The organism is Streptomyces sp. NPDC104226 (genome assembly GCF_055584085.1).
Genome location: NZ_JBVJMS010000005.1, coordinates 1 through 108,606 on the forward strand (window position 1 = coordinate 1; position 108,606 = coordinate 108,606).

At 71.9% G+C, this 108,606-nt stretch carries 113 protein-coding genes, 1 tRNA gene, 1 rRNA gene and 1 riboswitch (1 of these 116 only partly in view); of the genes, 65 read left to right on the forward strand and 50 right to left on the reverse strand.

Annotated elements, in window-relative coordinates:
• Positions 1-136: 136 nt before the first annotated feature.
• A 5S ribosomal RNA gene (gene rrf, locus ACZ60J_RS16350) occupies positions 137-254 on the forward strand.
• 113 nt (positions 255-367) lie between these two features.
• The gene (locus tag ACZ60J_RS16355; RefSeq protein ID WP_469682469.1) at positions 368-925 is read left to right on the forward strand and encodes a GNAT family N-acetyltransferase; all 558 of its coding nucleotides are present in this window, start codon (positions 368-370) and stop codon (positions 923-925) included.
• On the opposite strand, the gene ACZ60J_RS16360 is transcribed toward ACZ60J_RS16355, so the two are convergent.
• The 7 genes from ACZ60J_RS16360 to ACZ60J_RS16390 all read right to left on the reverse strand — a co-directional run bounded on the left by ACZ60J_RS16360 (position 922) and on the right by ACZ60J_RS16390 (position 9,236).
• Positions 922-2,535, reverse strand: coding sequence for a type VI secretion protein (locus ACZ60J_RS16360; protein WP_469682471.1), 1,614 nt, complete (start codon positions 2,533-2,535; stop codon positions 922-924). The two genes, ACZ60J_RS16355 and ACZ60J_RS16360, sit on opposite strands and share 4 nt — an antisense overlap.
• A gap of 1 nt (position 2,536) precedes the next feature.
• Positions 2,537-3,952, reverse strand: coding sequence for an ATP-binding protein (locus ACZ60J_RS16365; protein ID WP_469682472.1), 1,416 nt, complete (start codon positions 3,950-3,952; stop codon positions 2,537-2,539).
• Positions 3,953-3,971: 19 nt separating this feature from the next.
• Positions 3,972-5,534, reverse strand: a complete 1,563-nt coding sequence (locus ACZ60J_RS16370) for an SCO6880 family protein (protein WP_469682474.1) — start codon at positions 5,532-5,534, stop codon at positions 3,972-3,974.
• Positions 5,531-6,850: a hypothetical protein gene (locus ACZ60J_RS16375; protein ID WP_469682475.1), complete on the reverse strand. Its 1,320-nt coding sequence runs from the start codon at positions 6,848-6,850 to the stop codon at positions 5,531-5,533. Before ACZ60J_RS16375 ends, ACZ60J_RS16370 begins: the two co-directional genes overlap by 4 nt.
• Positions 6,840-7,652: a DUF8175 domain-containg protein gene (locus ACZ60J_RS16380; protein WP_469682477.1), complete on the reverse strand. Its 813-nt coding sequence runs from the start codon at positions 7,650-7,652 to the stop codon at positions 6,840-6,842. The genes ACZ60J_RS16375 and ACZ60J_RS16380 overlap by 11 nt, the downstream gene beginning before the upstream one ends.
• Positions 7,653-7,737: 85 nt before the next feature.
• On the reverse strand, positions 7,738-8,046 hold the full coding sequence (locus tag ACZ60J_RS16385; RefSeq protein ID WP_008742356.1) for a hypothetical protein: 309 nt from the start codon (positions 8,044-8,046) through the stop codon (positions 7,738-7,740).
• Between the two features lie 332 nt (positions 8,047-8,378).
• Positions 8,379-9,236, reverse strand: coding sequence for a pentapeptide repeat-containing protein (locus tag ACZ60J_RS16390; protein ID WP_469682479.1), 858 nt, complete (start codon positions 9,234-9,236; stop codon positions 8,379-8,381).
• Positions 9,237-9,335: 99 nt separating this feature from the next.
• Here ACZ60J_RS16390 and ACZ60J_RS16395 point away from each other — a divergent pair, with 99 nt between their 5' ends.
• From ACZ60J_RS16395 to ACZ60J_RS16410, 4 genes are all read left to right on the forward strand, one after another.
• Positions 9,336-9,944: a LysE family translocator gene (locus ACZ60J_RS16395; RefSeq protein ID WP_243339416.1), complete on the forward strand. Its 609-nt coding sequence runs from the start codon at positions 9,336-9,338 to the stop codon at positions 9,942-9,944.
• 67 nt (positions 9,945-10,011) lie between these two features.
• Complete coding sequence (locus ACZ60J_RS16400; protein WP_469682481.1) at positions 10,012-10,824, forward strand: thioesterase family protein; 813 nt, start codon at positions 10,012-10,014, stop codon at positions 10,822-10,824.
• 182 nt (positions 10,825-11,006) lie between these two features.
• Complete coding sequence (locus ACZ60J_RS16405) at positions 11,007-12,023, forward strand: C40 family peptidase (RefSeq protein ID WP_469682483.1); 1,017 nt, start codon at positions 11,007-11,009, stop codon at positions 12,021-12,023.
• 213 nt (positions 12,024-12,236) lie between these two features.
• The gene (locus ACZ60J_RS16410) at positions 12,237-12,950 is read left to right on the forward strand and encodes a phosphatase PAP2 family protein (RefSeq protein ID WP_469682485.1); all 714 of its coding nucleotides are present in this window, start codon (positions 12,237-12,239) and stop codon (positions 12,948-12,950) included.
• Between the two features lie 28 nt (positions 12,951-12,978).
• Here ACZ60J_RS16410 and ACZ60J_RS16415 read toward each other — a convergent pair whose 3' ends face one another.
• The 3 genes from ACZ60J_RS16415 to ACZ60J_RS16425 are packed head-to-tail and all read right to left on the reverse strand — an operon-like array spanning position 12,979 to position 13,637.
• On the reverse strand, positions 12,979-13,122 hold the full coding sequence (locus ACZ60J_RS16415; RefSeq protein ID WP_469682486.1) for a hypothetical protein: 144 nt from the start codon (positions 13,120-13,122) through the stop codon (positions 12,979-12,981).
• Complete coding sequence (locus ACZ60J_RS16420) at positions 13,119-13,352, reverse strand: hypothetical protein (RefSeq protein WP_469682487.1); 234 nt, start codon at positions 13,350-13,352, stop codon at positions 13,119-13,121. The genes ACZ60J_RS16415 and ACZ60J_RS16420 overlap by 4 nt, the downstream gene beginning before the upstream one ends.
• Positions 13,353-13,406: 54 nt before the next feature.
• A complete protein-coding gene (locus ACZ60J_RS16425) occupies positions 13,407-13,637 on the reverse strand; it encodes a hypothetical protein (protein ID WP_469682489.1) in 231 nt (76 codons plus the stop codon).
• Between the two features lie 146 nt (positions 13,638-13,783).
• Between ACZ60J_RS16425 and ACZ60J_RS16430 the strand changes: the two genes are divergently transcribed.
• Positions 13,784-14,623, forward strand: coding sequence for an SCO4651 family lipoprotein (locus ACZ60J_RS16430; protein ID WP_469682491.1), 840 nt, complete (start codon positions 13,784-13,786; stop codon positions 14,621-14,623).
• 166 nt (positions 14,624-14,789) lie between these two features.
• Positions 14,790-14,945 carry a hypothetical protein gene (locus ACZ60J_RS16435; RefSeq protein ID WP_469683310.1) on the forward strand — a complete coding sequence of 52 codons (156 nt, stop codon included), beginning with the start codon at positions 14,790-14,792 and terminating at the stop codon, positions 14,943-14,945.
• 60 nt (positions 14,946-15,005) lie between these two features.
• On the opposite strand, the gene ACZ60J_RS16440 is transcribed toward ACZ60J_RS16435, so the two are convergent.
• Complete coding sequence (locus tag ACZ60J_RS16440) at positions 15,006-15,344, reverse strand: metal-sensitive transcriptional regulator (protein WP_469682492.1); 339 nt, start codon at positions 15,342-15,344, stop codon at positions 15,006-15,008.
• Between the two features lie 193 nt (positions 15,345-15,537).
• On the opposite strand from ACZ60J_RS16440, the gene ACZ60J_RS16445 reads away from it, so the two are divergent.
• A complete protein-coding gene (locus ACZ60J_RS16445) occupies positions 15,538-16,158 on the forward strand; it encodes a DUF47 domain-containing protein (RefSeq protein WP_150519007.1) in 621 nt (206 codons plus the stop codon).
• A gap of 5 nt (positions 16,159-16,163) precedes the next feature.
• Positions 16,164-17,162, forward strand: coding sequence for an inorganic phosphate transporter (locus ACZ60J_RS16450; RefSeq protein ID WP_469682494.1), 999 nt, complete (start codon positions 16,164-16,166; stop codon positions 17,160-17,162).
• Between the two features lie 165 nt (positions 17,163-17,327).
• Here ACZ60J_RS16450 and pstB read toward each other — a convergent pair whose 3' ends face one another.
• The 6 genes from pstB to ACZ60J_RS16480 form a co-directional block, all read right to left on the reverse strand.
• Positions 17,328-18,104 carry a phosphate ABC transporter ATP-binding protein PstB gene (pstB, locus tag ACZ60J_RS16455; protein ID WP_382980126.1) on the reverse strand — a complete coding sequence of 259 codons (777 nt, stop codon included), beginning with the start codon at positions 18,102-18,104 and terminating at the stop codon, positions 17,328-17,330.
• A 29-nt stretch (positions 18,105-18,133) separates the two neighbouring features.
• A complete protein-coding gene (gene pstA, locus ACZ60J_RS16460) occupies positions 18,134-19,216 on the reverse strand; it encodes a phosphate ABC transporter permease PstA (RefSeq protein WP_469682496.1) in 1,083 nt (360 codons plus the stop codon).
• Complete coding sequence (gene pstC, locus ACZ60J_RS16465; RefSeq protein ID WP_469682498.1) at positions 19,216-20,205, reverse strand: phosphate ABC transporter permease subunit PstC; 990 nt, start codon at positions 20,203-20,205, stop codon at positions 19,216-19,218. Before pstC ends, pstA begins: the two co-directional genes overlap by 1 nt.
• A gap of 132 nt (positions 20,206-20,337) precedes the next feature.
• The gene (gene pstS / locus ACZ60J_RS16470; RefSeq protein ID WP_469682499.1) at positions 20,338-21,474 is read right to left on the reverse strand and encodes a phosphate ABC transporter substrate-binding protein PstS; all 1,137 of its coding nucleotides are present in this window, start codon (positions 21,472-21,474) and stop codon (positions 20,338-20,340) included.
• Positions 21,475-21,788: 314 nt separating this feature from the next.
• Positions 21,789-22,745: a CHAD domain-containing protein gene (locus ACZ60J_RS16475; protein WP_469682501.1), complete on the reverse strand. Its 957-nt coding sequence runs from the start codon at positions 22,743-22,745 to the stop codon at positions 21,789-21,791.
• Positions 22,726-25,056: an RNA degradosome polyphosphate kinase gene (locus ACZ60J_RS16480; protein WP_469682502.1), complete on the reverse strand. Its 2,331-nt coding sequence runs from the start codon at positions 25,054-25,056 to the stop codon at positions 22,726-22,728. The genes ACZ60J_RS16475 and ACZ60J_RS16480 overlap by 20 nt, the downstream gene beginning before the upstream one ends.
• A gap of 472 nt (positions 25,057-25,528) precedes the next feature.
• Here ACZ60J_RS16480 and ACZ60J_RS16485 point away from each other — a divergent pair, with 472 nt between their 5' ends.
• The gene (locus ACZ60J_RS16485) at positions 25,529-25,813 is read left to right on the forward strand and encodes a hypothetical protein (protein WP_469682504.1); all 285 of its coding nucleotides are present in this window, start codon (positions 25,529-25,531) and stop codon (positions 25,811-25,813) included.
• A gap of 281 nt (positions 25,814-26,094) precedes the next feature.
• Here the strand turns inward: ACZ60J_RS16485 and mshD are convergent, their stop codons facing one another.
• Positions 26,095-27,027, reverse strand: a complete 933-nt coding sequence (gene mshD / locus ACZ60J_RS16490; RefSeq protein ID WP_469682505.1) for a mycothiol synthase — start codon at positions 27,025-27,027, stop codon at positions 26,095-26,097.
• Between the two features lie 183 nt (positions 27,028-27,210).
• On the opposite strand from mshD, the gene ACZ60J_RS16495 reads away from it, so the two are divergent.
• Positions 27,211-29,034: a bifunctional metallophosphatase/5'-nucleotidase gene (locus ACZ60J_RS16495; RefSeq protein WP_469682507.1), complete on the forward strand. Its 1,824-nt coding sequence runs from the start codon at positions 27,211-27,213 to the stop codon at positions 29,032-29,034.
• Between the two features lie 64 nt (positions 29,035-29,098).
• Here ACZ60J_RS16495 and ACZ60J_RS16500 read toward each other — a convergent pair whose 3' ends face one another.
• Positions 29,099-29,893 carry an alpha/beta fold hydrolase gene (locus ACZ60J_RS16500; protein ID WP_469682509.1) on the reverse strand — a complete coding sequence of 265 codons (795 nt, stop codon included), beginning with the start codon at positions 29,891-29,893 and terminating at the stop codon, positions 29,099-29,101.
• A gap of 124 nt (positions 29,894-30,017) precedes the next feature.
• Between ACZ60J_RS16500 and ACZ60J_RS16505 the strand changes: the two genes are divergently transcribed.
• Both ACZ60J_RS16505 and ACZ60J_RS16510 read left to right on the forward strand, forming a co-directional pair.
• Positions 30,018-30,587 (forward strand): TetR/AcrR family transcriptional regulator, encoded by a 570-nt coding sequence (locus ACZ60J_RS16505; RefSeq protein WP_469682510.1) that lies wholly within the window; start codon positions 30,018-30,020, stop codon positions 30,585-30,587.
• A gap of 76 nt (positions 30,588-30,663) precedes the next feature.
• On the forward strand, positions 30,664-31,632 hold the full coding sequence (locus ACZ60J_RS16510) for a phosphatidylinositol-specific phospholipase C (protein WP_469682511.1): 969 nt from the start codon (positions 30,664-30,666) through the stop codon (positions 31,630-31,632).
• Here ACZ60J_RS16510 and ACZ60J_RS16515 read toward each other — a convergent pair.
• From ACZ60J_RS16515 to ACZ60J_RS16535, 5 genes are all read right to left on the reverse strand, one after another.
• On the reverse strand, positions 31,612-33,051 hold the full coding sequence (locus ACZ60J_RS16515; protein ID WP_469682513.1) for a sensor histidine kinase: 1,440 nt from the start codon (positions 33,049-33,051) through the stop codon (positions 31,612-31,614). The genes ACZ60J_RS16510 and ACZ60J_RS16515 overlap by 21 nt on opposite strands.
• A complete protein-coding gene (locus tag ACZ60J_RS16520; protein ID WP_469682515.1) occupies positions 33,048-33,779 on the reverse strand; it encodes a response regulator transcription factor in 732 nt (243 codons plus the stop codon). The genes ACZ60J_RS16515 and ACZ60J_RS16520 overlap by 4 nt, the downstream gene beginning before the upstream one ends.
• A gap of 76 nt (positions 33,780-33,855) precedes the next feature.
• Entirely contained in the window at positions 33,856-35,088 is a 1,233-nt protein-coding gene (locus ACZ60J_RS16525) for a S1C family serine protease (RefSeq protein ID WP_469682516.1), read from the reverse strand.
• A gap of 459 nt (positions 35,089-35,547) precedes the next feature.
• On the reverse strand, positions 35,548-36,570 hold the full coding sequence (locus ACZ60J_RS16530; RefSeq protein ID WP_469682518.1) for a LacI family DNA-binding transcriptional regulator: 1,023 nt from the start codon (positions 36,568-36,570) through the stop codon (positions 35,548-35,550).
• 70 nt (positions 36,571-36,640) lie between these two features.
• Positions 36,641-37,411, reverse strand: coding sequence for a response regulator transcription factor (locus ACZ60J_RS16535; protein ID WP_243339450.1), 771 nt, complete (start codon positions 37,409-37,411; stop codon positions 36,641-36,643).
• A 510-nt stretch (positions 37,412-37,921) separates the two neighbouring features.
• On the opposite strand from ACZ60J_RS16535, the gene ACZ60J_RS16540 reads away from it, so the two are divergent.
• From ACZ60J_RS16540 to ygfZ, 13 genes are all read left to right on the forward strand, one after another.
• Positions 37,922-38,176 (forward strand): MoaD/ThiS family protein, encoded by a 255-nt coding sequence (locus tag ACZ60J_RS16540; protein WP_112449116.1) that lies wholly within the window; start codon positions 37,922-37,924, stop codon positions 38,174-38,176.
• Between the two features lie 10 nt (positions 38,177-38,186).
• A complete protein-coding gene (locus ACZ60J_RS16545; RefSeq protein ID WP_469682520.1) occupies positions 38,187-39,557 on the forward strand; it encodes a hypothetical protein in 1,371 nt (456 codons plus the stop codon).
• Between the two features lie 151 nt (positions 39,558-39,708).
• Positions 39,709-40,422: an LmeA family phospholipid-binding protein gene (locus tag ACZ60J_RS16550; RefSeq protein ID WP_469682521.1), complete on the forward strand. Its 714-nt coding sequence runs from the start codon at positions 39,709-39,711 to the stop codon at positions 40,420-40,422.
• 164 nt (positions 40,423-40,586) lie between these two features.
• The gene (locus ACZ60J_RS16555; protein ID WP_350206375.1) at positions 40,587-40,670 is read left to right on the forward strand and encodes a putative leader peptide; all 84 of its coding nucleotides are present in this window, start codon (positions 40,587-40,589) and stop codon (positions 40,668-40,670) included.
• A gap of 175 nt (positions 40,671-40,845) precedes the next feature.
• The gene (locus ACZ60J_RS16560; RefSeq protein WP_254386601.1) at positions 40,846-41,691 is read left to right on the forward strand and encodes a sulfurtransferase; all 846 of its coding nucleotides are present in this window, start codon (positions 40,846-40,848) and stop codon (positions 41,689-41,691) included.
• Positions 41,692-41,775: 84 nt separating this feature from the next.
• Positions 41,776-42,066, forward strand: coding sequence for a DUF1416 domain-containing protein (locus ACZ60J_RS16565; RefSeq protein ID WP_469682523.1), 291 nt, complete (start codon positions 41,776-41,778; stop codon positions 42,064-42,066).
• Between the two features lie 154 nt (positions 42,067-42,220).
• Entirely contained in the window at positions 42,221-42,484 is a 264-nt protein-coding gene (locus tag ACZ60J_RS16570) for a DUF3099 domain-containing protein (protein WP_250744599.1), read from the forward strand.
• Positions 42,485-42,598: 114 nt separating this feature from the next.
• Positions 42,599-43,414: a hypothetical protein gene (locus tag ACZ60J_RS16575; RefSeq protein ID WP_469682525.1), complete on the forward strand. Its 816-nt coding sequence runs from the start codon at positions 42,599-42,601 to the stop codon at positions 43,412-43,414.
• Positions 43,411-44,286, forward strand: a complete 876-nt coding sequence (locus ACZ60J_RS16580) for a hypothetical protein (RefSeq protein WP_469682527.1) — start codon at positions 43,411-43,413, stop codon at positions 44,284-44,286. The genes ACZ60J_RS16575 and ACZ60J_RS16580 overlap by 4 nt, the downstream gene beginning before the upstream one ends.
• Positions 44,283-45,215, forward strand: a complete 933-nt coding sequence (locus ACZ60J_RS16585; RefSeq protein WP_469682529.1) for a hypothetical protein — start codon at positions 44,283-44,285, stop codon at positions 45,213-45,215. Before ACZ60J_RS16580 ends, ACZ60J_RS16585 begins: the two co-directional genes overlap by 4 nt.
• Before the next feature lie 294 nt (positions 45,216-45,509).
• Positions 45,510-46,082, forward strand: coding sequence for a heme-binding beta-barrel domain-containing protein (locus ACZ60J_RS16590; protein ID WP_469682531.1), 573 nt, complete (start codon positions 45,510-45,512; stop codon positions 46,080-46,082).
• A 135-nt stretch (positions 46,083-46,217) separates the two neighbouring features.
• Positions 46,218-46,691, forward strand: a complete 474-nt coding sequence (locus ACZ60J_RS16595) for a Fur family transcriptional regulator (RefSeq protein WP_469682532.1) — start codon at positions 46,218-46,220, stop codon at positions 46,689-46,691.
• 235 nt (positions 46,692-46,926) lie between these two features.
• Positions 46,927-47,895 (forward strand): CAF17-like 4Fe-4S cluster assembly/insertion protein YgfZ, encoded by a 969-nt coding sequence (gene ygfZ, locus ACZ60J_RS16600; protein ID WP_469682534.1) that lies wholly within the window; start codon positions 46,927-46,929, stop codon positions 47,893-47,895.
• An 11-nt stretch (positions 47,896-47,906) separates the two neighbouring features.
• Here ygfZ and dtd read toward each other — a convergent pair whose 3' ends face one another.
• Positions 47,907-48,332 carry a D-aminoacyl-tRNA deacylase gene (dtd, locus tag ACZ60J_RS16605; RefSeq protein WP_250744592.1) on the reverse strand — a complete coding sequence of 142 codons (426 nt, stop codon included), beginning with the start codon at positions 48,330-48,332 and terminating at the stop codon, positions 47,907-47,909.
• A 132-nt stretch (positions 48,333-48,464) separates the two neighbouring features.
• On the opposite strand from dtd, the gene ACZ60J_RS16610 reads away from it, so the two are divergent.
• From ACZ60J_RS16610 to ACZ60J_RS16635, 6 genes are all read left to right on the forward strand, one after another.
• Positions 48,465-49,097, forward strand: coding sequence for an RsiG family protein (locus tag ACZ60J_RS16610; protein ID WP_469682535.1), 633 nt, complete (start codon positions 48,465-48,467; stop codon positions 49,095-49,097).
• 68 nt (positions 49,098-49,165) lie between these two features.
• On the forward strand, positions 49,166-50,410 hold the full coding sequence (locus ACZ60J_RS16615; protein ID WP_469682536.1) for a GNAT family N-acetyltransferase: 1,245 nt from the start codon (positions 49,166-49,168) through the stop codon (positions 50,408-50,410).
• 52 nt (positions 50,411-50,462) lie between these two features.
• The gene (locus tag ACZ60J_RS16620; protein ID WP_469683242.1) at positions 50,463-51,215 is read left to right on the forward strand and encodes a putative protein N(5)-glutamine methyltransferase; all 753 of its coding nucleotides are present in this window, start codon (positions 50,463-50,465) and stop codon (positions 51,213-51,215) included.
• Between the two features lie 101 nt (positions 51,216-51,316).
• Complete coding sequence (locus ACZ60J_RS16625) at positions 51,317-51,733, forward strand: helix-turn-helix domain-containing protein (RefSeq protein ID WP_469682537.1); 417 nt, start codon at positions 51,317-51,319, stop codon at positions 51,731-51,733.
• 78 nt (positions 51,734-51,811) lie between these two features.
• Entirely contained in the window at positions 51,812-52,366 is a 555-nt protein-coding gene (locus ACZ60J_RS16630; RefSeq protein ID WP_469682539.1) for a hypothetical protein, read from the forward strand.
• Positions 52,367-52,490: 124 nt separating this feature from the next.
• A complete protein-coding gene (locus ACZ60J_RS16635) occupies positions 52,491-52,835 on the forward strand; it encodes a DUF2516 family protein (protein ID WP_469682540.1) in 345 nt (114 codons plus the stop codon).
• Between the two features lie 50 nt (positions 52,836-52,885).
• Here ACZ60J_RS16635 and ACZ60J_RS16640 read toward each other — a convergent pair whose 3' ends face one another.
• The 3 genes from ACZ60J_RS16640 to ACZ60J_RS16650 all read right to left on the reverse strand — a co-directional run bounded on the left by ACZ60J_RS16640 (position 52,886) and on the right by ACZ60J_RS16650 (position 56,447).
• A complete protein-coding gene (locus tag ACZ60J_RS16640) occupies positions 52,886-54,130 on the reverse strand; it encodes a PP2C family protein-serine/threonine phosphatase (RefSeq protein WP_469682541.1) in 1,245 nt (414 codons plus the stop codon).
• 300 nt (positions 54,131-54,430) lie between these two features.
• Complete coding sequence (locus ACZ60J_RS16645; RefSeq protein WP_469682543.1) at positions 54,431-55,480, reverse strand: C40 family peptidase; 1,050 nt, start codon at positions 55,478-55,480, stop codon at positions 54,431-54,433.
• 157 nt (positions 55,481-55,637) lie between these two features.
• Positions 55,638-56,447 carry a class I SAM-dependent methyltransferase gene (locus ACZ60J_RS16650; RefSeq protein ID WP_469682545.1) on the reverse strand — a complete coding sequence of 270 codons (810 nt, stop codon included), beginning with the start codon at positions 56,445-56,447 and terminating at the stop codon, positions 55,638-55,640.
• A 162-nt stretch (positions 56,448-56,609) separates the two neighbouring features.
• On the opposite strand from ACZ60J_RS16650, the gene mshA reads away from it, so the two are divergent.
• Together mshA and ACZ60J_RS16660 are read left to right on the forward strand one after the other, a co-directional pair.
• Positions 56,610-57,998, forward strand: coding sequence for a D-inositol-3-phosphate glycosyltransferase (mshA, locus tag ACZ60J_RS16655; protein WP_469682547.1), 1,389 nt, complete (start codon positions 56,610-56,612; stop codon positions 57,996-57,998).
• Positions 57,991-58,512, forward strand: coding sequence for a type III secretion system chaperone family protein (locus ACZ60J_RS16660; protein ID WP_469682549.1), 522 nt, complete (start codon positions 57,991-57,993; stop codon positions 58,510-58,512). The genes mshA and ACZ60J_RS16660 overlap by 8 nt, the downstream gene beginning before the upstream one ends.
• 10 nt (positions 58,513-58,522) lie before the next feature.
• Here the strand turns inward: ACZ60J_RS16660 and ACZ60J_RS16665 are convergent, their stop codons facing one another.
• The gene (locus tag ACZ60J_RS16665; RefSeq protein WP_469682551.1) at positions 58,523-59,854 is read right to left on the reverse strand and encodes an MDR family MFS transporter; all 1,332 of its coding nucleotides are present in this window, start codon (positions 59,852-59,854) and stop codon (positions 58,523-58,525) included.
• A 163-nt stretch (positions 59,855-60,017) separates the two neighbouring features.
• Here ACZ60J_RS16665 and ACZ60J_RS16670 point away from each other — a divergent pair, with 163 nt between their 5' ends.
• Positions 60,018-60,776, forward strand: a complete 759-nt coding sequence (locus tag ACZ60J_RS16670; RefSeq protein ID WP_469682553.1) for a phosphoglyceromutase — start codon at positions 60,018-60,020, stop codon at positions 60,774-60,776.
• A gap of 97 nt (positions 60,777-60,873) precedes the next feature.
• Positions 60,874-61,347 carry a hypothetical protein gene (locus ACZ60J_RS16675; RefSeq protein WP_469682554.1) on the forward strand — a complete coding sequence of 158 codons (474 nt, stop codon included), beginning with the start codon at positions 60,874-60,876 and terminating at the stop codon, positions 61,345-61,347.
• A 76-nt stretch (positions 61,348-61,423) separates the two neighbouring features.
• Here the strand turns inward: ACZ60J_RS16675 and ACZ60J_RS16680 are convergent, their stop codons facing one another.
• Together ACZ60J_RS16680 and phoU are read right to left on the reverse strand one after the other, a co-directional pair.
• On the reverse strand, positions 61,424-61,576 hold the full coding sequence (locus ACZ60J_RS16680) for a hypothetical protein (protein WP_243339483.1): 153 nt from the start codon (positions 61,574-61,576) through the stop codon (positions 61,424-61,426).
• 111 nt (positions 61,577-61,687) lie between these two features.
• Positions 61,688-62,365 carry a phosphate signaling complex protein PhoU gene (phoU, locus tag ACZ60J_RS16685; RefSeq protein ID WP_450909610.1) on the reverse strand — a complete coding sequence of 226 codons (678 nt, stop codon included), beginning with the start codon at positions 62,363-62,365 and terminating at the stop codon, positions 61,688-61,690.
• 233 nt (positions 62,366-62,598) lie between these two features.
• Between phoU and phoR the strand changes: the two genes are divergently transcribed.
• Together phoR and phoP are read left to right on the forward strand one after the other, a co-directional pair.
• Positions 62,599-63,843 carry a two-component system sensor histidine kinase PhoR gene (gene phoR / locus ACZ60J_RS16690; protein ID WP_469682556.1) on the forward strand — a complete coding sequence of 415 codons (1,245 nt, stop codon included), beginning with the start codon at positions 62,599-62,601 and terminating at the stop codon, positions 63,841-63,843.
• A 5-nt stretch (positions 63,844-63,848) separates the two neighbouring features.
• Entirely contained in the window at positions 63,849-64,520 is a 672-nt protein-coding gene (gene phoP / locus ACZ60J_RS16695) for a two-component system response regulator PhoP (RefSeq protein WP_465270294.1), read from the forward strand.
• 88 nt (positions 64,521-64,608) lie between these two features.
• Here the strand turns inward: phoP and ACZ60J_RS16700 are convergent, their stop codons facing one another.
• Complete coding sequence (locus tag ACZ60J_RS16700) at positions 64,609-65,262, reverse strand: DUF461 domain-containing protein (protein ID WP_469682557.1); 654 nt, start codon at positions 65,260-65,262, stop codon at positions 64,609-64,611.
• A gap of 623 nt (positions 65,263-65,885) precedes the next feature.
• Here ACZ60J_RS16700 and ACZ60J_RS16705 point away from each other — a divergent pair.
• The 6 genes from ACZ60J_RS16705 to ACZ60J_RS16730 all read left to right on the forward strand — a co-directional run bounded on the left by ACZ60J_RS16705 (position 65,886) and on the right by ACZ60J_RS16730 (position 72,218).
• Positions 65,886-66,368: a CarD family transcriptional regulator gene (locus ACZ60J_RS16705; RefSeq protein WP_003953493.1), complete on the forward strand. Its 483-nt coding sequence runs from the start codon at positions 65,886-65,888 to the stop codon at positions 66,366-66,368.
• Between the two features lie 273 nt (positions 66,369-66,641).
• Positions 66,642-67,388, forward strand: coding sequence for a 2-C-methyl-D-erythritol 4-phosphate cytidylyltransferase (ispD, locus tag ACZ60J_RS16710; RefSeq protein WP_469682559.1), 747 nt, complete (start codon positions 66,642-66,644; stop codon positions 67,386-67,388).
• On the forward strand, positions 67,378-67,902 hold the full coding sequence (gene ispF / locus ACZ60J_RS16715) for a 2-C-methyl-D-erythritol 2,4-cyclodiphosphate synthase (protein ID WP_469682560.1): 525 nt from the start codon (positions 67,378-67,380) through the stop codon (positions 67,900-67,902). Before ispD ends, ispF begins: the two co-directional genes overlap by 11 nt.
• A gap of 105 nt (positions 67,903-68,007) precedes the next feature.
• Positions 68,008-69,405 carry a cysteine--tRNA ligase gene (cysS, locus tag ACZ60J_RS16720; protein ID WP_469682561.1) on the forward strand — a complete coding sequence of 466 codons (1,398 nt, stop codon included), beginning with the start codon at positions 68,008-68,010 and terminating at the stop codon, positions 69,403-69,405.
• Between the two features lie 95 nt (positions 69,406-69,500).
• Complete coding sequence (gene rlmB / locus ACZ60J_RS16725) at positions 69,501-70,472, forward strand: 23S rRNA (guanosine(2251)-2'-O)-methyltransferase RlmB (protein WP_469682563.1); 972 nt, start codon at positions 69,501-69,503, stop codon at positions 70,470-70,472.
• 156 nt (positions 70,473-70,628) lie between these two features.
• Complete coding sequence (locus ACZ60J_RS16730; RefSeq protein ID WP_469682565.1) at positions 70,629-72,218, forward strand: DoxX family protein; 1,590 nt, start codon at positions 70,629-70,631, stop codon at positions 72,216-72,218.
• A gap of 92 nt (positions 72,219-72,310) precedes the next feature.
• Here the strand turns inward: ACZ60J_RS16730 and ACZ60J_RS16735 are convergent, their stop codons facing one another.
• The 3 genes from ACZ60J_RS16735 to ACZ60J_RS16745 all read right to left on the reverse strand — a co-directional run bounded on the left by ACZ60J_RS16735 (position 72,311) and on the right by ACZ60J_RS16745 (position 74,799).
• The gene (locus ACZ60J_RS16735) at positions 72,311-73,072 is read right to left on the reverse strand and encodes a nucleotidyltransferase family protein (RefSeq protein WP_469682566.1); all 762 of its coding nucleotides are present in this window, start codon (positions 73,070-73,072) and stop codon (positions 72,311-72,313) included.
• A 42-nt stretch (positions 73,073-73,114) separates the two neighbouring features.
• Positions 73,115-73,528, reverse strand: coding sequence for a hypothetical protein (locus ACZ60J_RS16740; RefSeq protein ID WP_250744566.1), 414 nt, complete (start codon positions 73,526-73,528; stop codon positions 73,115-73,117).
• A gap of 182 nt (positions 73,529-73,710) precedes the next feature.
• Complete coding sequence (locus ACZ60J_RS16745; protein ID WP_469682568.1) at positions 73,711-74,799, reverse strand: ABC transporter ATP-binding protein; 1,089 nt, start codon at positions 74,797-74,799, stop codon at positions 73,711-73,713.
• Between the two features lie 177 nt (positions 74,800-74,976).
• On the opposite strand from ACZ60J_RS16745, the gene ACZ60J_RS16750 reads away from it, so the two are divergent.
• Complete coding sequence (locus ACZ60J_RS16750; protein WP_469682569.1) at positions 74,977-75,648, forward strand: hypothetical protein; 672 nt, start codon at positions 74,977-74,979, stop codon at positions 75,646-75,648.
• 119 nt (positions 75,649-75,767) lie between these two features.
• A tRNA-Thr gene (locus ACZ60J_RS16755) sits at positions 75,768-75,841 on the forward strand.
• 97 nt (positions 75,842-75,938) lie between these two features.
• On the opposite strand, the gene ACZ60J_RS16760 is transcribed toward ACZ60J_RS16755, so the two are convergent.
• A complete protein-coding gene (locus tag ACZ60J_RS16760; RefSeq protein WP_469682570.1) occupies positions 75,939-77,321 on the reverse strand; it encodes an NAD(P)/FAD-dependent oxidoreductase in 1,383 nt (460 codons plus the stop codon).
• 171 nt (positions 77,322-77,492) lie between these two features.
• Between ACZ60J_RS16760 and ACZ60J_RS16765 the strand changes: the two genes are divergently transcribed.
• The 3 genes from ACZ60J_RS16765 to ACZ60J_RS16775 are packed head-to-tail and all read left to right on the forward strand — an operon-like array spanning position 77,493 to position 79,725.
• Complete coding sequence (locus tag ACZ60J_RS16765; RefSeq protein WP_469682572.1) at positions 77,493-78,206, forward strand: DsbA family protein; 714 nt, start codon at positions 77,493-77,495, stop codon at positions 78,204-78,206.
• Positions 78,207-78,252: 46 nt separating this feature from the next.
• Entirely contained in the window at positions 78,253-79,242 is a 990-nt protein-coding gene (locus ACZ60J_RS16770; protein WP_469682574.1) for an aminoglycoside phosphotransferase family protein, read from the forward strand.
• A 9-nt stretch (positions 79,243-79,251) separates the two neighbouring features.
• Positions 79,252-79,725: a GNAT family N-acetyltransferase gene (locus ACZ60J_RS16775; RefSeq protein ID WP_469682575.1), complete on the forward strand. Its 474-nt coding sequence runs from the start codon at positions 79,252-79,254 to the stop codon at positions 79,723-79,725.
• Between the two features lie 28 nt (positions 79,726-79,753).
• Here the strand turns inward: ACZ60J_RS16775 and ACZ60J_RS16780 are convergent, their stop codons facing one another.
• Positions 79,754-80,746 (reverse strand): zinc-binding dehydrogenase, encoded by a 993-nt coding sequence (locus ACZ60J_RS16780; protein WP_469683243.1) that lies wholly within the window; start codon positions 80,744-80,746, stop codon positions 79,754-79,756.
• A 148-nt stretch (positions 80,747-80,894) separates the two neighbouring features.
• Here ACZ60J_RS16780 and ACZ60J_RS16785 point away from each other — a divergent pair, with 148 nt between their 5' ends.
• Positions 80,895-81,575, forward strand: a complete 681-nt coding sequence (locus ACZ60J_RS16785; protein WP_469682576.1) for a pentapeptide repeat-containing protein — start codon at positions 80,895-80,897, stop codon at positions 81,573-81,575.
• Between the two features lie 126 nt (positions 81,576-81,701).
• Here the strand turns inward: ACZ60J_RS16785 and ACZ60J_RS16790 are convergent, their stop codons facing one another.
• Both ACZ60J_RS16790 and ACZ60J_RS16795 read right to left on the reverse strand, forming a co-directional pair.
• Positions 81,702-82,499, reverse strand: a complete 798-nt coding sequence (locus tag ACZ60J_RS16790) for a hypothetical protein (RefSeq protein ID WP_469682577.1) — start codon at positions 82,497-82,499, stop codon at positions 81,702-81,704.
• A 141-nt stretch (positions 82,500-82,640) separates the two neighbouring features.
• The gene (locus ACZ60J_RS16795) at positions 82,641-83,144 is read right to left on the reverse strand and encodes a hypothetical protein (RefSeq protein WP_469682579.1); all 504 of its coding nucleotides are present in this window, start codon (positions 83,142-83,144) and stop codon (positions 82,641-82,643) included.
• A gap of 213 nt (positions 83,145-83,357) precedes the next feature.
• On the opposite strand from ACZ60J_RS16795, the gene ACZ60J_RS16800 reads away from it, so the two are divergent.
• Complete coding sequence (locus tag ACZ60J_RS16800; protein WP_469682580.1) at positions 83,358-84,188, forward strand: sensor histidine kinase; 831 nt, start codon at positions 83,358-83,360, stop codon at positions 84,186-84,188.
• A gap of 20 nt (positions 84,189-84,208) precedes the next feature.
• Positions 84,209-84,826 carry a response regulator gene (locus ACZ60J_RS16805; RefSeq protein WP_469682581.1) on the forward strand — a complete coding sequence of 206 codons (618 nt, stop codon included), beginning with the start codon at positions 84,209-84,211 and terminating at the stop codon, positions 84,824-84,826.
• Here ACZ60J_RS16805 and ACZ60J_RS16810 read toward each other — a convergent pair.
• The 3 genes from ACZ60J_RS16810 to ACZ60J_RS16820 all read right to left on the reverse strand — a co-directional run bounded on the left by ACZ60J_RS16810 (position 84,810) and on the right by ACZ60J_RS16820 (position 87,347).
• Positions 84,810-85,418: a nuclear transport factor 2 family protein gene (locus ACZ60J_RS16810; RefSeq protein WP_469682583.1), complete on the reverse strand. Its 609-nt coding sequence runs from the start codon at positions 85,416-85,418 to the stop codon at positions 84,810-84,812. The genes ACZ60J_RS16805 and ACZ60J_RS16810 overlap by 17 nt on opposite strands.
• Positions 85,419-85,584: 166 nt before the next feature.
• Positions 85,585-86,205 (reverse strand): response regulator, encoded by a 621-nt coding sequence (locus ACZ60J_RS16815; RefSeq protein ID WP_469682585.1) that lies wholly within the window; start codon positions 86,203-86,205, stop codon positions 85,585-85,587.
• On the reverse strand, positions 86,202-87,347 hold the full coding sequence (locus tag ACZ60J_RS16820; protein WP_469683245.1) for a sensor histidine kinase: 1,146 nt from the start codon (positions 87,345-87,347) through the stop codon (positions 86,202-86,204). The genes ACZ60J_RS16815 and ACZ60J_RS16820 overlap by 4 nt, the downstream gene beginning before the upstream one ends.
• A 679-nt stretch (positions 87,348-88,026) precedes the next feature.
• On the opposite strand from ACZ60J_RS16820, the gene ACZ60J_RS16825 reads away from it, so the two are divergent.
• On the forward strand, positions 88,027-88,575 hold the full coding sequence (locus ACZ60J_RS16825) for a GlcG/HbpS family heme-binding protein (protein WP_469682586.1): 549 nt from the start codon (positions 88,027-88,029) through the stop codon (positions 88,573-88,575).
• A gap of 35 nt (positions 88,576-88,610) precedes the next feature.
• Entirely contained in the window at positions 88,611-90,092 is a 1,482-nt protein-coding gene (locus tag ACZ60J_RS16830; protein ID WP_469682587.1) for a M1 family metallopeptidase, read from the forward strand.
• Positions 90,093-90,098: 6 nt separating this feature from the next.
• Here ACZ60J_RS16830 and ACZ60J_RS16835 read toward each other — a convergent pair whose 3' ends face one another.
• Positions 90,099-90,620 (reverse strand): GNAT family N-acetyltransferase, encoded by a 522-nt coding sequence (locus ACZ60J_RS16835; RefSeq protein ID WP_469682588.1) that lies wholly within the window; start codon positions 90,618-90,620, stop codon positions 90,099-90,101.
• 85 nt (positions 90,621-90,705) lie between these two features.
• On the reverse strand, positions 90,706-91,281 hold the full coding sequence (locus ACZ60J_RS16840) for a TerD family protein (RefSeq protein WP_327253510.1): 576 nt from the start codon (positions 91,279-91,281) through the stop codon (positions 90,706-90,708).
• A gap of 222 nt (positions 91,282-91,503) precedes the next feature.
• Between ACZ60J_RS16840 and arfB the strand changes: the two genes are divergently transcribed.
• Positions 91,504-91,929, forward strand: a complete 426-nt coding sequence (gene arfB, locus ACZ60J_RS16845; protein WP_254386643.1) for an alternative ribosome rescue aminoacyl-tRNA hydrolase ArfB — start codon at positions 91,504-91,506, stop codon at positions 91,927-91,929.
• Between the two features lie 52 nt (positions 91,930-91,981).
• On the opposite strand, the gene ACZ60J_RS16850 is transcribed toward arfB, so the two are convergent.
• The gene (locus ACZ60J_RS16850) at positions 91,982-92,587 is read right to left on the reverse strand and encodes a flavin reductase family protein (RefSeq protein WP_469682590.1); all 606 of its coding nucleotides are present in this window, start codon (positions 92,585-92,587) and stop codon (positions 91,982-91,984) included.
• Between the two features lie 348 nt (positions 92,588-92,935).
• Between ACZ60J_RS16850 and cdgB the strand changes: the two genes are divergently transcribed.
• Positions 92,936-94,666: a diguanylate cyclase CdgB gene (cdgB, locus tag ACZ60J_RS16855; protein WP_469682592.1), complete on the forward strand. Its 1,731-nt coding sequence runs from the start codon at positions 92,936-92,938 to the stop codon at positions 94,664-94,666.
• A gap of 68 nt (positions 94,667-94,734) precedes the next feature.
• Positions 94,735-95,754, forward strand: a complete 1,020-nt coding sequence (locus ACZ60J_RS16860; RefSeq protein WP_469682594.1) for a CBM35 domain-containing protein — start codon at positions 94,735-94,737, stop codon at positions 95,752-95,754.
• 16 nt (positions 95,755-95,770) lie between these two features.
• On the opposite strand, the gene ACZ60J_RS16865 is transcribed toward ACZ60J_RS16860, so the two are convergent.
• The 3 genes from ACZ60J_RS16865 to ACZ60J_RS16875 all read right to left on the reverse strand — a co-directional run bounded on the left by ACZ60J_RS16865 (position 95,771) and on the right by ACZ60J_RS16875 (position 98,964).
• Entirely contained in the window at positions 95,771-96,697 is a 927-nt protein-coding gene (locus tag ACZ60J_RS16865; protein ID WP_469682596.1) for a 1-phosphofructokinase family hexose kinase, read from the reverse strand.
• A gap of 174 nt (positions 96,698-96,871) precedes the next feature.
• Positions 96,872-98,032, reverse strand: coding sequence for an N-acetylglucosamine-6-phosphate deacetylase (gene nagA, locus ACZ60J_RS16870; protein WP_469682597.1), 1,161 nt, complete (start codon positions 98,030-98,032; stop codon positions 96,872-96,874).
• Entirely contained in the window at positions 98,032-98,964 is a 933-nt protein-coding gene (locus ACZ60J_RS16875; protein ID WP_274551720.1) for an ROK family protein, read from the reverse strand. Before ACZ60J_RS16875 ends, nagA begins: the two co-directional genes overlap by 1 nt.
• Positions 98,965-99,191: 227 nt before the next feature.
• On the opposite strand from ACZ60J_RS16875, the gene ACZ60J_RS16880 reads away from it, so the two are divergent.
• The 3 genes from ACZ60J_RS16880 to otsB are packed head-to-tail and all read left to right on the forward strand — an operon-like array spanning position 99,192 to position 101,733.
• The gene (locus ACZ60J_RS16880; protein ID WP_469682599.1) at positions 99,192-100,508 is read left to right on the forward strand and encodes an extracellular solute-binding protein; all 1,317 of its coding nucleotides are present in this window, start codon (positions 99,192-99,194) and stop codon (positions 100,506-100,508) included.
• Between the two features lie 58 nt (positions 100,509-100,566).
• Entirely contained in the window at positions 100,567-100,818 is a 252-nt protein-coding gene (locus ACZ60J_RS16885; protein WP_250744542.1) for a DUF3263 domain-containing protein, read from the forward strand.
• A 60-nt stretch (positions 100,819-100,878) separates the two neighbouring features.
• Positions 100,879-101,733, forward strand: a complete 855-nt coding sequence (gene otsB, locus ACZ60J_RS16890) for a trehalose-phosphatase (RefSeq protein WP_469682601.1) — start codon at positions 100,879-100,881, stop codon at positions 101,731-101,733.
• 201 nt (positions 101,734-101,934) lie between these two features.
• On the opposite strand, the gene ACZ60J_RS16895 is transcribed toward otsB, so the two are convergent.
• Positions 101,935-103,314, reverse strand: coding sequence for an alpha,alpha-trehalose-phosphate synthase (UDP-forming) (locus ACZ60J_RS16895; protein WP_469682602.1), 1,380 nt, complete (start codon positions 103,312-103,314; stop codon positions 101,935-101,937).
• A 97-nt stretch (positions 103,315-103,411) separates the two neighbouring features.
• Positions 103,412-104,398, reverse strand: a complete 987-nt coding sequence (locus ACZ60J_RS16900) for a glucosyl-3-phosphoglycerate synthase (RefSeq protein WP_469683248.1) — start codon at positions 104,396-104,398, stop codon at positions 103,412-103,414.
• A gap of 195 nt (positions 104,399-104,593) precedes the next feature.
• Positions 104,594-104,752, forward strand: a riboswitch (SAM riboswitch).
• A 17-nt stretch (positions 104,753-104,769) separates the two neighbouring features.
• On the opposite strand from ACZ60J_RS16900, the gene thrC reads away from it, so the two are divergent.
• From thrC to groL, 4 genes are all read left to right on the forward strand, one after another.
• The gene (gene thrC / locus ACZ60J_RS16905; protein WP_469682604.1) at positions 104,770-106,080 is read left to right on the forward strand and encodes a threonine synthase; all 1,311 of its coding nucleotides are present in this window, start codon (positions 104,770-104,772) and stop codon (positions 106,078-106,080) included.
• A gap of 34 nt (positions 106,081-106,114) precedes the next feature.
• The gene (locus tag ACZ60J_RS16910; RefSeq protein ID WP_250744537.1) at positions 106,115-106,393 is read left to right on the forward strand and encodes a ubiquitin-like small modifier protein 1; all 279 of its coding nucleotides are present in this window, start codon (positions 106,115-106,117) and stop codon (positions 106,391-106,393) included.
• A gap of 411 nt (positions 106,394-106,804) precedes the next feature.
• Positions 106,805-107,014 (forward strand): cold-shock protein, encoded by a 210-nt coding sequence (locus tag ACZ60J_RS16915; protein ID WP_469682606.1) that lies wholly within the window; start codon positions 106,805-106,807, stop codon positions 107,012-107,014.
• A gap of 368 nt (positions 107,015-107,382) precedes the next feature.
• Positions 107,383-108,606 carry the 5' portion of a chaperonin GroEL gene (groL, locus tag ACZ60J_RS16920; protein WP_469682608.1) on the forward strand. The gene runs 399 nt beyond the window's last position, so the window shows 1,224 of its 1,623 coding nt (coding positions 1-1,224); the start codon lies at positions 107,383-107,385; the stop codon falls past the right edge of the window.

Consider the following 108,606-nt stretch of genomic DNA (forward strand, 5'->3'; position numbering starts at 1 on the left):
CAGATGTGGAAGCCCGGTAACGGGTGGAGCTGACTGGTACTAATAGGCCGAGGGCTTGTCCTCAGTTGCTCGCGTCCACTGTGTTAGTTCTGAAGTAACGAACTGTGTCGTATCCGGTTGGTTAACTTCATAGTGTTTCGGTGGTCATAGCGTTAGGGAAACGCCCGGTTTACATTCCGAACCCGGAAGCTAAGCCTTTCAGCGCCGATGGTACTGCAGGGGGGACCCTGTGGGAGAGTAGGACGCCGCCGAACAATCATTGTGGGAAAGCCCCGCACCAGCCCTTACGGGTTCGGTGCGGGGCTTTTCTGCGTTCACGGGAAATTCGGGTGAGGTCGGGTGGGCCGGCTCGTTAGGATCCCGAGGTATGAACGAGTACCTGATACGTCCTGTCCGGGCTGACGAGTGGGCCAAGGTGAAGGAGCTGCGGCTCGCGGCTCTGCGGGATCCGGCGGCGCCGGTGGCCTTCCTGGAGACCCTTGAGCAGGGCGAGGCGAGGACTGACGAGTTCTGGCAGGAGAGGGCTGCCGGGGCTGCGTTCGGTTCGAGCGTCCGGCAGTTCGTCGCCGAGGGGCCCGATGGGGAATGGGTCGGGACGGTGAGCGTCCTCGTCGAGGGGGCCGGCACGACCGATATCTTCGACGGGGAGATCGAGCAGGCTCAGGCGCACTTCGTGGGCGTGTTCGTGCGGCCGGCGCAGCGGGGTATCGGGCTGACCGAGGAGCTGTTCGCGGCCGCGCTGGAGTGGGCCTGGGGGTTGGAGGAGCCGGTGCTGGCGCGCGTACGGCTCTTCGTGCACGAGGAGAATGCGCGGGCCGGGGCGTTCTACCGGCGCTTCGGGTTCGTGCCGAGCGGGAAGGTCGTGCCGATGCCGACCGATCCGTCGGCGAAGGAGCTGGAGTACGTCTTCCCGCGGCCCGCTTAGCGGGCGGCTACGGGGAGGTCCGCCTCAGGCCAGCGCGAGCGGGCCTGCTCGCGGCTGCGGCACAGGGCGAGGAGCGGGAGCGCCGTGTCCTGGAGGAGCTGCGGCAGTTGGGGGATCGGGGCGACGGCGGCGACGTCCTCGAAGACCAGGCTCAGTGGTGGGTCGAGCCGACCGTCGGATGACCGTGCGGCCATGCGGCGGCCGTGCTCGACCACGCTGGAGGCGAGTGCGGTCAGCAGCGGCATCGCACCCGGGTGGGCCCGGGGGTCTTCCAGGGGTTCGCCCACCACGTAGAGGGTGCCCCCTTCGGAGACGAACGATGCGAGGGCGAGGGAATCGGTTCGGTTCGGGGTGCAGGATTCCCGGATGTGGATCGAGGAGAGGGCCGTCAGGGCCCGGCCCGCGAGGTGTTGGGCGAGTTCGCGGCGGTCGGGGTGGGCGGTGAGTGCGCTCTCCAGCTCGCCGGCCGCGCCGGGGGCGGCCGTGGCCGCCTGGGGGTGCGTGCGGAGGATGCGGATCGGTTCCTGGGCGTTGGTGCCCTGGGCCCAGCGGTGCAGTTGCTTGAACGGGCGGTTGTCCAGGGCGGCGGCCTGGAGCCAGCTGCGAAGGAGCGTTTCCGCGGTGTCCGCGACGGCGGAGTCCATACGTGCCTGGGGGCGGACCGGGGCGAGGAGCGCGATGGCGCGGGCGGCGGCGGTGGCGCGGTCCGCGCAGCCTTCGGTGGGGCTCCAGTGGATGCGGGCCGGGGTGTCGCAGAGGTGCGAGGGGTCGTAGAGGAGGACGGGGCCCAGTTTGGAGCGGGCGTCCTTCGTGTCCGACCAGAGGGCGGGGGAGGACGTGATGACGAGGACGGCGCCGGGGGCGGCTGCGATGGCCTCTGCGGCTGTGGTGTGGCGGGCGGTGGGTGGGGCGTAGGCGATGCTTTGGGGCGGGGTGGGGGGCTGCGGCGGGCTTGGGGCGTAGCCGAAGCCGTAGCGGTACGCCTCGTCCGTGGGCGCGGGGCCGTTGCCGGGGGCTCTGCCCCCGGGCCCCCGCTCCTCAAACGCCGGAGGGGCTGAGTGTCGCTGCGGCGCAGGGTGGGGCTTGGTGGGGGTGGGGAGTGTGGGTGGGTGCGGCGCCGTTGCCGGGGGCCAGCCCCCGGGCCCCCGCTCCTCAAACGCCGGAGGGGCTGAGATGGGCTGCGGCGCAGGAGAGGCCGAGTAGTGCTGCGGTGCCGGAGGGGCTTGCTGGGGCTGTTCGGCTTTGAGGCGGCGGCGGGATTTGGTGCGGGCTACGACGCCCAGGGTGAAGATGGTCAGGACCAGCAGGACCAGGAGCTGGCTGATGAACAGTCCCCAGAAGAGGCCCCAGTTGGAGAGGGCCTCGGGGGGTGTGTCCGGCCAGGCGGCCGGGATGTCGTGGGGTTGAGCTATCAGCGAGCGGACCGCGGTCGGGGTGCGGGTGAAGGTGACCTTGCTCGGCCAGGCGCCCTTCGTGAAGAGTGCAGCCAGGCCGGTGGCCGTCCAGGTGAGGACGGCCAGGCCCAGGAGGAAGGCCAGGAGGCCCACGAGGAGGCCGTCCGGGATGCCGCCCTGGGGGCGGGGGTCCGGGTGGTCCGTGCGCTGGGGCATGTCAGGCCACCGTGGTGGCCGAGCCGCCGGCGTTGCGGTGGCGTTCCATCAGGAGGGCGCGCTCCTCTGTCTCCAGTTCGGCGGCGAGGAGGTCGTCCGGCAGCCGGTGCTGGACCGAGGATTCGGTCATGGCACGGTCCGTGAAGACCAGGGGGCGTTCGGCCTCGGTGATCAGGTGTTTGACGACCTGGACGTTGCCGTTCACGTCCCAGACCGCGATGCCGGGGGTGAGCGTCGGGATGATCTCCACCGCCCAGCGGGGGAGGCCCAGGACCCGGCCCGTGGCGCGGGCCTCGTCCGCCTTCTGGGCGTAGATCGTCCGTGTCGAGGCCATTTTGAGGATCGCCGCGGCTTCGCGGGCCGCTGCTCCGTCCACTACGTCCGAGAGGTGGTGGACCACTGCCACGAAGGACAGGCCCAGGCGCCGGCCGAACTTGAGGAGGCGCTGGAAGAGCTGGGCCACGAACGGGCTGTTGATGATGTGCCAGGCCTCTTCGACCAGGAAGATGCGCTTCTTGCGGTCCGGGCGGATCCAGGTGTGCTCCAGCCACACGCCGACGATCGCCATCAGGATCGGCATGGCGATGGAGTTGCGGTCGATGTGGGACAGGTCGAAGACGATGAGGGGCGCGTCGAGGTCGATGCCCACGGTGGTCGGGCCGTCGAACATGCCGCGCAGGTCGCCGTCGACCAGGCGGTCGATGACGAGTGCGACGTCCAGGCCCCAGGCGCGGACATCGTCTATGGCCACGTTCATGGAGAGGGCGGATTCCGGCTCCGGGTGGCGCAGCTGTTCCACGATGTCCATCAGGACCGGCTGGCGGTCGGTGATGGTTTCCACGACGTAGGCGTGGGCGACCTTCAGGGCGAAGCCGGAGCGCTCGTCCAGGCCGTGGCCCATGGCGACTTCGATGATGGTGCGGAGCAGCGCGAGCTGGCCCGTCGCGGTGATCGCCGGGTCGAGGGGGTTGAGGCGGATCCCGTCGTCGTTCGCGGCGATGGGGTCCAGGCGGATGGGGGTTATTCCCAGCTGCTGGGCGATGAGGTTCCATTCGCCGACGCCGTCCTCGCCCTGGGCGTCCAGGACGACGACCTGGCGGTCCCTGAAGCGGAGCTGGCGCAGGACGTAGGTCTTCTCCAGGGCCGACTTGCCGTTGCCGGACTCGCCCAGGACCAGCCAGTGGGGGGCCGGGAGTTGCTGGCCGTACAGCTGGAAGGGGTCGTAGATGTAGCCCTTGCCGCTGTAGACCTCACGGCCGATGATGACGCCGGAGTCGCCGAGACCGGGGGCGGCCGTGGGCAGGTAGACGGCTTGGGCCTGGCCCGTGGACGTGCGGACGGGGAGGCGGGTGGTTTCCACCTTGCCGAACAGGAAGCTGGTGAAGGCGTCCGTCAGGGCGGTCATGGGATCTCGCATGGGCGGCCGTTCCCTCCAGCTAGCGTCGGATGCCGGTGGCGAACGGCAGGGTGTTGACGAAGGCGCGGTGGTGCTCGCGGTCGCACCATTCGAGCTTCAGGTAGGACTTGCCCGCCGAGGCGCGGATGGTGCGCTTGTCGCGGGCGAGGGCTTCGGGGGAGCGGGAGGAGACGGTGATGTAGCCGACCAGGTTGACTCCGGCGGCGCCGCTCGCGAGGTCCTCGCCGCGCTGGTCGAGCCGGCCGTGCGCCGCGATGTCGCGGGGGTCGACGGTGCGGTTCATCTTGGCGGCGCGCGATGCGTCCGCTTCGTCGTTGGTCTTCTCCGTGAGCATGCGCTCGATGGCGATCTCGGTGGGCTCCAGGTCCATGGTGACGGCGACCGTGCGGATGACGTCGGGGGTGTGGACCAGGAGCGGGGCGAGGAAGTTCACGCCGACCGGGGTCATCGGCCATTCCTTCACCCAGGCCGTGGCGTGGCACCAGGGGGCGCGGGTGGAGGACTCGCGCGTCTTGGCCTGGAGGTAGGTCGGTTCGACGGCGTCCAGTTCCGCGGGCCAGGCGTTGCGCTTGGTCATGGCCTGGATGTGGTCGATGGGGTGGTCCGGGTCGTACATGGAGTGCACGAGGGAGGCGAGGCGGCCCTGGCCCAGCGGCTGGCGGACGCGGATGTCGGCCTCGGCGAGGCGGGCGCAGATGTCGGTGAGCTCGCGGGCCATGACGATGGCGAGGCCGGCGTCGCGGTCGACCCTGCGGCCCTTGGCCGGGGTGGCGGCGCGGGCGATGGTGTGGGCCTCGGCGGCGAGTTCGCGGGTGAAGTGGATGCAGGCGACGAGGTACGCGCGGTGCTGCTCGGAGGAGGTCGACACCATCGACTGGAGCTGGTCGTACGAATCGCGCAGCCAGACGGGGGCGTTGGTGTCACCGCGGGCGGCCACGTCCTTGTCGTGGGCCTCCGGGTCGGCGGGCAGGGTGCGTACGAGCATCTGCAGGCGGGTGACGAAGCCGTCGCCGTTCGCCACGTGCTTGAGGAGGGTGCCGAAGCGGTCGACGAGGGCTTCCTGGTCCTCGCTGTCGCGCAGGCCGACGCCGGGGCCCTCGATCTCGATGGCGGCGGTGACGGTCCTGCGGTCCGCGTGGAGCAGGACGGCGATCTCGTCGGGGCCGAAGGGGGCGGCGAGCCAGTTGATGCGGCCGATGCCGGGGGGCGGGCCGACCTCGACCTCGCGGCCGTCGCCGGCGCGGATGCCGGCCTCCATGGCGCCGGAGCGGAACGTGGTGCCGCGGCGCAGGGTGCGCTTGAAGCTGCGGTTGATCTCGAACCAGCGGTAGAAGGTGCGGCCGCGGTAGGGGACGTAGACGGCGGCGAGGGCGAGCATCGGGAAGCCCGCGAGGGAGACGATGCGCAGGGTGAGGGAGGGGACGAGCAGTCCGCTCATCATGCCGAGGAACGCGCCGACGATGATCAGGGCGATCTCGCCGGTCTCGCGGTTCTTGCCGACGATCGCGTTCGGCCGGGCCCGGCCGATGAGATACGTGCGGCGGGGCGTGACCGGGTGGAGCTGGTGCGACTGGGTCGTCACCGCCCGTCACCTCCTGTGTTCCTCGTGCTGGAGCCCGTACGGGGCGGGGGTGCGGCAGCGGGGCCGCCGCTGTTCCCGCCGCCGGAGCGACGGCTGCTGTGTGCGGCCATGCCTCCGGAGATCTGGTTGTCGCCGCCGGCGCGGTGGGCGCCGCCGCCGCTGTTTCCGCCTCCGCCTCCGCCGCCGCCGCGGCTGCTGTGGGTCTTGATGCCCTGGGAGACGAGGGAGGCCGGGGAGCTGATGACGGCGGCCGCCTGGGCGCCGTCGGTGGCCTTGCTGCGGTTGCTGCGGGCGGAGGCGATCTCGTCGCCGAAGCCGGGGACGAAGCGGTAGATCATCGCGGAGGCGAAGATCGCCAGGAGGATGATGGCGAGGCCCGAGACGACCGCGGAGAAGGCGTTGGGGCCCTTCTCGCCCGCGAGGGCTCCGGCGAGGCCCAGGACGATGACGATCACCGGTTTGACCAGGATGACCGCGATCATGATGCCGGCCCAGCGGCGGACGTGGCCCCAGAGGTTGCGGTCGACGAGGCCGGCGTAGACGACGGTGCCGAGCAGGGCGCCGACGTAGAGGAGCGCGGCGCGGATGATCAGCTCGAGGCAGAGGACGCCGGCGGCGAGGACGGTGACGAGCGCGACGACGATCAGCATGATCGGGCCGCCGCCGATGTCGTCGCCCTTCTTGAGGGCCTCGGCGAAGGAGCCGAAGAAGACGTCCGTCTGGCCGCCGGTGGCGGAGGCGATGACCTCGGTGACGCCGTCGGTGGCGGAGACGACGGTGTAGAGGATGAGGGGGGTGAAGGCGGAGGCGAGGACGGTGAGCCAGAGGAAGCCGATGGCTTCGGACATGGCGGTGGTGAAGGGGACCCCGCGGATGGCTCGCTTGGCTACGGCGAAGAGCCAGAGGATGAGCGTGAGGATGGTCGAGGCGGCGAAGACGATGGCGTACTGCTTGAGGAACGTGCCGTTGGTGAAGTCGACGTTGGCTGTGCCGTTGATCGCCTTGCTGAGTTCGCCGACGATCCAGGCTGCGGCGTCGGCGCAGCCCTTTGCCAGGGAGGCGAGGGGGTTGAGGGCGTCTGTGGGGTCGCTGGGAGCGAGGCCTGCGCCGGGGTTGTTCGGAGGGGTGCCCTCGGCGTTGCAGTACTGCTTCGCAGGGCCGATCAGCAGGTCGCAGGGGTCGTCGTTCGGCAGCGTGGACGGGGCCGGCGTCGGTGTCGGTGTCGGGGCGGCGTAGGCACGGTTCGCCAGTCCTACGATGGCCAGTTGGGCGGAGGCGACGAGCACGCCGGCCCGGAGCCGGAGGCTAGCGGGCATAGGTGAAGCCTCCGAATTCCTTGATGGCCTTGCTGATCTCCTCGGACGGGGACGCGACCGCATCACCGGGGACCGGCGCCGGACCTTCTTGCTGGGAGTCGGAGACGACCTTCCAGTCTCCGTTCGCCCAGACCAGTTCGAACGTCCAGGTCTTCCACGTCGTGCGGACCGGGTCGGTGGACTTCGGCCCGGACATGCCGATGAGGCCCGTGTACCAGACGGAGACCTTCGCGCTGGTGGGCGCAAAGCTGTCGGTCCGGGTGCCGACGGGGACGGCTCGGGTGACGAAGGTGCTGCCCTGGGGAGGGTTCCCGTTCGCGTCGAGGCCGAGCTTGGCGAGGAACGCGGACGAGTACGCCTCGTCCTGAGGGGCTCTCAGTTTGGCTGCTGCGTCCGGGGTGTAGATCCCGTCCACGAGGGTGTGCCGGGTGTTCTTCTTGAACATGCCGTCGGAGCCGAGGGCCACCGCGTAGTTCGCTGCCGCTGACTGGGCGCCCTGTTCGGTTTGGGCGAAGCCCTTCGGGATGCCTCCGGACTTGCCGTCCACCGGGGGGATGCCCGTGGCTTCCGTCGGGTTGGTGGTGGCGGGGGCCTTGTCGGCGGTGGGGGGGGCTTCCGGGGTGTGGGACTGGTTGGCGAAGGCGATGGCTGCGATGAGGAGGACCACCACGCCGACGACCGTGATCAGGCCTCGGGAGGTGCGCCGGGGTGGGGCGTACGGGTCCGAGGGCTCCGGGAAGCGGGTACGGGTCTGGCCGGTGCCGCCGACCTCGCCGCCACCGTATTGGTCGTCGGTGCTCATTCGGTGTTCGCCCCCTCCGCGTCGTACGACGGTAGCGCTGGTATCCGCGCAGGCGCGGTGTGGTGAGTCCTCATCAGGGCTCGGGCTAGACGGCCATTCCGTAGACGATCGTGAAGAGGGTGCCCAGTGATCCGATGATGAAGACGCCCGTCAGGCCGGCCACGATGAGGCCCTTGCCCTGTTCCGCGCTGAAGGTGTCGCGCAGTGCGGTGGCGCCGATGCGCTGCTTGGCCGCGCCCCAGATGGCGATGCCCAGGCAGAGCAGGATCGCCACGGCCATGACCACCTCGATCATGACCTTCGCTTCGTTGCCGAGACTTCCGAACGGGCCCCAATTCGGGGCGATTCCGCCGATGATGGTGGTGATGTCGCCCTTTTCGGCTGCCAGGATCATGTAACTCACCGCCCCTGTATGGGTAGTTCCGGTAGCCCGTGCCCGGACGGCAGGGGTCACGCCCTATCTTCCCTGATGAAACCGCCGTCGGATGTCGACTTGACTGCTCTCTTTACCCGATCCGTCGCCCCGGGTGTCGTCCGTATGTCCTGACCTGGGGTCGGGCGGCGTGTGGGGGAAAGAACGTATCGTCACTCTGTGTATCACGCGGGGTGACCATGGGCAATGATTGCCGTCTCGGTGCGGTGGTGGCTCGGATCGGGCCGCGCCGTTTGGCGCAACGGGGTGTGGTTCGGGGGCGTCGGGGGCGCATCCGTGTGCGGTGTGCGCCGTCAGTGGCCCGGGTCGGTGTCCGGCCAGTGCGCGGGGCGCGTGAGGGAGCGCGGGATGCGGGTCGCGGCGTTGCCGCGGGCGGCGTTCAGCTGGGGCTGCGTGAGGAAGAGGGCGTCCGTGAGGTCCGCGTCGCGCAGGTCGGTGTCGCGGAAGTCCGCGCCGATGAGGTCGGCCGTGCGCAGGTCTGCGCCGCTGAGGTCGGCGGCGATCAGGTAGGCGCCGCGGAGGTTGGCGCCGCGCAGGTCCGCTCCGGGGAGGCGGGCGCCCATCAGGTCGGCGCCGCGGTGGTTCTTCTTGCGGCCCGCCACCTTCGCCCGTACGAGCTCGCTGGTTTCGAGGAGGAGGGTGTTCACCTCCTGGCGCAGGGGGGTGATGTCGAACTCGGCGAGGGCCTCCGGGGTGGCCCCGGTCCACCGGGTGGTGTCGGCCAGGGCGGTGCGCAGCTGTGCGTGCAGGGGGCGGGCGGCGGGGAGGGTGAGGGCTTCGGCGAGGTAGAAGAGCAGCTCGTGCAGGTTCCGCATCACGGGGAAGACGGTGAACATCGTGGCGGCGGTGGCGGGGTGGGAGCGCCAGTCGCGGCCGCCGAAGGTGATCTGGGAGACCTGCTGGCCGGCGCCGAAGCAGTCGAAGACGGTGCAGCCCTGGAAGCCCTTGTCGCGCAGGCGGGTGTGGATGCCGCAGCGGAAGTCCTGGCCGAGGTTCTTGCAGGGGGTGCCGGCGGGCTTGTTCGCGGCGAAGTCGGTGGACTTGGCGAAGGGCAGGGCCACGCAGCAGAGCGCGAAGCAGTGGGTGCAGTCCGCTTGGAGGAGGGGCAGCGGGGCGGGGGCGGCGGGACCGGTGGAGGGGGGCTTGAGCACGTCCTCATTGTCTCCCCGTGGGGGAGTTGCCTGGTCGTCGGGTGGCCGGGATGCGGAAAGCTCTTGATCGTCGTGGGAGGGTCCGGGGAGCATCGGCGTATGACCGAAGTGATCGCAGTAGCCGTCATCACCTTCCTCGCCGTCATCAGTCCCGGCGCGGATTTCGCCATGGTCGTCCGCAACAGCTACCTCTACGGTCGGCCCACCGGGCTGTTCGCGGCCGCGGGGGTCGCGGCCGGGGTGCTGGTCCACGTCTCCTACACGATGCTCGGGGTCGGTCTGCTGATCGCCTCCTCCGCCGAACTGTTCACCGTGATCAAGCTCGCGGGTGCCGCGTACCTGGTGTGGATCGGGATACGGACCTTCCGGGCGCGGGCCGAGGTGGCCGTGGACTTGGAGGAGAAGGGCGGGTTGACGCCGTTCGGGGCGCTCAGGAGCGGCTTCCTGACCAACGTGCTCAACCCGAAGACCACGCTGTTCGTCGTGTCCACCTTCACGCAGGTGGTCGGGCCGGGGACTCCGGTGTGGCAGCAGGCCGGGTACGGGCTGTTCATGTCGGCGGCGCACCTGGGCTGGTTCGGGGCGGTTGCGCTGTTCTTCTCCAACTCCCGCCTGCGGGATCGGATGCTGAAGGCGCAGAAGGCGCTGAACCGGGCCATCGGCTCGGTCCTGGTGGGGCTCGGGGTGGGGCTGGGCTTCGCCCGCTGAGCTTTCGGGCTCCGCGTCGGGGGGTGGGGCTGGCGGGCGCGGATTACCAGTCGGTAGCGTGGCCGGCATGGGTGCCCAGAGCGGTGTCAGCGATGTGGACGGGTTTTACGAGCGGGTCGACGCGGGGCGGTTCCTGTCGAGCGGCTACACGCGCGGCCCGTGGGATCCCGGCTCGCAGCACGCCGGGCCGCCGGCCGCGCTGCTCGGGCGGGCGATCGAGGAACGGCCGGGCGGGCGGGACGACATGCGGATCGCCCGGATCACCTACGAGATCCTGCGCCCGGTGCCGATCGGCCCGCTGGAGCTGACGACCAGTGTGCTGCGGGCCGGCCGCGGGACCGAGGTGGTCGAGGCCGCGCTCGCTCCCGCCGGGGCGGCGCCCGTGATGCTGGCGCGGGCGCTGCGGATCCGGGTGGCGGGGGAGTCCGTGCCGTCTGTCGTACCCGGGCCGGAGCTGCCGCCGCCGGGGGAGGTGGGGCCGACGCCGTTCTTTCCGGTGCCGTGGGAGCAGGGGTACCACTCGGCGATGGAGACCCGCTTCACGCAGGGTGCGTTCGTCGAGCTGGGTCCCGGGACCTGCTGGATGCGGATGAGGGTGCCGCTCGTCGCCGGTGAGGAGCCCCGGCCGCTGGACCGGGTGCTGGTCGCGGCGGACTCGGGCAACGGGATCAGTTCGGTCGTGGACTTCGGGCGGTACCTGTTCGTCAACGGGGACCTCACCGTGCACCTGCACCGCCATCCGGCCGGTGAATGGGTGTCCGTGGAGGCCCGTACGAGCGTGGACGCGGCGGGCATCGGGCTGGCGGACGCGCGGCTGCACGACGAGAAGGGGCCGATCGGGCGGAGCGCACAGAGTCTGTTCGTCGCGCCGAGGGGATAGCCCGAAGTAGGCAGACAGGGGTTCAAGTACTTCGTATCGTCGTATGAGTTCACCCGTCCGCGGGGGTCCGTGCTCCAAGTGCCGCGGGTGCGACGGTTCCTGTGCCGCTGCCCCGGCGGGATGATTCGACACGGGGTGGCGGGAGTCCCGGGAAAAGCCGTTCGATGGGGGAAGGTTGGCGGGTGCGCAGACTCTGGGTGGTCGGTGGAATCAGCTTCGGGGCGTGCCTGTGCTTTCTCGCCCTGCTCGTGGTCGGTACGTACTCGGCGGCCGCGGGCATCGCCGGCGTCGGCGGGCGGGCCGGTGGGCTTGCGAAGGGGGCCGTGCCGGGTAAGTACCAGTCCCTGGTGCAGAAGTGGGGCAACCTCTGCCCGACGCTGAGCCCGGCGGTGCTGGCGGCCCAGCTGTACTCGGAGAGCGGCTGGAACCCGGGCGCGGTGAGCCCGGCGGACGCCAAGGGCATCGCGCAGTTCATCCCGGGCACGTGGGCGACGCAGGGCATCGACGGGGACGGCGACGGGGACCGTGACATCTGGGATCCGAACGACGCGATCCCGTCGGCGGCTTCGTACGACTGCGTGCTGGCGCGGCAGGTGGGCAAGGTGCCCGGGGACGCCGTCTCGAACATGCTGGCCGCCTACAACGCGGGTCCGGGGGCGGTGCAGAAGTACGGGGGCGTGCCGCCGTACCGGGAGACCCAGGGGTACGTGAAGACCATCACGACCCTCGCCAAGAGCTTCGAGGCCCCCATCGGGCGGGTCGCGCCCTCGCAGCAGGCGGCCGGGGCGATCTACTTCGCGCAGAAGCAGCTGGGCACCCCCTACTTGTGGGGCGGCAACGGGACGCCCGAGCAGGGCGGGCGGTTCGACTGCTCGGGGCTGACCAAGGCGGCGTACGAGTCGGTGGGGGTGGATCTGCCGCGCGTGGCGAACGACCAGTACAACGCCGGTCCGCATCCCTCGCGCGCCGAACTGCTGCCGGGGGACCTGGTGTTCTTCTCCGACGATCTGACGAACTCCCGGGAGATCCGGCACGTCGGGCTCTACGTGGGCGGCGGATACATGATCAACGCCCCGTTCACCGGAGCCGTGATCCGCTTCGACAAGATCGACACGCCCGACTACTTCGGCGCCACACGAGTGACGAAGGACGGCGCGGAGGCCTTGCCCCGGCGCGAAGGCGTCGGCAACACAGCGTGAACCGAAGGCCCTGAGCTGCAACGATGAGTCACTCTTCGATAACGTTGGGGTGATCGTTCAGTGGAGAGTGGAACGCAGCCGCCAGAACGGGCGTTCCATGGTCACTGGGGGCAGGACGAGCGGAAGCGCCGGATTGATCACCGGGGGGCGAAGGGCCGCACATCGGCGTGCGGCCGTACGGGTACCAAGGCAAGGGCAAGGGGCCGCATCACCATGGCTGGACTCACAACAGGTGGGCCGAACGTGGATGTAAGCCTGCTGTACGAGATCAACGGACTGGCGCGGCAGGCCCCGGGCTGGCTGGACCGGACGGTCGCGCTCCTCGGCGAGTACGGGATCCTGCTGGCCCTCGTCCTCCTGGTGCTGTGGTGCTGGCGCGGAGCGCGCCGGCAGGAAGAGGCCGCCGCCGTCGAGTCCTTCGCGGCGCTCGTGTGGGCCCCGCTCGCCGCCGGGGCCGCGCTGCTCCTCAACGTCCCGCTGCGGGAGTTCGTGGGCCGGCCGCGGCCGGCCGCGCAGCACGGCGGGGTCGAGGTGCTGGATCCCGGCGCCGGGATCGGCCACAGTGCCTTCTCCTTCGTCAGCGACCACGCCACGCTGGCGATGGCGCTCGGCGTCGGCCTGTTCGTCGCCCACCGAAAGCTCGGCTTCATCGGGATCGGGCTGGCCCTCGCGGAGGGGTTCACGCGGGTCTACATGGGCCTGCACTACCCGACCGACGTCATCGGCGGGCTCGCCCTGGGCACCGCGGTGGTGCTGCTGCTCGCGCCGCTCGCGATGGCCCTGCTGACCCCGGTGGTGCGCAGGGTGGCCCGGTCCCCGCGGCTGGGCGTCCTGGTCCGGGCGCGCGACCGCGTGGTGCCCCGGCCGGTGGACCTCGCGGCGACGGAGCCGGCGGGGCGCGGGCACGAGAACGACCTCGCCGCCTGAGGCGGTGCTCCGGGCGGTGTCCGGAGCGTCAGCCGATGCCGTACGCGTTCCAGACGCTCAGGGCTACGGCGGCCAGCAGGCACAGCGCCGCGGCCCCGAAGCAGACGCGGACGGCGGCCGGCCGGGACCGCGGAGGCGGCGGGTTCGGGGGCGGCGGCACGGGCGGGGTCACGGTTCGCCGCCGTGGTCGGTGGCGTCCGTCTCCGCCTCGGAGCGCCGGTAGCGGGAGCGCAGCCACAGGCCGGTCGCGGTGGCCGCGGCGGTGGTGACGCCGATGGCCAGCGCGACGTCGCCGGGCCCGTCGGCCGTGCCCACGGGGCTGGCCCGGGCCGGGGCGACGGGGACGAACGCGATCAGCAGGGCCCAGGTGAGGGCGGCGAGTCGTGGCGCGGGTCCGGGCATGAGACAAGGGCAACCGCTCCCGGGCGCACCGGCCAGCCGGGCCGTCCGATCGGGCTACTCCGGGGCGTGGCCGGCGGCGTCCTTGCGGGCCAGGTCGCGGGAGCGGCGGGCCGGGCCGCGCCAGCCGCACGTACAGGCGGCCAGGCTGAAGGAGCCCCGTTCAGAGGTGCTCGTGGCGTGGTCGGCGGATGGTGTCGGAGCCGGGGCAGTGCCGGGACCGGGGTCGCGGGGCAGCGGCACTGCGGCAAGCGGAGGGACGAGCGTCGCTTCGGTGTGCGGATCCACTCCACCAAGGTACCGGGCCGGGGGCGGCCGGGGCACTGGCCCGGCGCACGGAGGGCGCAGCCGTGACGGGAGGCCCGGGACCTCGTTAAGCGGAGCGGGTAGGGGGCCTCGGGCAACAGCGGTCATGCGTTGGGGGTTGGCAGGCGATGGTGGTGCACCAGCACAGGCACAGGCGGGGTCGCGCGGGTCGGGCTGCGGTCGCGGTCGGCCTGGCCCTGACGGTGGCGGCGTTGAGCGGGTGCGGTGGCGACGCCGTCGCGGGCGACGACGCCCGCCCCGCCGACGACCCGGCGGCGACGGTCCGCGGTGCCGCCGACGCGCTCCTGCGGACCGGGAGCGCGCAGACCCGTACGGCCATGGAGATGGCGACGGGCGGGACCCGGGTCACGATCCGGGGCGAGGGCGGGGTCGACTTCAAGAACCGGATGGGGCAGCTGCTGGTCATGCTCCCCGACGACGCCAAGGGCAAGGCCGAGCACCGGCCCATCACCGAGCTGCTGGTGCCCGGCGCGCTGTACATGAAGAACCGGGGCGCGGGCGTCCCCGACGACAAGTGGGTCCGCATCGACACGACGGCCCTCGCCGACGGGAACCTGGTCACCGGCGGGGCCACCGATCCGATGGCCGCCGCCGAGCTGCTGCGCGGGGCGCAGGCGGTGACGTACGTGGGCGAGACCGAGGTGGCCGGGACCAAGGTGCGCCACTACCGGGGGACGACCGACATCGCGCGGGCCGCGGCGCAGGCCTCACCGGCGGTGAAGGGGGCGCTGGAGGCTGCGGCGAAAGGGTTCAGCAAGGACGCGGTGCCGTTCGACGCCTACCTGGACTCCGAGGGTCTGCTGCGGCAGGTCCGGCACCGCTTCAGCTATGTGAACGACGGCGTGATCGATGTGTCTTCCACCACGCTGCTCTACGGATTCGGGACCCCGGTCGCCGTCGTGCTGCCGGCCGAAGGGGACATTTACGCCGGGAAGATCGCCGATTAGCCCGCCGGAGCCTCCCGGGGCGGTGCGATCGGGCCACGGGCGGCCGCCGATCCCCCTTGGGGGGGCCGGAAATGGTCCATCGGTGTCATGCGCGCCCCGCCGTGCGCTCCCTACGCTGAGAAGCCGAGCGCCGGCGACCGGACGACGGCAGATTGAGGTGACACGCGTGACTCCCGCAGGCGGATCGACGGTGCAGGACCTCGTGGCGCTCGCCGAGATCGAGCTGTGCGGGGAGTTGATCATCGCGGCGTCGGCCGCGGCCGAGGAGAGGCTCAGCCAGGACCGGATCGACGAAGTGCTCATGGGCGTGTGGTCCGGCTGACCCCCGCTGGGCTTGATCTCCGCCGGCCCTGCTGACCCCTCCCCGCCCTCGTGCGTCCGGTCAGGTGCGCAGCAGTCGGGCGATCGCCTTCGTCGCTTCCTCGACCTTGGCGTCGATCTCTCCGCCGCCCTTGAGGGCCGCGTCGGCGACGCAGTGCCGCAGGTGCTCCTCCAGGAGCTGGAGCGCGAAGGACTGGAGCGCCTTCGTGCTGGCCGAGACCTGGGTGAGTATGTCGATGCAGTAGACGTCCTCGTCGACGAGGCGCTGGAGGCCCCGGATCTGGCCCTCGATCCTGCGCAGGCGCTTGAGGTGCTCGTCCTTCTGGTGGTGGTAGCCGTGCACCGCGCCGGCTTCGGCGTCGGTGGTGGCTCCGGAGCCCTCCGCCTGGATGGCAGTCATGCGTCCTCCCGTGGTCCGGCATGGGGGCCTATACCCCTCATGGGTATAGGGTACCGGCCCTCGGCCGCAGGGGCAGGGGCCCGTCGTCCTCACTCTGCCTGATGGAGGACACTGGGGAACTGCCGGTTAGCCGTGGCCGGGGGATGCGCCTAGCATCAGCCTGACCGAATCCAATGCACCCCGAGGACCTCACGTGCGATTTCGTCTGACCCCCAGGGAGACGAGCTTCTACGACATGTTCGCCGCATCCGCGGACAACATCGTCACGGGCTCCAAGCTCCTCATGGAACTGCTCGGAGCGGACTCCTCCGCACGGGCCGAGATCGCGGAGCGGATGCGGGCAGCGGAGCACGCGGGAGACGACGCGACCCACGCGATCTTCCACCAGCTCAACTCCTCCTTCATTACGCCGTTCGACCGCGAGGACATCTACAACCTGGCGTCCTGCCTCGACGACATCATGGACTTCATGGAGGAGGCGGTCGACCTGGTCGTCCTCTACAACGTGGAGGAACTGCCCAAGGGCGTCGAGCAGCAGATCGAGGTACTGGCGCGCGCGGCCGAGCTGACCGCCGAAGCCATGCCGCACCTGCGCACGATGGAGAACCTGACCGAGTACTGGATCGAGGTCAACCGCCTCGAGAACCAGGCCGACCAGATCCACCGCAAGCTGCTCGCCCAGCTCTTCAACGGCAAGTACGACGCCATCGAGGTGCTGAAGCTCAAGCAGATCGTCGACGTGCTCGAAGAGGCGGCCGACGCGTTCGAGCACGTCGCGAACACGGTGGAGACCATCGCGGTCAAGGAGTCCTGAACCTCGTGGACACCTTCGCTCTGATCGTGACCATCGGTGTCGCGCTCGGCTTTACGTATACGAATGGTTTTCACGACTCCGCGAACGCGATCGCGACCTCGGTCTCGACCCGTGCGCTGACCCCGCGTGCCGCGCTCGCGATGGCCGCGGTCATGAACCTCGCCGGTGCCTTCCTCGGCAGCGGGGTCGCCAAGACGGTGAGTGAGGGCCTGATCGAGACGCCCCACGGCAACCGGGGCATGTGGATCCTCTTCGCGGCGCTCGTCGGCGCGATCGTGTGGAACCTGATCACCTGGTACTTCGGCCTGCCCTCGTCCTCCTCGCACGCGCTGTTCGGCGGCATGGTGGGCGCGGCGCTGGCGGGCGGGACCGAGGTGATCTGGTCGGGCGTGGTCGACAAGATCGTCATCCCGATGTTCGTCTCGCCGGTGGTCGGCCTCGTGGTCGGCTACCTGGTGATGGTGGCCATCCTGTGGATGTTCCGCCGTGCCAACCCGCACAGGGCCAAGCGCGGTTTCCGCATCGCGCAGACGGTCTCGGCGGCCGGCATGGCGCTCGGCCACGGTCTGCAGGACGCGCAGAAGACCATGGGCATCGTGATGATGGCCCTGGTCATCGCGGACGTGCAGGACCAGGGCGACGCGATCCCCGTCTGGGTCAAGATCGCGTGCGCCGTGATGCTCTCGCTGGGTACGTACGCGGGCGGCTGGCGCATCATGCGCACCCTCGGCCGCAAGATCATCGAGCTGGACCCGCCGCAGGGCTTCGCGGCGGAGACCACCGGCGCCTCGATCATGTTCGGCTCGGCGTTCCTCTTCCACGCGCCGATCTCCACCACCCACGTGATCACCTCGGCGATCATGGGTGTGGGCGCGACCAAGCGGGTGAACGCGGTCCGCTGGGGCGTCGCCAAGAACATCATCCTGGGCTGGTTCATCACCATGCCGGCCGCGGCGCTGGTCGCCGCCCTCAGCTTCTGGGTGGTCAACCTCGCCTTCGTGTGACCGCACGAGCCGTAGGACGCCGGCAGGACATGCAGTAGGAAAAGCAGGAGCAAGTCGGCAGGAAAAGAAAGCGGGCCGGTTCCCCCCACCCAGGGGGAACCGGCCCTTTCGCCTTGCGGTGGCACCGCCATGCAGCACCGCAGGACGCTCCATCACATCCCGGGTCTAGCCGAAGCGGCCCGAGATGTAGTCCTCGGTCGCCTGGACGGACGGGTTCGAGAAGATCCGGTCCGTGTCGTCGATCTCGACGAGCTTTCCGGGCTGGCCGACCGCGGAGAGGTTGAAGAAGGCCGTGCGGTCGGAGACGCGCGCCGCCTGCTGCATGTTGTGCGTCACGATGACGATCGTGAAGCGCTCCTTGAGCTCGCCGATCAGGTCCTCGATGGCGAGGGTGGAGATCGGGTCGAGGGCCGAGCAGGGCTCGTCCATCAGGAGGACCTGGGGCTCGACCGCGATGGCGCGGGCGATGCACAGGCGCTGCTGCTGACCGCCGGAGAGGCCGGAGCCGGGCTTGTTCAGGCGGTCCTTGACCTCGTTCCAGAGGTTGGCGCCCTGGAGGGACTTCTCCACGATGTCCGTGAGCTCGGACTTCTTGAAGGAGCCGTTCAGCCGCAGTCCCGCCGCCACGTTGTCGAAGATCGACATGGTGGGGAAGGGGTTCGGGCGCTGGAAGACCATGCCGACCGTGCGGCGGACCGCGACCGGGTCCACACCGGGGCCGTACAGGTTCTCGTCGTCCAGCAGCACCTTGCCCTCGACGCGGCCGCCGGGGGTGACCTCGTGCATGCGGTTCAGGGTGCGCAGGAAGGTGGACTTGCCGCAGCCGGAGGGGCCGATGAAGGCGGTCACGGAGCGGGGCTCCACGGTCATCGAGATGTCGTCGATGGCCTTGTGGTTGCCGTAGAAGGCGGACAGTCCGCTGACGTCGATTCGCTTAGCCATGAGGGGTCACTTCGCTTTCAGGAGTCGCGTCAGCGACCGGTCTTGGGGGCCTTCCAGCGGGCGATGCCGCGGGCCACCAGATTGAGGATCATGACGAAGGCGATCAGGACGAGCGCTGCGGCCCATGCCCGGTCGTAGGAGGCTTCACTGCCGACCTTGTACTGCTCCCAGATGTACAGGGGGAGCGAGGACTGGGCGCCTTCGAAGGGGTTGTTGTTGATCAGCTGGGTGCCGAAGACCAGCAGCATGATCGGTGCGGTCTCACCCGCGATGCGGGCGACGGCCAGCATCACGCCGGTGGCGATGCCGCCGATGGCGGTGGGGAGCACGACCTTGAGGATCACGCGCCACTTCGGCACGCCGAGGGCGAGCGCGGCTTCGCGCAGCTCGTTCGGGACGAGCTTGAGCATCTCCTCGGTGGAGCGGACCACCACGGGCATCATCAGGATCGACAGGGCCATCGCGCCGGCGAAGCCGGAGGGGCCGAAGCCGAGCATCAGGTTCCACGTCGTCAGGATGAACAGACCCGCGACGATGGAGGGGATGCCGGTCATGACGTCGACGAAGAAGGTGACGGCCTTGGCGAGCGAGCCCTTGCCGTACTCGACCAGGTAGACGGCGGTCAGCAGGCCGATGGGGGCCGAGATCGCGGTGGCGAGGGCGACCTGCTCGATGGTGCCGAGGAGGGCGTGGTAGACGCCGCCGCCGGCCTCGAAGCTGGTCACGCCGTTCATCGAGTGGCCGAGGAAGTTCCCGTCGAGGACCTTCATGCCGCGGCTGATCGTCGTCCACAGCAGCGAGAGCAGCGGGACGAGGGCGAGGACGAAGCAGACCCAGACGACGGAGGTCGCGACCCGGTCCTTGGCCTGGCGGCGGTTCTCGACGATCGAGCTGGCCGTGTACGTGATGACCACGAAGAGGACGGCTGCGAGCAGACCCCACTGGATCTTGCTGTCGAGGCCGAAGACGGCGCCGATGCCGGAGCCGAGGGCGACCGAGGCGACGGCGATGCCGGCCGGGGCCCAGCGGGGCAGGTGGCCCTGGGTCAGGCTGCCGGGGGCGACGGACCGGGTGGCCCGGGAGGGGCGCTGGTCCTGGAGTGCGTGGCTCATCAGGCGTTCGCCCCCGAGAAGTCCTTGCGACGGGCGATGATCAGCCGGGCGGCGCCGTTGACCAGCAGGGTGAGCAGGAAGAGCACGAGACCGGAGGCGATCAGGGCGTCGCGGCCGAACTCGTTGGCCTCGTCGAACTTCGCGGCGATGTTCTGCGCGAACGTGCCGCCGCCCGGGTCCAGGATGTGGCCGGAGATCAGGAAGCTCGGGGAGAGGACGGTCGCGACGGCCATGGTCTCGCCGAGCGCGCGGCCGAGGCCGAGCATCGAGGCGGAGATGACTCCGGAGCGGCCGAAGGGCAGGACCGACATCCGGATGACTTCCCAGCGGGTCGCGCCGAGGGCCAGTGCGGCCTCCTCGTTCATGCGCGGGACCTGGAGGAAGACCTCGCGGCTGACGCTGGTCACGATCGGCAGGATCATGATCGCGAGCAGGATGCCGACGGTGAAGAGCGAGCGCGCGACGCCGACCTGGGTCTTGTCGAAGACGTAGGTCCAGCCCATGTACTCGTCGAGCCACATGTTCAGGCCGCCGAGGTACGGGACGAGGAAGAGGGCGCCCCAGATGCCGTAGATGATCGACGGCACGGCGGCCAGCAGGTCGACCACGTACGCGATGGGGGCGGCCAGCTTGCGCGGCGCGTAGTGCGAGATGAAGAGGGCGATGCCGACGGCGATCGGAACCGCGATGAGCATCGCGATGATCGAGCTGACGACGGTGCCGAAGAGCAGGACGGCGATGCCGAAGACGGGGGGCTTGGCCGAGGCGTTCCAGTCGAACGTGGTGAGGAAGTTGCCCTCGTTGTCGGCCAGTGCGATCGAAGCGCGGTAGGTGAGGAAGACGGCGATCGACGCCATGATCACCAGGAGCAGGATGCCGGAGCCCTTGGAGAGGCCCGCGAAGATCTTGTCACCGGCGCGGCCGGTGGACCTTCCGCTCGTGGAGACAGGCGGAGCCGTGTCTATCTGGGTGGGTGTGATGGAAGCCATGATCTTTCCGGTCTGGACGGGGGCGAGGCCCCCTGGCGGCGGTGCACCGGATCCCCTGGGTGGAGGGGAGGGTCCCCGGGGCCGGTCCGCCCCCCGGACGGGGGGAGCGGACCGGCGGTCCGGGGGTCTTGATTAGCTGATCTTCGCGAGGACTTCGCGGACCTTGGCGTTGATCTCGGCCGGGATCGGCGCGTAGCCGTTCTCGAGGAGGATCTTCTGGCCCGCGTCGGACGCGGTGTAGTTCAGGAAGGACTTCACGGCCGGGAGGGTCTCGGGCTTGTTGCCCTTGTCGCAGACGACCTCGTAGGTCACCAGGACGATCGGGTACGCACCCTCGGCCTTGGTGGCGTAGTCGAGCTTCAGCGCCAGGTCGTCGCCGGTGCCGGAGATCTTGGCGGCGGCGATGGCCTTGGAGGCGTTCTCGCCGGTGGCCTTGACCGGGGCAGCGGCGCCGGTGGCGACGTCCACGGTCTTGATGCTCTGCGAGGAGGCGTAGGAGAGCTCGAAGTAGCCGATCGCGCCGTCGACGGCCTTGACCTGCGAGGCGACACCGGCGGAGCCGGAGGCGGCCTGGCCACCCGGGGCCGGCCACTTCTTCGCGGCTTCGTAGGTCCACGCCTCGGGGGCGGCGGCCTTGAGGTACTTGCCGAGGTTCTCGGTGGTGCCCGAGTCCTCGGAGCGGTGGAAGGCCTGGATCGCGGTGGAGGGAAGCGTGACGCCCGGGTTCAGCTTCTTGATCGCCTCGTCGTCCCACTTCTTGATCTTGTCGTTGAAGATCGCGGCGAGGGTGGGGGCGTCCAGGACCAGCTTGTCCACGCCGGCGACGTTGAAGCCGATGGCGATGGGGCCGCCGACCATCGGCAGGTCGATGCCCTGACCGCCGGTGCAGATCTTCTTCGACTCCTCGACGGCGTCGGGCTTCAGCGCGGAGTCCGAGCCGGCGAAGCCGACGGTGCCCTGGTTGAAGGCGACGATGCCCTCACCGGAGGAGGAGGACTTGTAGTTGACCTCGATGCCGGGGCAGGCGGCCATGTACGCCTTCACCCACAGGTCGACCGCGTTCTTCTGCGCGGAGGAACCCGAGGCGAGGAGCTTGCCCTTGGCGTCGCCGCACTTGATGTCGCCGACGGCGGCGGAAGGCTTGCCCGAGGCGCCGGCGTCGGTCTTGGTGTTGTCGTCCGAGCCGCACGCCGTGAGGACCAGGGCGCCGGACACGACGAGCGCCCCGAGGGCGGAGGCACGAAGCATGTTCTTGCGCTGAAGCTTCACTTTCGGGTGTTTCCTTCCAGAAGCCGCCGGCCGCTTTCTGTATCGGGGCGGCGTGCGAAGAGGACTACGTCGGTTGCCCGGAGGAATCGTCCGCCTGTGCGGCGACTCGCTCCCTGCATCACCGAAGTTAGGCAGATCAGGTGAAGCGGCCGACCGGGGTAAGTGAACGGATGGTGAACCGTGGCGGACGGGGTGGTGCGTCCGGGCGGGTTCGGCATCCGACGTCATCTCCCGTTATCCGGCCGTTACCGATGCGTGACCCGCCGGGTGGGCGCGCGGCACCGGCGCCGGAACCGCCGCCGGAACCGCCGCGGTCAGACCCCGGCGTGGCTGGAACCGGCCGGCTGCCAGATGTCCTGGAAGGTGGTGCGGGAGGCTTCGACCTCGTGGCGCTGGTCCGCGTGGAGGACGCCCAGGGCGTAGGCCGTCGCCGGGGCGATGCGGGGGGTGCGGGCCGCCGTGGCCGAGGCGGCGGCGGCTTCCGCGGCGTCCCGGTGGCGGGTCAGGGCCTCGCCCGCGACCGTCAGGCGGGCCACGTCGCCGCCCAGGGCCTCCTGGGCGTAGCGGTGGACGCGCAGCAGGCGGCGCACCTCGTTCCAGGCGCCGTCGTGGTCCGCGTCGTACGGGTGCGAGGGCGAGGGGGCCGGCAGGGCGTGCACCGCCGTGGACAGGCGGGAATGAGCCACCTCGGCGAGGGGGACCAGGACGTCGTCGACCCGGCCCCGGGCCGCCACGGGGTCCAGCGGGACCTCGGAGGCCAGCACCGCCACCGCGTCCGCGACCGCGTGGAAGCGGGAGGAGCCCAGCGCGTGCAGGGTCGCGGAGTGGGCCCGGGTGCGGGCCAGGGTGAGCTGGCGCTCCAGCAGGGCGCCGGCCCGGGCGGAGCCCACGGTCAGTGCGCCCGCCGTGCCCCGGGGGGCCGGTACCTCGGGGCTTCCCGACAGCCGCTGCAGGGCGTCCATCAGCCGCAGCAGCCGGGCCGCGTACGCGTGCTCGTCGGCCAGCGTCGCCGAGAGCCAGACCAGCTCGGTGCGCAGCGAGTCCGCCCAGGAGGAATCGGCCACCGCCCTGAACGTGGACAGGGAGCAGGAGATCCGGCGCGCAGCCCCCCGCAGGCTGCGCGCCGCCTCGCTGCCCTCGGCGCTGCCGCTCGCGGCACCCTCCTCGTGCAGGCGCAGGCCCCGCAGGAATGCGGTGGCCTGCGCACGCAGGTACGTACCGAGCACGGTGCCTGCCGTCGTCGCGGTCAGGTCATGGTTTGGCTGAGCCACGCCGGCGCCTCCGGGCGTCAATGAGCATCTCCTGAACGTGCCGCAGCGGCTGGCCTTCGCTGTCCGTGCTGTGCCGGGTCCATTCGCCGTCCGGGCCCAGGTGCCAGGAGCTGGTCTCGTCGGACATTCCGGTTTCCAGCAGCCGGTCCAGGGCCGCGCGGTGGGCCGGGTCGGCGACCCTGACCAGTGCCTCGATACGGCGGTCGAGGTTGCGGTGCATCATGTCGGCGCTGCCTATGTACACCTCGGGTTCGCCGCCGTTGCCGAAGGCGAAGACCCGGGAGTGCTCCAGGAAGCGGCCGAGGATCGAGCGGACCCGGATGTTGTCCGAGAGCCCGGGGACACCGGGGCGGATCGCGCAGATGCCGCGGACCCAGATGTCGATGGGCACGCCCGCCTGCGAGGCCCGGTAGAGGGAGTCGATGAGTGCCTCGTCGACGATGGAGTTCATCTTGAGCCGGACGTACGCGGGGCGGCCCGCCGTGTGGTGGGCGGCCTCCTTGTCGATCCGGGAGATCAGGCCGTCGCGCAGCGAGCGCGGGGCCACCAGCAGCCGGCGGTAGGTCTCGCGGCGCGAGTAGCCGGACAGCCGGTTGAAGAGGTCGGAGAGGTCCGCGCCGACCTGCGGGTCGGCGGTGAGCAGGCCGAGGTCCTCGTAGAGCCGTGCCGTCTTGGGGTGGTAGTTGCCGGTGCCGACGTGGGAGTAGCGGCGCAGCGTGTCGCCCTCCTGGCGGACGACGAGCGACAGCTTGCAGTGGGTCTTGAGGCCGACGAGGCCGTAGACGACGTGGCAGCCGGACTCTTCGAGCTTGCGGGCCCACTTGATGTTGGCCTGCTCGTCGAAGCGGGCCTTGATCTCGACGAGTACGAGGACCTGCTTGCCGGATTCGGCGGCGTCGATCAGGGCGTCCACGATCGGGGAGTCGCCGGAGGTCCGGTACAGCGTCTGCTTGATCGCCAGGACGTCCGGGTCGGCGGCGGCCTGCTCCAGGAAGGCCTGCACCGAGGTGGAGAAGGAGTCGTACGGGTGGTGCAGCAGCACGTCCCGTTCGCGCAGCGCGGCGAAGATGTCGGGTGCGGACGCGGACTCGACCTCGGCGAGGTCGCGGTGCGTGCCGGCGACGAACTTCGGGAACTTCAGCTCCGGGCGGTCCAGGGAGGCGATGCCGAAGAGGGCGGTGAGGTCGAGGGGGCCGGGGAGCGGGTACACCTCGGACGGGTTGACCTTCAGCTCCTGCACGAGCAGGTCCAGGACGCCGGGGTCGATGGACTCCTCGACCTCCAGGCGGACCGGCGGGCCGAAGCGGCGCCGCATCAGTTCCTTCTCGAGGGCCTGGAGGAGGTTCTCCGCGTCGTCCTCCTCCACTTCGAGGTCCTCGTTGCGGGTCACGCGGAACATATGGTGGGCCAGGACCTCCATGCCCGGGAAGAGCTCCTCCAGGTGCGCGGCGATGACGTCCTCCAGCGGGACGTAGCGCTGCGGGGAGGCCTCCAGGAAGCGGGAGAGGAGCGGGGGGACCTTGACCCGGGCGAAGTGGCGGTGGCCGCTGACGGGATTGCGTACGACCACGGCCAGGTTCAGGGAGAGGCCGGAGATGTACGGGAACGGGTGCGCGGGGTCCACGGCCAGCGGGGTGAGCACCGGGAAGATCTGGTTGCGGAACAGGGTGAAGAGGCGCGCCTGCTCCTTCTCGGTCAGGTCGGGCCACCGGATGAGGTGGACGCCTTCCTCGGCGAGCTGCGGGGCGATGTCCTGCTGGAAGCAGGCGGCGTGGCGGGCCATGAGCTCGCGCGAGCGGGTCCAGATGAGGTCGAGGACCTCGCGGGGCTGCAGGCCTGAGGCCGAACGGGTGGCGACGCCGGTCGCGATGCGGCGCTTGAGGCCGGCGACGCGGACCATGAAGAACTCGTCGAGGTTGCTGGCGAAGATCGCCAGGAAGTTCGCGCGCTCCAGGAGGGGCGTGGCGGGGTCCTCGGCGAGCTCCAGGACGCGCTCGTTGAAGGCGAGCCAGCTGCGTTCCCGGTCGAGGAAGCGGCCCGGGGGCAGCTCACCGGTGTCCTTCTCGTCGTAGGCGTCCAGATCCGCGTCGAGGTCCGGTTCCAGGTCGACGTGCGGGCGGTGGGCGGCTATGGACCCCAGTCGGGCGTGCGCGCCGGTCGCCGCGCGTGCGGCGACCGCCTCGGGCGTGGCGGCGCGGGCGGCGGTGGCGGCGGAGATGTCCGCGGCCGACGGTGCCGACGGGGAGGCGAACTTCTGCGGCGGCTGCTGGCTGGGGACCTCGGTGGGGGCTGCGCTGGGCTTGTGGCTCATGACTCCATTCTTCCGCGCACGCGGCAGGACAGGCGCGTCGGACGGGTCGGCCGTCAGTCGGAGTCGGGGCTGCATGCGGTCAGCTTCGCGAGCGCGCATTAATGCCCGGTTAATGGCGTATGGCTTCCAGGGTCCGGGAGGGGGTCGTCTGGTGCCGACCGGGATTGCGGGAGCCGCGGCTGCGCCGGCGGGGCGGGGGTCGTCTGGTATCGACCGGGGGCGGGGTGTCGTGGCTGAGACGGTGGTGCGGTGGCCGGCGCCGCGGCCCGGGGCGCTGCGGGCCTGCGGGCCTGCAGGTGCGTCGGGGCGGGGGGTGTTCTAGCGTCGGTAGGAGGGAGGGTGTCCTGCCGAGCCGGTCCGGTACGGGGACCGGGCCCCGGCCGTACGACGGTTGCGCGTGCTCGGCGCCGTTCCCGTGTGGTCCGGGCTCCGGTGTGGGCCGCGCGGTGGTTTCGGAGAGCAGGTGCGTCGTATGCGGACGTCGACCCGTATTGCCGGTGCGCTCGCCGGGCTGGGCCTCGCCCTCGGTGGTGTGTCCCTGGCGGCCCCGGCCGCCCACGCGGCCCCTGCGGACGTCTCGGCCTGTATCGACAAGGTCGAGCGGGAGCTGAAGGGCGGCGAGGCTCCGGCATCCGTCCGGGCGTCCTGCTTCGTCGCGGTGACCGGAGCCCAGGACGAATGCGTGAGCGGTCTGACCGAGGGTGCCGGGGTGACCAAGGCGACCGCGGAGGCCGCTTGCACGCTGGGTGCGGAGTAGTCCTCGCGGGGAGAGCGGGGCGAGCCGGGCGGGGCCGGGCCGGGCCGAATAGGGCGGGGCCGGGACGGGTCGGCGGGGCCGAGACGAGTAGGGGCGCGTAGGGCTGGGGCGAGCCGGGCCGGGCGGGCCGGGGCGAGTAGGGCCGCGCAGGGCTGGGTTGCGCCGGGTCGGCAGGGGCTGGGTTGAGCCGGGTCGGCGGGGCCGGGGCGAGTAGGGGCGCGTAGGGCTGAGGGGTGGGGTCCACCCCGGCCCGGGTTGTGTGGGGCCGGGCCGGGGGTGGGTCAGCTTTCCGTGCGGTACATCAGGTCCACCTCGTGGGTGGAGAAGCCGAGGCCCTCGTACACGGCCAGGGCCGCCGGGTTGTCGGCGTCCACGTAGAGCATCGCCGTGGGCAGGCCCTCCGCGGCGAGGTGGCGCAGGCCGATCGCGGTGAGGGCCTTGCCGAGGCCGCCGCCCTGGGAGCCGGGGCGCACTCCGAGGACGTAGACCTCGCCCAGCTGCTGCTCGGCGTGCACCTTCGTCCAGTGGAAGCCGATCAGTTCGCCGTCGCGCTCCGCGAGGAAGAAGCCCTTGGCGTCGAACCAGGGCTGCGCGATGCGGTCGTTGAGGTCCCGCTGCGTGAGCGAGCCCTGCTCGGGGTGGTGGGCGAAGGCCGCCGCGTTGACGGCCAGCCAGGCGGTGTCGTCGGAGCCGGGCACGAAGGTGCGTACGGTCACGCCCGGGGGGAGCTCCGCCTCCGGCAGCGGGGCGGAGTCGGGGCCGAGCGGGCGGCGGAGCTGGCGCAGTTCGCGGAACAGGGTCAGGCCGAGGACCTGCGCGAGGTGGCGGGCCGCCGACTTGCCGCCGTGGGCCCATACCCGGATCCGCTTGCCGGAGGCGGCCAGCAGGGCGGTGCCCAGCGCCCGTCCGTGCCCGCGCCCGCGGAGCGCGGGGTGGACGACGAGTTCGGCGGCGGGGGCCTCCACCGGGTCGGTGTCCTCCAGTTGCCCGTACGCGGTGAGGCGTCCGTCGGCGGTGAGGAGGAAGTGGCGGATCCCCGCCCGCGCTCCGCCGCGCAGCTGGAGCCGGCCCTGCTCGGACACGGCGGTGGTGCCGTCGGTGCGGGCCGCGTCCTCGATCAGGGCGAGAACGGCGTCGGCCTGTTCGTCCGTCAGTTCGTCGAGGGTCTGGATCTGCCGTCCCGGCTCCAGGGCCACTGCTGCGTCGTCAGTCATGGAACCGAGCCTACGACCACGGTGGGGGCCGGGCGGGATTGCGGCCCGGTGGGACCCGCGGACGGCCGTCCTTCTCCTGCGTGTAACCAGCTCGATACCCGGTACCCCCTGTCGCGCTACGCGCGTTGACTCTAGGCTTCGGCAGACCTCCCAAGATGTATCGCTGTCCGCAAAGGGGACCACATGTCAGCGACACCACAACGGCACCGCCGAACCCGCCGGTTGGCTTTCACCGCTCTCGCCGTGGCCACGGCCGGCGGTGCGATGATCGCCGCCGCCCTTCCGGCCGGAGCCGCGAGTGGTGACGGGTACGGCCACGACCACGGCCGCACCGTCGACGTGCAGATGCTGTCGTTCAACGACCTCCACGGCACGCTGGAGCCCCCGCAGGGTTCCTCGGGCACCGTGACCGAGCGTCAGGCCGACGGCACCACGAAGGCCATACCCGCGGGCGGTGTCGAGTACCTCGCCACGGGTCTGCGCGAGGCCCGCAAGGGCCACCGCTACTCCGTCACCGCCGCAGCCGGTGACATGATCGGCGCCAGCCCGATGGTGTCGGGCCTCTTCCACGACGAGCCGACCATCGAGGCGCTGGACGACCTCGGCCTGGACGTGAGCAGCGTCGGCAACCACGAGTTCGACGAGGGCAAGACCGAGCTGCGCCGCATGCAGTACGGCGGCTGCCACCCGGTCGAGGGCTGCTTCGAGTACGGCAAGGAGTTCGGCGGCGCCGACTTCAAGTACCTCGCGGCGAACGTGGTGGACGAGAAGACCAAGCGTCCGATGATGAGCCCGACCTACGTCTGGAAGAAGGGGGACGTGAAGATCGGCTTCATCGGCGTCACCCTGGAGGGCACGCCGGACGTCGTGACCGCCGACGGGGTCAAGGGCCTGAAGTTCGGCGACGAGGTCGAGACGATCAACAAGTACGCCGCCGAGCTGAACAAGCAGGGCGTGAAGTCGATCGTGGCGCTGATCCACGAGGGCGGCCTGCCCGCGAGCGGCGCGTACAACTACGACTGCAACGTGCCGGGTGCCGGCGCCGGGATCTCCGGTGCCATCGTCGACATCGCGAAGAACGTCTCGCCGAAGGTCGACGCCCTGGTCACCGGTCACACGCACCAGGCGTACGCGTGCAACATCCCCGACCCGGCGGGCAACCCGCGCACGGTCACCTCGGCCGCCTCGTACGGCCGGCTGTTCACGGACACCACGCTGAAGTACGACCGCCGGACCAAGGACATCGTCCGTACGCCGGTCACCGCGCCGCTGGTGGTGCAGAAGGTCGTCAACCGGGACCAGCCCAAGGCCCCGGACCTGACCGAGCTGATCCAGCGCTGGAACGCGCTGGCCGCGCCGATCGCGAACCGTCCGATGGGCTACATCTCGGCCGACATCCCGGGCCGCGGCTCCTCGGAGTACGAGAAGCCGCTCGGTGACGTGATCGCCGACGCGCAGCTGGAGGCCCTGGCCCCGGCGGCCAAGGGCGGCGCCCAGCTCGCCGTCATGAACCCGGGCGGCATCCGCTCGGACCTGGCGTACAAGGCCGGGGGTGCCGAGGGCGACGGGGTGGTGACGTACGGCGAGTCGTACACGGTCCAGCCGTTCACCAACATGATGAACGTCGTCGACCTGACCGGCGCCCAGCTGGTCACCATGCTCCAGCAGCAGGTCAGCGGCCCGGTCAACGGCCCGAGCCCGAAGATCCTGCAGATCTCCAAGGGCTTCTCCTACACCCTGGACACCACCAAGGCGGGCGCGGACCGCATCGTCGTGGACTCGGTGAAGCTGAACGGTGTGCCGCTCGACCCGGCCAAGACCTACCGCGTCGCGATGAACGAGTTCCTCGCGGGCGGCGGTGACGGCTTCACCGTCCTGAAGGAGCACAAGAACAAGCTGGTCGGCGCGTCCGACCTGGACGTCTTCAACGCCTACCTGACGGGGCACTCCTCGGCGTCCGCGCCGCTGGCCCCGCCGGTGGCGGACCGGATCACGGTCATCAAGTAACACCTGGGCGAAGGAGGGGCGGCGGGCCATCGGCCCGCCGCCCCTTCGGCGTTCCCGGGGTGCTTCAGTGTGCGTCGAGGAAGGTGCGCACGGCCTCGTGGAACTCCGAGGCGTGCGTGAACGGCAGGAAGTGGTCGCCGTCCAGGGGCGTGTACGAGGTCCCGGGCCGGCCGGTGACCATCGCGTCGGCCTGTGCCTGTGGCAGGGAGGCGCTGCGGGTGCCGTGGATGAGCAGGGCCGGGCAGGTGCTCGCGAGCCAGGCGGCCCGGTGGTCGCCGCGGCAGGCCTCGACGGAGTCGAGCATGTCCTGCGGGTGGAACGGCAGCCGCCAGCCTTCCCCGGGCAGCGGGCGCAGGGCCTGGGCCACGAACTGGGAGCCCACCGGCCCGGCGGCGTCGAGGAGTTCCTCGCGGGTGGGGGCGCGGTAGCGCATGGCCCGGAGGAAGGCCATCCAGCCGCTGTCGGCGGGGTCGATCCGCACGGCGGCTTCCGCGTTGACGAGCACCGAGATCCGGTCGGGGTGGGCGGCGGCCAGGTGGACGGCGTTGAGTCCGCCGAGGGAGTAGCCGAGGAGGGCGACGGGCTCGGTGAGGCCGAGGTGGTCGAGGAGGGCGACGGCGTCGCGGACGTAGCCGGCGCGGTCGTAGTCGGCGGCCCGGTCGGAGTCCCCGTGGCCGCGCTGGTCGGGGGCGATGACCCGCCAGGCGTCGCCCAGGGCTTCGGCGAGTGCGGCGAAGGCGAGGCCCTCGGACATGCCGCCGTGCAGGGCGAGCAGCGGGCGGCCGGGCCCGCCGAAGTCCAGGTAGGACAGGGTGCGGTCGTCGATCTTCAGCTCGTGGCGGATGGCGTCGGTCTGCATGGCGTTGCTCTCCCCGTGTGTGCTGGTCGGTGGGCCTGACGTCAGCCTGCCAGGACTTGGGCAAGCGCGCAATACGCATGTGTAGGGCGCTTGCCCAAATCTCTGGCGCGGCTACGATCCCGGCATGGGAAATCGCGAGGACCTGCTGGCCGGAGCCCGGCGCTGCCTGGAGGAGAAGGGGTACCTCCGCACGACCGTGCGCGACATCGCCTCGGCCGCGCAGGTGAGCATGGCCGCGATCGGCTACCACTTCGGCACCCGCGAGGTGCTGCTCAACCAGGCCCTCTTCGCGGCCATGGAGGAGTGGGCCGCCGGGTCGGGCCGGCTCGCCGGGCAGGGCGACACCGCGCGGGAGCGCTACGCCGACACCTGGGACCGCAAGATCCGGGACTTCGGCGAGATGCGCTGGCTGTGGACCGCCTCGGTGGAGGCCTTCGTGCACGCGCAGTCCTCGCCGGAGCTGCTCGCGGTGCTGGCCGAGGGGCAGCGGATCAACCGGCGCATGGTGGCCGCGCACTTGCGCGGAGTCCCGGTCGAGGAGGTCTCGGAGGAGGACGTACGGAGCCTCGGGTCCGTGCACATCGCCCTGCTGAGCGGGGTCATGGTGCAGTGCCTGACCGACCCGGAGCACGCCCCGGACGGCAAGTCCCTCGCCCAAGGACTGCGCGCGATGGCGGAGTTGCTCGAAGGCTGACCCCTACCCATGGGTAGTAATGCATGGCTCCGCACGCCATAATCCGGGCCACCACTGGGTCGGCAAAGGGGCGGGCATGGGCGTGGGCGCGGGCATGGGCAGCGGCACTGGCAGGGGCGCGGGTACGGGCGGGGGCGGGGGCTCGGCCACGGGGCTGCGGCGCCGCGGCTTCCTCGCGGGGGCGGCGGCCCTCGGCGGCGCGACCCTGCTCGGCGCGGGCGCCGGGACGGCCTCGGCCGCCACCAGGGCCAAGTCCGCCGCCGCACTCGGCACCCAGGACTGGATGAGCGGGCTCGCCGACTCCACCGCCCTCCAGCGGATGACCATCCCCGGCACCCACGACTCGGGCGCCACCCGGGGCGGGCTGTACGTCGCCTGCCAGAACACCTCCATCGCCGCGCAGCTCGACTCGGGGATCCGCTTCCTCGACGTGCGCTGCCGGGTGACCGGCGGATCGTTCGCGATCCACCACGGTGCGTACTACCAGAACCTGATGTTCGGCGACGTCCTCGTCGCCTGCTGGAACTTCCTCGCCGCGCACCCCTCCGAGACGGTGCTGATGCGCCTGAAGCAGGAGTACTCCGAGGAGAGCGACGCCACCTTCCGGGCCGTCTACGACGACTACCTGAACAACCGGGGCTGGAGCCCCCTGTTCAAGGTCGCGGACTCGCTCCCCACCCTCGGCCAGGTCCGCGGCAAGGTGCTGCTGCTCCCCGACAACGGCGGCCTGCCCGGCGGCCTGCGCTACGGCGACGGCAACGTCTTCGACATCCAGGACGACTACATGGCCGAGCCCTTCGCCAAGCGGGGCAAGATCGAGAACCACTTCCGCAAGGCCGCCGCGCAGCCAGGCCGGTTCTTCATGAACTACACCAGCACGGCCGCGGCCCTGCCGCCCCGCTGGAACTCCGACCGCCTCAACCCGCAGGTGCACGCCTTCGTCGACGGCTCGGAGCTGGCCGGCCGGACCGGGCTCGGGATCGTCCCGATGGACTTCCCCAACACCCGCTCCGGCCTGGTCGCCTCACTGATCCGGCACAACTGACGCCTGCGCGGGCGGCGGCGCCGGGGCGCCCGGGATGCTGAGGACCGCCTCGGTGCCCGGGCCGCCGTCCGCGGGGGCGCGCAGGGCGGCCGTGCCGCCCGCGCGCTGCACCGTACGGGCCACGATGGACAGGCCGAGGCCGCTGCCGGGCAGGGCCCGGGCGGACGGGGACCGCCAGAAGCGCTCGAAGACGTGCGGGAGGTCGTCGGCCGGGATGCCGGGACCGCGGTCCCGTACGGTCAGCTCGCCCGCGCGCAGCGACACGGTGACCGTGCTGCCCGCCGGGCTGAACTTCACCGCGTTGTCCAGGACGTTGACCACCGCCCGCTCCAGGGCCGCCGCCTCTCCGCGTACGTACCAGGGCGCCAGGTCCGAGTCGAACTCCAGCTCCGGACCGCGCAGCCGGGCCCGGGACAGGGCCGTGCCCGCGATCTCGTGCAGGGCCACCACGCCGAGGGGGCCGGGGGCGGCCGCGTCCGGGCGGGACAGCTCCTGCAGGTCCCCGATCAGCGAGGCCAGTTCCGTCATCTGCGCCTTGACCGAGGCCAGCAGCTCCTTGCGGTCCTCCGGCGGGATGGCCCGGCCGGTCTCCTCGCTGCGCGCCAGCAGCTCGATGTTGGTGCGCAGCGAGGTGAGCGGGGTGCGCAGCTCGTGCCCGGCGTCCGCGATCAGCTGGGCCTGGCGCTCCTGGGAGGAGGCGAGCGCGGCGGTCATGGAGTTGAAGGAGCGCGAGAGGCGGGCGATCTCGTCGTCGCCCTCGTCGGGGATCCGTACGGTCAGGTCCTCGGTGCGGGCGATGTGCTCGACGGCGCCGGTCAGTTCGTCGACCGGGCGCAGCCCCGTACGGGCCACCCAGAGGCCGGCGACGCCGGCGCCGAGGATGCCGACGCCGGAGACGAAGAGCAGCACCCAGGCCAGCGTGGACAGCGGCTCGGTGATGTCCGAGAGGGGTTTGGCCACCGAGATCGCGGCGTTCTGGACGTTCGGCCCGGAGGTCAGCTCGACCGGCTGGGTGTAGACGCGTACGGGCGTGCCGTCCGTGGTCTTGCCGTCGTACAGGATCGCTCCGCGCAGCCCCTTGGCCACCGCGAGGTCGTAGTCGGTGACCGGGAGGCTGTTCTTCCCGTCCACCCAGCAGTGGGCGCCCGTGGGGAGCACGATCTGCACCTGCGCGCTCAGATTGTTCTCGAAGGGCCCCGGAACCTTGTCCTGGCACCTGATCTGGTTCAGCGTCTGGCTCGCCTGCGCCTGGGCGTTGGTGGAGCGCAGCGAGCTGTTCAGCTGGTCGTTCAGCTGCGTGCGGACCATGAACCAGCTCACGCAGGCGACCGCCGCGACGGCGAGCGCCACCGCGACGGTGACCAGCAGGGCGAGACGGGAGCGGAGCGGCAGGGCGCGGAATCTGGCGGCGGGGCTCACTCCGGCCCGCTCTCGCCCGCCCGCAGCACGTAGCCCACCCCGCGCACGGTGTGCACGACGCGGGGCTCGCCCCCGGCTTCGGTCTTGCGGCGCAGGTACATCACGTACACGTCCAGGGAGTTGGAGCTGGGCTCGAAGTCGAAGCCCCACACGGTCTTGAGGATCTGCTCGCGGGTCAGGACCTGGCGCGGGTGCGCGAGGAACATCTCCAGCAGGGTGAACTCGGTACGGGTCAGCTCCACCGGGCGCCCGCCGCGGGTGACCTCGCGGGTGGCGAGGTCCATGCGCAGGTCGCCGAAGGTCAGCGCGTCCTCGGCCTCGCCGTCCCCCGGTGCGGGGGCCGCGTAGGAGCTGCGGCGCAGCAGGGCGCGGACCCGGGCGAAGAGCTCGTCCAGCTCGAACGGCTTGACCAGGTAGTCGTCGGCGCCCGCGTCGAGGCCGGTGACGCGGTCGCCGACCGTGTCGCGGGCGGTCAGCATCAGGACCGGCGTGGTGCTGCCGGCTGCGCGCAGCCGGCGGGCGGCGGTCAGGCCGTCCATCCGGGGCATCTGGATGTCCAGGATGATCAGGTCGGGGTGGTACGAGTCCGCCTGGTCGAGGGCGTCGAGTCCGTCGACGGCGGTCTGCGTGCCGTACCCCTCGAAGGCCAGGCTGCGGCGCAGGGCCTCGCGTACGGCCGGTTCGTCGTCGACGACGAGGATGCGCTGCTGGTCGCCTTCGGCGGTCATACGGGGTCCCCCCAGGTGGTGGTCGGTCTCCTACCAGGCTCGCACGGGCGGGCGGGAAGGCGGGGCGGAAGGCGGGCTAGAAGGAGGTCCCGAAACCGTTCGCGGTGTTGCCGGTGCCGCTGTCGGCGCTGTTGCCCGCACCGCCCGGGCCGCCCTTGCGGAGGGAGGGGAGGTCGGCCTTGATGGTGTTGACGGGGATGGCGAAGCCGAGGCCGACGCTGCCGGCGGAGCCGCTGCCGCTGGAGGGGGAGTAGATCGCGGAGGGCATGCCCACGATCTCGCCGTTCATGTTGACCAGCGCGCCGCCGGAGTTGCCCGGGTTGAGGGAGGCGTCGGTCTGGATGGCCTTGTACGAGGTGGTGTCCGTGCCGGTGTTCCCGTTGAACTGCTGGCCGCCGTAGGAGAAGGGGAAGCCGTCCTGGGGGGACTGCTGCTTCTGCTCCGACTTCGGGACGTTCACCTCGCGGTTGAGCGCGGAGACGATGCCGCTGGTGACCGTGCCGGTGAGGCGGTCGGGGGAGCCGATGGCGACGACCTCGTCGCCGACCTTGACGTTGTCGGAGTTGCCGAGGCTGGCGGGCTTGAGGCCGCTCGCGCCTTCCAGCTTGATGAGGGCGAGGTCCTTGTCCGGGTCCGTGCCGACGATCTTCGCGTTGTACTTCTTGCCGTCGCTCATCGTCACCTGGATCTGGCTCGCGCCGTCGATCACGTGGTTGTTGGTGACGATCTCGCCGTCGGCGGTGATCACGACGCCGGAGCCGGTGCCCTGGCCGGAGCCGGTGCGGGTGTCGATGCGGACGACGGAGGGGCTGACGTTCTCGGCGACGCCGGCGACCGTGCCGTTGCTCGACTGGGAGATGTTGTTGCCGCTGAAGCCGCCGCCGGTGCCGTGGTTCTTGTTCAGCATCTGCTGGACGGCGGCCGCCGTTCCGCCGCCGACGACGGCGGCCGCGAGGGCCACGGCGGCGAGGAGGGCGACCGGGCGCTTGGCGCGGGCGCGGCCGTGGCCCTGCGGGGCGGGGGCTGCCGGGGCGGCCTCGCCCCAGGTGGCCCAGCCGCCGTTGCCGTTGCCGCCGTTGCCGCCGGCGTGGTGCTGGGGGACGGTCTCGCCCTGGATGACGGGGGGCGTGTGGGCCTCGTGCCAGCCGGGGGCCGGGGCGGCCGGGGGGTAGGCGGGCGGCGGCGGGTACGCGGCCTCCTGCGCGAGCCGGTCACGTCCGCGCTGCCAGTCCTCGCCCCAGGGGGCGGCGGGCTGCGTGGGGCGGTTTTCCTGGGGGTACTCGCCTTCGCGGCGGAGGTTCTCGGTCATGGGTATGACTCTGTCCGCCGATGATGAGAGCTTCCTGAGTCCCCGCTGAGAAGCCCGACAGAACCGTGTATGCCCGATATAAGGCCGAGCCGGCCGGGTGGGCGGGTGCGGGTGGGTCGGCCCTGCGGGGCGAAGTCCCCTACCCGCCCTTCGCCCGTTCCCCGGGGCTGTGCCCCGGACCCCCTGGGGCTGTGCCCCGGACCCCCTGGGGCTGTGCCCCGGACCCCCTGGGGCTGTGCCCCGGACCCCCTGGGGCTGTGCCCCGGACCCCCCGGGGCTGTGCCCCGGACCCCCTGGGGCTTGTGCCCCGGCCCCCCGGGGTTGTGCCCCGGACCCCCTGGGGCTTGCGCCCCGGACCCCGGGGCTCAGACGCCGGCGGGCCGGCTACGCCCGCACGCGTGAGCCGACGCCCGGGTACGGCGCCGCGCGCGGGGGACGGGTCAGGAGAGCGGCCAGCGCCTAGCGGCAGCCGCAGCTGCGGCGGATGACCAGGGCCGAGGGGAACTGCTTGAGGCGTTCGCGGCGGGAGCCCGCCACGCGCAGGCCGTCGTCCAGGACGAGGTCCACCGCCGCGCGGGCCATCGCCGGGCGGTCCGAGGCGACGGTGGTCAGGGGCGGGTCCGTGAGGGCCGCCTCCTTCACGTCGTCGAAGCCGGCCACGGCCAGGTCGCCGGGGACGTCGATGCGCAGCTCGCGCGCGGCGCGCAGGACGCCGATCGCCTGGTCGTCGGTGGCGCAGAAGATCGCCGTCGGCCGGTCCGGCTTGGCGAGGACCTCCAGGGCGACCTTGTACGCGTCGTAGCGGTTGTACGGGGCCTCGATGATCCGGCCCTCGGTCGAGCGGCCGGCCTCCTGCATGGCCCGGCGCCAGCCCTCGACGTGGTCGGCCACGGGGTCGCCCACGGACGGGGTGTTCTCGATGCCGCCGATGCAGGCGACGTACGCGTGCCCGTGCTCCAGGAGGTGCCGGGTGGCGAGCTGCGCGCCGCCGATGTCGTCGGTGACGACGGCGACGTCGTCGATGGCCTCGGGGCGCTCGTGGAGGAGGACCACGCGGGCGTCCCAGGCCTCGATCTCGGAGGCTGCCTGCTCGCTCATGCCCTGGCTGACCAGGATCAGGCCGGAGACCCGCATCCCGAGGAAGGCCCGCAGGTAGTGGACCTCGCGCTCGGTGCGGTAGTCGGAGTTGCCGACCAGCACCATCTTTCCGCGCTCGGCGGCGGCCTGCTCGACCGCGTGCGCCATCTCCGCGAAGAACGGCTGGCGGGCATCGGGGACGATCATGCCTATGAGGTCGGTGCGGCGCGAGGCCATCGCCTGCGCGACCCGGTCCGGGCGGTAGCCCAGTTCCTTGATCGCGGCGAGGACACGCTCGCGCGTGGCCGGGGCAACCGGCCTGGGTCCGTTGTTGATGACGTAGCTCACGACGGCGGTAGAAGTTCCCGCAAGTCGTGCCACGTCATCCCGCGTCACCTTGGCCACGCGCGGAAGTCTACGCGGGGTGACCTACCTCTGGGCAGGGCGTCCGGAGGAGGTCGTTCCCGCGGGCTCCCTAGTCCATCCGGGTGAGTGCCGCGGCGGCCCGCGCGGAGGCCTCGGCCGCCGCCTTCGTCGCCGCCTGCGCGGCCGCTTCCGCCGCCGCCCGTTCCACCTTCTCCGGGGTGACGAAGCGGTACCCGACGTTGCGGACGGTACCGATCAGCGACTCGTGCTCGGGCCCGAGTTTCGCGCGCAGTCGCCGTACGTGCACGTCGACGGTGCGGGTGCCGCCGAAGTAGTCGTAGCCCCAGACCTCCTGGAGGAGCTGCGCACGGGTGAAAACCCGGCCCGGGTGCTGGGCGAGGTACTTCAGGAGCTCGAACTCCTTGAAGGTCAGGTCCAGGACCCGGCCCTTCAGCTTCGCCGAGTACGTCGCCTCGTCGACCGACAGGTCGCCGTTGCGGATCTCCATCGGGGAGTCGTCCGAGCCGAGCTGCTGGCGGCCGGTGGCCAGGCGCAGCCGCGCTTCGACCTCGGCCGGTCCCGCGGTGTCGAGGAGGACGTCGTCGATGCCCCAGTCGGCGGTGACGGCCGCGAGGCCGCCCTCGGTGACGACGAGGATCAGCGGGCAGCCGGGTCCCGTGGAGCGCAGCAGCTGGCACAGCGACCGCACCTGGGGGAGGTCGCGGCGGCCGTCGACGAGGATCACGTCGGCGCCCGGGGTGTCCACGAGGGCGGGGCCCTCGGCCGGGGCCACCCGGACGCTGTGGAGCAGCAGGCCGAGGGCCGGCAGGACCTCGGTCGAGGGCTGGAGGGCGTTGGTCAGGAGCAGGAGTGAGCTCATGCCCGACCACCCGCCCGGGTCGAGCGGGGGTGCTGGTGGTGTGCGTGCGCAGGTGCGTGCGCCTGTACCTCTGCCCGCACCTGCACTTGCACGACGGTTCGCTGGTCCATCACGTCGGTTCCTCCTCGGTCCCGTCGAGGACGTTCGCGGCACTGCTTCGTACGGCTTGCCTGGTATCCGTCCGGTCCCCGCGCCCTGAGGTCCGGATGGATACCACTGTTCTCGGTCCGTTCAACGTGCTGAAAGCACAAAAGGACCCGGGGGCTACGTTGCCCGGATCCTCACGCCAGCAGAATAGCCCACCCTCCCCGGCCGGGCCGAGGCTTCGAACCTTCCACTTCTGTGGTTCCCACCACCCCCGGGACCTGCATATGAACCGGTTTCACCGGATCGGCGGACCCCCTGAGGGCCGCCCGGGCGCACGCGGGGCGCGCGGAGGCACGCCGGGATCGGGCGCGGGAGGGGTCATGATGGAGGCCGACGGCAGAGCGCCGACGAGAGGAGCGTGCAGTGGCAACCGGAACCATCCGCTACTGGGCGGCGGCGAAGGCCGCGGCCAAGACGGCGGAGGAGCCGTACTCGGCGCGGACACTGGCCGAGGCGCTCGACGCCGTGCGGGAACGCCACCCCGGGGAGCTGACCCGGGTCCTGCTGCGCTGCTCCTTCCTGGTGAACGAAGAGCCGGTGGGCAAGCGCCCGCACGATTCCGTCGAGCTGACCGAGGGGGGCACCGTCGAGGTGCTCCCGCCGTTCGCGGGCGGGTGAGCGGAGCCCGATGACTACACCGAGCACGCCTGAGGAACAGCAGCAGCAACTGCAACAGCAGCAACAACTGCAGCAACAGCAGCAGCAAGGGCAGCCCGATCCGTACGGGACCCAGACCTGGCAGGCTCCGACGTGGGACACCTCGTACCAGCCGGTCCAGGCCCCGCTGGAGGGCGTGCCGGCGCAGTACCCGGTGGCCCCCGAGGGCTGGTTCCGCGACGAGCCGCAGGCGCAGCACCAGCAGCAGGCGCAGCACCAGCAGCCCCAGGCGTCCGTCTCCGGCCAGGAGTGGGGGCAGCAGCAGGCGTACGCCGACCCGTACGCGGATCCCTACGCGGCGCCGGCCGGCTACCCGCAGGCCGGGCAGCCCGGGACGCAGCAGCAGTGGGGGGAGACGGCGTACCCGCCGCCGGCCCACCCCGACCAGGCCCATCCCGACCCGGCCTACGCCCAGGCGCAGGCCCCGGCCCCCGGCCAGGAGTGGATCGCGGAGCAGGCCCCGTACCTCCCGCAGCAGGCGGCCGAGGTCCCGGGCGGGGCTCCCGCCGCGGACGCGGTGGCCGGCCCGGCCGCCGAGGAGGAGCCCGCCTGGTCGCCGCCCACCCTCGCCGGCAACACGCTGCGCGCCGTGGACCCGGCCCAGGCCCGCGCCGAAGGCCGCTCGCCGATCATCGATCCCGGGCCGCAGTCGGCCATACTGACGGCCGCCCTCGGGCTGGTCCTCGCGGCCGCCGCCGCTCTGGGCGAGTTCGCGCTGCTCGCGCCGCTGATCGCCCTCCAGGGCCTCACCGCGGCGGGCTGGTTCCGGCTCAACGGCATGTGGCCGGCCCGTCAGGGCATCGCCCTGGCCTTCGCCGGGGCGGTCGTCGCCGACGGGGCCGTGCTCGCGGTGGACGAGCCGTACGGCCCCGGCGCGATCGTCGGCACCCTCGGCGCCTGGGTGCTGCTGACGCTGGTGCTCCAGCTGCGCAGCCACGCCGATCCGGACGAGCGGATGTACGGGCTGATGGCCTCGGTGGCCTCGGCCGCGTTGGCCATCGTCTGCGCCGGCTACCTCGCGGCGGATTCCGCCGCGGCGAGCGTGGGGGCCGCCGCCGTGGCGGTGGCCGTCTTCGCCCGCGCGCTCCCGCTGCCCACCGCGCCCTCGGTCGGCGTCTCGCTGGCCGCCGCGGCCGGTGCGGGCATCGCGGTCGGCGGGCTGACGTCCGTCGGCGCGGGCGGTGCGCTGATCGGCCTGGCGGCCGGTGTGTGCGCGCTGATCGGGCTGCGCGTGGCGGCGTACGACTACCCGTCGAAGTTCGTCCACATGACGGCCGGTGTCGCGCTGCCGCTGGCCGCGGCGGCACCGGCGGTCTACCTGATCGGCCGGGTGGTGGGCTGAGGCCGCGGCCTCCCCTCCGGTCCTTCCCTGACGCCCTTCCGGACGCCCGCCCCGCTCGCCCGGGGCGGGCGTCGTCGCATCAGCTCACAGCGCCCTCACGGCCGGACATGGTCCACTGGGCCGACGTACCAATCGTCTGGGGGGTGGGCACGTGCGTGTCCTGCGTGTCGTGGTGATCATCGGAGTGGTCCTCGGTGGCGTGTTCGTCGGGGTGGACCGCTGGGCGGCCGGCTATGCCGAGGACCGGATGGCGGAGCGGATCCAGTCCCGGCAGGGCCTGTCGGGGGTGGAGGTGGGCATCCAGGGGTTCCCCTTCCTGACCCAGGCGCTCTCCCGCGACCTCGACCAGGTGGACCTGAAGGTGGCCACCGCCAATGTCGAGACCGCCGACGGCCGTACGACGCACCTGTCCCGGCTGCGGGTGGCCTTCCGGGGGGTGGAGCTGAACGGGGACTACGACGGCGGCACCGCCCGGTCCGCCAAGGGCTCGGCCCTGGTCTCGTACGCCGACCTGACGGCGGCCGCCCAGCCCGGGGTGAAGGTCGCCTACGGCGGTGCGCCGGGCAAGCTGAAGGTCACCGCGAGCGTGGAGTTCCTCGGCAGGACGCTGAGCCGCAGCGTGATCTCGACGGTTTCGCTGGTCGACGCCGACGGCGGGAAGGGCGGGAAGATGCTCCGGGTCCGCGCCGACGAGGTGCCGGGTGAGGGCCTGCCCGGGATCGAGGCCGTGGTGCGCAAGAAGACCGACTTCGACCGGCGGATCGACGGCGGTCTGCCGTCGGGGGTCCAGCTGACCGCGCTGACCTCGGACGAGGCGGGTCTGGAGCTCACGCTGGGCGGTACGAATCTGGCGCTGGCCGGATAGTGAGACGCGAGGGTCCGATCCGCAGATGGGACGGCTCTCCGGGGCCCCGGGCGCCCCGCACCGGAAGATCGTCGAGGATTCCTATCCCACGATACGGACGATCCCGTCTCGGAATATGACACGGCGGTGACAGGGCAGCCGATTCGTCCCTACGATCCATGGCTATGAAGCATCAGCAGGCGGACCTCACGAAGCGACGGGCAGTAGACCTGTGTCGCGTCGCCGCCATGCTCTGTCGATCCATGTGACGTGTGAGCGCATCCCGCTCCATAGCCGGACGACGGCCTTCCGCTTTTCCGTGTGACCACCTCTGCCCCCGCCCTCCTGAAGCCTCCCCGCAACAGGACGCGTGAGCGCACCCGGACGCACGCACTCCGCACCACCAGCACCACCCCGCCGCACACTGCCCCGGAGGAGAACATCATGAGCCGCAGCGACGTCCTCGTAGACGCCGACTGGGTCGAGGCCCACCTGAACGACGCGAACGTCGTCATCGTCGAGGTGGACGAGGACACGTCCGCGTACGACAAGAACCACATCACCAACGCCGTCCGGATCGACTGGAAGAGCGACCTCCAGGACCCGGTCCGCCGCGACTTCGTGGACCAGGAGGGCTTCGAGAAGCTCCTCTCCGCCAAGGGCATCTCCAACGACGACACCGTCGTCCTCTACGGCGGCAACAACAACTGGTTCGCGTCCTACGCCTACTGGTACTTCAAGCTCTACGGCCACCAGGACGTCCGCCTGCTCGACGGCGGCCGCAAGAAGTGGGAGCTCGACTCCCGCGACCTGGTCGACGGCACCGAGGTTCCGAACCGCCCGGCCACCGAGTACAAGGCCAAGGCCCAGGACACCTCGATCCGCGCCTTCCGTGACGACGCGGTCGCCGCGATCGGCACCAAGAACCTGGTCGACGTCCGCTCGCCCGACGAGTTCTCCGGCAAGCTGCTCGCGCCGGCGCACCTCCCGCAGGAGCAGTCGCAGCGTCCGGGTCACATCCCGAGCGCCCGCAACATCCCGTGGTCGAAGAACGCCAACGACGACGGCACCTTCAAGTCCGACGAGGAGCTCACCGCCCTCTACCAGGCCGAGCAGGTCGACCTGGCGAAGGACACCATCGCCTACTGCCGCATCGGTGAGCGCTCCGCGCTCACCTGGTTCGTGCTGCACGAGCTCCTGGGCCAGGAGAACGTCAAGAACTACGACGGTTCGTGGACCGAGTACGGCTCGCTGGTCGGCGTGCCGATCGAGCTCGGCCCGAACAAGTAGTTCCGGGTACCCAGCGTTCTCGGCACCCAGCATTCCGGGCATGCGACGCCCGTAGTCATACCTCTCTAGGACAGGACAGAGAACATGTGTGGAGCAAAGATCGGCGGGCCCGACCTCTCGACGCTGAAGCCCGGTGAGACGGCCATCCAGGGCCAGGTCACCAAGGACGGCGAGCCCATCAGCGGCTACGTCCGCCTGCTGGACTCGACCGGTGAGTTCACCGCCGAGGTCCCGACCTCGGCCACCGGCCAGTTCCGCTTCTACGCGGCCGAGGGCTCCTGGACGCTGCGCGCGCTCGTGCCCGGCGGCCAGGCGGACCGCGCCGTGGTCGTCGTCGAGTCCGGCGGCGTCACGGACGTGGCGATCGCGGTCTGAGCACCGCACCTGTGTGACCGTATGACCGGCCGAAGGGCCGTATGACCGGCCGAAGGGCCGCACCCCCGGGGGTTGGACGCCATCGGATCGGGGTGCGGCCCTTCGTGTCGTTCCGGGCCTCCCGGGGAGCGCGGGGCCGCTCTACCCTGGAGTCATGTACGCCCGGCGCCGTCGCGCCTACTTCCTGCTCATGGGCGGATGCCTGTTCCTCTTCGTCTCCGCCTGGTCCTTCGTGCGCCTGTGGTCCGTCGAGGCCGCCGTGGCGCTGTGCGTGGTCGCCATGGTCATCCCCCCGGTCGCCGCGATGGTCGCGAACCGCCGCGGGCCCGACGACCGCTGGTGGGACGACCCCTCGGGCGACGCGAAGTCCGACGAGTGGTGGGACGAACTGGACGGAAAGCGGCGTCACGAGGACTGAAAACGGCCGAGATAAAAATGTAATAAGGATGACCACAACATCTCCCCCCGGCAGAGTGTCTTGTGTGTACGCGGGCAATCGATCCGCGACTCCAGTCCTGTGGGGGGACTTCCATTGGAACATGAACAGACCATCCCTGAGCAGCGGAAAGAGGGGGAGAGCAGCCCGGAACCGGGCACTCCGGACGCGGTTGCGGACGCAACTGCGGCCACCCCCCGCCGCCGCCGCGGCCGCACGCTCCTCCTGATCACCGGCGCCGCCGTCCTCGGCGTCCTGGCGGGCACCGTCACCGGCTACGCGATCCAGTACGACCGCGAACCGACCCCGCTGGCCCCGCTGGCGCAGCAGGTGATCGAGGCCCCGAAGCCGGCCGCGCCGGACGACTCGACGACGCTGCGGTCCATCAACGCCAACCGCTGGGTCAAGACCGACGACGACCTGACGAAGCTGCTGATGGACGTCCCCGGGAACGGCAAGGACACGGGCTCGGGCCCGGAGTCCCCGGACGAGTTCGCCGCGGACTGGTACGAGAGCCCCGGCCGCGGTCTCAGCTACCAGACCCGCCATGACGTACGCCGCATCGCGGTCCGGAAGTGGTCCGAGAACGACCGCGAGTTCTTCGAGGTCCGCCTGCTCCAGTACCGCGACCGGTCGGGAGCGGACGCGTACCAGCACGACCACAGCTACATGAGCGACGACGACTACGCGGGCAACGCGGGCAAGGACTTCCCCGGCATCCCCGCGCAGTTCGGCCACATGTGGATCGACTCGAAGGCCAGCGAGAAGCCCGGCTACTACCCGGTGCGCCACGGGCGGGTCATCGCCCGGCGCGGCGACATCGTCATGGAGATCAAGTACGTGAACAACCGCGGTGACATCGACGAGAAGCACCTCGTCGACGTCGCGAAGCGTCAGTGGGAGCGGCTGTGAGCGAGGAGCGGAACGGAGCACAGCAGGTGACCGACGAGCAGCGGCCCGACGTCGCCGCGGCCTCCGAGCCGGCGCCGGTGCCGACTCCCGAACCGGCCCCCGAGCCGGCGCCGGTCGCCCGGCCCGCGCGCAGGCCCCGCGGCAGGACGGTCGCGCTGATCGCGGGCGGGCTGGGCGTCGCCCTCCTCGCGGGCGGCGGCTTCTGGGCGTCGGAGCGCATGGACCAGGCGGACCGGAGCGCGCCGACGCGCTACTGGGTGCCGGACGGACCCCGGCCCACCGGCCAGACCTCGCCCGCCCCCGTCGTGCCGACCAACGAACTGACGGCCCGGCTCCTCCCGATGTCCACCGGGTACGAGCTCGGACCCGACATCGACCTGGAGGGCAACGACTTCTACATCTCCGGCGAGCGGGCGCTGACGACGTTCAAGGAAGCGCGCAGCGGGCTCTCCGGCGACGCGCGCGCCGCACGGGACAAGGCTCTGGACGACCTGAAGCTCAAGGGGATGGCGGGGCGCAGCTACCTCAAGTCCCGTGAGGGCTGGGTCGCCGAGGTCCACCTCACGCAGGCCGACCCGAAGGCCCTCGCCGCGTTCTCGGAGACCGTCAAGAAGCTCCTGGACCTGATCCCGGGCGACGGCGAGGCGCCCAAGGTGGACGGGTTCCCGGACGCCAAGTGCATCCAGGACGTGCTCGGCCGGAAGGGGCTCAAGGACGACGAGAAGATCGGCACGGTCGACTGCCTGGCCGTCGAGGGCGACGTACTGGTGAGCTTCCGGATGTACGGCGCCAGGCCGTTCGCCGCGAAGGACGCCACCCACCTGTTCAAGAACCAGCTGAAGCACCTGAAGTCCCCCGGGGAGTCCGTGTGAGCGAGCAGACCAGCACCGGACCCGCGCCGGCGACCCCCGAGGACACCGTGCCCGCGCAGGACGCCGTGCCCGCGCAGGCCGCAGCCGACGTGGCTCCGGCCGTCGGTGCCCCCGCCGATCCCTTCGCGGCGCCCCCGGAGCCCGTGCCCGCCGGGCCCAAGGACCGCCGCAAGCTGTTCGCCGCGCTCCGCTGGACCGCCGCCGTCCTCGTCTTCGCCACCGTCGGCTCGGCGGTCGCGTACGGGATCACCCGGCCCGAGCGCACCGACATCCCGGGCCTGTCCACGCAGCCCGACGGCCGGCTCGTCTACCCGGAGCTCACCCGCCCGGCCCTCCCGGCGGGCGCGCCCCTGCCCAGGGCCTCGGACAACCCGCTCGGGACGCACTACGCGTCGCTCGGGAGCCTGCTCCTGCCCGCCCCGCGGACGTCCGTGCCCGAGGCGGGGTTCAAGGCGGACAAGGACGGTGTGGTCGCCGTCGACGCCTTCCTGGAGGAGTACCTCGCCGAGGACCGGGCCAAGCTGAAGGAGGGCCTGGAACACGAGGGCCTGCGCCAGATCATCGGCCGCGCGTGGACGACCCCGGACGGCACGCGCACGCACGTCTACCTGATGCGCTTCCACTCCGACGGCTTCGCGGACGTCTTCCAGGGCTGCACCCTGAACACGAGGCTGAACGGCGCCGTGTCGCTGGGGCTCGACGACGACTGGCGCAAGGCCCGCAACGCGCAGGGCGGCGGATCCGACTACGCCGAGTCCGGCGACATCAGCCTGTACAAGGAGCCCGCGCCCGCGGGGGACGAGCAGAGCAGGCTCGCCTGCATCCGGGCGGGTGACATCCAGGGCGTGATCGTCCAGAGCCGCAAGGGCGAGTCGCCGACCGTCCCCTTCCACCAGGCGGTCGTCCTGCAGAACCAGCTGCTCCGCTAGCCGGGGGCACCGTCGTACGGCCTACCTCACACGGTGCCCCGGTCCCCAGGCCAGTAGGCTTGGGGACCGGCCCCGTAACGCCACCCTGAAACCATTGAGAACACCGAGGAGCACCCCGTGCTTGAGGCAGTCTTCACCTCCCTGCTGGTCCTGGTCTGCGTCGGCGTCCTCGCCTTCTCCGTACTGGCCGTGAAGAAGCTCTACCAGGGCCAGCGCTGATCCCCACGGATCTGCCGCCGACCGCCCCGGATACCGGAACCCCTCCCACAGATCGCCTGAGCTGAGCAGCCACCCATGATCCAGATCCCGTCCGACCTGAACCCGGGCCTCGTCCCCCTCGCCTTCCTCCTCGGCAACTGGGAAGGCGCAGGCGTCTTCGACTTCCCCGGTGAGGAGAAGTGCAACTTCGGCCAGGAAGTCGTCTTCAGCCACGACGGCCGGGACTTCCTGGAGTACACCTCCCACTCCTGGGTGCTCGACGCCGAGGGCAACAAGGTCCGGCCGCTGGAGTCCGAGTCGGGCTACTGGCGCATCGACAAGGACCGCAACGTCGAGATCGTCATGGTCCGCGACCAGGGCGTCGTCGAGGTCTGGTACGGCCAGCTCGCCGACAAGAAGCCGCAGATCGACATCGTCACGGACGCGGTCGCCCGCACGGCGGCCTCCGGCCCGTACAGCGGTGGCAAGCGGCTCTACGGCTACGTGAAGAGCGACCTGATGTGGGTCGGCGAGAAGTCCACCCCCGAGGTGGAGCTGCGCCCGTACATGTCGGCCCAGCTCAAGAAGGTCGTCACCCCCGAGGAGGTCGCCGAGATGGCGCGCAACCTCCCGGACATGCCGGACGACGGCATCGCCTTCTTCCGCTGAGCCGCGAGCCGGTCCGTACGACCGGCGGCAAGCGTGCGCAGGAGCCCCCGGCCGCCGGGGGCTCCCGCACGTGCGGCGCCTTCCGGGGCGGCCTCCCCGCTCCCCGCGCGACGGTCCGAGGCCTACACTGGCCGGGTGGTGACCACCGACAGCACCGAGCACGCCGAGCACGCCGCCGCCTCCGGTGGCGGCGACTGGAAGAGCGACCTGCGCCAGCGCGGATACCGCCTGACCCCGCAGCGCCAGCTCGTGCTGGAAGCCGTGGACGCCCTGGAGCACGCGACCCCGGACGAGATCCTCGCCGAGGTGCGCAAGACGGCCTCCGGGGTCAACATCTCCACGGTCTACCGCACGCTGGAGCTCCTGGAGGAGCTGAAGCTGGTCTCGCACGCCCACCTCGGGCACGGGGCCCCCACGTACCACCTCGCCGACCGGCACCACCACATCCACCTGGTCTGCCGGGACTGCACCGAGGTCATCGAGGCGGACGTGGACATCGCCGCCGAGTTCACCTCCAAGCTCCGCGCCACCTTCGGCTTCGAGACCGACATGAAGCACTTCGCGATCTTCGGCCGCTGCACGAACTGCGCCGCCAAGCAGCAGCACTAGGCCGTCTCTTTCGGATCTTGTCGGCCGAGTCCGCGGTGTCTGGTGCCGTGGCTGGGCGTGCTGCCGGGGCGCTTGCGTACTGGGTGTACGTGGTCGTCTCGGCAGTGCGGCCAGGCGCGGTGCCAGGCGCCGCGGGCCCGGCAAGATCCGGAAGGGACGGCCTAGGCCGGGCACCGCGCGGGCACCAGCCGGGCGTGCCCTAGGAGTGCCCGGGGCGGGGTCGTAGGCTGGTGGCATGACCAGCAGCCCCTTGCTCCATCTCCCCGGCGCCGTACAGGCCGAAGGCCGCGACGAGGGCGTCGCCGCCCACTACGGAGAGCTGTACGGAGAACAGCGCGCACTCGCCGACGGCCGAGGCTTCGTGGACCTCTCCCACCGCGGGGTCGTCACCGTCACCGGCCCGGACCGGCTGAGCTGGCTGCACCTGCTGATCACTCAGCACGTCACCGCGCTCCCGGCCGGCGAGGCCACCGAGGCGCTGATCCTCTCCGCGAACGGCCACATCGAGCACGCGCTCTACCTCGTGGACGACGGCGAGACGACGTGGATGCACGTCGAGCCCGGCACCCAGGAGGCGCTGATCGCCTACCTGGAGTCGATGATCTTCTTCTACCGGGTGGAAGTCGCCGACCGGACCGCCGAGTTCGCCGTCGTGCACCTGCCGGCCGGCTCCATCGCCGAGGTCCCCAAGGAACTCGCCGTACGGGAGACCCCGTACGGCCGCGACGTGTTCCTGGCGCGCGACGGCCTGGAGGCCTTCGCCGCCTCCCACGGCCCGGCCGCCGGGCTCCTCGCGTACGAGGCCCTGCGCGTCGAGGCGCACCGGCCGCGGCTCGGCCTGGAGACCGACCACCGCACCATCCCGCACGAGCTCGGCTGGATCGGCACCGCCGTGCACCTGCAGAAGGGCTGCTACCGCGGCCAGGAGACGGTGGCCCGCGTCCACAACCTGGGGAAGCCGCCGCGCCGCCTGGTCTTCCTGCACCTGGACGGCTCCGAGGTGCTGCTCCCCGCGCACGGTGCGCCCGTACGCCTGGCCGCGGACGGGGAGGAGGGCCGCCAGCTCGGCTTCGTGACCACCTCGGTCCGCCACCACGAGCTGGGCCCGATCGCGCTCGCGCTGGTCAAGCGCAACGTCCCGGTCGACGCCCCGCTGCTGGTGGGTACGACGGCCGCCGCGCAGGAGGTCGTCGTAGCGCCGTAGCGCCGCAGCGCCTAGATGTCGATGACGATGGTGAACGGGCCGTGGTTGGTCAGCGAGACCCGCATGTCCGCGCCGAACCGGCCCGTCTCCACCGTCGCGCCCAGCGCCCGCAGCTGCGCCACGACCTCGTCCACGAGCGGCTCGGCGAAGGCGCCGCCGGCGGCCGCGTTCCAGGTGGGGCGGCGGCCCTTGCGGGCGTCTCCGTAGAGGGTGAACTGCGAGATCACCAGCAGCGGCGCGTTCACGTCGCTGCAGGACTTCTCGGCCTCCAGGATCCGCACCGACCAGAGCTTGCGCGCCAGCAACTCCGCCTTCTCCGGGGTGTCGTCGTGCGTCACCCCCACCAGGACGCACAGTCCCTCGCCGACGATCTCCCCGACGGTCTCGCCGGCCACCACGACGCTCGCGCCGTCCACCCTCTGCACCACTGCTCGCATACCACCTGTGTACCAGGCGTGCACCCGTCCGGGGCCGATCGGGTGGAGTGCGACTGCGTCGGCAGGGTGCGGAGTGGCACGATGCACGCAGGCGGTGCCCCCAGCACCGGTCGAGGGGACGGACACGAACGCATGAATACTTCTGGTACCTCCGCACCTGCACCTGCTTCCACACCCGTCGGGCCCGTGGGGCCCGGGGCGGCCGTCGCCCCCGCGGGCTCCGTGGCGTCCGCCGAGACCTCGGCGCCGCGTCCGCCCGCGCAGCGGACCGGGACCGCGGACACCCCGGCGCCGACGACCACCGCGCTCGGCCTGCCGGAGCTGCGCACGCTGCGCCGCGACGCGCAGCGCGACGAGGCCGACCTGAGCTACGTCCGGCGCCTGCTCCAGGGCCGCATCGACATCCTGCGGGCCGAGCTCGCCCGGCGTACGGATCCCGAGGCGCCGGTGGTGGACCGGCTGTCGGAGATCCTCGCGGACGCCCCCTCCAGCCGCAGCGCCTCCGCGCGGCACGTCACGCTCGGCACCCCGCACGGGGAGGAGTACCGGCTGCTGGCCGCCGAGATGCTCTCCGACGTGGAGCTGTCGGACCTGGGGGCGCGCACGGACGAGGAACTCCACGAGGGCATGGGCCGGTTGGTGCGCTACGAGCAGCAGGTCTCGCGGCGCCGCCAGCAGCTCCAGCGCACGGCCGACGACTGCAGCGCGGAGATCACCCGGCGCTACCGGGAGGGCGAAGCGCAGGTGGACGACCTGCTGGCCTGAGCGGGCGTGGGCGGGCGCGGGGAAATGCGGGCGACGGGGGCGGGCCGGTCCGATTAGCGTGGGTCGTTATGAGCGCTGACGTCCGGCCGATCGCCGCATCCGAACTTCCCGTGTGGCTGCGTGCGCAGCAGACCGGTTTCCTGAACGCGGCGCACCCCACCGCGGAGGACCACGCCCTGCTGGCCGGGTTCGTCGACTGCGCCCGGACCCAGGGCGCTTTCGACGCGGACACCGGCCGGTGCGTGGCGACCTTCCGCTCCTTCCCGCAGGAACTGACCGTGCCCGGCGGGGCGTTCGTACCGTCGAGCGCCGTCACGAACGTGACCGTGGCGCCCACGCACCGCAGGCAGGGTCTGCTGACCCGGATGATGGCGGCCGAGCTGGCCGCCGCCCACGCGCGCGGCGACGTGGTGTCGACGCTGATCGCCGCCGAGTACCCGATCTACGGGCGGTACGGGTACGGGCCGGCCACCTCCGTCTCGGAATGGGAGATCGACGTACCGCGCACCGGACTCGACCCGCGCGCCGCGGTCCCCGGTGACGGCGGGCGGATCGACCTCGTGGACGAGGCCGAGGTACGGGAGCTGGGCCCGGCCCTGCACGAGCGGCTGCGGGCGGCCACGCCCGGTGCGGTGAGCCGCGACGCCCGCTGGTGGCGGGTGACCACGGGTGCGGAAACGATGTCCCACAACACGTACACCCCGTCCTTCCACGCGGTGTACCGCACGGCGCAGGGCGAGGTGGCCGGCCTGGTCCGGTACACCGCAGACGACCACTGGACCGATGCCAAGGTTCCGCAGAACACCGTGCAGGTAAGGCAGTTGCTCGCCGTCAGCCCGGAGGCGGAGCGCGCGCTGTGGAGGTTCCTGTGCTCCATCGACTGGGTGGTCAAGGTCCGCACCGGCTACCGCGCCCCCGACGACCTCGTCGCCCGGCTGCTGCCCGACCCGCGGGCCGCCCGGACGGTGACCTCGGCGGACTGGCTGTGGGTGCGGCTGCTGGACGTCGTACGGGCCCTCGGTGCGCGGACCTACGCCGTGCCCGGGGTGCTCGTCCTGGAGGTCGTCGACACGTCCGGCCCGGCGGGCGGGCGTTACCGGCTGGACGCGGGCGCGGGGGACTGCGTACGCACGGAGGAGCCGGCCGATCTGCGGCTGGACGCGGGCACGCTCGGGGCGCTGTACCTGGGCGACGAGTCGGCGGTGCGGCTCGCGGCGCTCGGCGCGATCACGGAGGAGCGCCCCGGGGCGCTCGCGCTCGCGGACGCGGTGTTCCGCACGGCACGCCGGCCGTGGTGCCCGGACATCTTCTGAGCGGCCGGCCCGGGAACACGAGGACTGAGGACTGAGGTAGGTAGTGGCGACACTGGTGGAGGCCCTGCGTGCGGCCGGCTGCGTCTTCGCGGAGGAGGAGGCGGAGCTGCTGACCGCCGCCGCCGAGGACCCGGGGCACCTCGAGGGGCTGGTGGCCCGGCGGGTGGCGGGCGAACCGCTGGAGCACGTCGTCGGCTGGGCGGAGTTCTGCGGACTGCGCATGGCCGTCGGCGAGGGGGCCTTCGTGCCGCGCCGGCGCAGTGAGTTCCTCGCGCAGGAGGCGGTGGCGGCGGCCCGGCCCGGCGCGGTGGTCGTGGACCTGTGCTGCGGGGTCGGCGCGCTGGGCGCGGCCGTGGCCGCGCAGGTGCCGGGGGCCGAGCTGCACGCGGCGGACATCGACCCGGCCGCGCTCGCCTACGCCCGGCGCAACCTGGCCCCGTACGGCGGCCGGGTCTGGGAGGGTGACCTCTACGCGGCCCTGCCCTCCGAGCTGCGGGGCCGGGTGGACGTGCTGGTGGTCAACGCCCCGTACGTCCCGACCGGGGAGATCGGCCTGCTGCCGCCGGAGGCCCGCGACCACGAGCCGCCCGTCTCCCTGGACGGCGGGGCCGACGGCCTGGACGTCCACCGCCGGGTCGCCGCGGGCGCCCCGCCCTGGCTCGCACCCGGCGGCACCCTGCTGATCGAAACGAGCGCCCGCCAGTCCCCGCTCACGGCCTCGGCCCTGACGGCGGCGGGCCTGTCCGTCCGCGCGGCGACCTCGGAGGAGTACCACGCAACGGTGATCACCGCGACGGCCCCGTAGCCGGACTCGATGGAGCACCGGCGGATGCTGCGCTCGCGGGGATGGGAGCTATTGCAAGCAGGCTGCTTGCAATAGTTAGCAGGGTGCGGCAGGATCGGGGCATGGCATCGCTCAACGTCGGGAATCTCGGCGAGTACCTGCGCGAGCAACGGCGGCAGGCGCAGCTTTCGCTGCGGCAGCTGGCCGATGCGGCGGGGGTGTCGAATCCGTACCTCAGTCAGATCGAGCGCGGGCTGCGCAAGCCGAGCGCGGACATCCTGCAGCAGCTCGCCAAGGCGCTGCGGATCTCCGCCGAGACGCTGTACGTGCAGGCCGGAATCCTGGACGAGCGGGACCGGGACGCCGTGGAGACGAGGGCCGCGATCCTCGCCGATCCGACCATCAGCGAGCAGCAGAAGCAGGTGCTGCTCCAGATCTACGCCTCCTTCCGCAAGGAGAACGCAGCCGAGGCGGAGGCGGGCGCGGGGGCGGACGCTGCCGACGGCCGTGGTGGCGATGCCGGGACGAGCACGTACTGAGCACGTATTGAGCACGTACTGAGTACGCATCGAGTACGAAGAGCACGCACTGAGACTGTGATCCGGGAGGACCACCACATGGCCATCGCCGATGACCTGAAGAAGACCCTCACCGACCCGACCCCCCTCTACTTCGCAGCCGGCACCGCCGACCTCGCCGTTCAGCAGGCCAAGAAGGTGCCCGGGCTGATCGAGCAGCTGCGCGCCGAGGCCCCCGCGCGCATCGAGGCCGTGAAGAACACCGACCCGAAGGCCGTGCAGGAGAAGGCCAAGGGGAAGGCCAAGGAGGCGCAGGAGGCGGTCACCGCCACGGTCGCCGAGGTGCTCGGCGCGATCGACGCGAAGAAGATCGGCGAGACCGCCCAGGACCTGGCGCTGCGCGGGGTCGGCGTGGCCGCCGAGTACGCGGTCAAGGCCAAGGAGGCCTACGACAAGGTCGCCGAGCACGGTGAGCAGACCGTACGGGCGTGGCGCGGCGAGGTCTCCGAGGAGATCGTCGACATCGCCGTCGTCGTGGAGCCGGAGGCCGCCGAGCCGGTGGCGGAGCCCGCCGCCGAGCCCGCGCCGAAGAAGGCCCCCGCGCGCAAGGCCGCGGCCAGGAAGGCCGCTTCCGAGCCGGCCGACGAGAGCTGATTTCCACGTGACGGACCGGGTACCCGCGGGGCGTCCGGTCCGTTGTGGTTTGGGAAAGGGGCTCTGCCGGTAGCGTGGAGGCAGGCGGCATCCGGCGAGCGAGGCGTGAGAAGGCGGTCAGGCGATGTTGATGAACGGGTTCAATGAGGGTGTGCTCCCGTTGCTCGGGTACGCCATGCTCGCGCTCGCCGTGGTGGCCTTCGTGCTGGCGGCGACCGCGCGCGAGGACGCGTACCGGGCGGCCGGCAAGCAGACCAAGACCTTCTGGCTGGTCATCCTCGGCATCACCGTGGTCGTGGACTTCTTCCTCGGGATGCTCTTCCTGCAGATCGCCGGGCTGGTCGCCAGCATCGTGTTCTTCGTCGACGTGCGCCCCGCGCTCAAGCAGGTCTCGGGCGGCGGCGGTGGCGGCCGGCGCGGTGGCAGCAGCAGCGACGGGCCGTACGGGCCCTACAACGGCGGACGGTAGGGCGCAGGCCCCGTCCCGCCGGGCCGTGGGCGGGCCGCGGTCCGGGCCCGTCAGCCTTCGGCGCGGGAGAGGAGGACGACGGCGACGTCGTCCGTGAGCTCTCCGCCGTTGAGGCGGCGGGCTTCGGTCACGGAGGCTTCGAGCAGGCTTTCGCCGCTCAGTCCGCCCTCCAGGTGGCGGTTGATCATCTCGACCATGCCGTCCTGCCCGAGCCGCTCCTTGCCCTGCCCGATCCTTCCCTCGATCAGGCCGTCGGTGTAGAGCATCAGGCTCCACGTGCCGCCCAGCTCCACCTGGCGGCGCGGCCAGCGGGCCCGGGGCAGCAGGCCGAGCGCCGGGCCGCTGTTCTCGTACGGGAGCAGCCGCGCGGGGCGGCCCGGCCGGGAGATCAGCGGTGCCGGATGGCCCGCCAGGCACAGGCCCGCGCGCCGGCCGTCCGGGGCTATGTCCACCGTGCACAGCGTCGCGAAGATCTCCTCGCAGGGGCGCTCGACTTCGAGGACCTCCTGGAGGGTGGCGAGCAGGTCGTCTCCGCACAGGCCGGCCAGGGTCAGCGCCCGCCAGGCGATGCGCAGCTCGACGCCGAGGGCGGCCTCGTCGGGGCCGTGGCCGCAGACGTCGCCGATCATCGCGTGGACGGTGCCGTCGGGGGTGCGGACGGTGTCGTAGAAGTCCCCGCCGAGGAGTGCGCGGCTGCGGCCGGGGCGGTAGCGGGCGGCGAAGCGGAGGTCGGAACCCTCCAGGAGCGGGTGCGGGAGCAGTCCGCGTTCCAGCCGGGCGTTCTCCTGGGCCCGCAGTTTCGATTCTGCAAGCTTGTACTGGGCGATGTCCGCCCGTTTTCTCTCCACCGCGTAGCGGATGGCGCGGCTCAGCAGCCGCCCGTCGAGCTCGTCGCGGAACAGGAAGTCCTGGGCCCCCACGCGTACGGCCTCCGCGGCGCGCTCCGCGTCGTCCTCGGAGGTGAGCACGAGCACGGCGTGCCGCGGGGCGATGCGGAGCACCTGGCGCAGCGCGCCGAAGGGGTCGGCGGTGTCCCCGGAGCCGGCGCCGGGGCCGTGCGGGAGCGCGAGGTCGAGCAGGACGCAGTTCACGTCCGGGGTGAGCAGCCGGGCCGCCTCGGTGAGGTTGCGGGCGCTGCGCAGCCGTATGCGGTGGCCGTCGGCGTCGAGGATCTCGGGGACGGTGAGGCCGCCGGCGGGGTCGTCCTCGATCACCAGCAGGGTGAGCGATGACATGGCGCCCGGGCCGCTCTCGGTGCCCGGGATGTCCCTCTGCCGCGGTACGGGTACGGGCATCGTCTCCGGTTCCTTCCCGCCCCCTCGGGGGTTCGCTCGTCCGGCGACCCTAGCCGCGGGACGAGGGAAGCGGAATGGCAGGTCCGGCGCGGGGCTCTGGCATATGCCGTTATCGGGTGGGAAAGTCCGTGTCGACGAATGACCAACGTCACGGCGTAGGGCGACGGCGTCCCGCCCACCGAGACGTCCGCCGCCGAGGGCGGACCGCCCCGGAGGGCGTGGGCGGTCACGATGAGTGAGCCGCCGCCACGCCTCCGGCTGCTGCGCCTGGCTGCTCCGTCCCGCTGCTGCGTCCGGCTGCTACGCGTCCGGCCGGACCACGGCCTTGATCGGCATGGAGCCGGCACCCGCCATGGTGACGTTGCGGCCGGGGCGGGGGGCGTGGACCATCGCGCCGTCCCCGACGTACATCCCGACGTGGCTCGCGTCGTCGAAGTAGATGATCAGGTCGCCGGGCCGCATGTCCTTGACCGCGACCTTGGGCAGCCGCAGCTGCTCCTGCGAGGTGCGCGGGATCCGCTTGCCCGCCGCGAGCCATGCCTGCGAGGTCAGACCGGAGCAGTCGAACGAACCGGGTCCCTCGGCGCCCCACACGTACGGCTTGCCTATCTGGGCGGCGGCGAACTGCACGGCCCGCTTGCCCGCGTCGGTGGCCGCGGCGCCCGTGGAGCCGGTCATCCCGCCGTTGATCAGCCAGTCGGACTGCGCCTTGCGCGCTGCTTCCGCTTCGAGCTCCAGCAGTCGGGCCTTCTGCTCGGCCTCCAGCTTGCTCTCGAGCTCCTCCGCCGCCTTGATCTTCTCCTCGACCTGCTTCTTCGCGGCCTCCTGCTTGACCCGGTTGGCCTCCAGGGTCTCCCAGTGCGCGCTCGCGTCCCGCGCGTACTGCTGCAAGTCGGTCTGCGTGCGGTTCAGTTCGGAGAGCAGGTCCGAGGTGGCCTTCTCGCCCTGGCGCAGCCGGTCGTTGCCGTCCAGGAACTGCGTCGGGTCGTTGCTCAGGGCCAGTTGCGCGCCGGGCGGCATGCCGCCCGAGCGGTACTGGGCGCGGGCGGCGGCGCCCGCGCGGCCCTTCAGCGCGGTGATGCGGTCCTGGCCCGCGAGGACCAGGTTGGCGATCTCCACGATCTTGTCGGACTGCGTCCTGGTCTCGCTCTCGGCGAGGTTGAAGGCGTCCGTGGCCGCGCCGGCTTCGCGGTAGAGGCCCTCTATGTCCTTGCGGACCTGCTCGAGGGTCTTGCCCTGCTGGGGCTCCGGCGCCGCGAACGCGGTGCCGGCCAGTGCGCCCGGCGCGGACAGCAGCGCCATCGCGCAGAGCAGAGTGAGGGCGATCGAACCCCGTCGTCGTTTCCTCATGGTCCCCCCAGACACCGGATTGACTAATCGTCAGTAACTTGTGATTCCTTCGGGATGGTGCCACGAGTCGGTGAATTCCAACACCCTTGTGGATATCCATCCGATGCGTCCCGATCGCCCCAGTGGCCTCTTCGGCCCCAGGGCTCCCGTCACTCCATCAACCCGAAGGCCTCAACGCGTCCCACCGCACCGTGAGTTCCCCCTGACGCCACCGCACCGGCCCGTCCGCCAGCGGCCAGTCGCCCGCCAGCGCCCGCGCCGTCCGGATCCAGCGCTGCCGTGCGCCGTAGGAGGCGTACGGAGCCGCCGCCGCCCACGCCCGGTCGAAGTCGCGCAGGAACGCGTGCACCGGCTCGCCCGGCACGTTGCGGTGGATCAGCGCCTTCGGCAGCCGCTCCGCCAGGTCGGAGGGGCGCTCCAGGGATCCCAGCCGGGTCGCGAAGGTCACCGTGCGCGCCCCTTCGGGCCCGAGCGCGACCCACACGTGCCGCCGCCCGATCTCGTCGCAGGTCCCCTCCACCAGCAGCCCGTCGGGAGCCAGCCGGGAACACAGCCGTTCCCACACCGCCTCGACCTGCTCCTCCTCGTACTGGCGCAGTACGTTCGCGGCCCGGATCAGCGCCGGCCGCACCCCGCCGTCCAGCGGCACCTCGAAGCCGCCGTGCCGGAAGCTCAGGCCCTCCCGCTCGTACGGCTTCGCGCCCGCCACCCGGGCCGGCTCGATCTCGATGCCGACCACCCGCACCCGCGGGGCCGCCTCCCGCAGCCGGGCCAGCAGCTCCACTGCGGTCCAGGGCGCCGCCCCGTAGCCCAGGTCCACCGCGACCGGGTCGTCCGCGCGCCGCAGCGCAGCCCCGTGCGTCGCCGCGATCCAGCGGTCCATGCGGCGCAGGCGGTTCGGGTTCGTCGTCCCGCGGGTCACCGTGCCGACGGGGCGACGAGGGGGAGGGGTGGAGCGGGAGGCCATGTGCAGAGAGTAAGCGGAGGGCTCCCGCGCGATAAAAATCCGGCCCCGGGGCAGGAAAACCGCCGGTCCCGGAATGCGGGGGACGGCCATCCGGGTTGCACTCCTAGAAGAGCGCGACAGCGCTCTCCGTGTCATGCCGTCCGAGCGAGAGGAACTGCTCCCTTGAGCCAGTACGTGTCCCGCATCGGCGGCAGCATCGGCGGCCGGTTCGCCGCGGCCCGCTCCGGCACCCGCCACGAGCCGCCCCGGCTGCGGCTGCCCGCGGCCGTCGGCGGTCACCGCAAGCCGCGCCGGGTCGCCATGCTCAGCGTGCACACCTCACCGCTGCACCAGCCCGGCACCGGCGACGCCGGCGGGATGAACGTCTACATCGTCGAGCTGGCCCGGCGCCTCGCGGCGATCAACATCGAGGTCGAGATCTTCACCCGGGCCACCACCGGCGGCCTGCCGCCCGTGGTCGAGCTCGCGCCCGGAGTCCTCGTACGTCACGTGGACGCGGGCCCGTACGAGGGCCTCGCCAAGGAGGAGCTGCCGGCCCAGCTGTGCGCCTTCACCCACGGCGTCATGCAGGCCTGGGCCCGCCACCGCCCCGGCTACTACGACCTGGTCCACTCCCACTACTGGCTCTCCGGCCACGTCGGCTGGCTCGCCGCCGAGCGCTGGGGCGTCCCGCTCGTGCACGCGATGCACACCATGGCCAAGGTCAAGAACGCGGCGCTCGCCGAGGGCGACACCCCCGAGCCCGCCGCCCGCGTCATCGGCGAGACGCAGATCGTCGACGCCGCCGACCGGCTCATCGCCAACACCGCCGAGGAGGCCGACGAGCTCGTCCGCCACTACGCGGCCGACCCCGGCAAGGTGGCCGTCGTCCACCCCGGCGTGAACCTCGACCGCTTCACCGTCGCCGACGGCCGCGCCGCCGCCCGGGCCCGCCTCGGGCTGCCGCAGGACGCCGTCATCCCGCTCTTCGCGGGCCGCATCCAGCCGCTCAAGGCCCCCGACATCCTGCTGCGGGCCGTGGCGGAGCTGGTGGACCGCGAACCGCGGCTGCGCACCCGGCTGTTCGTACCCGTCGTCGGCGGGCCGAGCGGCAGCGGGCTCGCGAAGCCGGAGGGTCTGCAGAAGCTCGCGGCCCGGCTCGGCATCGCCGACCTCGTGCACTTCCACCCGCCGGTGGCTCAGGACGCGCTCGCGGACTGGTTCCGGGCAGCGTCCGTGCTGGTCATGCCCTCGTACAACGAGTCCTTCGGGCTGGTCGCCATAGAGGCGCAGGCCACCGGCACCCCGGTGCTGGCCGCGGCCGTCGGCGGGCTGCCCGTGGCCGTCAACGACGGGGTGACGGGCATCCTCGTACCCGGCCACGATCCGGTGGACTACGCCCGTGAGCTACGCCGCTTCGTGGACGAGCCGGGGCTGTCGGACCGGATGGGCGCGGCGGCCGCGCGGCACGCGCAGTTCTTCGGCTGGGACACCGCCGCGAGCGGTACGGCGGACGTGTACACGGGGGCGATGCACGATCACCGCCGTCACGTACGCTCCCACCATGGCTGACGCTGACATCCGCAGGATCATCGAAGCGACGCTGACCGGCGCGGAACTGAGCTGGGAGAGCCCGTCACCGGGCTCGTACGTGGTCCAGCTCCCCGGCACCCGCAAGCTGAGCACCACCTGCTCGCTCAAGGCCGGAAAGCACTCCCTGTCGGTCAACGCCTTCGTGATCCGCCACCCGGACGAGAACGAGGCCGGCGTCCACCGGTGGCTGCTGGAGCGCAACCTCAAGCTCTACGGCATGGCCTACGCGGTCGACGCGCTCGGCGACGTCTACCTGACGGCCCGCCTCCCCCTGTCGGTGATCACCCCCGACGACCTCGACCGGCTGCTCGGCACGGTCCTGGAGGCGGCCGACGGGGCCTTCAACACCCTGCTGGAGCTGGGTTTCGCGAGCGCGATCCGGCGCGAGTACGAGTGGCGGGTCTCGCGGGGCGAGTCCACGCGCAACCTGGACGCCTTCAAGAACCTGACGCAGCCGTCGGGCGCGGCGGCGCGGCCGGCGCAGCCGGAGTAGGCCGGGCGGGTCAGGCGGCCGGAGCCACCGGATCCGTGGCCTTCGCCGGAGCGGCGACCTCCACGACCGGCTGCGCGGCCGGTTCCACGCCCGGCTGCGCGGCCGGTTCCACGCCCGGCTCCACCGGGCCCGCTGCGTCCTGCGGAAGCCCCCTCATCAGCAGCCAGTAGCCCGCCGCGGCCATGGTTCCGAGGACCGCCGTCGCGCCCCACAGCCAGCCGGCTCCGAAGTGCTCGATCGCGAAGCCCGCCATCAGCGGCGCGATCAGCGAGGCCACCGCCCACGACATCGTGTACATGCCCTGGTAGCGGCCGCGTCCGTGCAGCGGGGAGAGCCGCGCGACCAGGCCCATCTGGGTCGGCGAGTTGACGATCTCGGCGAGCGTCCACACGCAGACGGTCAGCGCCAGGCTCCACACCGAGCCGCCGAAGGCCGTCAGCCCGAACCCGTACCCGGCCAGCAGCGCCGAGATGACCAGCAGCTTCTGCGGATCGCGGTGCTCGATGAACCGGGTGACCGGGATCTGCAGCAGCACGATCAGCACGCCGTTCACGGCGGCGACCAGCCCGTAGTCCGTCGTGGAGAACCCGGCCGCGCCCATCGCGAGCGGCAGCCCGAACGAGCCCTGCATGAAGATCAGGGAGATCAGGAACGACAGCCCGACCACGCCCATGAACCGCCCGTCCCGCAGCACCGTCCCGAGGCCGACCTCCGGCTCGGCGGCCGCCTGCTCCGCCGCCGTCTTCTCCGGCCGGGACTCCGGCAGCTTGAGGTAGACCAGCACCGCGCAGACCAGCGTCAGGGCCGCCTCGCCGAGGAACCCGGCCAGGTAGCTGTACTCCGCGACGAAGCCCGCCACGACCGAGCTGATGGCGAAGCCGAGGTTGATGGCCCAGTAGTTCAGCGCGAAGGCACGCACCCGGTCCTCCGGGCGGACGATGTCGGCCATCATCGCCTGCACCGCCGGCCGCGAGGCGTTGGAGGTCATGCCGACCAGCAGCGCCACCGCGGCGATCGCCGCCGGATGCTCCATGAACCCGAGCAGCGCCACCGAGAACGCGGTCGACGCCTGCGCCGCCATCAGCGTGGGCCGCCGGCCCAGCCGGTCCGTGAGCACGCCGGCGACCAGCGAGGACACCACACCGCCGAGCCCGTGGAGAGCCACCACAAGTCCCACGAAGGAGGCCGAATAGCCCCGCTCCAGGGTCAGGTACAAAGTCATGAATGTGGCGACGAAGGCCCCGAGCCTGTTGACGAGCGTGCTCGTCCAGAGCCACCAGAACTCCCGGGGCAGACCCGCGACGCTCTCGCGCGCGGCCCGCCTCATACCGGCAACGGACATGCGGAATCCCCCCGAGATGTAAGTGTCCCTCTGCTCCTGCGGACCCTACGGACCACGGCCCCGCGGAGCCACTGGATTGACGGCCGGCGTCAATCGGGGGACCGTCCCGCATGCCGTACACACCGCGCGCGGACGGGCGGGTGCGTCCATTAGGCTCGTACGCATGGCCGACGCACCGTACAAGCTGATCCTCCTCCGCCACGGCGAGAGCGAATGGAACGCGAAGAACCTGTTCACCGGCTGGGTGGACGTCAATCTCAACGAGAAGGGCGAGAAGGAGGCAGTCCGCGGTGGCGAACTCCTGAAGGACGCCGGACTTCTCCCCGACGTGGTTCACACCTCCCTCCAGAAGCGTGCGATCCGCACCTCCCAGCTCGCGCTGGAGGCCGCCGACCGCCACTGGATCCCGGTCCACCGCTCCTGGCGCCTCAACGAGCGCCACTACGGCGCCCTCCAGGGCAAGGACAAGGCCCAGACCCTCGCCGAGTTCGGCGAGGAGCAGTTCATGCTGTGGCGCCGCTCGTACGACACCCCGCCGCCGGCGCTCGAGGACGGTACGGAGTTCTCGCAGTCCGAGGACCCGCGCTACGCGTCGATCCCGCCGGAGCTGCGCCCGCGCACGGAGTGCCTGAAGGACGTCGTCGTCCGCATGCTCCCGTACTGGTACGACTCGATCGTCCCCGACCTCCTTGACGGCCGCACCGTCCTGATCGCCGCGCACGGCAACTCCCTGCGCGCGCTGGTCAAGCACCTCGACGGCATCTCCGACGAGGACATCGCGGGCCTGAACATCCCGACCGGCATCCCGCTCTCCTACGAGCTGGACGCCGACTTCAAGCCCCTCAACCCGGGCGGCACCTACCTCGACCCGGACGCCGCCGCGGCCGCCATCGAGGCCGTCAAGAACCAGGGCAAGAAGTAACCTCCCCGCACGAACGGCCCCTCGCCCGCGGTGTTTCCGCGGGCGGGGGGCCTTCGCGGTCTTGTGGGGGCGCGGGCGGGCGTGGTCGGCTGGTGGGGTGGAAGCGATCATCGCCAGTGCGATAGCCGTGCTCGGGACGCTGCTCGGGTCGGGGGTGACCTTCGCCTTCCAGCAGCGGGTGGCGGCTCGGGGGCAGGACTTCACCCGGTCGGAGAGGCTGCGCCAGGAGCGGCTGGATGCCTACACCTCGTACGCGGGAGCGCTGGTCAACCTGCGGCGCACCCTCGTCCACCTGTGGCACTGCCTGCACTCGGAGGACTACGAGCAGAACCGCGAGGACCCGGCCCAGGTGACGGCGCGGTCCCACGAGCTCCGCTCCAGTGCCCAGGAGGCGCTGTTCCGGCTGCAGATGCTCAGCGCCGACGATGCCCTGAGCGCGCAGGCCTGGGCGCTGTTCGAGGACGTAGGGCGCCTGCACAAGGCCACGGGCCGCGAGGATTTCGACGCCCGCCGCCATCGCACCCGTGAGGGCATCGCCGCCCTGATCGGCACCGCCAAACGCCACCTCTGAGCCCCGACGCGCGAAGGGCCCCGGCCGACGGGTGTCGGACGGGGCCCTTCGCTTGCGGGTGACCGGGCGGGTGGCCTCAGCCGCCGCACTGGCACGGGGCGCCGGACTGGCAGCCGCAGCCGCAGCCCGAGCCGCAGCCGCAGGCCGCGAGCAGGGGCAAGCGCAGGCGCAGGCCCTCCGGGGGCTGCGCTTCCTGCTCCGGGGTGATGGGGACGGGGGAATCGGGCATGGATCCTCCTCGTAGGCGTTGTGCCTTCGCCCTCATTCATGCCCAGCCGGGCCCCCGCGTCAACGGCGCATTGGGGGCTCGTTGTTGATCGGTCCCCGGTGGACCTCCGACTCAGACGCCCTCGACCTGCGTGGGGGTCTGGAGCTCGTCCGCGTGCTCGCCCGTCACCAGGTAGACCACGCGCTTGGCGACCGACACCGCGTGGTCCGCGAAGCGCTCGTAGTAGCGGCCCAGCAGGGTCACGTCGACCGCCGTCTCGATGCCGTGCTTCCAGCGGTCGTCCATCAGGTGCTGGAACAGCGTGCGGTGCAGCTGGTCCATCTCGTCGTCGTCCTGCTCCAGCTGGAGCGCCAGGTCGACGTCCTTCGTGATGATGACCTCGGCGGCCTTCGCCATCAGCCGCTGCGCGAGCTGCCCCATCTCCAGGATGGTCGCGTGCAGGTCGCGCGGGACCGCGGTGTCCGGGAAGCGCAGCCGGGCGAGCTTGGCCACGTGCTGCGCCAGGTCGCCCGAGCGCTCCAGGTCGGCGCTCATGCGCAGCGAGGTGACGACGATGCGCAGGTCGGTGGCGACCGGCTGCTGGCGCGCGAGCAGCGCGATGGCACGGGCCTCCAGGTCGTGCTGGAGGTCGTCCACCTTCTGGTCGGCGGCGATGACGCTCTCGGCGAGCTTCAGGTCGGCGTCGAGCATCGAGGTCGTGGCCCGCCCGATGGCGGAGCCGACCAGCCGGGCCATTTCGACCAGGCCTTCACCGATCGAGTCCAGTTCCTCGTGGTACGCGTCACGCATGTCTCGTGTCCCTCTCTCGACCTACTACGACCTACTACTACGGCCTCTTACGGCCTGCTGTGACTACTGCGGCGCCCATCGGCCCCACGTTGCCACGGTGAACCCCGAACGCGACCGACTCCGGCATCACAAGTGAATCAACACGGTCGTCAGGGTGAACTCTGGGCGACGAGTGTTCGAGGTGCCACCCGAACGGCTGTGGAAGTGTCCTCCGGCCTGCTTAACCTGGAGTCATGGACGTGAACGCGGCGGTCGCCGCAGCTGCAGCGATCGCCGGTCTTTGCACCGGTGTGATCGCGATGCTGGCGTTCCGCTGGAGCGAGCGCGACCAAGCCCGCCCCACGCGGAGCTCCATGCGCCCCGACATCAACGCGGTGCTCCCACCCGGCGTGGACACCGTCCTCTCCGTGCTCCGCTCCTCCGCCGTCGTGCTCGACGAGGGGGACGCGGTCGTCAAGGCCAGCTCGGCGGCCTACGCCCTCGGCCTGGTCCGCGGCGGGAAGCTCGCCGTGGAGCCCATGCTCCACATGGCCCGCGACACCCGGCGCGACGGGGAGATACGCCAGGTCGAGCTCGACCTGCCCCGGCGCGGCACCGGCCGCGGGGAGGCCCTCGCCGTCTCGGCGCGCGTCGCCCCCCTCGGCTCCCGCCTCGTGCTCCTCCTGGTGGAGGACCTCACCGAGGCCCGCCGCATCGAGGCCGTGCGCCGCGACTTCGTCGCGAACGTGTCGCACGAGCTCAAGACCCCCGTCGGCGCGATCTCCCTGCTCTCCGAGGCCGTCATGGACGCCTCGGACGACCCCGAGGCCGTGCACCGGTTCGCCGGCCGCATGCAGATCGAGGCGACCCGCCTCATCAACCTCGTGCAAGAACTCATCGACCTCTCCCGGGTACAGAACGACGACCCCCTGGAGGACGCGGAGCCGATGCGGGTGGACACGCTCGTGGCCGAGGCCATAGACCGCTGCCGCCACACGGCCTCCGCGAAGCAGATCACCATGGCCGCCGGCGGCACCGCCGACCTGCGGGTATGGGGCAACCGGGGGCAGCTCGCGGCCGCCCTCGGGAACCTGGTCGAGAACGCCGTCAACTACAGCCCTGCCCGCACCCGCGTCGGCATCGCCGCGCGCCGGGTCACCGCGCCGGGTGGAGACTTGATCGAGATAGCCGTGACCGACCAGGGCATCGGCATCCCGGAAAAGGACCGCGAGCGCATCTTCGAACGCTTCTACCGAGTGGACCCTGCCCGCTCCCGCGCCACGGGAGGAACCGGTCTGGGCCTTGCGATCGTGAAGCACGTGGCGGCATCGCACGGCGGGGAGGTGTCGGTTTGGAGCTCGGAGGGCCAGGGTTCCACGTTCACCCTGCGACTCCCCGAAGCGGCCTCGCCGGCCCCGGCGAAGGCCTCCGCACCCGCCCACCCCCAGCCAGAACCTCAACCCGCAACAGCCATCCCTGCCCCGGAGGTCCTTCCGTGACCCGAGTGCTTGTCGTCGAGGATGAGGAATCCTTCAGCGACGCCCTGTCCTACATGCTCCGCAAGGAGGGTTTCGAGGTCGCGATCGCCGCGACCGGGCCCGACGGGCTGGACGAGTTCGAGCGCAACGGCGCCGACCTCGTCCTCCTCGACCTGATGCTCCCCGGCCTGCCCGGTACGGAGGTCTGCCGGCAGCTGCGCGGCCGCTCCAACGTCCCCGTGATCATGGTGACCGCCAAGGACAGCGAGATCGACAAGGTCGTCGGGCTGGAGATAGGAGCCGATGACTACGTCACGAAGCCCTTCTCCTCGCGGGAGCTGGTCGCCCGCATCCGCGCGGTCCTGCGCCGCCGCGGCGAGCCGGAAGAGGTCACCCCGGCGGCCCTGGAAGCGGGCCCCGTCCGGATGGACGTCGACCGCCACGTGGTCACCGTGGCCGGCGGCAAGGTGGACCTCCCGCTGAAGGAGTTCGACCTGCTGGAGATGCTGCTGCGCAACGCGGGCCGCGTACTGACCCGCATGCAGCTCATCGACCGGGTCTGGGGCGCCGACTACGTGGGCGACACCAAGACCCTGGACGTCCACGTGAAGCGCCTGCGCGCCAAAATCGAGCCCGACCCGGGTGCGCCCCGCTACCTGGTCACGGTCCGCGGCCTCGGCTACAAGTTCGAGCCGTAAACGGCGCGGATCCACGCACGTACGGGAACGGCCCCCGTCCGCTTGATGCGGACGGGGGCCGTTCCCGTTGAGTACGGTGCTTCGCGCCTCAGTGGCCGGTGCCGGTGGACGCCGACCCGGACGGGTCGGCCCCGTGCGAGGCCGAGGCGGCCGGGGAGCCGGACGGGGTGGCCGGGGCGGAACCGGAGGGGGAGGCCGAGGGGCTGCCGGACGGCGTGGGGCCGGCGGCCGGGGCGGCGGTCGGGCCGTAGGCCTCGTACATGCCTGTGGCCGGGACCACGAAGCCCTCGAGCTCGACGTCGCCCGAGGTGCTCAGCTGGAAGACGATCTTCTGGACGTTGCCGTCCACGATGGAGTCCGCGCCCGCGATCACGGCGGAGGCGTTGCCCTTGCCGCCCAGGAGGACGGAGCCCCCGGCCGGGATGACCACCTTGGAGCCGCTGCCCGCGGGCTTCAGCGTCACGACGGCCTTGCTGCCCGGAAGGGTGATGGCGTCGAGCGTCTGCTCCTCGGTGCTGTTGTTGAACACCGTCGCGGAGACCGCGGCCGGGCCCTTCTTGTCCTTCTCCTGGGTGATCACCAGAGCGTTCTGGACCTTGATGTCGCCCTTGGTCACGGCGGCGTTGTCCGGCTTGACCTGGAGAGTCGGCGCGTCGTGGCCCGCGGCGCAGGCGCCCAGCGAGACGAGCGAGAAGGCGGCGGCGGTGGCGGCGAGGGCGCCGCGTCGAAGGCTGCGGCTCACGGGGGAGGCAACTCCTTGGACGTACGGAAGGGAAGGGTGGACGCCTCGGAACGGCGAAGTAAAGCCGCTCTAAGGATGTGTCAGCGCGCTTAGGTTACCGAGCCGCCGCCCCGCCCCCGCACCCGACCCTCCGCAGTGTGGGGCCGGGCCCCGGCCGGGCCCCCGACGGGGAACCCGCCCGGTACCGGCGCGTTCCGTCACCGCCCCGCCGGGGCCGGGTGATCTTTCATTCGCAAAAGGCCCGCGCGCAAAGCCCGCCGCGGCTCCGGTGATCAATTCCGGATTTCCTCGAACACCGCCCCGGTGATCAATTCCGGATTGGGCCGGAACGGACCCCGTGCGGGTGGCCGCCAGTCGAACGGAGTAGTTCGGTTTCCCGCGCCGGAAACCGTCAAAACGGGACGTACGCCACATCGCCGGGGGTCCCGGGCAGGTGTAACGTAGCCGTTTCGCCTGGTCCGCACAGCGGCTCCGACCTGCGAATACCCCCTTCCGGGAGCCTCCCGCAGCACGTTCCTGTCGCTGTTGTCAAGCCCTGAGATGTGCCCTGACCTGCGAAAACGCCATTCATAACGGTCGATTCTCGTGTTACCCTGGATAGCCACGGAAGGGGTACCTGTCACATGACGTTCAAGGTTGGCGACACCGTGGTCTATCCCCACCACGGGGCCGCGCTGATCGAGGCCATCGAAACTCGCCAGATCAAAGGCGTGGACAAGACCTACTTGGTGCTCAAGGTTGCCCAGGGTGACCTGACCGTTCGCGTCCCTGCGGACAATGCGGAGTTCGTAGGCGTTCGCGACGTAGTCGGCCAGGACGGGCTGGACCGGGTCTTCGAGGTGCTTCGTGCACCGTACGCAGAAGAGCCGACGAACTGGTCCCGGCGCTACAAGGCAAATCTGGAAAAGCTCGCTTCTGGCGATGTCATCAAGGTCGCCGAAGTTGTGCGTGACCTGTGGCGTCGTGAGCGTGAGCGTGGGCTCTCCGCAGGTGAGAAGCGCATGCTCGCGAAGGCGCGGCAGATCCTGGTGAGCGAGCTCGCGCTCGCCGAGAACACCAACGAGGACAAGGCCGAGGCCCTCCTCGACGAAGTGCTCGCGTCCTGACGCGATCATTCGTACGCCTCGTCGTACACAGTTGTGCCGCGGTGCCCGATGACAAGGAGACTTGTTGCCGGGCGCTGCGGCATGTCTGCACCCATGCCCGTACTCCACGGCCCGTCCCACACCGGGCCGTGCACTGCTGGCGGCATCACTGGCGTGCCGGGTCCGGGCAGCCGACTCGACCGGTCGTCACGGAAGGGGCGAGGGCGTCGCACCCGGCACCCTTCAGGCCATACCCATGTCGGCCGAAGTCACAAACCTGGCTCGGAGCTACTGATGTCTGACGAATCGCGCCCCCACCGCACCGCCGCGGTGATCCCGGCCGCCGGCCGCGGGGTCCGGCTCGGTCCCGGCGCCCCCAAGGCCCTGCGGACCCTGGGCGGCACGCCCATGCTCATCCACGCCGTACGCGCCATGGCGCGCTCCCGCGCGGTCGCCCTCGTCGTCGTCGTGGCACCGTCCGACGGCACCGCCGAGGTGCGCCGGCTGCTCGACGAGCACGCCCTGCCCGAGCGCACGGAGATCCTGGTCGTCCCCGGAGGGGAGACCCGGCAGGAATCCGTACGCGCCGGCCTGGACGCGGTCCCGGCCGGCATCACGGCCGTCCTCATCCACGACGCGGCCCGCCCCCTGGTCCCCGTCGACACCGTCGACACCGTCGTCGAGGCCGTCCGCGACGGCGCCCTCGCCGTCGTCCCCGCGCTGCCGCTGGCCGACACCGTCAAGGAGGTCGAGCCCGGCCGGCCCGGCGAGCCCGAGCCGGTCGTCTCCACCCCCGTACGGGCCCGGCTGCGCGCCGTACAGACCCCGCAGGGCTTCGACCTCGCCACGCTCCGCCTCGCGCACGAGAAGATCGCCGTGAGCGGCGAGGGCGCCACCGACGACGCCGGCATGGTGGAGCAGCTCGGCGTCACCGTCGTCGTGGTCCCCGGCCACGAAGAGGCCTTCAAGGTCACCCGCCCGCTCGACCTGGTCCTCGCCGAGGCCGTACTCGCCCGCCGGAGGGCCACCGATGCGTACTGACGCCACCCCCGACGCCACCGCCCCCGCGGCCCCGCTGATCCCGCTCGTCGGCATCGGCACCGACGTGCACGCCTTCGAGGCCGGCCGCGAGCTGTGGTGCGCCGGCCTGCTCTGGGAGGGCGAGGACGGCCTCGCCGGGCACTCCGACGGTGACGTCGCCGCGCACGCCGCCTGCGACGCCCTGTTCTCCGCCGCCGGCGTCGGCGACCTCGGCGCGCACTTCGGCACCTCGCGCCCCGAGTGGTCGGGCGCCGCCGGTGTCACCCTTCTGGCGGAAGCCGCCCGGATCGTGCGCGCCGAGGGCTTCGAGATCGGCAACATCGCCATCCAGGTGATCGGCGTGCGCCCGAAGATCGGCAAGCGGCGCGAAGAGGCGCAGAAGGCGCTCGCCGCGGCGGCGGGCGCCCCCGTCTCCGTGTCGGGCACCACCACCGACGGACTGGGTCTCACCGGCCGTGCCGAAGGCCTCGCCGCCATCGCCACGGCCCTCGTGTACCGGACGAACCGGGCCTAGTACCCCGTACGCCCACACCGCTCCCGCGGTTCTTCGACAACAAAGCGGGCCCCGCGTGCCGAAAGGGTCGCGGGGCACTGCTACAGGCGCACTACCCTGGATGCCGTGACTATTCGCCTGTACGACACCAGCGCCCGGCAGATCCGTGACTTCACCCCGCTCGTGCCGGGCTGCGTCTCGATCTACCTCTGTGGCGCCACCGTGCAGGCGGCTCCGCACATCGGGCACGTCCGCTCGTACCTGAACTTCGACATCGCGCGCCGCTGGTTCACCTACCGCGGTCTCGACGTCACCTTCATCCGCAACGTCACCGACATCGACGACAAGATCATCGGGAAGTCCGGTGAGCAGGGCCGCCCCTGGTGGTCCATCGGCTACGAGAACGAGCGCGCCTTCAACGACGGCTACAACGCGCTGGGCTGCCTCCCGCCCACGTACGAGCCGCGCGCCACCGGGCACGTCCCCGAGATGATCGAGATGATGCGCGGGCTCATCGAGCGCGGCCACGCGTACGAGGCCGAGGGCAGCGTCTACTTCGACGTCCGCTCCTTCCCGGGCTACCTGGAGCTGTCGAACCAGAACATCGACGACCTCCGCCAGCCCGACGAGGGAGCCTCCGGCAAGCGCGACCCGCGCGACTTCGCCATGTGGAAGGCCTCCAAGCCGGGCGAGCCCGACTGGGAGACCCCGTGGGGCCGCGGCCGTCCCGGCTGGCACCTTGAGTGCTCCGCGATGGCGCACAAGTACCTCGGCAGCGCCTTCGACATCCACGGCGGCGGGCTCGACCTGATCTTCCCGCACCACGAGAACGAGATCGCCCAGGCCAAGGCCTACGGCGACGAGTTCGCGAAGTACTGGATGCACAACGCCTGGGTCACCCTCTCCGGCGAGAAGATGTCCAAGTCGCTCGGCAACTCCGTCCTCGTCTCCGAGATGCTCAAGGTCTGGCGCCCGATCGTCCTGCGCTACTACCTCGGCACCCCGCACTACCGCTCGATGATCGAGTACAGCGTGGAGTCCCTGCGCGAGGCCGAGTCCGGCTTCGCGCGCATCGAGGGCTTCATCCAGCGTGTCATCGAGAAGGCCGGCGGCTCCGTCGAGCCGGCCGCCGAGGTCCCGCCCGCCTTCGCCGAGGCCATGGACGACGACCTGGGCGTCCCGCAGGCGCTCGCGATCATCCACACCACCGTCCGCCAGGGCAACAGCGCGCTCGCCGCCGACGACAAGGACGCGGCCATCGCGCGCCTGTCGGAGGTGCGGGCCATGCTGGGCGTCCTCGGACTCGACCCCCTCGACCCGCACTGGGCCGGCGAGACGGACCGCGGGGAGGACCTCCACGGCGCCGTGGACACCCTCGTGCGCCTGGTCCTGGAGCAGCGCGAGTCGGCTCGCGCCCGCAAGGACTGGGCCACCGCCGACGCCATCCGCGACCAACTCCAGCAGTCGGGCCTGGTCATCGAGGACAGCCCCACCGGACCCCGCTGGACGCTCGGCCCGCGCTGAGCCCACCGGAGCAGTCCGACTGTGCCGCCCGGCGATCCGGGCGGCACACTCTTCATACGTACATATCGCAGCACCAACGAAAACAGGTAGAGGTCATGGCCGGGAACAGCCAGCGCAGGAACCGCCGCACGTCCAACAAGAAGGGCGCGACGATCGGCAGCGGTGGCCAGCGGCGCAAGGGCCTCGAAGGCAAGGGCCCCACGCCGAAGGCCGAGGACCGCAAGAAGCACAAGGCCAACCGCATCGCCGGCGCCATGGCCCGGCAGGCCGCCAAGCGCCGCCCGGCCCCCCGCCGCGGCGGTCCCAAGGGCACCAGCGAGATGGTCGTCGGCCGCAACCCGGTCTTCGAGGCGCTGCGCGACGGCGTGCCCGCCACCACCCTCTACGTCCAGCAGTTCATCGACAACGACGAGCGCGTCCGCGAAGCCCTCCAGCTCGCGGCCGAGCGCGGCAACATCAACCTGATGGAAGCCCCGCGCCCGGAGCTCGACCGCCTCACCAACGGCCTCAACCACCAGGGCCTGGTCCTCCAGGTCCCGCCGTACGAGTACGCGCTGCCGGACGAGCTCACCGCCTCCGCCTACGACAACGGCGAGGACCCCCTCATCGTCGCCCTCGACGGCATCACCGACCCCCGCAACCTCGGCGCGATCGTCCGCTCCGTCTCCGCCTTCGGCGGCCACGGCGTGGTCGTCCCCGAGCGCCGCGCGGCCAGCATGACCGCCGGTGCCTGGAAGTCCTCGGCGGGCACCGCCGCCCGTACGCCGGTCTCGCGCGTCACCAACCTGACCCGCGCCCTCCAGGACTACAAGAAGGAAGGCATGACCATCGTCGGCCTCGCCGCCGAGGGCACCCACGAGGTCCACGAGCTCGACGCGCTGGCCGGGCCCGTCGTCATCGTCGTCGGCTCCGAGGGCAAGGGCCTCGGCCGCCTCGTCGGCGAGAACTGCGACTACCTCGTGCGCATCCCGATGCCGGGCGGCGCCGAGTCGCTCAACGCCGGTGTCGCCGCCGGTGTCGTCCTCTACGAGGCCGCCCGCCGCCGCGCCACCCGCGGCCGCGTCTGAGCACCGACGGCAGCCGTCGCTTGATCCACTTGGCTCATCGGGCGTGACCCGTGAGCGTGCCACCCCGCCCCCTACGGGCGGGGTGGCTTGATTTGACGGGTCTCGGACACATCCCTGATGTCAAGGCAGTGTCCTAAACACTCATCACTCGGTTAGATGAGTGTGGACACCAGAACGCCAGGGTTCGACGACCAGCCCGCGCTGAGCATGGTCAAGGTGCCGTGCGACCCCGCACAGGTCATCGTCAACCACGCCAGCTTCCGCGTGCGGCTCGCACCGAGCCCCAGCGCGCGTCCCAGGCCCTCGGGCGCCCCAGGGCTCGCCCCGGCACTCGGCGGAGCCCTCGCGGCCGCCGGAGCCGGAGCCGCCCGCCGCCGACCCGTCGTCTGGAGCGGCAAGTCCGCCCCGGGCGACGCCGCCGCCAGCGCCGCCATGGGCGGCCTGCTCCAGGCCGTACGCGACCACGGGCGCGCCCACGACGGCCCGGGCGACTACGACGGCGGCGCCACCCAGACCATCCCGCGCATCGACCTCGCCCACGACCTCGCGGACGACACCCTCGCCACCCCGACCGTCGTCGGCCAGCGCAGCTACGGATCCGAGGACACCGACACCCGGCTGCAGCCCGTGGTGGGAGGCCTCTCCCACTCCCACGAGGCCTACGACGCCGCCTACTCCGAGGGCAGCGGATCCGCGGACTCCCGCCGGGCCCAAGGCGAGCCCCGCGTGCAGAACGACGCCCGCGCGCAGGCCTCGTACTACCCCGGCCGCCGCATGAACCTCGGCGTCGTGCTGCTCCCGCTGCGCGTCTTCCTCGGCTTCATCTCCATCTACGCCGGCATGGGCAAGCTGTGCGACCCCGTCTACTTCGACGGCGGCGAACGCGGCTCCATGGTCACCTGGCTGCAGACCCTGCAGCCCTGGGCGCTCGCCGAACCGCTGCGGGACTTCGCGCTGGCCCACCCCGTCGGTGCCGGCCTCAGCGTGGCCTTCCTCCAGGTCATCGTGGGCGTGCTGACGGTCTTCGGCCTCTGGCAGCGGTTCGCCGCCTGCTTCGGCGCGCTGCTGTCCGCCGCCCTGCTGATGACGGTGAGCTGGAAGACCGTCCCGGCCTACGACGCGCCCGACATCATCTACCTCGCCGCCTGGAGCCCGCTGATCATCGCGGGCGCCCCCGTCTACTCCCTCGACGGCCGCCTCGCGGGCGAGGCCTGGCGCACCCTGGGCCCGCGCTCCGAGGTCTGGCGGCTGCGCCGCCGGGTCCTGCGCCGCGGGGCCGTCATGGCCAGCGTCATCTGCGGACTGACCCTGCTCATCGGCTCGCTCCTCGGCGGCGCCGTCCGCTCCACCACCGTGGTCACCGTGCCCGGACCGGGCGAGGCCCCGAGCAACTACCTGCCCGGGCGGCCGCTGCCGAGCACCCCCAAGCAGCAGCAGCCCGTGAGCCCCGGCCCCGGCCAGGCGTCGAAGCGGGCCGCACAGCCCTCGGCCGGAGCCTCCTCGCCGGCCGCCAAGACCGGGCGCGGCGCCTCCGGTTCGAGCTCCCCGGCGGCCGGCTCCGGCTCGCCCACCGCGACCCGCGGCACCGGCAACGGCAGCCAGTCCCCGCGCAGCACCCCCCGCCAGTCCACCCCGCAGAAGCCCCCGGCCAGCTCCTCGGGGACGCGCAGCGGCGGCTCCACGGGAGGGTCGGGCAGCACCGCACCGAAGCAGCCCGACCTGCTGGGGGGACTCCTCGGCGGCTGACGGTGAACGGCCGACGGTGAACGGCGAAGGGCCCGGTACGCGAGAGCGTGCCGGGCCCTTCACCGTGGGGCGCTACGAGGTGCTGCGAGGCGCTACGAGGCGTTCTGCGCGGCCAACTCCCGTGCCGCCTCGGTCAGGTCCTTCGCCGTGTCGATGGCCCGCCAGTAGGCCCCCTGGGGCAGCGGGAAGCCCGCGAGGCGCCGCTCGCGGGCCAGGCGCGGGAAGGTGGTCCGCTCGTGGTCGCCCAAATCCGGCAGCAGGGCGGTGAATTCGGGTCCGAAGACGTACACGCCGGCGTTGACCGGGTACGGGGACTGCGGCGCCTCGATGAAGTCCAGTACGTGCCCGTACTCGTTGATCTCCACCACCCCCCACGGAATGCGCGGCCGGGCGAGCGCCAGGGTGGCCGTGGCACCGCGTTCGGCGTGGAAAGCGGCCATCTCGCGCAGCGAGAAGCGGGTCCACACGTCGCCGTTGGTCGCGTACCAGGGCTGTTCGGGGTGCGGGAGGTGGCGGGCGGCGTACTTCAGGCCGCCGCCCCGGCCCAGCGGTTCGCTCTCCACGACGGTGGTCACCCGTAGCGGCAACGGGGCCTCGGCCAGCCACTTCTGGAGCACCTCGGCGAGGTGTCCGCAGGAGACCACGGCGTCCGTCACCCCCTCGGAGGCCAGCCAGGCGAGCTGGTGCCCGATGATCGGCGTCCCCGTTCCGGGGATCTCCACCATCGGCTTGGGGCGGTCGTCCGTATACGGCCGCAGCCGCGAACCCTGGCCCCCCGCCAGGACGACAGCCTGGGTCGGGGAGGCCGGGAACGCGGCCGCGTGGGGTCGGTCGGAACGCTCGGAATCGGTCATGTTCGTGGTGTCCGGGTGCGGAAGGGCGTGCGGCGGCGGCCGTCAGCCCATGGACGCGACGCCGGACGCGTACGAGGTGTCGCACACCGGCCGCGCGAACGACTGGGCCTTCGTGGGCCCGTACGCGTCCACCGCGGCCCGCCCGAGGGCGCGCGCGATCCCCACGCAGTGCTCGGCGAGGGACGGCCGCCGGTCGACCTCCTGCTGGAGGTGGGTGAGGACGTCACCGGGCTGCTCACCCTGCTGGATCTCGCTCAACAGCTTGTCGCGCAGCACGTCCTGGGCGGCGCGGGGCTTCGCGGGGACGGAGACGTCCTCGGCGGACGCGGTCAGGATCTGGGAGGGGGTGTTGTCCGCCCAGGGGACCATGGTGACCGCGAGGGTCCCGGACAGGACCAGGACGACGGGCAGGACCAGGGCGAGGGATCGGCCGATACGGCGGGCAGTGTGGGTCACGAGGGCGAGAGTAGCGCTCGGTGAAGATATGGCGACATTTAGTCACCCGGTCGGGGGATGGTTCGACGTGGCTTTTCGAATTAAGGGTTGACGCTTGGGGCCGAATGGCCCGATCTGCCGGAACTCGCGCCGAAGGGGCGCCCCTTGACGGGACGCCCCTTCGACGGCTGTGCGCGGACGGGTCAGCCGGAGAGGCGGGCACCCGAGGAGGTCGAGAACACGTGGATCTCGTCGGCGCGCGGCACCACGTGCAGCGTGGAGCCCTTCTCGGGCACCTGGCGGCCGTTGACGCGCACCACGATGTCCTGCGAGCCCTCGGAGTGCGAGGTCGAGCCGTACACGTATCCGTCGGCGCCGAGCTCCTCGACGACGTTGACGGTGATGGTCAGGCCGCCCGTGTCGCCGATGTCGAAGTGCTCCGGGCGCACGCCCACGGTGACCGTGCGGTCGCCCGCGTCGGCGGCGGCGGACAGCGCCTCGCGCGACACCGGGACGACGCTCTCGCCGAACTTCACGCCGCCGTCGGTGATCGGGACCTCGACCAGGTTCATGGCCGGGGAGCCGATGAAGCCGGCGACGAAGAGGTTCGCGGGGCGGTCGTACATGTTGCGCGGGGTGTCGACCTGCTGCAGCAGACCGTCCTTGAGGACGGCCACGCGGTCGCCCATCGTCATGGCCTCGACCTGGTCGTGGGTGACGTAGACGGTGGTGATGCCCAGGTCGCGCTGGAGGGCCGCGATCTGGGTACGGGTGGACACGCGGAGCTTGGCGTCGAGGTTCGACAGCGGCTCGTCCATGAGGAACACCTGCGGCTTGCGCACGATCGCGCGGCCCATCGCGACGCGCTGGCGCTGACCGCCGGAGAGCGCCTTCGGCTTGCGGTCGAGGTACTGGGTCAGGTCCAGCATCTTCGCCGCGTCCTCCACCTTCTTGCGGATGGTGGCCTTGTCCTCGCCGGCGATCTTGAGCGCGAAGCCCATGTTGTCGGCGACGGACATGTGCGGGTAGAGCGCGTAGTTCTGGAACACCATCGCGATGTCCCGGTCCTTGGGCGGCAGGTGCGTGACGTCGCGGTCACCGATGCGGATCGCACCGCCGTTGACGTCCTCCAGGCCGGCCAGCATGCGCAGCGAGGTGGACTTGCCGCAGCCGGAGGGGCCGACGAGGACGAGGAACTCGCCGTCCGCGATCTCCAGCTCCAGCTGGTCGACGGCGGGCTTTTCGCCGCCGGGGTACAGACGGGTCGCCTTGTCGAAAGTGACAGAAGCCATGGTGATGAATCCCTTCTACCGGCAGGAACGTGCCGGACGATCCGAGTGGAAGGTCTAGTCCAGTGACTGGACTCGCGCCCGACGCTACCCGGCGCGACGCCTCCTGTCAGCACCTGCAGGGCAGTGACTTCGCCGACTGCCGGCCGACTGTCAGAGGAGACTGCTTTGATCACGGCCATGACCATCTACGACGTGACCCGCGCGCTGCCCGACATCGAGGTGCTGCGCGACCGCTGCCGGGCGATGGCGGCGCTGGAACTGGTGATCAGCGGCGAAGAGGACGACGGCTACTTCTCCTACGACCCGGAGTGGGGCCCGGGCGAAGAAGCGGCACTGATGGACAACGGCTCGGGCGACGACTACGCGATCGTCTTCACGGCCGAGGGGGTGTTCGGGTGCGGCTTCGACCACGAGTCGCGGATGAGCCCCGCGTGCGACGAGGACGGGGAACCGTGGCCCGGTCTGGTGGACGGCATACCGGAGGTGTTCCGGCCGCAGGTGACGGAGCCGGCGTTCAGCACGGGGGAAGAGGGCGTACTGCGCGCCACCGCCGTCTTCTGGCGCGAGACCGGCGACGCGGCCTGGCGGGCGGGGGAGGTCGAGTTCCCGGAGGGCAAGTCCGACCCGGACGGCGCGGACTACCTCTTCGAACTGCTCGTGGCCGGCACGCCGGAGGCCTACCGCGACTTCGCCGAGGACTACTACGAGACGGACCTCCCCCTGGAGGCGGTCCGCCACGTGTGGGAGCTCCGCCCGCTCACCCAGGCGGTCGTGGACGCCCTCAACCCGGGCCTGCCGCTGGAGGCGGTGGCCCCGAGGGTGGCGCGGGCGGGGTATCCGGGAGCGTGACGCGCCGACCGGTGCCGAACTGGCGGACGAGGGGGCGAGGGGGGCCGGAAAGTTCTTCGCTGTCGCATCGGGCGGCTGTGTAGAGTGAAGGCGATTCTGTGCGCTGCACAGGCTCGTCTGCCTCCTTAGCTCAGCTGGCCAGAGCAACGCTCTTGTAAAGCGTAGGTCGTCGGTTCGAATCCGACAGGGGGCTCCGTCCCAGGTCAGACCTTGTGTGGCCAAGGGAGTTCGGGCAGGAGCGGAAGGCCCCGGGTGGTGACCCGGGGCCTTTTGCGTGCCCTCCGCGGGGGTCAGTGGCGGCCCGAGATGCGGTCTGCCAGGCGGGCCAAGGGGGTTGTCGTGGGGGTGTGGGTGGTGGTTTCCCGGCGGTCGGCCTCGCGGTAGGCGGCGTAGAGGGCCTGGACGCCCAGCCAGCGGAAGGGCTCCGGCTCCCAGCGGCGGACGCGGTGGTTGACCCAGGGGAGGGTGGTCAGGGGCGTGCGGTCGCCGAGGACCAGGTCGCGCAGGGTGCGGGCCGCGAGGTTGGCCGTGGCCACGCCGGAGCCCACGTAGCCGCCCGCCCAGCCGAGGCCCGTCGTGGCGTCGAGGGTGACCGTGGCGCACCAGTCGCGGGGGACGCCCAGGACGCCCGACCAGGCGTGGGTGATCTCCACGCCGGTGAGGGCGGGGAAGAAGGACTCCAGGAGGTTCGTCAGGGCGGTGATCGTCGCGGGCTGGGTGCGGCCGTCGTTGTCGGTGCGCGAGCCGAAGCGGTAGGGGACGCCGCGGCCGCCGATGGCGATGCGGTCGTCGGCCGTGCGCTGGGCGTACATGTAGGCGTGGGCCATGTCGCCGAGGGTGGATGCCGAAGACCAGCCGATCTGCGACCAGACCTCCGGGGGGAGCGGGGCCGTGGCGATCATCGAGGAGTTCATCGGGAGCCAGGAGCGCTTCTGGCCCTTGAGGGCGGCGGTGAAGCCCTCGGTGCAGCGCAGGACGTACGGGGCGCGGACGGTGCCGTACGGGGTGAGCGCGCGGCGCGGGGCGATCTCCGTGACGGGGGTGGACTCGTGGATGACGACGCCGAGGCGTTCGCAGGCGTCGGCCAGGCCCTGGACCAGCTTCAGGGGGTGGATGCGGGCTCCGTGCGGGGTCCAGCTGGAGCCGACGGCGTCCGCGACGTTGATGCGGGCGCGGGTGTCGGTGGCGTCGTAGAGCTCGCGCTGCGTTTCGCCGAAGGCGACTTCGGCGGCGTGGAAGGCCTTGAGGCGGGAGAGCTGGGCGGGGGTGCGGGCCACTTCGAGGACTCCGCCGCGATGGATGTCGGCGTCGATGCCTTCCTTGGCGGCGGTGTCGATGACCTCGGTGACGGTCTCGTTCATGGCCTGCTGGAGCCGCTGGGCGGCCGGGCGGCCGTGGAGGGCGGCGTAGCGGTCGCGGCCGGCGATGCCGTTGTAGAGCCAGCCGCCGTTGCGGCCGGAGGCCCCGTAGCCGCAGAACTTCTGCTCCAGGACGGTGACGCGCAGGTCGGGGGCGGCGGTCTTGAGGTAGTAGGCGGTCCACAGGCCGGTGTAGCCGCCGCCGACGATGACGACGTCGGCCGTGGCGTTGCCGGTGAGCGGGGCGCGGGGTGGGCGGGCGGGGGCGGTTTCGTCCGTCGCGTACCAGAAGGAAATTCCGCCGTTGATCGTCATGGGGGAGTTGGTACACGGGGTGGTGGAGGGGTGTCCAGGGGCGTGACGTCGGGTTTTGAGGGCCGAGAGGTGGCCGAATGGCTGATGTGGACGGTCGGCCTCCTTCTTAGGGTGGGGCGGGGATTTTGTCAGGTTTTTATGCGAGAGGTGCCGGTTCGTATGGTGCGGGTTGTGGTGACGGGGCGACTGGTCGCGGCCGTCGCGTCCGTGGCCCTGTTGAGCGGGGCGGTCGTCGGATGCGGCTCCGGGCCGGACGGGGGGAAGGCCGTGACCGCCTCCGAGGTCCCGGTGCGGACCAGCCCGATCGCCGGGCAGCTCGCGGGACTGCCCGCGGCGGTGGACGGGGCGAAGATCGTCGTGGGCAGGCCGGACGCACCGCGTACCGCGCAGGTCCTCGTGGACCCCAAGTGCGGTCACTGCGCGCGGTTCGAGGAGGCCGGAGGGGAATCGCTGCTCACGCTGGCGGCGGCCGGGCAGGTGAAGATCGAGTACCTGCTGGCGTCCTTCCTGGACCAGGGCGGGGCGAGCGGTTCGGCCAAGGCGGTGAACGCGCTGCGGGCTTCGGCGGACGCGGGGAAGTTCGCGGAGTTCCACGCCGCGGTCTTCGCCAGCCAGCCGAAGGGGAAGTTCACCGACGAGCTGCTCCTGAGGATCGCGGACCGGGTGCCGGGGCTGCGCGGGGCGGAGTTCGACGCGGCTGTGAAGGACGAGAAGTACGCGGGGTGGGTGGCCGAGGCCGAGAAGGGCTTCGAGGCGACGGGAGCGCAGGGGACGCCGATGGTGCTGGTGGACGGGGCGCCGGTCGGGTCGAGGGACGGGTCGCTGTTCGACGCGGGGGCGTTCGCGCGGGCGTTGCAGGGGGTCGGGATCGGGGCGTCGGTCTAGGGATCGGCGGCCGGGGGAACGGCCGGGTACCGCCTAGGGTCGGGCCATGGACGGTGCGGCGGCGGGTGCGGCGGGCGGCGCGGGCGGTGTGCGTGGTCCGGGTGGTGGGGGGTTCGGCGGGGTTCCCGCGCGGTTCGCGCGGGCGCAGGTGCGGGACAACGGCGCCGCCGGGCGGGAGTTCGTCGACGCGCTGCCCGCGCGGGTGGCCTCGTCCCTGCAGCGGTGGGAGCTACGGGTGACCGGGCCCGGGATGTACGGGGTGACGGCCCTGGTGCTGCCGGTGGTGCGGGCCGACGGGACGGCGGCCGCGCTGAAGCTGCCGGCGCCGGACGAGGAGAACGCCGGGGAGGCGCTCGCGCTGCGCGCGTGGGCCGGGGAGGGCTGCGTACGGCTGCTGGCGGACGACGCGCGGACCGGCACGCTGCTGCTGGAGCGCCTCGACGAGGCCCGGCCCCTGTCCGGGGTGGCCGTACGGGATTCCGCGCGGGCGGTGGAGGTCGTCGGCGCCCTGCTGGCCCGGCTGACGGCGGTCCCGGCACCGGCCGGGCTGCGGCGGCTCGGGGACGTGGCGGCGGCGATGCTGGAGGCGGTGCCGGGTGCGCTGGCGCGGCTGGCGGACGGCCGGGAGCGGGGGCTGGTCGCGGACTGTGCGGCGGCGCTCGCGGAGGTGGCGGGGGAGCCGGGGGACCGGCTGCTGCACTGGGACCTGCACTACGACAACGTCCTGGCGGGCGGGCGCGAGGAGTGGCTGGCCATCGACCCGAAGCCGCTGGCCGGCGATCCGGGGTTCGAGCTGTTGCCGGCGCTGGTCAACAACTTCCGTGCGCGGGAGGTGCGGTGGCGGTTCGAGGCGCTCGCGGAGGCGGTGGGCGCGGACCGGGAGCGGGCGCGGGCGTGGACGCTCGGGCGGGTGCTGCAGAACTCCCTGTGGGACGTGGAGGACGGGGACCGGCCGGCGGGGCGGCAGCTGCGGATCGCGGAGGTGCTGCTGGGGCGGGACGGGCGGAGCGGGCGGGGCCGGCGCGGTGGCTCGTAGGGTGCAGGCATGATCCGTAGCGCCGTCGTCAGCGACGTACCCGTCATCCACGCCATGATCCGCGAGCTCGCGGAGTACGAGAAGGTGCCGCACGAGGCGCGCGCCACCGAGGAGCAGCTGCGGGAGGCGCTCTTCGGCGAGCGGCCGGCGGCGTTCGCGCACCTCGCGGTGACGGAGGAGGGCGAGGCCGTCGGGTTCTCGCTGTGGTTCCTCAGCTTCTCGACGTGGCGCGGGGTGCACGGGATCTACCTGGAGGACCTGTACGTCCGTCCGGGCGTGCGCGGCGGCGGCCACGGGAAGGCGCTGCTGCGGGAGTTGGCGCGGATCTGCGGGGAGCGCGGGTACGAGCGGCTGGAGTGGTCGGTCCTGAAGTGGAACGAGCCGACGATCGCCTTCTACGAGGCCCTGGGCGCGCGGCCGCAGGACGAGTGGTCGGTGTACCGGCTGACCGACGAGGCGCTGGCGGAGCTCGGGGGCGCGTAGCCGGGGCGGGCGGGCCGGGGGCGGGATCTCAGGGTTCCAGGACGACCTTGCCGGTGGTGGCGCGGGTTTCCAGGTCGTGGTGGGCGGCGGCGGCCTCGGCGAGGGGGTAGCGCTGGAGGGCGGGGCGCAGCCGGCCGGTGGCGGCCTCGGCGAGGGCGCGGGTTTCGAGGAGGCGCAGGGGGTCTTCGCCGCCGGCCCGCTGGAGCATGGCGGGGCCGAGGACGAACTGCGTGGTGATGCCGCGGGCGTCGAGGCCCGCCTGCTCGGCGTCGGTGAGGTCGAGCGGGCCGCCGGACCAGCCGAAGACGAGGTGCCGGGCGCCGTCGCGGAGCAGGCCGAGGGCGGTGCGGGCGACGGGGCCGCCGACGGAGTCGAAGAGGACGGTGGCGCCCTCGGGGTGGTGGGTGCGGAGGGTGTCGGCCCAGTCCGGGGCGGTGTAGTCGAGGGCGAGGTCGGCGCCGTTGGCGGCGGCCCGGGCGGTTTTGGCGGGGCCGCCGGCGAGGGCGACGACGGTGGCCCCGGCGTGCTTGGCGTACTGGACCAGCAGGGTGCCGATGCCGCCCGCGGCGGCGGGGACCAGGGCGACGGAGCCGGGGCCGAGCTCGGCGAACTGGAGGATGCCGAGGGTGGTGCGGCCCGTGCCGATCATGGCGACGGCGGTGGCGGCGTCGAGGCCGTCCGGGACGGGGTGCAGCCGGGCGGCGTCGGCGACGGCGTACTCGGCGTAGCCGCCGGGGGCGAATCCGAGGTGGGTGACGACGGTCTGCCCGAGCCATCCGGTGTCCGTGTCGGGGCCGACCGCGTCGACGGTGCCGGCGACCTCGCGGCCGGGGACGGTCGGCAGCTCGGGCAGGGGCGCGGGCGGGCCCTGGACGCCGCGGCGCAGGGAGGTGTCGAGGAGGTGGACGCCGGCGGCGGCGACGGCGATGCGGACCTGGCCGGGGGCGGGGACGGGGCGGGGGACGGACTCGTAGGAGAGGTTCTCGGCGGGGCCGAAGGCGTGGAGGCGGACGGCGTGCATGTCGCCGGGGGCGGCCGGTGCGGGGGCGGTGGTCGGGATGGCGGTGCGGCCGGTGGTGGTGCCCGTGTCGGTGGTCATGGGGACAGCGTGTGACCTCAAGCGGGGTTGAGGTCAAGGGGTTGTCGGTGGGGTGGGCCAGGATGGGGGGATGGCGCGAAACGGGCAGGGGCAGACGGTGAAGGCGGCGCGGCGGCCGCAGGTGCGGCTGCCGGAGCTGAGCGGGTGGGAGGACGCGGGACCGGGGCTGGAGCCGGACGGGGACTACGACGGGCTGGAGCTCGTCGAGGTGGACCTGGCGGGCCGGGACGGGCGGGGCGCCCGGTTCATGGACTGCGCGCTACGGCGCTGCGCGCTGGACGAGACCGGGCTGGCGAAGGTGCGGATCCTGGACTCGGTGCTGGACGGGGTCCGGGGGGTGGGGACGGACCTGTCGGAGGCTTCGCTGCGCGACGTGGAACTGCTGGACGCCCGGCTGGGCGGGGTGCAGCTGCACGGGTCGGTGCTGGAGCGGGTGCTCGTGCGCGGGGGCAAGATCGACTACCTGAACCTGCGCAAGGCGCGGCTCAAGGACGTCACCTTCGAGGGGTGCGTGCTGGTCGAGCCGGACTTCGGGGGTGCGGTGCTGGAGCGGGTGGAGTTCCGGGACTGCGTGGTGCGCGGGGCGGACTTCGCGGGGGCGCGGATGACGGAGGTGGACCTGCGGGAGGCGGCGGAGCTGGGGATCGCGCGGGGAGTGGACGCCCTGGCGGGGGCCGTGATCAGCCCGGCGCAGCTGTTCGACCTGGCGCCGGCGCTGGCTGCGCAGCTGGGGCTGCGGGTGGTTCCGTAGGGGGTGGTTCAGCCACGGGCGGTTCGCTGCGGGTGGTTTGGCCGTGGGTGGGTCGGCCGCGCGTGCTTCGGGCGCGGGTGCTCCGGCTGTGGGTGGATCGTCCGTGGGGTGGGATTGCCGTGGGTGTCAGGAGTAGCGGTGGTTCGGCCAGTGGGGGTCGTCCCAGCGGTCCGGGCCGGTGACGCCGAGCAGGCGGACGGCGTGCTGGAGGTTTTCGGGGGCGCCGTGGGCGCGTAGGCGTGCGGGGGCCCGGCTCACGAGCCAGGCGGTCAGCTCCTCCCGTATGGCTTCTGCCTCGTGCTCCCAGAGGGACCACGAGGACCAGGGGAGCGAGTCCCCGAGGAGGTCGTACTCCCATGCGTCGACGGTGTCGGCGAGGTGCTGGTCGGCGACCGGGTGGTGCAGGGCCTCCCAGTCCGCGAGCCAGGGGCCGATGGTGCCGGAGGCTTCGGTGCACACCTGGAGGACGTGGGGCACGGGGAGGGCGGGGTCCGGGGTGAGGAGGCTGTGGGCCCACCAGGCGTGCAGGAACTCACCGACGGCCGTGCTCTGCGGCGCGGGCCACTGCTGCCACTTGGCGCTGTGGAACGCGTTGCCGGCTCGGTCGATGTCCCACGCGTAGGGGCCGAGGCCGCCGGTCAGCTGGCGGGCGAACTGCGGCAGGACGCGGCGCAGCACGGCGCCGTTGTCGCGCCAGTCGGTGGTGCCCCAGGTGCGGTGGACCAGGTCGGGGTCGAGGTCCGTGCCGGGGAGCTTCAGCAGGGCGAGCTCCTCCGGGCTGCCCCAGTGGCAGTCGCACTGGCTGTCGCCGGCCGCGGCGGTCATCCCGCGGAAGACGACGGACAGGCCGGCCAGGGCCCGGTCGAGCCGCACGCGGGCCGCGGGGCCGGCCTCGGCCGCCGGGGTGGGGGCGGGGTCGGTCATGGTCGGCGCTGCCTCACGGGGACTCCAGGCGGGTCGGGCCCGAAGAGTACGACCCTACCGGCCGACCGCGCCCGGCAGCCGGGCGGGCCAGTAGCCCCGTGCCCGGCAGGTCGGCACGCCCGCGCGTGGTGGGCCGCCGGGTCAGGCCGGGACGCGGGGGAAGCGGGCCTGGAGGGTCCAGATGACCGGGTTGTCGGCGAGGCCGTCGTGCATGTCGATGAGGTCCGCGATCACGTCGTGGAGGAAGTCGCGGGCTTCGCGGCGCAGCAGGCGGTGGCTGAAGGTCAGGGGGGCTTCCTCCGCCGGCATCCAGTCGGCCTCGACGTCCACCCACCCGAAGCGGCGCTCGAAGAGCATGCGGTCCGAGGACTCGGTGAAGTCGATCTCGGCGTACTGCCGGTTGGCCGCGCGGCTGCCGCGCGGGTCCTGGTCGAGCTGCTCGACGATGTCGCACAGCGCCCAGGCGAAGTCCAGTACGGGCACCCATCCCCAGGCCGTGGACACTTCCCGGTCCGCGTTGGTGTCGGCGAGGTAGACGTCCCCGCAGAACAGGTCGTGGCGCAGCGAGTGGACGTCCGCAGAGCGGTAGTCGGTCTGCGGGGGGTCGGGGAAGCGCCGGGAGAGGGAGTAGCCGATGTCGAGCACGTACCCGATGGTGTCATGGGTGGGGCGGGAGACGCCCGGCGCGGCCCGGCGGCGCGGAGCGGCCGGGCCGGGTCCGAGGGGTGCGTGTGGCGGGCCGGGGGCGGTTCGGGGAGGGGTGTCGGCCGAGGATCAGAGTTCCTGATGCCCCCCGGGGGTGTCGGGTTCGCCGGATTAAGCTCCGTGCGTCCGGGGGCGTGGCGAGAGGGGACGGGCGTGGGAGGGGCCGGGGGGCAGGGGGAGGCCGTGGTGGCCGGGGTGCTGCGGGAGCGTCACCGGCTCGCGGCCGAGTTGCACGACACCGTGGCGCAGGGGCTGACCAGCATGCACCTGTTGCTCGACGCGGCCGACCGGGAGTGGACGCGGGAGCCGGGCCGGGCCCGGCTGCTGGTCCGGCAGGCCGCCGCCGCGGCCCGCGAGAACCTCGCCGAGGCGCGGCGGCTCATCCATGACCTGGCTCCGGTGGAGCTGGAGCGGGCGGCGCTGGCCGATGTGCTGCGCGAGCTGTGCGCCGGGGTGGAGGGCGCCCGGTTCCGGCTGGAGGGGGAACCCAGGGCGGTGCCGGGCAGGGTCGAGGCCGCGGTGCTGCGGGCGGCCCAGGGGGCCCTGGCGAACGTACGCCGGCACGCGCGGGCCTCGGCCGTGGTGGTGACGCTGACCTACCAGCCGTACCTGCTCGCGCTCGACGTCTGGGACGACGGCGTTGGGTTCGACCCGGCCGCTGTGGCCGAGGGCGCCGCCGGGCGCCCGGGCGGGGACGGGCTGCGGCTGCTGCGCCGCCGGGTCGCGTACCTGGGGGGTACGGCGACGGTGGAGAGCAGCCCGGGCGGGGGAGGGACGGTGGTCTCGGTCTGCCTGCCCGCTCCGCGGCAGGAGCCGGGGCCGGGGCAGGGGCCCGCTCCGGGGCAGGAGCCGGGGCCGGCGTCGGGATCGGACCCGGGGTCCGCTCCGCGGCAGGAGCCGGCTCCGTGGCCGGGGTCGGCGTCGGGTTTGCGCCCGGGGCCTGGTCCTGGTCCGGGTTCGGGGCTGCGGGCGGGGCCGGTATGAGCCCCGTGCGGATCCTGTTGGTGGACGATCATCCCGTCGTGCGGGCCGGGTTGCGGGCGCTGTTGGGCGGGTGCGCCGAGTTCGAGGTGTGTGGGGAGGCCGCGGACGGCGGCGCCGCGCTGCGGATGGTGCGCGAGCTGGGGCCCGAACTGGTGTTGATGGACATCCGGATGGGGCCCGGGATGTGCGGGGTGGAGACCGCGCGGCGGATCGGGCGGATGCCCGCGCCGCCCCGGGTGGTCGTGCTCAGCAGCTACGAGTCCGATGCGTACGTCGTCCGGGCCGTGGAGGCGGGCGTGGCGGGGTACCTGCTGAAGGGGTCCCCGCCCGACCTGCTGTTCCAGGCGCTGCGGACGGTCGCGGCGGGGGAGTCGGCGCTGTCGCCCTCGGTGGTCTCGCGGCTGATGAGCCGCTACCGGGCGCCGAGTGCGGCGCTGACGGCCCGGGAGACCGAGATCCTGGAGCTGATCGCGACGGGCCGCTCCAACCGGGAGATCGGATCGGCCCTGTTCATCAGCGGGACGACGGTCAAGACCCACCTCGTGCACGTCTACGAGAAGCTCGGGGTGGAGAACCGTACGGCGGCCGTGCGCGCGGCCGTCGACCGGGGACTCATCGGGCTCAGTTCGGGTAGCTGATCTGGACCGCGGTGCCGTTGTACTGCCAGAGCGGGGAGAAGATGCGCTTGCGGATCTTCCAGACGCCCGCGGACCTCACGTACTCGTCGCGGTAGCGGATGCCGCGCACGACGACGGTCTCCGGGGCCGTGGCGGTCGCCGGGTAGACGAGCTGCGCGGTGGCGTGGCTGTCGCCGGTCGCGGTGTACCGGCCGGTGACGCGGATGTACGCGTTGGCCGTGACGTGGGTGGAGTAGCCCCAGGCCGCCGCGCCGTCGAGGTTCGCGACGACCGCCTCGATGCCGGACTTGACGATGCCGGCGGTGCCGTCGGGGTGGGCCATCACGATGAGCGTGGCGTCGTCGGTGAAGAGGGTCCGGAAGACCGTCTTGTCCTTGGTGTCGACGGCGAAGAGGTAGGTCTCCAGCAGGCGCTGGATCGCCAGCTCGTCCTCCACCGAACCGGCCGGGCCGTACGAGGCGGCCGACAGCTCCTCGGGCGCGGCGGCGGCGGGGGGCGCGGCAGCGAGGGCACCGAGCCCGGCTACGGCGGCGCCGGTGCCCAGCATGGTGAGCATGCGGCGGCGTTCCGGGGCGAAATCGGTGGTCGGCATGGCGGGTTCCTCTCGACACGGCTGGTGGCGCCCGGGCCTGCTCGGGGTGGTCCGGGCACTGACGAGCCTGTCGTGTCGCCGCCCGCGGCGGATCGGCGCGGCGTACGAGCGGGATCTCGTACGGATGGACGATGTGGTCCGTGGCGGGCGGCGGGCGGCGGTGCCGTCAGGGGAGGAGGCGCTGCTCCTTGGCCACCGAGACCGCGCCCGCACGGGTGTCGACGCCGAGCTTGTCGTAGATGCGGCCCAGGTGGGTCTTGACCGTGGCCTCGCTGATGAACAGGGCGCGGGCGATGTCGCGGTTGCCGAGGCCGCGGGCGAGCTGGCCGAGGATGTCGAGCTCACGGTCGGTCAGGGTGGGCCGGGTGCCCCGCATGTGGGCCATCACCCGGCTGGCGACGGGGGCGGAGAGCGTGGTGCGGCCCTGGGCGGCGGAGTGGATCGCGGCGAACAGCTCCTCCGGGCGCTCCGCCTTCAGGAGGTAGCCCGTGGCGCCCGCGCCGATGGCCCGGGTGATGTCCGCGTCGGTGTCGTAGGTGGTCAGGACCAGGACGTTCGGGGGGTTCTCGGCGGCGGTGATGCGGCGGGTGGCCTCGACGCCGTCGATGCCCTCGCCGAGCTGGAGGTCCATCAGGACCACGTCGGGGCGGAGTTTGGCCGCGAGCGCGACCGCCTCCTCGCCGCTGCCCGCCTCGCCGAGCACCTCGATGTCCGGCTCGCTGCCGAGCAGGGCGAGCAGGCCGGCGCGGACCACGACGTGGTCGTCGCAGAGGAGGATCGTGGTCATGGGGTGCTCTCCAGGGGGATCGACGCCGACAGGACCGTGCCCTCGCCCGCGGTGGATTCGATGGTCAGGGTGCCGCCGAGCTGGCGGACGCGGGCGCGCATCGCGGGGAGACCGTGGCCGCGTTCCCCGGCGGTGGCGCGGAGCTGGGTGAAGCCGTGGCCGTCGTCGGCTATGTCCAGGACGACCTGGTCGCCCAGGAAGCTGAGGGTGAGGGCCGCGGTACGGGCCCCCGCGTGCTCCCGTACGTTGGCCAGCGCACCCTGCGCGATGCGCAGCAGCGCCTGCTCCGCACGGTCGGGGAGGGGGACCGGCGCACCCTCCAGGTGGAAGCGGACCTCGATGTCCGGGCCCGCGTCCAGCGCGCGCAGGGCGTCCGGGAGGCCGGCGCCGCCGGCGAGTTCGCGCGGCGCGAGGTCGTGCACCAGGCGGCGGGCCTCGGCGAGGCCGCGTGCGGTGATCTCGGTGGCGGTACGGACGTGCGCGCGGGCGGTGCCCGGGTCCGTGTCCCAGGTGCGTTCGGCGGCCTGGAGGAGCATCTGCTGGCTGGACAGGTGCTGGGCCAGGGTGTCGTGGATCTCCATCGAGAGGCGCTGGCGTTCGGCGAGGGTGCCGGCGCGGCGTTCGGTGGCGGCCAGTTCGCGGCGGGTGCGGATCAGGTCGTCGATCAGGGTGCGCTGGGCCGCCGCCTGGCGCTCCATGTGGATGAACACGGCGGTGGCGAGGGCGGCGACGGCGGGCGGGGCGAGGAGGAGGTTCGGGTCGAAGGGCTCGGAGCCGCCGGAAGCCTGGGCGAGGCGGAGCTGCGCCGCCACGACGAACACGGTCAGCAGGGCCACCAGGACGACGGCCGCGCGGGGCGGGAGGGTGCGCAGGGCCGTGTAGAAGAGCGGTACGGCGCACCAGGCGAAGCTCGGCGCGAGGACGACGAGGACCACCCAGACGGCGACGACCAGGCCGAGCCAGACGAGGCGGCGGACGGTGGGGGCGGCGCCTCGGGCTGCGCCCAGGGCCGGGCCGAGGACGTAGAGCAGGGCCAGGGTGATGCCGAGGGCGATGATCCACGGGGTGCGGGGTTCGCCGGGGTGGCGGAGGAGGAAGCGGGCCACGGAGGCGCCGAGGAGGAGGAAGAACGCGGTGTGCATGACCGTGGCGAGCGCGCGGGTGTCTTGGGGCGGTGGGGTGGTTCCCGACGGGGTCGGCGGGGGCGACGGGGTCGGTGGGGGCGCGCTGGTCACGGGGTGCTCCTGGGGTGGTGCCGGTCGTTCCATGGTGCCGGGTCGGCTTGTGGTGCGGGTGGGTGCCGCTGCGCGGGGCGTGTCCCCTACCCGCCCTTCGCCCGTTCCCCGGGCTCTGCCCGGACCCCGGTCCTCAAACGCCGGACGGGCTGGGGGGTGCCGGGCTGCGCCCGGACCCCTGGGGCTCCGCCCCGGACCCCGGTCCTCAAACGCCGGACGGCTGGAAGGGCCGGGTCCCGGTCCTCAAGCGCCGGACGGGCTGGGGAGGGGTGCCGGGCTGCGCCCGGACCCCTGGGGCTCCGCCCCGGACCCCGGTCCTCAAGCGCCGGACGGCTGGGTTCGCTGCGCCCGGTGTTCGGGCGCCGGACGGCTGGGAGGGACCCGTGCGGCTGGGGCGGAGGGGGTTGGGGGTTCAGGTTTGCCGTCCGGAGGACCATCGCGCATCAGCCGATCGGTTGACCCCGGCGTCAACCGGTGGGGGGCGGGTTCGGAGCCGGTACGGGGACGGGGTGGTGGGGGTGGCGGGGAGAGGCTTGGAGCAACGGCAGGACAGCCCGCCGTGCCGACGTTCACAGGAGCAGCAGACATGAAGACCCGCACCCGCGTTCTCACCGGTACCGCCGTCGCCGTCGCCCTCGGCGCGGGAGCCTTCGGCGCGGTCAGCGCCAACGCCGCCCCGGCCTCCGCTCCGGCCGTCGCCGTTGCGAAGAAGGACGGCGACAAGAAGAACTTCACCACCACCACGCACCTCACCATCGACGCCGCCACCCGCGCCGCCCAGGCCGCGCTGGACGCCGCCGAGAAGGAGAACCAGAAGGTGACCGTCGCCGTCGTCGACCGCAACGGCAACACCATCGTCACGCTCCGCGGTGACGGCGCCGGCCCGCAGTCCTACGACTCGGCGCAGCGCAAGGCCTACACCGCCGTGTCCTGGAACGCCCCGACCTCGGTCCTCGCCGGCCGCCTCGCGCAGGCCCCGAACCTGAAGGACATCCCCGGCACCCTCTTCCTCGGCGGCGGGACCCCCGTCCAGGCCGACGGCGCCCCGGTCGCGGGTGTCGGCGTGGCCGGCGCCCCGAGCGGTGACCTGGACGAGAAGTTCGCCAAGGCCGGCGTGGACGCCCTCGCCAAGTAACGAGGACCAGCGTCCCGGGACGTAGTCTCGAACGCGTGCATCACCGCGTTCTCTCCCGCCTCGCCGCCCCCGCCGTCGCCACCCTGCTCGCCCTCACCACGGGCTGTACGGGGGAGACCGTGCAGGGGCGGCCGGGTGCGTCGGGGGTGCGCGACCCGTTCTTCCCCAAGGCCGGCAACGGCGGCTACCAGGTCGAGCACTACTCCCTGGACCTCGACTACGACCCGGCCGACGGGCAGCTGCACGCCACCGCCGTGATCACCGCCCGTGCCGAGCAGGGGCTCAGCTCCTTCAACCTCGACCTGAGCGGGCTGGAGGTGGAGGGCGTGAGCGTGCAGGGCGTCGGGGCCCGTTTCAACCACACCGGCAACGAGCTGACGGTGCGCCCCGCCGAGGACCTGGAGAAGGGCGAGGTCTTCCGTACGGAGATCGACTACTCCGGCCGGCCCAAGGTGGTCACCGACCCCGACGGGTCCGAGGAGGGGTGGATCGTCACGCGAGGGGACACCCCGGGCGGCAAGGGCGCGGTGGGCGTCGGCGAACCCGTCGGGTCGATGGCCTGGTTCCCGGGGAACCACCACCCGAGCGACAAGGCTACGTACGACATCACGGTGACCGTCCCCCGCGGGTACGAGGCCGTGTCCAACGGCGAGCTGCGCTCCCGTACGGAGGAGCCCGGTGAGGGCGGGGAGGGCGACGGGCGGACCGTGTTCGCCTGGCACTCCGCGGAGCCGATGGCGAGCTACCTGGCGACCGTGGCCGTCGGGAAGTTCAAGGTGACGACGGGGCGGACCGCTTCGGGGATCCCCGTCTACACGGCGGTCTCGCCCGGGGAGGCGGCGGCGAGCGAGCCGGTGCTCGCGCGGCTGCCCGAGATGGTGGAGTGGGGCATCGGGCGGTTCGGCCCGTACCCCTTCTCGGCGACGGGCGCGATCGTGCTGCCCGCGCACAGCCTCGGCTACGCGCTGGAGACGCAGACCCGGCCGGTGTTCCCGGGGGCGCCGGGCAGCGAGGAGCTGGTGCTGCACGAGCTGGCGCATCAGTGGTTCGGGGACTCGGTGTCGCCGAAGTCCTGGAAGGACATGTGGCTCAACGAGGGTTTCGCCACCTACGCCGAGTGGCTGTGGTCCGAGGACCACGGCGGTCCGAGCGCGCAGCAGCACTTCGACGCCTACGTCGCCGGGGACACCCGCGTCGACGCGGCGGCGGGCTCGGACTGGGACGCCTTCCCGCCGGCCGCCCCGCGCAGCCCGAAGGAGATCTCCGCTTCACCGGTGTACGGGCGCGGGGCGATGGTCCTGCAGCGGGTCCGGCAGGAGGTCGGCGACGAGAAGTTCTTCGCCCTCGTCCGGGGCTGGGCGGCCGACCACCGGCACGGGAACGCGAGCACGGCCGACTTCACCGCCTACGCGGAGGAGAAGACGGGCCGTGACCTCACGAAGGTCTGGGACGTGTGGCTGTACGGGAAGGACCGCCCCAAGGCCCCCAAGGCCGCCAAGGCGCCTTCGGCGCCGTAGCTCCGCCTACAGCGCCTTGCGCAGGACCGTGCAGGGGCGGCCCATCTCGCGGTCGGCGGCCCCCCGGCGCAGGGTGACGTAGCCCTGGGACTGCCAGAAGGCGAGGGCCTTGTCGTTGGCGTCGAGGACGGCGATCCGTACGCCCGACCGTCCCGCATCGCGGAAGCGGTCCTCGACCATGGCGACCACGGCGCGGCCGTATCCCTCGCGGTGCGCGGTGGCGTCGATGAGCAGCAGGCCGATCCACGGATCGGGGTCCTCGGAGGCCGGATCGGGGTGCCGGGCGAGGGTGGCGGCCAGGCCTACGAGGCGTCCGGCGGAGCGGGCGAGGAGGACCTCGGCTCCCTCGTGCGCGAGCTCGTCGGCGAGGGCGGCGGCGACCTGCTCGACCGTGATGCGGCCGGGGTCGGGGAAATCGCCGCTGAGCTCGAAGAACGCGTGGTTGGTCGCGTAGAGCGTGGCGATTTCGGTGAGGAGCGGGCCCGGCAGGGCGCCGTCCTCGAGGGGAGCGAGCGGCAGGAGGATCACGTACCGAACGGTAGCGAAGCCCCCTCCCCGGACGGCCGGGAGGGGGCTCCAGAACAGACGCGTCCTGGGACGCGGGCGCTCAGGGTCAGACGTTGACGCCGAAGTCCTGGGCGATGCCGGTCAGGCCGGAGGCGTAGCCCTGGCCGACGGCGCGGAACTTCCACTCGGCGCCGTTGCGGTACAGCTCGCCGAAGACCATGGCGGTCTCGGTCGCCGCGTCCTCGGAGAGGTCGTAGCGGGCGATCTCGGCGCCGCCGGCCTGGTTCACGACGCGGATGTACGCGTTGCGGACCTGGCCGAAGTTCTGGCTGCGGGTCTCGGCGTCGTAGATGGAGACCGGGAAGACGATCTTGTCCACGTCGGCCGGCAGGCCGGCGAGGTTGACGTTGATGGCCTCGTCGTCGCCCGCGCCCTCGCCGGTGCGGTTGTCACCGGTGTGCACGATGGTCTGGTCCGGGGTGGACTTGTTGTTGAAGAAGACGAAGTGGCCGTCGGAGACGACCTTGCCGAGCGCGTTGACCGCGATGGCCGAGGCGTCCAGGTCGAAGTCGACACCGGTGGTCGTGCGGGTGTCCCAGCCCAGGCCGACCGTGACGGCCGCGAGGCCCGGGGCCTCCTTGCTGAGCGAGACGTTTCCGCCCTTGGAGAGGCTTACTGCCATGGTGACTGGTGTCCCTTCCTAGTCTCACTTGGTCTCACTTGTCGTATCGACCGTGAGGCTGCCCAAGTTACCGCTGACCTCCATAACGCGGGGAGAGGGCCGCCAGGTTCCGCATCCGCGGAAATGTCCGCGATCCGGTCGGCGATCCGGTGGGGTACCGGTGGGGTACGGGTCCGGGAAATGCGGGTGACGGGGTCCCGGCGGGCACGGATCATAGGAGGCATGCCTGGTCCCTATGTCATCCGCGGTTCGGTCGTGCTCCCCGAGGGCGAGCTCGCCTGGCGCTTTTCGCGGTCCTCGGGGCCGGGCGGCCAGCACGTGAACACCTCGGACTCGCGCGTGGAGCTCCTCTTCGACGTCGCGGCGACGAAGTCGCTGCCCGACGTGTGGAAGGAGCGGGCGCTGGAGCGCCTCGCCTCCCGGCTGGTCGACGGGGTGGTGACGGTACGGGCCTCCGAGCACCGCTCGCAGTTCCGCAACCGGGAGATGGCGCTGGTCCGGCTGGCCGCGCTGCTGGCCGAGGCCACGGCGCCACCGCCGAAGGCGCGCCGGGCGACGAAGATCCCCCGGGGGATCAACGAGCGGCGGCTGCGCGAGAAGAAGGCCCGCGGCGAGACCAAGCGGGGCCGCACGGCGCGGGATTGGTAGGGCCGGGGGGAAGGCGGACTCGGGACCGAAGGGGACTCGGGCCGAAGGGGGCTCAGGCCTCCAGGTGCCGGTAGCGCCCCCGGAAGTACGTCAGCGGCGCGGAGTCCGGCGCCGGCTGGGCGGCGGTGAGGACGTGGCCGATGACCAGCGTGTGGTCGCCCGCCTCGACGCGGTTCTCCGTACGGCACTCCAGGGTGGCCAGCGCCCCCGACAGCAGCGGGGCGCCGGAGACGCCGCCGCGGGTGTGGGGCAGGTCCGCGAAGAGCAGCCGGTCGCTGATGCGGTTCTTCATCGAGAACCGGCTCGCGACCTGGAGCTGGTGGTCGGCGAGCACCGATACCGCCCACAGCGGCTGCTCGGCCAGCAGGTCGTCCATCCGGGAGCCCTCGCGCACGCTGACGAGGACCAGCGGTGGTTCCAGGGACACGGACATGAAGGCGGTGGCCGTCATGCCGACGTCCTCGCCCCGCGGCCCGCCGGCCGACAGGGGCGGCTCCTGCGCGGTGATCAGGCACACGCCCGCCGCCAGTCGGGACATCGCGGCCCGGAACTCGTCGTTGCTCACCCCCTCAGCATGGGGTGCGGGTACGGAAAGTGGTGTCACAGGGGTCGTAAGGGGCACGTTCGGGACGCTACTGTCACCCCTCGCGCGGCGCATCGGGCTGAAGTCCGAGCAGCGCCCCCGCCCGTTGGCCTAGGCCGTCTCTTTCGGATCTTGCGGGCCCGACAAGATCCGAAAGAGACGGCCCAGGCCGCCCCGGACCGCCGTAGTCCCGGCGTATCGTTTGCTGCCGGGAACAGATCGGGCGAACCGGCCGGAATGAACCCGAGTGGGGCGGGGTGGCGACCGTACCTATTCATCTCATGTGACTTGAGTCACAGAGAGCAAGATTTGTTGACCCTGTGTACCTGCCGCACAGCTCACTGTGATTCAGTGGACGGGACACCGCAACGAAGCGCCGATGCAAACCTGGAGTTGCTGTCGAGGTCTCGGGGAGAGCGAGCAATGGAGACCGAGTCGGAGCCGTACGTCCGTCTTGCGACCCTGCGGCAGCTGCACCGGGTGGTGGCCGAGCTCAACACGGCCAGGAGCCTGGCGGACACCCTGCAGACCGTCGTCGACGGCATCGTCCTCGGCCTCGGCTACGAACTCGCCTGCGTCAACCTCGTTCGCCCCGACGGTGATCTGGTCGTCGCCGCCTTCGCCGGAGACCCCGCCGCAGAAGCCCTGATCACCGGCCGCGTCGGCTCGCGCGCCTCCTGGGAACGCCGCCTGACGATGGGCGAGAACTGGGACGGCCTGCGCTTCATCCCGCACACCGAGGGCTGGGTCCTCGTCGAGGACGACGTCCCGCAGTGGCACACCGAGGGCCCCGACCCGCGGTTCGAGGACGAGTGGCACCCCGAGGACCGGCTCTACGCCCCCATGTACGCCTCCGGCGGCGAACTGCTCGGCGTGGTCTCCGTCGACCGCCCGCGCAACGGACGCCGGCCCGGCGCCTGGGGCCGCGAAGCGCTCCAGATGTACGCCTTCCAGGCCGCGATTGCCATCAGCAACGCCCGGCTCCGCGCCAACATGCAGCGGGCCCTGGTCCGCCTGGAGCGCGAACAGCAAGCCCTGCGCGCCAGTGAAGAGTCGTTCCGCCAGGCCTTCGAGTACGCGCCGAGCGGCATGGCCATCGCCGAGATGGGCGGGGACCAGCACGGCCGCCTGCTGCGCACCAACGACGCGCTGTGCCGGCTGCTGGGACGGCCCGCCTCCGTGCTGCGCCGCTACTCCTTCTCCGACCTCGTGCACCCCGAGGACATCGGCACCCTGCTGCGCACCTCCGCCGAGGGTGGCCGCGCCGAGCTCAGACTCGGCCGGCGCGACGGTACGTACGTCTGGGTCTCGCTGCGCAACTCCGTCGTCGCCGACGCCGCCGACGGGCCGCGCTTCCTGCTCACCCACGTCGAGGACATCGAGGAGCGCAAGCGGCACGAGCTGCAGCTCGCCCACCGGGCCAGCCACGACTCGCTGACCGGCCTGCCCAACAGTGCCGAGCTCCGCTCCCGGCTCGGGGCCCGGCTCTGCCGCCGCCCGCAGTCGGTGCGCGCCACCGCCGTGGAGGCGCTGGACGCCGCCTTCGAGACGCGGCCCCCGGGGGAGGGCCACGGGGTACACGGCGAGCGCGGGGACCACGGCGAGCACGGGTTCCGGCCCGACGGTTTTCCGGAGCCCTTCGAGTTCCCCGGCGGCGTGGGCGGGCCCGGTGGCGCGGGCGGCGGCCCGGCCGGGGTGGGCCCGTACGACCACCACGTGCACACGGTCGCGCCGGCGACGGACATCGACGACGGTACGAAGGGGCTCGCGGTGCTCTTCTGCGACCTCGACGGGTTCAAGTCGATCAACGACCGGTTCGGGCACCACACCGGCGACGCGGTCCTGATCGAAGTGGCCCGGCGGCTGACCACCGGTGTCCGGGACGGGGACACGGTGGCCCGGCTGGGCGGTGACGAGTTCGTCGTCCTCGCCGACGGGCTGGGCGCCGCCGACGCCGCCGACCTCGCCGTGCGGCTGCGCAACGCGATCATCCCGCCGATCCGGGTCGACGGCCGCGCGGTCCGCGTGGGAGCCAGTTTCGGCATCGGCTGGGCGAGCTGCGGCATGTCGGCGGACGAGGTGCTGCGCTCGGCCGACCAGCGCATGTACATCGAGAAGCGGTCCCGTTCGAAGGCGCACCGCCGGGCCGGGTAAACTCTCGGGCCGCCCGTGGGCGCACCTGTTCGGGGTAGGCTCCCCGGGGTCGAAAGGAGTGACCTGCGATGACGACGCCCGCGAACCACGGCCCGAACAACGGGGCGAACCAGCCCGAGGATGACGACCCGTTCGGCTACCTCTACGAGGACGGCCAGGCCGCGGGTGCCACCCCGCCCGGGCAGGGCGGCGGGTACGGCTACCCGGGACCGGCCGGCGCTCAGCCGGGCGTGCCCCGCACCTCGTACAACCAGGTCCGCACCGTCGGTGACCGGCCCCAGCGCGGACAGCGCGGGCCCGTTCCCTATCAGCAGGGCCCCCAGCAGCCCCCGGCCTACCAGGCGCAGTACCAGGCCCCCGAGGCGCTGCAGGCGGGCGGTTACGGCGTTCCGCCGCAGCAGCAGGCTCCGCAGTACACCCAGTCCGTCCCGCTGCCGGGCTCCGGCGGTGGACACGGCGGCGGCGGCTCCAGCCGCAAGGGCATGCTCATCGCGGCCGTCGCGGTGGTCGCCGCGGTGGCGATCGGCATCGGCGCGGCGGTGATCTTCGGCAAGAAGGAAGACACCGACAAGACCAAGAACACGGCGAACACGGGCCAGAGCCCGTCGGCCCCCGCCTCCAACACCCCCTCGGGCCCGCCGAGCGGCTCCGCATCCCCGGACGCCCCGCTGCCCAAGGGCGACGCGGGCGGCTCCGGCATGGTCATCAGCGGGGGCGCCGCGCTGGAGAGCACGGTGCCGGGCGCCAAGAGCTCGGGCGGTCAGTACGTGGGCCAGTTCACCCAGCAGGGTGCCGCCGTGACCTGGACGCTAGAGGTCCCCAAGGCCGCCGAGTACACCTTCCGGATGTTCTACGGCGTGCCGGGCAAGGACGCCAACATGACGCTGACGATCAACGGCCAGGCGCAGAGCCGTGCGATCAACATGAAGAACTTCGCGAAGGCCGGCGAGGGCGACTGGGCGAAGGGGTGGACCAACACCTACTCGTACGTGAACCTCAAGCAGGGCACGAACACCATCAAGATCTCCTGCGAGTCGGGCAACTCCTGCGAGGCGGTCATCGACCAGTTCGTCCTCGAGAAGCGCTGAGTCCGCTCGGAGGGCACTACGCCCCCTCCGTGACCTTCACCGACCCCCGTACCTCCTCGTAGGTGCGGGGGTCGAAGTCTCCCGCCGTGGGGGACGTGACCGTGGCTGCCGAGAGGGCGACCGCGCGGGTCAGGCGGTCCGGCCAGGCCAGGCCTTCGGTGAGGGCCGAGAGGAGGCCGGCGACGGCGGAGTCGCCCGCGCCGGTGGGGTTGCCCGTCAGGGCGCGGGGCGGGGCCGCCCGCCAGGTGCCCAGGGCGGTGGCGGCGAGCAGTCCGTCGGGGCCGAGCGAGGTGACCACCGCGTGGGCCCCGCGCCGGCGGGCGTCGCGGGTGGCGGGGAGCGGTTCGCGGGACCCGGTCAGCTCGGCGAGCTCGGCGGCGTTCGGTTTGATCACGTCGGGGCGGGCGGCGACCCCGCGGCGCAGGGCCTCGCCGCTGGTGTCGAGGAGGACGGGCACGCCGGCCGTGCGGGCCGCCCGTACGAGGGTGGCGTAGGCCCCCACGGGCACGCCCGGGGGCAGGCTGCCGCACAGGGCCACCGCGCGGGCGCCGCCCGTCAGCAGGGCCTCGTAGCGGGAGAGGAACCCGGACCACTCGGCGGCGGTGATCAGCGGGCCGGGTTCGTTGAACTGCGTGGTGTCCCCGGAGGCCTCGTCGACGACGGCGAGGGTGCGCCGGGTGGTGCCCGTGCAGGGGACCAGCTCGTCGCGGACGCCGGGGGAGGAGGTGGCGAGCAGTTCGCGTACGAGGTGGCCCGTGGGGCCGCCCGCGAAGCCGGTCGCGGTGACCTCGTGGCCGATCGCGGCGAGCACGCGGGCCACGTTCAGGCCCTTGCCGCCGGGCCGTTCGGTGACCTCGGTGACGCGGTGGGAGGCGTGCGCGAGCAGGCGCGGTACGCGGTAGGTGACGTCGAGTGCGGTGTTGAGCGTCACGGTCAGGATCATGGCGGGCCCCGGTCTCGGTGTGTGCGGGGATCATGCCAAACGGGGGGCCGCGAGCCCAGCCCCCGGGGGTCGGCCGGGCGCGGGAGTCCGGGCCGGGCGTGGGCGTCCGGGGCGGGCGGGCCCGTCGCGGCCCGCCCGGCCCTGCCCCGTTCCGCCCGCCGCGGGCGGCTCGCGTCAGCCGAGCGGGTTCACGATCCACTCGCCGCGCCGCATGACGCCGCGGACGTCGAAGGCGGCGTCGAGGACGACGAGGTCCGCGTACTTGCCGGGCTCCAGCGAGCCGACCCGGTCGTAGACGCCGATCAGCTTGGCCGGGTTGGCGGAGATCGCCTGGACCACGGACTCGACGGGAAGCTTGTCGAGGGTGACCGACCGCTTGAAGGCGGTGTCCAGGGTGAGGGTGGAGCCGGCGATGGAGCCGCCCTCGACGAGGCGGGCGACGCCCTCCTTGACCTCGACCTCCAGCGGGCCGAGGTGGTAGATCCCGTCGCCGAAGCCGGCCGCGTCCATCGCGTCGGTGATGAGCGCCACCCGGTGCGCGCCCGCGTGGTGGAAGGCCAGCTCCAGCATGGCCGGGTGCAGGTGGGTGCCGTCGTTGATCAGCTCGACGGTGACCCGCTCGTCCTCCAGCAGGGCCGCGATGGGGCCGGGGGCGCGGTGCTCCAGGCCCGGCATCGCGTTGTAGAGGTGGGTGGCCACGGTCGCGCCGGCCTCGATGGCTTCGAGGGTCTGCTCGTAGGTGGAGTCCGTGTGGCCGATCGCCGCGATGACCCCGTGCTCGGCGAGCAGCCGTACGGAGTCCAGGCCGCCGGGGAGCTCGGTGGCGAGGGTGAACATGCGGGCGGCGCCGTGCGAGGCGTCGATCAGCTTGCGGACCTCGGCCGGGTCGGGGTCGCGCAGGAGGTCTTCCTTGTGCGCGCCCTTGCGGCAGGGGTTGATGAAGGGGCCCTCGAAGTGGATGCCCGCGATGTCGCCCTGCTGGGTCAGCTCGGCGAGGAGCCCGGCGCGGCGGGCGAGCTCGTCCAGGTCGCCGGTGACGGTGGAGGCGACCAGGGTGGTGGTGCCGTGCTCGCGGTGGGTCCGTACGCCCTTGAGCACCTCCTCGGCGGTGCCGGAGGTGAAGGAGGCGCCGCCGCCGCCGTGGTTGTGCATGTCGACGAAGCCGGGGACGATCCAGTGCCCGGTCAGGTCGACGACGGCCGCGTCCTCGTGGGCGCTGCCGGCGATGCGGTCGCCGTCGACGATGAGGCGCCCGCCCTTGACGATGCCCGTGGGCAGCACCACGTCGGCGCCGGAGAGAACGGTGCTACGGCCCACATGTGCGCTTCCGGACATCAGGCAGGTACCTCCGTGGCGAGTAGATCCCAGGCGAGCAGCCCTGCACCCAGGCATCCGGCGGTGTCCCCGAGGGCAGCCGGAACGATGTGGGGCAGCCGCTGGAACGTCACGCGTTCCTCGACGGCCGTCCGTAGTGGTGTGAACAAGGTTTCCCCGGCCTCGGCCAGTCCGCCACCGATGATCAGCGTGCGCGGGTCCAGCAGGGTGATCGCGGTGACCAGCCCGTCGGCCAGGGCGCCGATGGCGGCGAGCCAGACCTCCCGGGCGCGTTCGTCGCCGGACTCCACGGCCTTGGCGCAGTCCGCGGCGTCCGCCTCGGGGTCGCCGGAGGCGGCCGCCCAGGCGCGGCTGACGGCGGAGGCGGAGGCGAGGGTCTCCAGGCAGCCGCTCTGGCCGCAGCCGCAGGCGGGGCCGCCGGGGCGGACCACGATGTGGCCGATCTCGCCCGCGTACCCGTGCGCGCCGGCCTCGATGCGGCCGGCGATGCCGATGGCTCCGGCGATGCCGGTGCCGAGGGGGACGAAGAGGAAGCGGTCGGCGCCGCGGCCCGCGCCGATGCGGCCCTCGGCGAGTCCGCCCGTGCGGACGTCGTGGCCGAGGGCGACCGGGATGCCGCCGAGGCGTCTGCCGAGCAGTTCGCGCATGGGGACGTCGCGCCAGCCCAGGTTCGCCGCGTAGACGGCGATCCCGTTCTCGGCGTCGACGATGCCGGGGACGGCCACGCCGGCCGCGGAGGCGGTGGTGGCGAAGCGCTCCCGGCCGAGGTCGAGGAGCTCGGCGGCGAAGTCCTGGATCGTCTCGACGACGGCTTCGGCGCCCCGCTCGCGGCCGGTGGCGCGGCGCGCCTCGTGCAGCAGGGTGCCGTCGGCGGCGACGAGGGCGGCCTTCATCCCAGTGCCGCCCACATCGAGGGCGATGACGTGTTTCACGGGTTTCACGGGTGACAGTCTCGCGTGATCGGAGGGCAAAGGTCTAGTCCACTGAGAGGGATTGTTGAGTGGCCATACAAATTCAGGACCTTCGGCGGCGAGTGCGGTCCGTACGTGTGTGCGCGTGCAGGCCGTGTGCACGTTTGGGCCCGGATGTTGACCACGCCCGAAAGTGGTGTAGACCTTTACGCGAATCGTACGGAACAACCTGGGGTGGAACGAGAACTGTGAAGGCCCGAACTGTCCAGGCCAGAAGGCTGAACCTCGCCGCGTCCGGCCTCGCACTGTGCCTGACCACCGTGACGCTGACCGGCTGCGGCGCCGTGTCGGGTCTCGCAGGGGACAACGAGGTCACCCTCAAGGTCGTGGCGGCCGACTACGGGGACAAACCGGAAAACTCCTCCAAGCCGTACTGGAAGGACCTCGCCGCGTCCTTCGAGAAGAAGAACCCCGGCATCAAGGTCCAGGTCGACGTCTACTCCTGGACCGACGTCGACACCAAGGTCGCCGAGATGGTCAAGGCCGGCGACGCCCCCGACATCGCCCAGATCGGCGCCTACGCCGACTACGCGGCCGAGGGCAAGCTCTACTCCGCCGACGAGCTGCTCTCCGTGAACACCGAGGCCGACTTCCTCGCCCCGCTCGCCGACGCGGGCAAGGTCAGGCGCAACCAGTACGGCCTGCCCTTCGTGGCCAGCACCCGGCTGATGTTCTACAACGAGAAGCTCTTCGCCGACGCGGGCATCATCCCCAAGGACGGCAAGACCCCCTGGCAGCCCAAGAGCTGGGCCGAGCTGGAGGCCGCCGCCAAGAAGCTCAAGGCGGCCGGCGTCCCGACCCCCCTCGCGCTGCCCCTGGGCCGCGAGGAGGCGCAGGCCGAGACCATGCAGTGGCTGCTCGCGGGCGGCGGAGGCTACGCCGACAACGAAGAGAACTACGCGATCGACTCCGCGGACAACGTCAACACCCTGAAGTTCCTGCGCGACAAGCTCGTCGGCGCGGGCCTGACCGGCCCCGTCGAACCGGCCAAGCTGGACCGCCAGGCCGCCTTCGACTCCTTCTCGCGCGGCGAGGTCGGCATGCTCAACGGGCACCCGACGCTGCTCAAGCAGGCCGCCGCGAAGGGCGTGAAGTACGGCATGACCCCCATGCCGACCGCCGACGGGGCCGGCCACCCGACGATGGGCGTCGCCGACTGGGTGATGGCCTTCAAGACCGGCCACCAGACGCAGTCGGGGAAGTTCCTGGACTTCCTGTACGAGGCGAACAACGTGACCACCTTCACCGAGAAGTACGACCTGCTCCCGGTCACCACCAGCGGCTCCCGGGCGATGGAGGCCGCCACCGGAGCCTCCTCGGCGGAGCTGAAGACCTTCCTGCACGCGCTGCCCAACGCCCGGCTCTACCCGGTGGGCAAGAAGTCCTGGGCGGCCGTGAGCGAGGACGTCAAGAAGACCATCGGCACGGCCGTACAGCCCGGCGGACAGCCCGACAAGGTCCTCGGGGACCTCGCGGAGATGGCGCGCAAGGCGGAACCCCGCTGATCCGGAGGCCGGGAGCCGCGGGCCGGGGGCTGTCGGAGGGCGGAGTTAACCTGGCCGTATGACGGACGCGGACGAGAGGCCGCCGGCCGGGCTGAGCGCCGACGAAGCGGCCGTACTGGCCTACGAAGGCCGCACCTGGCCCGGGCCGGGCGCCAAGGAACGGGCCATAAGGGAAGGACTGGGGATGCCCCCGGTCCGGTACTACCAGCTGCTCAACGCGCTGATGGACGATCCCAGGGCGCTGGAGCACGCACCGGGCACCGTGAACCGCCTGCGGCGCATCCGGGAGGCCCAGCGGGCGAGGCGGTAGCGGCAGCGGTCGTGGCCCGCGCCGTAGCCGTGGCCCGGCTGGGCCGTTAGGGTCGTGCGTATGGGGAGCCATCCGCACGATCTGCCGATGCCCGTCACCACCGCCGGACGCGAGGGACTCGAAGCCCTGCTCCGGACACCGCGCCGCTCCGTCGTCGCGCTCGACTTCGACGGCACCCTCGCCGACATCGTCCCCGACCCCGACCAGGCGCGGGCCCACCCCGGGGCCGTCCCCGCGCTCGCCGCCCTCGCCCCCGAGGTCGGCTCCATCGCGGTCGTCACCGGCCGGCCCGCCGGGGTCGCCGTCCGCTACGGGGGCTTCGCCGGGGTCTCCGGCCTCGAACACCTGGTCGTGCTCGGGCACTACGGAGCCGAGCGCTGGGACGCCGTGACCGGCATCGTGCACGCTCCGGCCGAGCACCCGGGGGTGGCGGCGGTCCGGGCGGAGCTGCCCGGGTTCCTGGACGCGATCGGCGCGTGGCGCGGGACCTGGATCGAGGAGAAGGGCCGGGCGCTGGCCGTCCACACCCGGCGTGCGGCCGACCCGGAAGCGGCCTTCGCGGCCCTGCGCGAGCCCCTGGCGGGGCTTGCGGCCCGGCACGGCCTGATGGTCGAACCGGGACGGGCCGTACTGGAGCTGCGGCCGCCCGGCATGGACAAGGGCGTCGCCCTCACGGAGTACCTCGCGGAGGTGGGCGCGGAGGCGGTGCTCTACGCCGGGGACGACCTGGGGGACCTCGCGGCGTACTCGGCGGTGGAGAAGCTGCGGGCCGGCGGCATGCCGGGGCTGCTGCTGTGCAGCGGCTCGGCGGAGGTCCCGGAACTCGCCGCCCGCGCGGACCTGACCGTGTCCGGCCCGTCCGAGGTCGTCACCTTCCTCTCCGCACTGGCAGCGGAGCTGCGCCGACCTTCTTGATGCGGCCGGTGGGCGGGTGCGGCTCGGTGGGCCCTGTGGGGCGGGGTCCCCTACCCGCCCTTCGCCCGTTCCCCCGGGCTCTGCCCGGACCCGGTCCGCGCTGCGGCACATCCAGCCCCGCCGGCGTGTGAGGCGCGGGGTCCGGGGCGGAGTCCCGGGGAACGGGCGAAGGGCGGGTAGGGGACGGCCCCGCAGGGGCGCTCAGGTGCGGAGGGCGTTCAGTTGGGCGGTGAGCCACTGGGTCGGGGGGAGGGCGGTGGCGGCTGCCGCCAGTCGCTTCGTGCGGTCCGCGCGCTCCGCCGCCGGCATGGTGAGCGCGGCGTGCAACGCCTCCGCCGTGGCCGTCACGTCGTACGGGTTCACCGTCAGCGCGTCCGCGCGGAGCTCCTCGTACGCCCCCGCCCCGGTGGAGAGCACCAGCACGCACCCCGCCTCCGAGACCACCGGGATCTCCTTCGCGACGAGGTTCATGCCGTCCCGCACGGGATTGACCAGCGCCACGTCCGCCAGCCGGTACACCGCCAGGGACCGCGCGAAGTCGTCCTCGACGGAGACGAGCACCGGCTGCCAGCCGGCCGTGCCGAACTCCGCGTTGATCTCCGCCGCCAGCTCCCGCACCGACTGCGTGTACTCCCGGTAGACGGCCAGGTCCTGCCGGGAGGGGTAGGCGGAGGCCAGGTGGACGACCCGCTCCCGCCATTCGGGGTGGGTGAGCAGGAGCTCCCGGTACGCGAGGAGCCCGCGCAGGATGTTCTTCGACAGCTCCGTGCGGTCCACCCGGGCGATCGTCTTCAGCCCGCCGATCTCCGCCCGCAGCGCCGCCAGCTTGTCGTCGACCTCCTGCCGGTGCGCGAGCGCGCGCAGCTCGTCGCCGTCGACGCCCAGGGGGTACGGGGTCACCTGCGTGAGCCGGGCCGGCCCGCGCTCGCCGTCGACCGCTGCGCTGCCGAGGAAGTTGTCCGCCCACTCCCGGGTGTGGAAGCCGAGGCGGTCCGCCCCGAGCATCCCGCGGAGCAGCTGGTCGCGGATGTCGTCCGGCAGCATGCGCAGGAACTCCGGCGCCGCCCACGGCGTGTGCGTGAAGTGCCCGATCCGCAGGTCGGGGCGGAGCTCCCGGAGCATTCCGGGGGCCAGCGCCAGGTGGTAGTCCTGGATCAGGACCACCGCGCCCTCGGCGGCCTCCTCGGCCAGCGCCGCCGCGAAGGCCTCGTTGTACGCGACGTACGAAGCCCAGCGCCGCCGGAACTCCGCGTCGAAGACCGGCTCGCGCGGGATCTCGTACAGGTGGTGGTGGAGGAACCACAGCACCGAGTTCGCGATGCCGTTGTAGGCGCCGTCGTAGACCTCCGGGTCGATCGGCAGCATCCGTACGCCCGGCTCGCGGACCCCGCGCCGTACCGCCTCCCGGTCCGCGTCCGACAGCGCCGCGCAGATCCACAGCGCGTCCGGCTGCTCGGCGAGGGCGGTGGAGAGGCCGGAGACGAGGCCGCCCCCGCCGCGGCGGGCACTGAGCGTGCCGTCCGCGGCGAGGGCGTACGAGAGGGGGCCGCGATTCGCGGCGACGAGCACCTGGGAAGCCATGCGGCGAACCTAGCCCGCCCCGCCTCCGGTCAAACGTCGGCGCCTGCGCGTCCGCCGGACCGAGAGGAAGACCACACCACCGGGTGCCGCGGGGCGCTCATGCCACGCGGCGGTGTGCGTACTCCTCGATGTCCCGCATCGGCGGCCGCTCCTCGGTGTCCACGGCGTAGGTGTGCGGTACGAAGCCCTCCGGGCCGCGCTCGAACTGCGTCAGCTCGGGGCGTACGAGGTGGCCGCGCGAGAGCCGCACCTGCGCCGTGCGGTAGATCGCGGCGGCCATCCGGCCCAGGGCCTGGCCGTCCTGGTGCCGGTGCAGCCGTACGCCGACGTCCACCTGGGCCAGCGCGTCCAGTCCGGCCGTGTGCAGGGCGTCCACCAGCAGGCCCAGCTCGACCCCGTAGCCCACCGGGAACGGCAGCCGTTCCAGCAGCTCGCGCCGTACGGCGTACTCCCCGCCGAGCGGCTGGACGAAGCCGGCCAGCAGCGGCCAGTGGAGGTTGAGGAGGGGGCGGGCCACCAGCTCCGTGACCCGGCCGCCCTGGCCGTGCCCCCTGGCGGAGGGCGTGGAGGCCGGGTCGCCGAACTCCTGGCCAAGGGGGCGGTCGTACATCGCCTTGACGAACCGCACGTCCGGATCGGTGAGCAGCGGGCCGACGATCCCCGAGACGAAGGTGGCCGAGAAATCGCGCAGGTCGGCGTCGACGAAGCAGACGATGTCACCGGTGGTGGCCAGCAGCGAGCGCCACAGCACCTCGCCCTTGCCGGGCACGGCCGGCATCCGCGGCAGCACCTCGTCGCGGTGCACCACCCGGGCCCCGGCCTTGGCCGCGACCTCCGCGGTGCGGTCCGTGGAGCCCGAGTCGATCACGACGAGCTCGTCGACCAGGGGCACCGGCAGACCCTCGATCAGATCGCGCCGGATCACCTCGACGATCTCGCCGACCGTCGCCTCCTCGTTCAGCGCCGGCAACACCACGCTCACCGTGGTCCCCGCTGCCCGCTTGGCGGAAAGCAGCTGGCCGAGCGGTCGGTCGGCGGCGGACCAGGAGCGGTCTGCCAGCCAGCGCTCCACCTCTTCCAGCACCTTCAGCACTCCCTGGTTCTTCACTGTCGTTCACGGGTTTGGACCGAAATGTGATCCATCTCGCGGTTCGGACGGCTGTCTCAACCACCCGGGCCTTCGGTTACAGTCTTGAACAACGCGATGGCCCACCGCATGCCGGGGGGCCCGCGTACAAACGCACCGGCGCGCCACAGAGCGCGTGTGCCGGTGCCATACCGCTCATCCAGAGGGGCAGAGGGACACGGCCCGTTGAAGCCCCGGCAACCCTCCAGTCGGTTCTCGCGATCGCGCATACCAGCGCCGCCAGCGAGGTCCCCGGCTAGGGAAGGTGCCAATTCCGTCTCATGGCGAAGTGCGCCATGGGGAAGATGAGGAGAAAGGGCCTCCCAGTCATGGCTGCACAGTCTGTCGCAACCTCTGCCGAAACCGTTGAAAGCATCGCTTCCGGTACTCCTGTCGATCTCGGTCCCGCCACCGGCCTTTCCTGTCGTGAGTGCGGTACCCGCTTCGAGCTCGGCCCGATCTTCGCCTGCGCCGAGTGCTTCGGCCCGCTCGAAGTCGCCTACGAGCTCCCCCTGGGCGACCCGGAAGCGCTGCGCGCCGCCATCGAGGCCGGCCCGAACAACATCTGGCGCTACGCGCCGCTGCTGCCCGTCCCGGCGGACGTTGCCTCCAAGCCGAGCCTGAACCCCGGCTTCACCAAGCTCGTGGACGCGGCCAACCTGGCCAAGGAGCTCGGCGTCACCGGCAAGCTGTACGTCAAGGACGACTCCGGCAACCCGACGCACTCCTTCAAGGACCGCGTCGTGGCCATCGCCGTCGAGGCGGCCCGCGCCTTCGGCTTCACCACCCTCTCCTGCTCCTCCACCGGCAACCTGGCCGGCGCCGTCGGCGCCGCGGCCGCCCGCGCCGGCTTCCGCTCCTGCGTGTTCATCCCGCACGACCTGGAGCAGGGCAAGGTCGTCATGGCCGGTGTCTACGGTGGCGACCTGGTCGGCATCGAGGGCAACTACGACGACGTCAACCGCTTCTGCTCCGAGCTCATCGGCGACCCGCTGGGCGAGGGCTGGGGCTTCGTCAACGTCAACCTGCGCCCGTACTACGGCGAGGGCTCCAAGACCCTGGCGTACGAGATCTGCGAGCAGCTCGGCTGGCAGCTGCCCGACCAGATCGTCATCCCGATCGCGTCCGGCTCGCAGCTCACGAAGATCGACAAGGGTCTGCAGGAGCTGATCAAGCTCGGCCTCGTCGAGGACAAGCCGTACAAGATCTTCGGTGCCCAGGCCGAGGGCTGCTCGCCCGTCTCGACCGCCTTCAAGGCCGGTCACGAGGTGGTCCGCCCGCAGAAGCCGAACACCATCGCCAAGTCGCTGGCCATCGGCAACCCGGCGGACGGCCCGTACGTCCTGGACATCGCGCGCCGCACCGGCGGCTTCGTCGAGGACGTCAACGACGAGCAGGTCGTCGAGGCCATCAAGATCCTCGCGCAGACCGAGGGCATCTTCGCCGAGACCGCGGGCGGCGTGACCGTCGGCGTGACGAAGAAGCTCATCGAGAACGGTCAGCTCGACCCCTCGCTCACCACCGTGATCCTGAACACCGGTGACGGGCTCAAGACCCTGGAGGCGGTGGCCGCCGACAGCGGCCAGACCGCCACCATCCGCCCGAGCCTGGACGCGTTCCGCGCCGCCGGCCTGGCCTGATCCTCCTCCTGCACACCGGAAAGGCAGTAGCGCCATGAGCGTCAACGTCCGCATCCCCACCATCCTGCGCACCTACACCGGCGGCCAGGCCGAGGTCTCCGCCGAGGGCGCGACCCTCGAGGAGGTCATCCAGTCCCTGGAGGCGAGCCACCCCGGCATCGCCGCGCGCGTCCTGGACGACCAGGGCAAGCTGCGCCGCTTCGTCAACGTGTACGTGAACGACGACGACGTGCGCTTCGAGGGCGGGCTGCAGACGTCCACTCCGGACGGTGCCGGCGTTTCGATCATCCCCGCCGTCGCGGGCGGCTGCTGAGGCCCTCGGAGCCCCGTAGCGCTCCGCACGTCGCGGAAACCGAGTTGCCCCCTCCGTTACCAAACGGAGGGGGCAATTCTGCTTGGTTGGGCGCGGTAGAGTTGGGGAAGTCCCCTCCGCTGTTCTTGCCCGCCGCATATGAGCGGGTCGCGTGAGGGTTGACATTGAGTCAACATGCAAGTGCGCTATGGGTCGTTGGTGGTGTTTGTCCGGCCCGAGTTGCCCTGGAATATTCCTGGTTTTCACCCTATTTCAATCTTTTGCCGTGTCCAGAATTCTCGTCGGAATGACCTGTTGCAGACAGCAGCGGTGCGGATACATTCAGCCCCGGTCGAGGCGTTCCGGCGCAAGTTCTGACCCGGGACCGCGAAGTGCGGTCCTGCGCAAGGGCCAGTAATAGGGGAGTTAGGCATGGCTCAGGGCACCGTCAAGTGGTTCAACGCGGAGAAGGGCTACGGCTTCATCGCGGTCGACGGTGGTGCGGATGTGTTCGTCCACTACAGCGCCATCCAGATGGACGGGTACCGCACCCTTGAAGAGGGTCAGCGGGTCGAATTCGAGATCTCGCAGGGCCAGAAGGGTCCGCAGGCGGACATGGTCAAGCTCGCCCCCGTCGGCTAGTCCGGGCGCGATCGACCACCGACACGTACGCGGCCACGCACGGCGGCCGCGCACGACGGCACAACGGCATCTGTACGAGGGGCCCACATCCTGGACACGGGATGCGGGCCCCTCGTGCGTGAGGGCTCCGGGGCCCTTGCGGTGTCCGGGTGTTCATCCCGGGTTGCCCGAAGCCGCTTGCACTCGGGGGGGCCGAGTGCTAATCATTGGCGTTAGCACTCTCCGAGTGAGAGTGCTACTAAACGAGGACCGGGTCGGTGAGGCCCGCAGGGTCCGGCGGGAAGAAACCGCCGGGCACGCAGGCCGTCCGTCGCGGGCGCGGGCGCGGTCCGGGAGCAATCCACCGCTGTCCGGGAGGACCACTTCAGATGGCCAAGATCATTGCGTTCGACGAGGAGGCCCGCCGCGGCCTCGAGCGTGGGATGAACCAGCTCGCCGACGCCGTCAAGGTCACCCTTGGCCCCAAGGGTCGCAACGTCGTCCTTGAGAAGAAGTGGGGCGCCCCCACGATCACCAACGATGGTGTCTCCATCGCCAAGGAGATCGAGCTCGAGGACCCGTACGAGAAGATCGGCGCCGAGCTGGTCAAGGAAGTCGCCAAGAAGACGGACGACGTCGCCGGCGACGGTACGACCACCGCCACCGTCCTCGCCCAGGCGCTCGTCCGCGAGGGCCTGCGCAACGTGGCCGCCGGTGCGAACCCGATGGCCCTCAAGCGCGGTATCGAGAAGGCCGTCGAGGCCGTCTCCGCCGCCCTGCTGGCGCAGGCCAAGGACGTCGAGACCAAGGAGCAGATCGCTTCGACGGCCTCCATCTCCGCCGCCGACACCCAGATCGGCGAGCTCATCGCCGAGGCCATGGACAAGGTCGGCAAGGAAGGCGTCATCACGGTCGAGGAGTCGCAGACCTTCGGCCTGGAGCTCGAGCTCACCGAGGGCATGCGCTTCGACAAGGGCTACATCTCGGCGTACTTCGCCACCGACATGGAGCGCATGGAGTCGTCCCTCGACGACCCGTACATCCTGATCGTCAACTCCAAGATCGGCTCGGTCAAGGACCTGCTGCCGCTCCTGGAGAAGGTCATGCAGTCCGGCAAGCCGCTGCTGATCATCGCCGAGGACGTCGAGGGCGAGGCGCTCTCCACCCTCGTCGTCAACAAGATCCGCGGCACCTTCAAGTCCGTCGCCGTCAAGGCCCCGGGCTTCGGTGACCGTCGCAAGGCCATGCTCGGCGACATCGCCATCCTCACGGGCGGCACGGTCATCTCCGAGGAGGTCGGCCTCAAGCTCGAGAACGCCGGTCTCGACCTGCTCGGCCGCGCCCGCAAGGTCGTCATCACCAAGGACGAGACCACCATCGTCGACGGTGCCGGTGACAGCGACCAGGTCCAGGGTCGCGTCAACCAGATCCGCGCCGAGATCGAGAACTCCGACTCGGACTACGACCGCGAGAAGCTGCAGGAGCGCCTGGCGAAGCTCGCCGGCGGTGTTGCGGTCATCAAGGCCGGCGCCGCGACCGAGGTCGAGCTCAAGGAGCGCAAGCACCGCATCGAGGACGCCGTTCGCAACGCGAAGGCGGCCGTCGAAGAGGGC

What these genes read in the sequence shown, in the direction of transcription:
- ACZ60J_RS16355 (WP_469682469.1), top strand. Translation starts at nt 368, where the DNA reads ATGAACGAGTACCTGATACGTCCTGTCCGGGCTGACGAGTGGGCCAAG.
- ACZ60J_RS16360 (WP_469682471.1), bottom strand. Translation starts at nt 2,535, where the DNA reads ATGCCCCAGCGCACGGACCACCCGGACCCCCGCCCCCAGGGCGGCATC.
- ACZ60J_RS16365 (WP_469682472.1), bottom strand. Translation starts at nt 3,952, where the DNA reads ATGCGAGATCCCATGACCGCCCTGACGGACGCCTTCACCAGCTTCCTG.
- ACZ60J_RS16375 (WP_469682475.1), bottom strand. Translation starts at nt 6,850, where the DNA reads ATGCCCGCTAGCCTCCGGCTCCGGGCCGGCGTGCTCGTCGCCTCCGCC.
- ACZ60J_RS16380 (WP_469682477.1), bottom strand. Translation starts at nt 7,652, where the DNA reads ATGAGCACCGACGACCAATACGGTGGCGGCGAGGTCGGCGGCACCGGC.
- ACZ60J_RS16385 (WP_008742356.1), bottom strand. Translation starts at nt 8,046, where the DNA reads ATGATCCTGGCAGCCGAAAAGGGCGACATCACCACCATCATCGGCGGA.
- ACZ60J_RS16395 (WP_243339416.1), top strand. Translation starts at nt 9,336, where the DNA reads ATGACCGAAGTGATCGCAGTAGCCGTCATCACCTTCCTCGCCGTCATC.
- ACZ60J_RS16400 (WP_469682481.1), top strand. Translation starts at nt 10,012, where the DNA reads ATGGGTGCCCAGAGCGGTGTCAGCGATGTGGACGGGTTTTACGAGCGG.
- ACZ60J_RS16410 (WP_469682485.1), top strand. Translation starts at nt 12,237, where the DNA reads ATGGCTGGACTCACAACAGGTGGGCCGAACGTGGATGTAAGCCTGCTG.
- ACZ60J_RS16420 (WP_469682487.1), bottom strand. Translation starts at nt 13,352, where the DNA reads ATGCCCGGACCCGCGCCACGACTCGCCGCCCTCACCTGGGCCCTGCTG.
- ACZ60J_RS16430 (WP_469682491.1), top strand. Translation starts at nt 13,784, where the DNA reads ATGGTGGTGCACCAGCACAGGCACAGGCGGGGTCGCGCGGGTCGGGCT.
- ACZ60J_RS16440 (WP_469682492.1), bottom strand. Translation starts at nt 15,344, where the DNA reads ATGACTGCCATCCAGGCGGAGGGCTCCGGAGCCACCACCGACGCCGAA.
- pstB (WP_382980126.1), bottom strand. Translation starts at nt 18,104, where the DNA reads ATGGCTAAGCGAATCGACGTCAGCGGACTGTCCGCCTTCTACGGCAAC.
- pstA (WP_469682496.1), bottom strand. Translation starts at nt 19,216, where the DNA reads ATGAGCCACGCACTCCAGGACCAGCGCCCCTCCCGGGCCACCCGGTCC.
- pstC (WP_469682498.1), bottom strand. Translation starts at nt 20,205, where the DNA reads ATGGCTTCCATCACACCCACCCAGATAGACACGGCTCCGCCTGTCTCC.
- ACZ60J_RS16480 (WP_469682502.1), bottom strand. Translation starts at nt 25,056, where the DNA reads ATGAGCCACAAGCCCAGCGCAGCCCCCACCGAGGTCCCCAGCCAGCAG.
- ACZ60J_RS16485 (WP_469682504.1), top strand. Translation starts at nt 25,529, where the DNA reads ATGCGGACGTCGACCCGTATTGCCGGTGCGCTCGCCGGGCTGGGCCTC.
- mshD (WP_469682505.1), bottom strand. Translation starts at nt 27,027, where the DNA reads ATGACTGACGACGCAGCAGTGGCCCTGGAGCCGGGACGGCAGATCCAG.
- ACZ60J_RS16495 (WP_469682507.1), top strand. Translation starts at nt 27,211, where the DNA reads ATGTCAGCGACACCACAACGGCACCGCCGAACCCGCCGGTTGGCTTTC.
- ACZ60J_RS16500 (WP_469682509.1), bottom strand. Translation starts at nt 29,893, where the DNA reads ATGCAGACCGACGCCATCCGCCACGAGCTGAAGATCGACGACCGCACC.
- ACZ60J_RS16505 (WP_469682510.1), top strand. Translation starts at nt 30,018, where the DNA reads ATGGGAAATCGCGAGGACCTGCTGGCCGGAGCCCGGCGCTGCCTGGAG.
- ACZ60J_RS16510 (WP_469682511.1), top strand. Translation starts at nt 30,664, where the DNA reads ATGGGCGTGGGCGCGGGCATGGGCAGCGGCACTGGCAGGGGCGCGGGT.
- ACZ60J_RS16520 (WP_469682515.1), bottom strand. Translation starts at nt 33,779, where the DNA reads ATGACCGCCGAAGGCGACCAGCAGCGCATCCTCGTCGTCGACGACGAA.
- ACZ60J_RS16525 (WP_469682516.1), bottom strand. Translation starts at nt 35,088, where the DNA reads ATGACCGAGAACCTCCGCCGCGAAGGCGAGTACCCCCAGGAAAACCGC.
- ACZ60J_RS16535 (WP_243339450.1), bottom strand. Translation starts at nt 37,411, where the DNA reads ATGAGCTCACTCCTGCTCCTGACCAACGCCCTCCAGCCCTCGACCGAG.
- ACZ60J_RS16545 (WP_469682520.1), top strand. Translation starts at nt 38,187, where the DNA reads ATGACTACACCGAGCACGCCTGAGGAACAGCAGCAGCAACTGCAACAG.
- ACZ60J_RS16555 (WP_350206375.1), top strand. Translation starts at nt 40,587, where the DNA reads ATGAAGCATCAGCAGGCGGACCTCACGAAGCGACGGGCAGTAGACCTG.
- ACZ60J_RS16560 (WP_254386601.1), top strand. Translation starts at nt 40,846, where the DNA reads ATGAGCCGCAGCGACGTCCTCGTAGACGCCGACTGGGTCGAGGCCCAC.
- ACZ60J_RS16565 (WP_469682523.1), top strand. Translation starts at nt 41,776, where the DNA reads ATGTGTGGAGCAAAGATCGGCGGGCCCGACCTCTCGACGCTGAAGCCC.
- ACZ60J_RS16570 (WP_250744599.1), top strand. Translation starts at nt 42,221, where the DNA reads ATGTACGCCCGGCGCCGTCGCGCCTACTTCCTGCTCATGGGCGGATGC.
- ACZ60J_RS16590 (WP_469682531.1), top strand. Translation starts at nt 45,510, where the DNA reads ATGATCCAGATCCCGTCCGACCTGAACCCGGGCCTCGTCCCCCTCGCC.
- ygfZ (WP_469682534.1), top strand. Translation starts at nt 46,927, where the DNA reads ATGACCAGCAGCCCCTTGCTCCATCTCCCCGGCGCCGTACAGGCCGAA.
- dtd (WP_250744592.1), bottom strand. Translation starts at nt 48,332, where the DNA reads ATGCGAGCAGTGGTGCAGAGGGTGGACGGCGCGAGCGTCGTGGTGGCC.
- ACZ60J_RS16610 (WP_469682535.1), top strand. Translation starts at nt 48,465, where the DNA reads ATGAATACTTCTGGTACCTCCGCACCTGCACCTGCTTCCACACCCGTC.
- ACZ60J_RS16615 (WP_469682536.1), top strand. Translation starts at nt 49,166, where the DNA reads ATGAGCGCTGACGTCCGGCCGATCGCCGCATCCGAACTTCCCGTGTGG.
- ACZ60J_RS16625 (WP_469682537.1), top strand. Translation starts at nt 51,317, where the DNA reads ATGGCATCGCTCAACGTCGGGAATCTCGGCGAGTACCTGCGCGAGCAA.
- ACZ60J_RS16630 (WP_469682539.1), top strand. Translation starts at nt 51,812, where the DNA reads ATGGCCATCGCCGATGACCTGAAGAAGACCCTCACCGACCCGACCCCC.
- ACZ60J_RS16635 (WP_469682540.1), top strand. Translation starts at nt 52,491, where the DNA reads ATGTTGATGAACGGGTTCAATGAGGGTGTGCTCCCGTTGCTCGGGTAC.
- ACZ60J_RS16640 (WP_469682541.1), bottom strand. Translation starts at nt 54,130, where the DNA reads ATGCCCGTACCCGTACCGCGGCAGAGGGACATCCCGGGCACCGAGAGC.
- ACZ60J_RS16645 (WP_469682543.1), bottom strand. Translation starts at nt 55,480, where the DNA reads ATGAGGAAACGACGACGGGGTTCGATCGCCCTCACTCTGCTCTGCGCG.
- ACZ60J_RS16650 (WP_469682545.1), bottom strand. Translation starts at nt 56,447, where the DNA reads ATGGCCTCCCGCTCCACCCCTCCCCCTCGTCGCCCCGTCGGCACGGTG.
- ACZ60J_RS16660 (WP_469682549.1), top strand. Translation starts at nt 57,991, where the DNA reads ATGGCTGACGCTGACATCCGCAGGATCATCGAAGCGACGCTGACCGGC.
- ACZ60J_RS16665 (WP_469682551.1), bottom strand. Translation starts at nt 59,854, where the DNA reads ATGTCCGTTGCCGGTATGAGGCGGGCCGCGCGCGAGAGCGTCGCGGGT.
- ACZ60J_RS16670 (WP_469682553.1), top strand. Translation starts at nt 60,018, where the DNA reads ATGGCCGACGCACCGTACAAGCTGATCCTCCTCCGCCACGGCGAGAGC.
- ACZ60J_RS16680 (WP_243339483.1), bottom strand. Translation starts at nt 61,576, where the DNA reads ATGCCCGATTCCCCCGTCCCCATCACCCCGGAGCAGGAAGCGCAGCCC.
- phoU (WP_450909610.1), bottom strand. Translation starts at nt 62,365, where the DNA reads ATGCGTGACGCGTACCACGAGGAACTGGACTCGATCGGTGAAGGCCTG.
- phoR (WP_469682556.1), top strand. Translation starts at nt 62,599, where the DNA reads ATGGACGTGAACGCGGCGGTCGCCGCAGCTGCAGCGATCGCCGGTCTT.
- ACZ60J_RS16705 (WP_003953493.1), top strand. Translation starts at nt 65,886, where the DNA reads ATGACGTTCAAGGTTGGCGACACCGTGGTCTATCCCCACCACGGGGCC.
- ispD (WP_469682559.1), top strand. Translation starts at nt 66,642, where the DNA reads ATGTCTGACGAATCGCGCCCCCACCGCACCGCCGCGGTGATCCCGGCC.
- ispF (WP_469682560.1), top strand. Translation starts at nt 67,378, where the DNA reads ATGCGTACTGACGCCACCCCCGACGCCACCGCCCCCGCGGCCCCGCTG.
- rlmB (WP_469682563.1), top strand. Translation starts at nt 69,501, where the DNA reads ATGGCCGGGAACAGCCAGCGCAGGAACCGCCGCACGTCCAACAAGAAG.
- ACZ60J_RS16730 (WP_469682565.1), top strand. Translation starts at nt 70,629, where the DNA reads ATGAGTGTGGACACCAGAACGCCAGGGTTCGACGACCAGCCCGCGCTG.
- ACZ60J_RS16735 (WP_469682566.1), bottom strand. Translation starts at nt 73,072, where the DNA reads ATGACCGATTCCGAGCGTTCCGACCGACCCCACGCGGCCGCGTTCCCG.
- ACZ60J_RS16745 (WP_469682568.1), bottom strand. Translation starts at nt 74,799, where the DNA reads ATGGCTTCTGTCACTTTCGACAAGGCGACCCGTCTGTACCCCGGCGGC.
- ACZ60J_RS16750 (WP_469682569.1), top strand. Translation starts at nt 74,977, where the DNA reads ATGACCATCTACGACGTGACCCGCGCGCTGCCCGACATCGAGGTGCTG.
- ACZ60J_RS16760 (WP_469682570.1), bottom strand. Translation starts at nt 77,321, where the DNA reads ATGACGATCAACGGCGGAATTTCCTTCTGGTACGCGACGGACGAAACC.
- ACZ60J_RS16770 (WP_469682574.1), top strand. Translation starts at nt 78,253, where the DNA reads ATGGACGGTGCGGCGGCGGGTGCGGCGGGCGGCGCGGGCGGTGTGCGT.
- ACZ60J_RS16775 (WP_469682575.1), top strand. Translation starts at nt 79,252, where the DNA reads ATGATCCGTAGCGCCGTCGTCAGCGACGTACCCGTCATCCACGCCATG.
- ACZ60J_RS16780 (WP_469683243.1), bottom strand. Translation starts at nt 80,746, where the DNA reads ATGCACGCCGTCCGCCTCCACGCCTTCGGCCCCGCCGAGAACCTCTCC.
- ACZ60J_RS16785 (WP_469682576.1), top strand. Translation starts at nt 80,895, where the DNA reads ATGGCGCGAAACGGGCAGGGGCAGACGGTGAAGGCGGCGCGGCGGCCG.
- ACZ60J_RS16790 (WP_469682577.1), bottom strand. Translation starts at nt 82,499, where the DNA reads ATGACCGACCCCGCCCCCACCCCGGCGGCCGAGGCCGGCCCCGCGGCC.
- ACZ60J_RS16810 (WP_469682583.1), bottom strand. Translation starts at nt 85,418, where the DNA reads ATGCCGACCACCGATTTCGCCCCGGAACGCCGCCGCATGCTCACCATG.
- ACZ60J_RS16815 (WP_469682585.1), bottom strand. Translation starts at nt 86,205, where the DNA reads ATGACCACGATCCTCCTCTGCGACGACCACGTCGTGGTCCGCGCCGGC.
- ACZ60J_RS16820 (WP_469683245.1), bottom strand. Translation starts at nt 87,347, where the DNA reads ATGCACACCGCGTTCTTCCTCCTCCTCGGCGCCTCCGTGGCCCGCTTC.
- ACZ60J_RS16825 (WP_469682586.1), top strand. Translation starts at nt 88,027, where the DNA reads ATGAAGACCCGCACCCGCGTTCTCACCGGTACCGCCGTCGCCGTCGCC.
- ACZ60J_RS16840 (WP_327253510.1), bottom strand. Translation starts at nt 91,281, where the DNA reads ATGGCAGTAAGCCTCTCCAAGGGCGGAAACGTCTCGCTCAGCAAGGAG.
- arfB (WP_254386643.1), top strand. Translation starts at nt 91,504, where the DNA reads ATGCCTGGTCCCTATGTCATCCGCGGTTCGGTCGTGCTCCCCGAGGGC.
- ACZ60J_RS16850 (WP_469682590.1), bottom strand. Translation starts at nt 92,587, where the DNA reads ATGCGCCGCGCGAGGGGTGACAGTAGCGTCCCGAACGTGCCCCTTACG.
- cdgB (WP_469682592.1), top strand. Translation starts at nt 92,936, where the DNA reads ATGGAGACCGAGTCGGAGCCGTACGTCCGTCTTGCGACCCTGCGGCAG.
- ACZ60J_RS16860 (WP_469682594.1), top strand. Translation starts at nt 94,735, where the DNA reads ATGACGACGCCCGCGAACCACGGCCCGAACAACGGGGCGAACCAGCCC.
- ACZ60J_RS16865 (WP_469682596.1), bottom strand. Translation starts at nt 96,697, where the DNA reads ATGATCCTGACCGTGACGCTCAACACCGCACTCGACGTCACCTACCGC.
- nagA (WP_469682597.1), bottom strand. Translation starts at nt 98,032, where the DNA reads ATGTCCGGAAGCGCACATGTGGGCCGTAGCACCGTTCTCTCCGGCGCC.
- ACZ60J_RS16885 (WP_250744542.1), top strand. Translation starts at nt 100,567, where the DNA reads ATGACGGACGCGGACGAGAGGCCGCCGGCCGGGCTGAGCGCCGACGAA.
- otsB (WP_469682601.1), top strand. Translation starts at nt 100,879, where the DNA reads ATGGGGAGCCATCCGCACGATCTGCCGATGCCCGTCACCACCGCCGGA.
- ACZ60J_RS16895 (WP_469682602.1), bottom strand. Translation starts at nt 103,314, where the DNA reads ATGGCTTCCCAGGTGCTCGTCGCCGCGAATCGCGGCCCCCTCTCGTAC.
- thrC (WP_469682604.1), top strand. Translation starts at nt 104,770, where the DNA reads ATGGCTGCACAGTCTGTCGCAACCTCTGCCGAAACCGTTGAAAGCATC.
- ACZ60J_RS16910 (WP_250744537.1), top strand. Translation starts at nt 106,115, where the DNA reads ATGAGCGTCAACGTCCGCATCCCCACCATCCTGCGCACCTACACCGGC.
- ACZ60J_RS16915 (WP_469682606.1), top strand. Translation starts at nt 106,805, where the DNA reads ATGGCTCAGGGCACCGTCAAGTGGTTCAACGCGGAGAAGGGCTACGGC.